Here is a 115,343-nt window from a genome sequence, read left to right as displayed (position 1 = left end):
GACGGGTCGGCGAGCGCGGGATCGCCGGGCCAGATCCAGACCAGTCCCATCTTCTCCCTGAGCGGATAGGACGACACCCGTGCATTCGGCGGGATCATCGGCTGACCCGGAATCCGGACACAGCGCCCGTCGGACCCAAATGTCATTCCGTGATAGCCGCACTCGATTGCATCGCCCTTGAGCTTGCCCATCGACAGCGGCGCCAACCGATGTGGACAAGCGTCGTCGAGCGCAACGACGCCACCCGCTTCGCTGCGGTAGACGACAAGGTCCATGCCGAGAATGCGATGGCGCGACAGCGTGCGCGTGACGTTGCGCGACCACGTCAGCGGGTACCAGGTGTTGCGGGGAGCAAGCAGATTCATGCGGCACCTCTAGTTCTTGAGCTTGGCCATCACCTCGGCGTCGGCGGGCTGGTAGTCGGCGCCGTCGACATAGCGCCAGTCGGTCATCACGCCCTGGCCGTCCCGTACTGCGAGCTTGCCGACATAGACGCCCATGGTGGATTGATGGTCGATCGCCCGGAACGCGATCGGCCCCACCGGCGTATCGACCTTCAGATGCTCCATCGCCTTGATCAGATCATCGGTCTTGGTCGAGCCGGCCATCTCGATCGCCTTCGCGAGAACCAGCGTGTTGGTGTAGCCGATGAGCGCGCCGATGTTGGGCGGCTCCTTGAAACGAGCGACATAGGCCTGCAGGAATGCATCATGGGCGGGGGTCTTGATCTCGCTCCAGGGATATCCGGTGACCAGCCAACCGGGCGGCGCTTCGTCCCTCAAGGGTGCGAGATATTCCGGCTCCCCGGAGAGGATGCTGACGACAGCGCGGTTTGCGAACGCCTTGCGCGTCGATCCCTCACGCACGAACTTGGCGAGGTCGGCCCCGAACGTCGCGTTGAAGATGGCGTCCGGGCTCTCCGCCATCATCGCCTGCACGACCGCACCTGCGTCGATCTTGCCGAGCGGCGGCCATTGTTCGGAGACGAATTCGACGTCGGGCTTCAGTCGCTTCAGTTCGCGCTTGAAGCTCGCCACCGCCGCCTGACCGAACTCGTAGTTCGGTGCAATCGTCGCCCAGCGCCGCGCGGGGAACTTGGCCGCCTCCTTTGCGAGGATGGACGCCTGGGTATACGTGCTCGGTCGCAGCCTGAACGTATAGCGATTGCCCTTCTCCCAGATGAGGGCATCCGTCAGGGGCTGCGAGGCGAGGAAGAATACCTGCTTCTGCTTGGCGAAATCGGCGACGGCGAGGCCGACATGGGAGAGGATCGTGCCCGTCAGCAAGTCGACTTGCTCACCGTCGACGAGCTGACCGGCTGCGGTGATGGCCACGTCCGGCTTGCCAGCGTCGTCGCGGGCGACAATCTGGAGCTTGCGGCCTAGCACGCCGCCTTTGCCGTTGATCTCGTCGCGCGCGAGTTCCCAGCCCTGGCGATAGCCGCGGGTCCCCAGCGGGAGGGCCGAATAGCTTGAGATCTCGCCGATCTTGATCGGCGGCGGCTCTGCGGCCCGACCTGCGCCGCAGGTCACCGTCAGGACGAGTCCAACGAGCTTCGCAGCAGCCGAAATGCGCATATCAGCCTCCCGCCATTGGGACCAGCGTATGTATGTAGTACTTACTACATAGCGAATATCATGAGCTAATGGTTGTCAATGGCGAAGAATCGGCGGGCTTGCCAAAAAAACGGCAGGCCCCATCCTGCTGGTTGTGATTCCCTGGGATACGCGATGCCCAACGATACAGAGCTGCCAGCCCGTACACTGGCCGGCCCGCGCCTCAAGCGGGCGGCCAAGCGGAAAAAAGCCTCAACGGTTCGACGGACGCGAGCGCCCGACCAGACCCGCGAGGCCATTCTGCGCGCGGCCGTCGCCGAATTTGCCCGCGAAGGCTATGGCGGCGCACGGGTCGATCGCATCAGCAAGGCCGCCAAGAGCAACGACCGGATGCTCTACTACTACTTCAAGAGCAAGGAGAAGCTCTTTCACCAGGTCATCGAGCATTGCTATGCCGATCTGGTCGCGTCGGAAGAGGCGCTCGATCTCGATTTTTCCAGGCCGCGCCAGGCGCTGGCGGCGCTGGTCGCCTTCAATTGGAACTACTATTGGGCCCACCCGGAGCTGCTCAGCATTCTCGCCACGGAGAATCTCTTCAAGGGCCGTCACGTCAAGAACAACATCCGCCGCAGCTTCGCCAATACCCAACTGGGCATGCTGGAGCGCGTGCTCCAGAGCGGCATCGAGCGGCGTGAATTCAGGCCGGACTGCGACCGCCTTCACCTTTATCTCTCGATCCTCTCGCTCACCTATTTCTACCGCGCCAACCTCTACACGCTGTCGAGCTACATGCAGACCGACCTCGCCGATCGGGAGATGCGGAGCGCGTGGCTTGCACATGTGCAGACCATGATCGAGGATCTGGTGAGGCGGAAGGAGTGAAGGCGCGCGCCCCAGGCTCGCAATGACGGTGTGGAGATAGCGCGCCGAACTCCCAGAAAAAAGGAGAAGGCCGGGATCGCTCCCGGCCTTTGGTGTTTGATGGATGGCCGGGTCATTTTCGCGAAGACGCGCTTCGCGCTTCAGCCCGGCCATGACAAGCTTCGCTTGTCACTTGGCTTCCGCGCGCTTGGGCGGGGTGGCCGGCCACGACTTGATCAGCGTGTCGTAGTCGACCGTCTCACCCTTCGGCTTCTCGTTGGCGAGCTTGCGCTGCGGAGCAATCGTGCCGTCCTTCTGGGCCTTGGCGAACCAGTATTCGGCCGATTCCTTCTTGTGCAGCTTCGGACCGCAGGCGCCCTGCACGCCGGACTTCTCCAGGCGCTCCATCACGGAGTCCTGGGCGGCCGCAAGGGCATCCATCGCGGCTTGCGGCGTCTTCGCACCGGACGACGCATCGCCGATGTTCTGCCACCAGAGCTGCGCGAGCTTCGGATAGTCGGGCACGTTGTTGCCGGTCGGGGTCCACTGCACGCGGGCGGGCGAACGGTAGAACTCGATCAGGCCGCCGAGCTTCGGCGCACGTTCCGTGAAGGACTTATCCCAGATGTCGGATTCACGGATGAAGGTGAGACCGACATGGCTCTTCTTCAGGCTCACCGACTTGGAGACGATGAACTGGAGATAGAGCCAGGCTGCCTTGCGGCGATCCGCCGGAGTCGACTTCAGCAGCGTCGCGGAGCCGGCGTCCTGGTAGCCGAGCTTCATGCCTTCCTTCCAGTAGGAGCCGTGCGGCGACGGAGCCATGCGCCACTTCGGCGTACCGTCCGCGTTCACCACCGGCAGACCAGGCTTCACCATGTCGGCGGTGAAGGCGGTGTACCAGAAGATCTGCTGGGCGATGTTGCCCTGCGCGGGCACCGGGCCGGCCTCCGAGAAGGTCATGCCCTGCGCCTGCGGCGGCGCGTACTTCTTCAGCCACTCGAGATACTTGGTGATCGAGTAGACCGCGGCCGGACCGTTGGTGTCGCCACCACGCTCCACCGAGGAGCCGACCGGACGGCAGCCTTCCATACGGATGCCCCACTCGTCGACCGGCAGGCCGTTCGGAATGCCCTTGTCGCCGTTGCCGGCCATCGACAGCCAGGCGTCGGTGAAACGCCATCCGAGCGAGGGGTCCTTCTTGCCATAGTCCATATGGCCGTAGACCTTGACGCCGCTGATCTCCTTGATGTCGTTGGTGAAGAACTCCGCGATGTCCTCATAGGCGGACCAGTTCACGGGCACGCCGAGCTCGTAACCATACTTGGCCTTGAACTTGGCCTTGTAGTCGGGATTGGTGAACCAGTCGTAGCGGAACCAGTAGAGGTTGGCGAATTGCTGGTCGGGAAGCTGATACAGCTTGCCGTCCGGCCCCGTGGTGAACGACTTGCCGATGAAGTCGTTGACGTCGAGCATGGGATCGGTGACGTCCTTGCCCTCGCCGCTCATGTAATCCGACAGCACGATGGTCTGGCCGTAGCGGAAGTGCGTGCCGATCAGGTCGGAATCGTTGATCCAGCCGTCATAGACGTTCTTGCCCGACTGCATCTGGGTCTGGAGCTTCTCGACGACGTCACCTTCCTGGATGAGGTCGTGCTTGAGCTTGATGCCGGTGAGCTCGGAGAACGCCTTGGCCAGCGTCTGGGATTCATATTCGTGGGTCGTGATGGTCTCGGAGACGACGTTGATCTCCATGCCCTTGAAGGGTTCGGCGGCCTTGGCGAACCATTCCAGCTCCTTCTTCTGGTCTTCCTTCGACAGCGTCGAGGGCTGGAATTCCGCGATCCACTTCTGGATCACGGCGTCGTCGGCGGCGCGAACCGGCGCCGAGACGGCGAACGACACCGCAACAATCGCGGCGACGCTGGACATGGTCAGAAAGCTATTCTTGGTCAATGGACCTTTCCTTCTCCTAAACTGTCGCATGTTATTCCTCCGTTGCAGCGACAAACTTTTATACAGGCCCGGGTTGGTCCCGGATCTGGCCGTCCCTTCGCGAGCTTCAGACCGTGCGGAAAATGAGCACGGCCGTGGCCAGCGAAATTCCTGACGCGAGCCACAGGCTCGAGATCTCAAAACCTTCCTCGCCAACCGGCAGCGTGGCGATCGCATCGGTGCCGACGAGGCCGATCCACAGGAGGTGGATGACGGCGGCCGCGATCAGCGAGATGAACAGGCGGTCGCCGCGCGTGGTCGGAATGCTGAGCACGCCGACGCGCTCGGCCTCGGGATAGACCGCGGCGAGCCACGTCATCACGGCCAGCGTGCAGGCGAGCGCGGCGAAGAAGATCGCGGTCGGCAGCGTCCAGGCCATCCATGCGATGGATTCCATGCTCGCCTCCTTACACGCGGCCGAGCGCGAAACCGCGCGCGATGTAGTTGCGGACGAACCAGATCACGAGCGCGCCCGGAATGATGGTGAGCACGCCGGCGGCGGCGAGCAGGCCCCAATCCATGCCGGCGGCCGACACCGTGCGCGTCATGATCGCGGCGATCGGCTTGGCCTGCACCGAGGTCAGCGTGCGCGCGAGCAGGAGCTCGACCCAGGAGAACATGAAGCAGAAGAACGCGGCGACGCCGATGCCGCTCGCGATCAGCGGCACCAGGATCTTGATGAAGAAGCGCGGGAAGGAGTAGCCGTCGAGGAAGGCGGTCTCGTCGATCTCGCGCGGCACGCCGGAGACGAAGCCTTCGAGGATCCACACCGCCAGCGGAACGTTGAAGATGCAGTGCGCGAGCGCGACCGCCCAGGGCGTATCGAACAGGCCGATCGCCGAATAGAGGTTGAAGAACGGCAGCGCATAGACCGCGGCCGGCGCCATGCGGTTCGACAAGAGCCAGAAGAACAGGTGCTTGTCGCCGAGGAAGCGGTAGCGCGAGAAGGCGTAGGCGGCCGGCAGCGCCACCGCGATCGAGATGATCGTGTTGAGGACGACGTATTCCAGCGAGTTGATGTAGCCGGAATACCAGCTTTCGTCGGTGAAGATGCGCTTGTAGTGCTGGAGCGTCGGGGTGTGCGGCCACAGCGTCATCGTCGAGACGATCTCGCTGTTGGTCTTGAAGCTCATGTTGACGAGCCAGTAGATCGGCAACAGCAGGAAGATCAGGAACAGCCCCATGACGAGGCGGCGGCCGGGGATCGAATGCATCAGGCCACTCCTTCCTTTGGCTTGAGCGCGGGCACGGGCTTGAGCCCGACCGAAGGCTTGGGCTCCACCGCCGGCTCGCTCTCCGCCTGAACTTTGCGTTCGACGCCGGCATTGGTCATGACGGTGTAGAAGATCCAGCAGACGATCAGGATGATCAGATTGTAGACCAGCGACAGCGCCGCGGCCTTGCCGAGGTCGAACTGGCCGAGCGCGATCTTGACGAGCTCGATCGACACGAAGGTCGTCGAGTTGCCGGGCCCGCCGCCGGTGACGACGAAGGGCTCGGTGTAGATCATGAAACTGTCCATGAAGCGCAGCAGCACCGCGATCAAGAGCACGCGGTTCATCTTCGGCAGCTGGATCGCCTTGAACACGGCCCAGCGCGAGGCGCCGTCGATCTGGGCGGCCTGGTAATAGGCTTCGGGAATCGACTTCAGGCCGGCATAGCAGAGCAGCGCGACGAGGCTGGTCCAGTGCCAGACATCCATCACGATGACGGTGACCCAGGCGTCGATGTCGTTGGAGACGTAGTTATAGTCGAAGCCCGTCGCGTTGAGGACATAGCCGAGCAGGCCGATGTCGGGGCGGCCGAAGATCTGCCAGATCGTGCCGACCACGTTCCACGGAATCAGCAGCGGCAGCGCGAGGATGACGAGGCAGGCCGCGACGGTCCAGCCCTCGCGCGGCATCGACAGTGCGACGACGATGCCGAGCGGCACTTCGATGGCGAGGATCACCAGCGAGAAAAACAGGTTGCGGCCGAGCGAGGCGAGGAAGCGGCCGCCGAGATCGGTCGAAGGATCGAGCAGCTCCTTGAACCAGCCGACGCCGTTCCAGAAGAACTGGTTGTTGCCGAAGGTGTCCTGCATCGAATAGTTCACCACCGTCATCAGCGGCAGCACCGCCGAGAAGGCGACGACCAGGAACACCGGCAGCACCAGGAACCAGGCTTTTTGGTTGACGGTCTTGTCCATCAGGCGGCTCCTTCCACCAGAAGGCTGTCGGCATAGACGTGGACGTGCGACGGATCGAACTTCAGCCCGGCGTTGCCGTCCGAGCTGGTGAATCCGCCAGGGGCGCGCGCGGCGAGCTTTGCGTCCCCGAGGCGCGCACGCGCGAAACGGATGCGGCCGAGATCGTCGATGCGCTCGACCTTCGCGGTGAGCAAGTCGGGCGCGGGCGCGACGACCTCCACGAATTCGGGACGGACGCCGATCTCGATCTTGGCGCCCGAAGGCAGATTGTCGTAGCTGCGGTTGAGCGCGATGACACGGCCGCCGATCCGCGCCTCGCGTCCCCTCACCTCCGCGGGCAGGATGTTCATGCCGGGCGAGCCGATGAAATAGCCGACGAAGGTGTGCGCCGGCTTATCGAACAGTTCGGCCGGCGTGCCGCTCTGCACCACGCGGCCGTCATGCATGACGACCACGGTGTCGGCGAAGGTCAGCGCCTCGGTCTGGTCATGGGTAACATAGATCATCGTGAGGTCGAGCTCGCGATGCAGCGCCTTCAGCTTGGAGCGGAGCTGCCATTTCAGCTCGGGATCGATCACCGTCAGCGGCTCGTCGAACAGCACTGCGGCGACGTCGGAGCGCACCAGGCCGCGGCCAAGCGAGATCTTCTGCTTGGCGTCGGCCGTGAGCCGCGTCGCCTTGCGGTTCAGATAGGGTTCGAGATCGAGCAGGCGGCCGATCTCGGCAACGCGCTTGTCGATCTCGGCCTTCGGCACGCCGCGGTTCTTCAGCGGAAACGCCAGGTTCTGCCCGACCGTCATGGTGTCGTAGATCACCGGAAACTGGAATACCTGGGCGATGTTGCGCTTCTGGGTTGACAGCGGTGTGATGTCCACCCCGTCGAACATGATTCTTCCGCGCGAGGGCGTGATGATGCCGGAGATGACGTTGAGCAGCGTGGTCTTGCCGCAGCCGGACGGCCCGAGCAGCGCATAGGCGCCGCCCTGCCGCCAGGTCATGGTGACGGGCTTCAGCGCAAAGCTTTCCGGCGCGGCATCATTGCCGCCATAGGAGTGCGCGAGATCAACGAGGTCAATGCGGGCCATGGCGCATCTCCCTCAAGAGCTTTTTCTGTTTGACGCGTTTTCTTCACGCGAACCGCTACGCACTTCGCCTGAAAACGCTATGCCAGGTGCCGCGACGAGCCGGTCGGCCGCGTCGAAGACAAAGACATCATTGGGGTCGAGCACGGCATCGATGGTCTGGCCGGGCTCGAACTCGTGCACGCCGTGCAGCACTGCCACCCAATTCAATCCGTCGCGGGTCAGATGCACGAAACTCTCCGAACCGGTGATCTCGGTCACCGTCACCGTGGCGTGGAAGGCGTGGCGGTCGGCCTCGCCATTGGCAAGTCCGAGCTGATGCGCGCGGAAGCCGACGCGATAGGCGCCGTCGGCAAGGCCGGCATAGAGCCCCGAGGCCGGTGAGGCCGTGCCGCCGGCATATTGCACGGAGCCGTTCTTCTTCTCGAGACCGACGAGATTGAGCGGCGGATCCGAAAACACCTGTGCGACGCGCAGCGTCTGCGGGCGGCGGTAGACGTTGGCGGTCTCGCCCATCTGAAGCGCCCGTCCCTCCCACATGCACACCGTGTTGCCACCCAACAGCAGCGCTTCGGTCGGCTCGGTCGTGGCATAGACGAAGATCGCGCCGGAAGCCTCGAAGATGCGCGGCAGCTCGGCGCGCAGCTCCTCGCGCAGCTTGTAATCGAGATTGGCGAGCGGCTCGTCGAGCAGCACGAGGTCGGCGCCCTTGACCAGCGCGCGGGCGATCGCGGTGCGCTGCTGCTGGCCGCCGGAGAGCTGGAGCGGCGTGCGCTTCAGGAACGGCTCGAGCCTGAGCAGTCTTGCAGCCTCCGCGACACGCGCCTCGATCTCATCGCGCGGCTTGCCCTGCACGTGCAGGGGCGAGGCGATGTTCTCATAGACCGTGAGCGAGGGGTAATTGATGAACTGCTGATAGACCATGGCGACCGAACGCTGGCGCACGTCGGCGCCGGTGACGTCCTTGCCGCCAACCAGCACCTTGCCCGTGGTCGGCTTGTCGAGGCCTGCGAGCAGCCGCATGATCGAGGTCTTGCCTGACAGCGTCGGCCCGAGCAGCACGTTGAGCGTGCCGCTTTCGAGCGTCAGCGAGACGTCGCGGATGTGCGGGATCCCCTCGACAGTCCGGGTCACGTGATCGAGTGTCACGGTCATGAGCGTCCTCCCGCTTCCAGCAGGGGAGTTTGCGCCACGGCGTGGGTCCTGATCCAGTCGTCAAGCGCCGCGATCTCGTCGGCAGATAGTCGCAGGCCGAGCTTGGAACGGCGCCAGACGACGTCCTCGGCGGTGACCGCCCATTCATTGGCCATGAGATAGCGGACCTCGCGCTCGGTCAGCGTCGCACCAAAGGCCTGGCCGAGATCGGCGGCCGATTTCGCATCGCCGAGCAGCTTGATTGCCCTGGTGCCGTAGGCGCGGGCGAGGCGCCGCGCATGCTCGTGGCTGAGGAAGGGATAGCCGCGCTGGAGCTCGGCGATCAGGCCGTCAATGTCGGATACGTTCATGTCCCCGCCGGGCAGCGGCCATTTGCCGGTCCAGCCCTCGCGCGCTTTCGCGCTGCGAAGATAAGGCGCGAGCCGTTCCAGCGCCTCTTCGGCGAGGCGACGGTAGGTCGTGATCTTGCCGCCATAGATCGACAGCAGCGGCACGCCGCCGGGTGTGTCGAGCTCGAACACATAGTCGCGGGTCGCGGCCTTGGCTTCGCTGGCGCCATCGTCATAGAGCGGACGCACCCCGGAATAGGTCCAGACCACGTCCTCTGGCGTGACCGGCTTGGCCAGATATTCGCTGGCGGCAGCGCAAAGATACTGGATTTCCTCAGGTGTCGCCTTCACCTTGGCGGGATCGCCGTCATAGTCGCGGTCGGTGGTGCCGATCAGCGTGAAATCGTCCTGGTACGGGATCACGAAGATGATGCGGCCGTCGGCGTTCTGGAACATGTAGGCGCGGTCGTGGTCGTAGAGCTTCTTGACCACGATGTGCGAGCCCTGGACCAGACGTACCTTGGCTTTCGCATTGACGCCGGCGCCGCGGCCGAGCACGTCCTCGACCCAGGGACCGCCGGCATTGATGAGGGCGCGCGCCTGGATCGACGAGCGCGCGCCGGTCAGCGCGTCGACCATGCTCACGGTCCAGACGCCGTCGGACTGGCGGATCTCGGTGGCGCGGGTGCGGGTGCGGATCTCGGCGCCCTTGTCGGCGGCATCGCGCGCGTTGAGCACGACGAGGCGGGCGTCGTCGACGAAGCAGTCGGAATATTCGAACGCGCGGGAGTAGCGGTTCGGGATCAGCGGGCGTCCGACCTCGTCGTGCCGGAGATCGATCGTGCGCGTGGCGGGCAACAGGTGGCGGCCGCCGATGTGGTCGTAGAGGAAAAGGCCGAGGCGCAGCAGCCAAGCCGGGCGCAGGCCGGCATGATGCGGCAGGACGAACCTCAGGGGGCGGATGATGTGGGGCGCGATGGCCCAGAGGATCTCGCGCTCGATCAGCGCCTCGCGGACCAGGCGGAACTCGTAATATTCGAGATAGCGCAGGCCGCCATGCACCAGCTTGGTCGACCAGGACGACGTCCCGCTCGCCAGATCGTTCATTTCGCACAGGAAAACCGTGTTGCCGCGGCCCACCGCATCGCGCGCGATGCCGCAGCCGTTCACACCGCCTCCGATGATGGCGAGGTCGAAAATACGCTCCAACAGACGCACCCCCCGAAGACCGCCCGTTCCATCGAGCGGCTACTTTCGCTTTTGATTAGATCACACCGCGAAACGAAAGCAAGATGAAAGAGAGACGGAAGGAAGTGAAAGCGGAACGATTTTTGTGGGCGCTAATGGAAAATCGGCAACGTGGCGGGCGCCTTAAGGAACCAAAATGCACCCAGTGGGAAGTGCGGGACCCGTATCAAAGCGATGCTTTAAAGGGCTTGAATGTAGAAACATGCCTACATATAATCTGTATTCGACGGGAGCCCCTGGCCAGGAGGCGCAAGCAATGGTGACCACGCTCACCAGCCGAGAGTTCAATCACGATACCAGCGGCGCTAAAAAAGCAGCTTCGCGGGGACCGGTCTTTATAACGGACCGCGGCCGACCGGCCCATGTCCTGCTGACGATCGAAGATTATTTGCGCCTAACTGGCGGGCACATGAGTCTTGCCGAAGCCTTGGCGCAGGCCGGAACGGACTTCGATTTCGATCCGCCGCGCATTGCCGGCGGGATCTTCAAGCCCGCCGATCTCGACTGATGTTTCTGCTGGACACCAATGTCATTTCCGAACTGAGGCGACCAGATAAAGCTCATCGCAACGTCGCCGCCTGGGCCAGTTCAATTCCGGCGGCAAGCTTCTTCATATCCGTCATCTCGATACTCGAAATCGAACTTGGCGCACGCCTTATCGAGCGCAAAGACACCACGCAAGGTGCCATTCTGCGCGCTTGGATCGACAATCACATTCTGGCTCGCTTTGAAGACCGAATCCTGGCCATAGACACCGCCGTGGCGCAACGCTGCGGCCAACTTCACGTTCCCAACCCGCGGGCCGAACGCGACGCTCTCATTGCGGCAACCGCGTTTGTTCACGGCTTGACGATCGTTACGCGCAACGTCGGGGATTTCGAAGCTACCGGCGTGCCGCTGCGCAACCCGTGGGGCGGCGCCTGAGGCACTATCGCAGCCTGACCACCGGCGCCGCTTCAGGCGCGGCGTCTTGTGCATCGGCCTGGGCCTCATCGATCTCCCTCACCTCCTTCGGCATTGCTTCGACCACCTCGATGCCCTTGCTGTGGCAGATGGTGGCGAGGCGCTCGGGCAGCTCCTGGTCGGTGACGAAGGTCTGGATCTGGGTGATGTGGGCGATGCGTACCGGCGCGCTGCGGCGTAGCTTTGTGGAATCGGCGACCAGCATGACGCTGCGGGCATTGGCGATGATGGCCTGCGCCACCTGCACCTCGCGATAGTCGAAGTCGAGCAAAGCGCCCTCTTCATCGATCGCGGACGCCCCGATGATGGCATAGTCGACCTTGAACTGGCCGATCAGCTGCGTCGCGGTCGAGCCGACCACCGCGCCGTCGGCGCGCCGCACCGTACCGCCGGCGACCACCACCTCGATGCGGGGATGGCGGTAGAGCAGCATGGCGACGTTGAGATTGTTGGTGATGACGAGCAGGTCCTCGTGCGAGGTCAGCGCACTCGCGACTTCCTCGGTGGTGGTGCCGATGTTGATGAAGAGCGAGCAGCCGTTCGGGATCAGCGAGGCGGCGGCGGCGCCAATCGCCTTCTTCTCGTCGGCGGCGACGAAGCGGCGGGCCTCGTAGGCGAGATTTTCGACGCCCGAGGCGATGATGGCGCCGCCATGGATGCGGGTCAACGATCTCCGCTCGCAGAGATCGTTGAGATCTTTCCGTATGGTCTGCGCGGAGACCTCGAACCGGCGCGCGAGCTCCTCGACCATGACGCGGCCCGAAGCGCGCGCGATGTTGAGGATTTCGGCTTGGCGATGGGTCAGTCCGGTCACGGCAAGGGCCTCACATCAGGAAGCTGCATGGTGCGGCGGTTCACGCGTCCGGTCAATGCGTGATCACGGTTAACGGACAAGGCTCTTCACCACGCCATCGCGGCTGCGAGGTGCGCAAGCAGCTCCGGATCGTCGAACGCACTGGCGGAAGCGACCGCGCCGGCCGCAACGAGGTCAGCATGGCTGAGCGTGGTTCGCAGCCCAATGGTGGGGATGCCGGCCGCCGCCGCCGATTGCACGCCGGAGCGTGAATCCTCGAACGCGATCGAGGCTGGCGCGCTGGCGCCGACGAAGCGCAGCCCCTCCTGATAAGGCAGCGGATGCGGCTTGCCGTGCGGCAGCTCGTCGCCGATCACGATGGCCTTGAACCGCTTGGTGATGCCGAGGCCCGAAAGCAATAGCTCGGCGTTGAGGCGCGGCGCGTTGGTGACGGCAACCATGGGGATGCCTGCGCCATCTGCACAGTCGAGCAGCGCCATCAGCCCCGGTATCGGCGCGATCTGCCCGACCACCAGATCACGAAAGATCGCCTCCTTCTCGCCGAGGATCGCGAGTCGCCGTTCCGGCGATTCGTCTGGCAGAAATCGCTCCCCGATCGACACATTGGAAAAGCCCTGAAGCTCGCGCTTGAAGCGCTCATCATCCACGACGTGGCCGCGCGGGGCGAACACGCGGTGAAAGGCCTCGCGATGAAGCGGATCCGTATCGGCCAGCGTGCCGTCGATATCGAACAGTAACGCCCTGCCCATCGCTTGCCTTTTGGCCTCGATCATTTCCGTACTTTCCCAAATGCGCGGCGCATCAATGCGGAAGACGTATCAATACGACCTCGAAGGCGCAATGACGCATCCACATGACGACAATGCGACACTCGACAAAGTCGCGCGCGGCTGCAACACTCGTCGCAAGATCAAAAAGGAGGAAACGATGACGATCAACCGACGCGATCTGGCTCTCTCGACTCTCGCCGTCTCCGCGCTCGCTTTCACAGCACCGGCGTTCGCTGCCTCGGCAGACGAAGAGGCCGTGGCGAAGAAGGTCGAGGCCTTCCGCCTCGCCCAGATCGCGGCCGACCCGAAGGCGCTCGGCGCGCTGTGCTGGGACGATCTCAGCTACAGCCATTCCAGCGGCAAGGTCGAGGACAAGGCGACCTTCATCGCCAACGCCACCGACGGCAAGTCGAAATTCCTCTCGATCGAATACAAGGACCCCACCATCAAGGTCGTCGGCCCCGCCGCGATCGTGCGCTTCCACTGGCTCGGCGAACAGGAGATGGCGGCCGATGGGAAAAAAGTATCGACCAACCTCCACATCCTGATGAACTGGCAGAAGCAGGGCGACGAGTGGAAGCTGCTCTCAAGGGCGGCGACAAAGTTGTGATGAACAACGTCATTCCGGATCGCGCCGAAAGGCGTGGATCCGGAATCCATTGATCAGCGTATTTTGAGGCGCAATGTATTCCGGGTTCGCGCTATGCGCGCCCCGGAACGCAGCGTCGTTTACGCCGCCTCCTTCTCCTCGCCATCAATCAGCTTGCGCGCGGCGCGCTCAGCTTCGCGGGCGTTGCGGAAGAGTTGACCTTCGAGACGGTTGAAGCGGTCGGATGAGGAGAAGAAGCAGTAGCCTCCCTGAGAACGAACGACGATACCCGCGGTCTGCGAATTGACTTCGATGATGTAGCTGTCCGGCATGGTCCGTGGATTCCTCAGTGCGGGCAGATAACGATGCTCCTGCCCAAAGGTTCCCCAGGCATTTGAGGCCGTTTCCACCCCGAATCGACACGCAATTGAGTACGCCGGGACCTCATCCGTTTTATGACTGGTTCTTGACTGGTTCTTGGCGAAGGAACGACGCGATGGCTTAGTCGCGCCGCGTTTGGCGGTGCTTGCTGCGTCTTCGTGAGATGAGGCAGAGCGTCGCGATTACGTCGCGATCGTCGTATCGGTCGAGCGAACCGCCTGCGGGCGGCCGTGCTCGTCGATCGAGACGTAGGTGAAGTTGCCGTCGGTGACGAGGAATGGATGCTCCTCGCCGCGCCGCAGCGCCCAGGCTTCCAGATGCGCGGTGAGCGAGGTGCGACCGACGCGCACGAGATTGGCGTAGACCGACACGAGATCGCCGACATAGACCGCTTTGCGAAAATTCATCGCTTCGATCGCGACGGTCACCGTGCGCGACTTCGCGACTTTCGAGGCGAACACACCGCCGCCGACATCCATCTGGCTGAGCAGCCAGCCGCCGAAGATGTCACCATTGGCATTGGTGTCGGCGGGCATCGCCAGCGTGCGGATGCAGAGATCGCCGCTCGGCCCGGTATTGGCTTGTTCGTTCATGCCTGTCTCACTTGAAATTGTCCCAGCCCGGATCGGGCGCGAAGCGCTCGCCGAATCGCTCGGCCAGTGCGCGCAAGGTGGATACGACATTCTCCACGCCGCGCGTGCGCGCATAGTTCAACGGACCGCCGCGGAACGGTGCATAACCGGTGCCGAAGATCATGGCGCCATCGACCGCGTCGGCATCGTCGACGACGCCTTCGCGCAGCGCCGCGACGCAGACGTTGGACATCGGCAGCACCAGGCGATCGATCATCTGGTCGGTGACGCGCGGACCGGTCTCGGGAAGCTGTGCCTTCTCCGCCTTGCCGTCCTTCCAGACATAAAAACCCTTGCCGCTCTTGCGGCCGAGTTCGCCCTTGGTGACCTTCTCGCGCAGCCAGGCCGGCGTCGGCGGCAAGAGATCGCCGAACTTGGTGCGCAGCATGTCGCCGACATCGAGACAGATGTCGAGCCCGACCTGGTCGGCCAGCTCGATCGGTCCCATCGGCATGCCGAACTGCTCGGCCGCGGCGTCAATCAATCGCTGGTCGATCTTCTCGTCCAGCATCACCATCGCTTCCAGCATGTACGGTGTCAGCGCGCGGTTGACGAGGAAGCCGGGCGAGCTCTTCACGGCGAGCGGCAGGCGGTCAATCGCGCCGACGAAGGCGAGCGCCTCCTTCACTACCTCAGGGGCGTTGCCGTCATGACTGACGACCTCGACCAGTTGCAGCCGCGACACCGGATTGAAGAAGTGCAGGCCGACCAGCCGCTCCGGCCGCGCCAGCGTCGTTCGCAGATCCTGGAGCGGAATGCTCGACGTGTTGGTCGCAAGGATCGCGCCGGGCTTCATCCGCGGCTCGAGGCCGGCATAGACCTTCTGCTTCAGCTCGAGCTTCTCCGGCACGGCCTCGATGATGAGATCGGCGTTGCGCGCGCCTTCCCCGTCCATGTCAGGGATGAGGCGATCGAGTGCGTCGCGCACCTCGGTCGGCTTGCGGATGATCTTGCCGTAGAGCTCGTTGGCGCGCTTCACGGCGCCGGCGATCGGCTCCGCCTTCATGTCGGCGAGCGAGACGCGCAGTCCCTGCCCTGCGCACCAGGCCGCGATGTCGCCGCCCATGGCGCCGGCGCCGATGACATGGACATGCTTGATGGCGTTGCCGCTGCCCGCCGCCTTCTTCATCTGCTCGCGCAGGAAGAACACGTGGATCAGGTTCTGTGCGGTCGGCGTCACCATCAGCTTGGCAAATGACGCCTGCTCGGCCTTCAGCATCGCGGCCTTGCTGCCGCCATGGGCCTCCCAGAGATCGATCAGCGCGTAAGGCGCCGGATAGTGCTCGCGGGATGCCGCCTTCGCCGCCTCCGAGCGCATCCGCTTGGCGAGCAGCCCGCGCACGAGGCCGAAACCCGCCGCGCGCGTCAGCAAGCCCGGCCGCGCCCGCTTCAGGCGGCCGAACAGCGCATCCTTCACGGCGTTGTGGACGTGGCGCTCCTGCGTGACGGCGTCGACGAGGCCGAGCGATCTGGCGCGGCGCGCATCGATGGTGCGCCCAGTCAGCATCAGGGCCATCGACTGCGTCGGATTGACCAGCGCGGTGAAGCGCGCGGTGCCGCCGAGGCCGGGATGCAGGCCGAGCATCACCTCCGGGAAGCCGAACCGCGCGCCCTCGATGGCGATGCGCGCCTGGCAGGCGAGCGCAACCTCGAGGCCGCCACCGAGGCAGAAGCCGTGGATGACCGCCACCGTCGGCAACCTCAAGGCTTCCAGATGGTCGACCACCGCATGCGCGGCGCGGATGCGCGTCTCCACCATGTCGGGATCGCTGGCGCCGCGGAATTCGTTGATGTCGGCGCCGGCAATGAAGCCGGACGCCTTGGCCGAACGGATCACGAGGCCGGCGGGGCGCTCGGTCTCGATCGCCGCGAGCACAGCGTCGAACTCCTCCATCACATCCGAGGACAGCGTGTTGGCGCTTGTCTCGGCGCGGTCGAACAGCAGCCAGGCGACACCATCGGCATCGCGCGTCAGCTTGAAGTGCTTGTAGGGACCGTCGGTCGCAGGCTTGGGCCCGAGCGCCAGCACGCGGTCGCCAAGCGCGGTCATGATCTTGGAATCCATGGTCACACCGCCTCGATCAGCATGGCGCCGCCGAGCCCGCCGCCGATGCATTCGGTGGCAACGCCGCGCCGCGTGCCAAGCCGCTTCATGGCGTTGACGAGATGCAGCACGATCCGGTTGCCGGAGGTGCCGACGGGATGGCCGAGCGAGATCGCGCCGCCGTCGACATTCAGTCTTTCGTGGTCGATCTCGCCGGCTGCGCCGTCGAGGCCGAGAATCTCACGGCAGAATTTATCGTCCTTCCACGCGGCGAGACAGCCGAGCACTTGCGTCGCAAAGGCCTCATTCAGCTCCCAGGTCTCGACGTCCTTGATGGTGAGGTCGTTGCGCTGGAGCAGCGGCGTCGCCGACATCACCGGACCCAGGCCCATGATGCTGGGATCGAGCGCGGCCCAGTTGCTGTCGACGATGACGGCTTTCGGCGTCAGCTTGTGCTCGGCGACCGCGGCGTCGGAGGCCAGGATCACCCAGGAGGCGCCATCGGTGATCTGCGAGGAATTTCCGGCGGTGACCTGTCCCCAGGGGCGCTCGAACACCGGCCGGAGCTTTGCCAGCGTCTCGGCCGTCGAGTCCTTGCGCACGCCGTCGTCATGGTCGAAGAACTTGCCGTCACGCGAGAACGCGGTCTCGACCTCGCCCTTGAGAAAACCCGCGTCTTGCGCATGCGCGAGCCTGCGATGGCTCTCGGCGGCGTAAGCATCGGACTGCGCGCGGGTGATGCCGAAGAGATGGCCGACGACCTCGGCGGTCTGGCCCATGTTCAGATCGGTGACGGGATCGGTCAGTCCGCGCTCGAGGCCGATGATCGGCTTGAGATAACGCGGCCGCAGCTTGAAGGCCGCGGCGAGCTTCGCAGCCACGCCCTTGGCGGTCGCAAGGCCGGCAAACCAACGCACGCCGGAATTCGGCCAGACCAGCGGCGCGTGGCTCAGCGCCTCGGTGCCGCCGGCCAGGATCATGTCGGCATGGCCTTCGCGGATGTAGCGGTAGGCGGTGTCGATCGACTGCATCCCGGAGCCGCAATTGATCTGCACGGTGAAGGCAACCATGTCCTCGCCCATGCCGAGCCGCAGCGCGGCGACACGGGCCGGGTTCATCTCGTCCGCAATCACGTTGACGCAGCCGAGGATGACCTGATCGAAGTCAGCCGGGGCGAACGGCTGGCGCGCCAGCAGCGGCCGGCCGCATTGCACGGCAAGATCGACCGGCGTGAACGGCCCTGGTCCCGAACGCGCCTTCAGAAACGGCGTGCGACTGCCGTCGACGATGAAAACCGGTCGCGCCATCAGCTCGCCGCCCTCTGTTCACCGAGTTCCTGGAAGAATTGATGCACGTCGGTGGATTTCTTGTAAATCGGTGACAGCGCCTCCGGCGCAAAATCATCGACCTCGATGACTTGTGAGACGGCCTGATGGGCGGCGGCGAACTGCTCGCCCTCGGCTTGCGTGATCACGCCTTTGGTGACCGCCTCCTTCCAGTCGCGGACATGCGCCGCGCGCATGCGCTTGGCGATGGCCTCCGTGCCCGCGACCAGCTTGAACGCGCGCTCCAGCCGGGCAAAGCCGCCGTTGTCATCGACATGGGCCAGATCGGGCGTGAGGCGCTCGCGCGCCGCCGACGGCTCCAGCACCAGGCTCGCACATTCATGCACGACACGGTCGGAGGGGCCGAGCACGCGGGCACCGAAGGGCTGGACCACGAGCTTGAGGAAGATTGCGACAAAGCGGTTCGGCAGATTGGCGAGAATTTCGGCGAGCCGGTTCTCGATGGTCCGGAAGCCCGTCGCCATGCACCATTCCAGCGCGGCGAAATCCTCCTTTTGCCGGCCTTCGTCCTGCCAGCGTTTCAGCACCGCCGAGAGCAGATAGAGCTCGGACAGGATGTCTCCGAACCGCGCCGACAGCATCTCCTTGCGCTTGAGCGCACCGCCGAGCGTCAGCAGCGCCATGTCGGCGCAGAGCGCGAAAGCGGCGGAGTAACGCGAGAGCTGGCGATAGAAGGGCGTGGCATCGCCCGCGTCAGGCGCAAGCGCGAAGGCGCCAAAGGTCCAGCTCCGGCCGAAGGCGCGGAACAGGGTCCGGAAGCTGTGGCCGACGTGCTTCCAGAACGCCTTGTCGAATGCGGTGAGCCCGCGCTCGCGGTCGGTATCGGCGAGCGCATTCATCTCGTCGAGCAGATGGGGATGGGCGCGGATGGCACCCTGCCCGAACACGATGAGATTGCGAGTCAGGATGTTGGCGCCTTCCACCGTGATACCGACCGGCACGGCGCGATGGAGGTTGCCGAGATAGTTTTGCGGACCGTCAATCACGGCCTTGCCGCCGTGGATGTCCATGGCATCGTCGATCGCGACCCGCATCCGCTCGGTCGCGTGCAGCTTCATGATGCCGGAGATGACGGCAGGATGAATGCCGGCATTCAGCGCCGCGCAGGTCAGCCGCCGCGCGGCGTCGAGCTGATAGGCGGTCGCGACGATGCGCGCGAGCGGCTCCTCGACGCCCTCGAACTTGGAGATGGAGATGCCGAACTGCTCGCGGATGCGGGCATAGGCACCGGTGGTACGCGCGGCATAGGCGGCACCCGCAGCAGAGAGCGATGGCAGCGAGATGCCGCGGCCGGCGGCGAGCGCCGTCATCAGCATCTTCCAGCCCTGCCCCAGCCGAGCCTCGCCGCCGATGACATAGTCGAGCGGAATGAAGACGTCGCGGCCCCGGTTCGGGCCGTTCTGGAACACTTGCATTGACGGCAGATGACGGTGACCGATCTCGACGCCGGTCAGATTGGTCGGGATCAGCGCCACGGTGATGCCGAGCTCTTCCTGATCGCCGACGAGATGATCGGGATCATAGGCCTTGAAGGCAAGGCCGAGCAGCGTCGCGACGGGGCCGAGCGTGATGTAGCGCTTGTGCCAGTTGAGCCTGAGGCCGAGAACTTCGCGGCCCTCGAAATCGCCCTTGCAGATGATGCCGGTGTCGACCATCGAGGCGGCATCGGAGCCGGCCTCGGGGCTGGTGAGGCCGAAGCAGGGAATGTCGCGGCCGTCGGCGAGGCGCGGCAGCCAGCGCTGCTGCTGCTCCCTGGTGCCGAAGCGCATCAAGAGCTCGCCGGGGCCGAGCGAGTTCGGCACCATCACCGTGACCGCGGCCGCGATCGAGCGGGTCGAGATCTTGCGCACGACTTCGGAATGCGCATAGGGCGAGAAGCCGAGGCCGCCAAACTCCTTCGGAATGATCATGCCGAAGAACTTTTCGCGCTTGACGAAGTGCCAGACGTCCGGCGGCAGGTCGCGCCATTCCCAGAAGATCTTCCATTCGTCGAGCATGGCGCAGAGCTCGTCGACGGGCCCTTTGAGGAAAGCCTGCTCCTCCGCGGTCAACCTCGCCTGCAGGACCTTCAGCAGCTTCGACCAATCAGGGTTACCGGTGAAGAGATCGGCGTCCCACCAGACGTCACCGGCCTCCAGCGCCTCGCGCTCGGTGTCGGACATCGCCGGCAGCACGCCGCGCGCGAGAGTGAAGATCGGCTTGGTCAGGGTGTCGCGGCGGAAGCTCATGGCTGACCTCATGCATCGGCGCGGTTATCGGGCATTTTAGCGGAAACTGGCTGGCGGAGGCGAACACTTCGCCTGCGAAATTGACGCGGCCGGGCGGCGCGTCAGGGCCATAACGGCCGGGGCGCGGTGGCGGTTCCGGGAGGGGGAATGGGGCTCAACGTCTTGCCACAGTCATTCCGGGGCGACGCGCAAGCGTCGAGCCCGGAATCCATCGTGCGGCAGCGTGGGTGGATGAATGGATTCCGGGTTCGCGCCTAGCGGCGCGCCCCGGAATGACGGTGGAGAACGAGGGCGCCGACTTAGTCCGGCCGGACCATCTCGAACATGTTTTCCGGCTTGATCTCGAAATAATCGCCGCGACGCCCCGCGCGAACGATCGGGCGGGCGGCGGCGGTCTGGTAGATGCCGTCCTTGATCACGGCCTTGTCGATGTGGACGGCGACAACCTCGCCCAGCGTCAGCCAGGCGTCGGCCTCCTTGCCGTTGGCGCCCTTGAGGCGGACGACGTCGGAGACCTTGCATTCGAAGGCGACCGGGCTCTCGCCGACGCGCGGCACGTTGACGAGCCGGCCGGGCACGGCGGTGAGGCCCGCGACCTCGAACTCGTCGACCTCAGGGGCGACATGCGCCGCGGTCGCGTTCATGTGCTTAGCCAGATCCATCGTGGCGAGATTCCAGACGAACTCGCCGGTCTGCTGGATGTTCTCGACCGTGTCCTTCCAGTTGGTGGAGGAGAAACCGATGATGGCACGTAGCAGAAGGCGTTGAAGAAGCTGTAGGGCGCGAGGTTGACGTGGCCCCTGGCGTCGCGCGAGGAGATCCACCCGATCGGCCGCGGCGCGATGATGGCATTGAAGGGATCGTGCTTGAGGCCGTGGCCCTTGGAGGGCTCGTAGAAGTAAAGGTCGTTGTCGGTCACCGCTGCTTCCTTTTCGTCATTGCGAGCGGAACGAAGCAATCAAGAGTCTTCCCGCGGAGGGATTCCCGTCAAGGGCGGCGCGAAGCTGCTTATAGGAAGAAACGGCTCCGCCCGTCAGTGGCGCGGCGACAGACCCGCGATGACGAAATCGATCATCTGGTCGATGGTCGGGCCCGGCTTGGTGGCGCACTGGGCGATCATCTGGGGGTGGAAGAAGCGTATCATCGCGGTGCAGGCGCAGAGCGAGGCGAGCTGCAGGTCGGGCGCCTCGAACTCGCCGGAGGCAACGCCTTGCGCGATCATCTGGCCGATCACGCCCGCAATGCACTCCATATGGGCGACGCAGACGTCCCAGTCCTCCTCCATCGCGATCGCGACCATCTCGTGCAGCTTGTTGTCACCGACATAGCGCTCGGTGTTCATTCGATGGATGGTGGTGAGCAGCTCGCGGAAGCGCGGGAGCACCGGGCCGGGCCGGGTCACGATCCGCTGCGCCTCCAGCTCGACCTCGCCCATCAAGCCCCGCGCCACCGCCTGATGGATCGCCTTCTTCGATTCGAAGAAGCGATAGACATTGGCGGGGCTCATCCTGAGCTCCTTGGCGATGTCCCCGACCGTGGTCTTCTGATAGCCGATCTGGCGGAACAGCCGCTCGGCCACCTCAAGGATACGATCCCGGGTGTCGCCTTCGATATGTTCCGCAACCAGTGTCATCTATCAGGACTCGTCAGTAGCACTTCATCTCACTTATTCAGCCGCTTCAGCAAGCGGAATTGCGTGCTGGTCATCGCTCCCATGCTGCGGCGCGGCAGGCTGCTCGGGGGTGCCCGCCTCGTCCAGGCTCTTCCTGAACCAGAGCGCATAGAGGCCCGGCAGGTACAAGAGCGTCAGGAAGGTCGCGACGAACAGGCCGCCCATGATGGTGATCGCCATCGGGCCCCAGAAGGCCGAGCGCGACAGCGGGATCATGGCGAGGATGGCGGCGAGCGCCGTCAGCACCACCGGACGGGCGCGGCGGACGGTGGCCTCCACGATCGCCTCGCGCCGGGTCAGGCCGTGAGAGACGTCGGTCTCGATCTGGTCGACCAGGATGACGGTGTTGCGCATGATCATGCCGGCAAGCGCGATCAGGCCGAGCAGCGCCACGAAGCCGAACGGGGCGTTGGCAACGTTGAGCCCGAGCGAGGCGCCGACGATGCCGAGCGGCGCGGTCAGGAACACCAGGATCAGGCGCGAGAAGCTCTGCAGCTGGATCATGAGCAGCGTCAGCATCACCATGACCATCACCGGGAAGAGGATGAAGATCGAGGCGTTACCCTTGGCGGACTCCTCGAACGCGCCGCCCGGCTCGATCCGGTAGGCTGGCTCGAGGTGGTCCTTGATCGCCTTCAGCTTCGGCGTGATCTGGTTGGTGACGTCGGGCGCCTGCACGCCGTCGACCACGTCGGAGCGCACGGTGATCGCCATGTCGCGGTTGCGCCGCCACATGATCGGCTCCTCGTGGGCATATTCGATCTTCGCGATCTGCTGCAGCGGCACGGCCACGCCGTTACGCGAGGTGATGGTGAGGTCGCCGACGCCGCCGAGGTCGAGGCGTTCGGACGGGATCGCACGGGCGACCACGCCGACCTTCTCGATGCCGTCACGTACCGTCGTGACCTGCGAACCCGAGATCAGCATCGCCAGCGCCTGCGAGACCTCCTGCGGGGTCAGGCCCATCGCACGAGCACGGTCCTGATCGACGACGAGCTTGAGGTACGGGGACTGCTCGTTCCAGTCGAGTTGCACGTCCTTGACGCTCTTGTTCTGGCGCATGACGTCGCGGACCTGGTAGGCGATCTCGCGCACCTTGTTGGCGTCGGGCCCGATCACGCGGAACTGGACGGGGAAGCCGACCGGCGGGCCGAAATTGAAGCGGTCGACGCGGACGCGCGCCTCCGTCAGCACGCCCTCGGCAGCGGCGTTCTCGATCTTGGCCTTGATCCGCTCGCGCGCCTCGACGCCCTTCGCGACGATGACGATCTCGGCAAAGGCCTCGTTCGGCAGCTGTGGGTTGAGGCCGAGCCAGAAGCGCGGCGAGCCCTGGCCGACATAGGACGTATAGGTCTCGATGTCCTTGTCGTCCTTCAGCAGCGTCTCGGCCTTCTTCACAGCCTTCTCGGTGACGTTGAAGGCCGTGCCCTCGGGCAGACGTAGCTGGAGGAACAGCTCGGGCCGCTCCGACAGCGGGAAGAACTGCTGCTGGACATGGCCGAAGCCAACGATCGAGGCGACGAAGACGCCGACGGTCGCGACCACCACGGTGATGCGGTGGTTGACGCACCATTGCACGATGGCACGCAGGCCGCGGTACATGCGAGTCTCGTAGACCGCATGCGGATCGTGATTGTGGTGGGCCTTCATGTCAGGCAGCAGCTTGACGCCGATATAGGGCGTGAAGATCACCGCCACGAACCAGGAGGCGACCAGCGCGATCGCCACGATCCAGAAGATGCTGCCGGCATATTCGCCGACCGCGGAATTGGCAAAGCCGATGGGGAGGAAGCCAGCGGCCGTGACCAGCGTTCCCGTGAGCATCGGAAACGCAGTTGATTCCCAGGCAAAGGACGCCGCACGCATGCGGTCCCAGCCCTGCTCCATCTTCACCACCATCATCTCGACCGCGATGATGGCGTCGTCGACGAGCAGGCCGAGCGCGATGATCAGCGCTCCCAGCGTAATGCGGTGCAGGTCGAGCGACATGGTGTTCATGACGATGAAGACGATGCCGAGCACGAGCGGCACCGACATCGCGACCACGATACCGGTGCGCCAGCCGAGCGCCAGGAACGAGACGAACAGCACGATGACGAGCGCTTCCATGAAGGAGTGCACGAACTCGCCGACGGCGTGCTCGACCACCTTTGGCTGGTCGGCGATGAGCCTGACATCGATGCCCTGCGGCACGGCCTTCATGAATTCGCTCGTCGCCTTCTCGACCTCCTTGCCGAGATCGAGGATGTTGGCGCCCTTTGCGGTGACGACGCCGATGCCGATCGCGGGCTTGCCTTCCTGGCGGACGACGAAGCTCGGCGGATCGACATAGCCATGGGTGACGGTGGCGATGTCGCCGAGACGGAAGACGCGGCCGTTGCTCTCGACCGGCGTCTCAGCCACGGCCTTGGCGCCATCGAGCGCGCCGGTGACGCGCAGCGGCACGCGCTGCGACGAGGTCTCGACCGTGCCGGCCGGCGTCACGTTGTTCTGCTTGGCGAGCGAATCGAACAGCGCCTGCGGCGTGATGCCGAGGGTGGCGAGCTTGGCGTGGCTGAACTCGACGAAGATGCGTTCGTCCTGATTGCCGTAGACGTCGACCTTGGTCACGCCCGGGACCTTGAGCAGGCGCTGACGAAAACCTTCCGAGACCTTCTTGAGCTGGGCATAGTCGGCGCCGTCGCCGGTCATCATGTAGAGGATGGAATCGACGTCGGAGAACTCGTCGTTGACGACGGGCCCGAGAATGCCGGAGGGCAGCTGGCCCTGCACGTCGACCAGCTTCTTGCGCAGCAGGTAGAAGAGATAGGGCACGTCCTTCGGCGGGGTGTTGTCGCGGAAGGTCACCTGGAGCGCGGTGAAGGCGGGCTTGGAATAGGTCTGCACCTTCTCGAAATAGGGCAGCTCCTGGATCTTCTTCTCGATGGGATCGGCGACCTGGGTCTGCATCTCCTGCGCGGTCGCGCCCGGCCACATCACGGAGACGTTGACCACCTTCACCGTAAAGAACGGATCCTCGGCGCGGCCGAGCTTCTCATACGAGAAGAAGCCGGCGACGCCGAGCACGATCATCAGGAAGAGCACCAGCGTCGGATGGCTGACGGCCCAGGCCGAAAGGTTGAAGCGCTTCATCGCACTCTCCGAAAGACGATCCAATTGCCAAAAACGACAGCCACTCTGTTCAAGGCGTCATCGCGAGGCAGCGAAGCAATCCAGGGGGCTGGGCAGGTTCTGGATCGCTTCGCCGCTTCAGCCTTCGCATTTGCGCTCGGGCCGAAACTCGCCTTGCAACGACGAACTCAAAAACGCTTAGAAAGACAGCGACGACACGATCCGCACCCGCTGGCCCGGATCGAGCTTCTGCACGCCGAGGGCGACGATCTTGGCGCCCTCCTCCACGCCGCCGGTAATGACGACGTCGTTGCTCTCGTAGGACTTCACCACGACCGGCTTCAGCGTGACCGCGCCGTTGTCGTCGACGACGTAGAACGAGGGCTTGCCGCCTTCGTTGAACAGCGCCGACAGCGGCAGCCGCGCGACGCGCTCGGTGGCCGCGTCCGACAGCGTCAGCGTCGCGGTCATGCCGAGCGCGACCTTGTCGTCGGCCTCGGGCAGCGAGAATTTTGCCAGATAGGTGCGCGTGGCCGGATCGGCCGCCGGCGCGATCTCGCGCAGATTGGCCGTATATTTCTTATCGGGCTCCGACCAAAGAGTAACGCTGGCGACGCCCGACTTGGCGCGTCCAACCAGCGTCTCAGGGATCGCGACGACCGCTTCCTTCTCGGCAAAGCGGGCGACACGGATCGAAGCCTGGCCCGCGGCGACCACCTGGCCGGGCTCGATCAGCGTTGCGGTGACGACGCCACGGGCATCGGCAACGAGCGTCGCGTAGGAAAGGGAATTCTTGCTCAATTCGAGCGCGCGTTCGGCGCGGTTCAGGCGGGCGCGGGCTTCATCCGCGGCGGCGCGGCTCGAATCCATCTGCGCGTCCGTGGTCCAGCCCTTGGCCTTCAGGTCCTTGGCGCGCTGCTCGGCAGCGGCGGCCTGGGCCAGCACGCCGGTCGCAGCGGTCTGCTCGGCAACGGCCTGCTCGGCCTGCAGCTTCAAATCGACCTCGTCGAGGGTCGCCAGCGGCTGACCGATCTCGACGGTCTGGCCGACCTCGACCAGGCGCTTTGCGACCTTGCCGGCGACTCGGAAGCCGAGGTCGCTCTCGATCCGCGGCCGGATGGTGCCGACGAAGCTCCGCTCCGGCGTCTCGGCATCATAGCGGGCGGTTGCGACCAGAACCGGCCGCGGCGGCTCGGCCTTCTCGGCGACGGTGTCATTGCACCCGGCCAGCGCAGCGGCCATCAGGGCCAGTGACACACCCGCCAAGAGCCTGGAATAGCTGGACAAAACCGACCGGACGAACATCGAAGGACACTCCTGCATCTCGAATGAGAGGAATGTCGACTAATCACTGATAAAAGTCAATAATCGTCAGTCATCAGGAAAGCGTGACCGTTAAGGGATGGTAAGGGTCGCCGAACGTTGCCACGAAGGTGCTATCGTAGGGTGGGCAAAGCGCAGCGTGCCCACCACGTCCGTTAATACAGGGAAATTTGGTGGGCACGGCGCGCGAAGGGCGCGCCTTTGCCCACGAAGCTTCCCTCTACCGCCCCTGCCCGGCGAACTCATGCTTGCTGTCGTGGCGGCCGACGAAGACCAAGATGCCGGCGATCAGCGGCAGGACGGCGAGCACGAGCAGGCCGGTCGAGGTCTGGCCGGTGGCTTCCTTGACCCAGCCGATCAGATAGGGCCCGCCGAAGCCGGCGAGATTGCCGATCGAGTTGATCAGGGCGATGGCGCCGGCCGCCGCCGTGCCGGACAGCCAGGCGGTCGGCAGGGTCCAGAACACGCCGAAGCAGCAGAACACCCCAATGGCGGCGACCGTCAGCACCACCATCGTGAGGGTGGGATCGGTGAGATAGGAGGAGATGCCGAGCGCAACCGCGGTGAGCAGCAGCGGCGCGCCGACATGCATCACGCGCTCGCGGCTCGCATCCGAATGCCGCGCCCACAGGATCATGGCGATGGTGCCGAACAGATAGGGGATCGCGGTGACGAAGCCGGTCTGCGCGTTGGTGAGACCGAACGCCTTGACGATCTGCGGCAGCCAGAACTGCATGCCATAGAGCGCGCCGACGAAGCCGAAATAGATCAGGCTGAGCGCGATCACCTTCGGCGACGACAGCGCCTGGCCGAGCGAGGGATGCTTCACCGCCTGCTTGATGGCGATCTCGGAATCGAGCTTGGCCTTGAGCCAGGCCTTCTGCTCGGCCGAAAGCCAATTCGCCTTCTCCGGTCTGTCGGTGAGATAGAACCAGGTGACGAGGCCGAGCAGCACCGAGGGGATGCCCTCGATGATGAAGAGCCACTGCCAACCCTTCAGCCCCATCATGCCGTCGAGCCCGAGCAAGAGGCCCGAGACCGGCGCGCCGATCACGGTCGAGACCGGCACGGCAATCGCGAACGCCGCCAGGAATCGCGCACGATATTCGGCCGGTACCAATAGGTCAGATACAGGATGATGCCGGGAAAGAAGCCGGCCTCGGCGACGCCGAGCAGGAAGCGCAAGACGTAAAAGCTCGTGACGCCGCTGACCAGCGCCATCAGCGCCGAGATGATGCCCCAGGTCACCATGATGCGGGCGATCCAGCGGCTGGCGCCGAATTTCTCCAGCGCGAGGTTGCTCGGCACCTCGAAGATGAAGTAGCCGATGAAGAAGATGCCGGCGCCCCAGGAGAAGATCAGCGGCGTGAACTTCAGCTCGGCGTTCATCGTCAGCGCGGCGAAGCCGAGATTGACGCGGTCGAGATAGGAGAAGAAGTAGGCCAGCACCAGGAACGGAATCAGGCGCCAGGAGATGGCGCGAATGGTCGAGGTCTCGATGTCGCTCTTGCTGGCGTTCCTGGCACCGCCGGCGGAACCGGCATAGGTGGTGGTCTGGCTCATGGCTTCCCCCCGGGTTGTTGCTTTTGTGGGCTGGTTGGCGGTTTTCAGCATCGCGGGCAAAGAGTCAATGGAGCGAGCAATGCATGGAGCGCAGCCGGATAAACCTGTTGCGCTGTTACGGACATCGCTGATCCGCGCCGCCCTCGCGCTCGGGGTGATCGTCTGCGGACTCTCCTTGCGCTGGTACGGCTTTCCGCTCGGCCTGCCCGCCTTCGTCGTGAAGTACGGCGGCTCGCTGTTGTGGGCGACGATGGTGTTTCTGCTGGCCGGGGTTTTGCTGCCGCGGCTGACGCGGATGCAGATTGCAGCTATCGCGGTCGTGATCGCGATCGCCGTGGAATTCTCCCGGCTGGTTCACACGCCGTGGCTCGATGCATTCCGGCTGACGACGGCCGGCGCGCTGCTGCTGGGGCGGATTTTTTCGCTGTGGAATTTAGTGGCCTATGCGGTGGGGATTTTGCTCGGCGTTTGGCTCGATCGACTCGTCGCAATGCGTGGTCTCGTAGGGTGGGCAAAGGCGCCATAGCGCCGTGCCCACCATCCGCATCACCTATGACGATGGTGGGCACGCTTCGCTTTGTCCACCCGACGAAACCGACACCGTGGCGAGCTGCCTCACTCCGCCAATTGAAACCGCTCGAAGCGATCGAGCTCGCCCTCGATCTTGCGCTTGAGCTCCTTGCGGCCTGCGGTCTTCTTGCCCTCGCCGACCCAGGTCCATTTCTGCATCAAGAGCTTCTTGGCCTGCCGGTCCGTCTTGAGATCGAGCGCGGCGACGATCTCGTCGCCGACCAGGACGGGCAGCGCGAAATAGCCGAGCTTGCGCTTGGCCTTCGGCACATAGGCTTCGAACAGATGGTTGTAGCCGAAGACGAGATTGGTGCGCTTGCGCTGGATGATCAGGGGATCGAACGGCGACAGGATATGGACGAGATCCGGCGATGCCCGCTCACCCAGCTCCAGCGCGCCCGGCGAGGCCCAATGCTCCTGCTTGCCGGCACCCTCGATCGCGATCGGCACGAGCTCGCCGCGGCGGACGCGCGAGGCGATCAGGCTCGCCACCGCCTTCTTGCGCGGCGCATCGAGATGGCAGATCGAATCCACACTCACCACACCCTGCGAGCGCAGCGCGCGCTCGAGCAGATAGGCCGTGATCTCCTTCGCTGACGCCGGCCTCGGCAGCTTGTCCCAGCCGAAATGCCGCGTCATCAGTTCATAGGTCTTGAGCATGCCCTGACGCTCGCTGATGGTCACGGCGCCGGTATAGAAGGCAAGTTGCAAGGCCCGCTTCGAGGGCTTGCGGCTTTGCCACAAATGCTCCTTCTCGACGAGCACGTCGTCCTCGATGTCGCGGATCGTCAGCGGACCGGCCCGCAGCAGCCGCATCACCTTGCGCGTGTCGGCCGGCTGCACCGAAGCGAACCATTTATGCCCCTCGCGCCGGTGCTCGCGCATCGCCGGCAGGAAGAAGCGGAAGTCGCGCGCCGGCACGTAAGACAGCGCATGCGTCCAGTATTCGAACACACTTCGCTCGACGCTCTGGGCATGGCGCAGGTCGGCGCGGCAGTAGGACGGGATACGGCTGAACAGGATGTGGTGGTGGCAGCGCTCGATCACGTTGATGGTGTCGATCTGCACATAGCCGAGATGAGCGACCGCGTCCGCGACGGCCTGCGCGCCGTCGCCGAACGGAGCGCGCTCGTCCAGTCGCTGGGCATGCAGCCAGATCTGCCGGGCCTGTGTCGTCGAGAGGCGGAGAGGTTTGGGAGCGCGGGACATTGCAGAAGGCAATGTAGCGGGATTCGCGCCGAGGCAAACAAAAGAGGCAAAGAAAACCGCGCTGCCATCTGCTGACAACGCGGTCTGTCGACGAATGGAGCAAGTTATTTCGCGCTCATCTTCTGCGCCTTCATGTAATGCATGCAGGCGCCGCGCATATTTCCTTTGCTCATCTCGGTGTTGGCAGCAGCCATTTCCTTGGCCATCGCCTGCTTGGCGGGCGAATCCACGGTTCCCATTGCGGTCATCGATTTGCCGATCGCCTCGCCTGTACACGGTTGCATCTTTGCTGCAGAAGCCGGCGAGGCCGCGAACACGGCGAGCACAACAGCCGAAAGCAACATCTTCATCGAATGTCTCCTCCGTAGAACAAAACCGGCGTTATGCCGGCCAACGCAAGAGCCATTCTTCAGCGACAAGTTTTCAGGGAGAAGACATTTTCGTTGCTGCGCCGCAGCGATAGCCGCCGTTAGCGTGCGGCTTTTGGGCGCTCCCCGAGGCTGCCTGTGGCGGTGTCCGGCTCACAGGACGCCTTGCCGCGCCCCTCCGACTGGCAGCGATAGACGCTGCCGGTCAGACGATCGACCAGCCACATGTGATCCTCGGCCGGCCCTTCCAGACCGACATAGCGGGAGGTCAGCCCCGTGATCAACGTCGACAGCAGGATCGCCACCGCGATCATCGCGGCGCCGATATAGATGGGCATTGAGCTCAGGGACACTGTCCGATCCGGCGGGCCGCTGCGATAGAACTGGTAGTCGCGCTGGTAATCGCTCGGCCTCGGCACTGGATGGAACTCGGCTCACTCGCGGACGAATTGTTGAATGATCAAAGCCTGCTAGGCGCGCATCTGGACGAATTCTTGTTCGTAGGCGGGCCTTGGGGCGACGCCTTTGCGACGATCGGTGAACGCGGATTTCCGGGAATGGTCGGTGAGCTGGTTCGGCGAAACCCACAAACCAACACTGTGACCTCCGGCTCGTGGCTTCGAATGTGACAAGGATCACATCAGGGCCTTTGAACCTTCCCTAAGCTCGCAACATCAAATCGCCATCAGGCGTAACAGCGAGGATACGACAATGACCCGTTTTGATAAATTTTTTGGACTGAAGGCGATTACTCTCTCCGCGGCCCTGTCGATGACGGCGAGCCTTGCACTGGCCGGCGACAACAACGTCTCCGCGGGCCAGATCCTGGATGCACTGAAGCCGAAGCCGGTGACCCGTGGCCTGTCCGTTGGGCCGCAGGCCGATACCGCCGCGCAGGCCAAGGAATCGACATTCCTCAACACCGTGCGCAACCGCTCGACCCGCTCGCTGTCGACGGGCGAGCGCGAGCAGATCGCCGAGCTCGCGGCGACCAAGCCCAAGATCGATCTGGAGATTCAGTTCGACTACAACTCGGCTGACATCGCCAAGACGTCGGTGGCATCGGTGCAAGCGCTCGGCAAGGCGCTGTCCGATCCGGCGCTCAAAGGTTCGACCTTCGTGGTCGCCGGCCACACCGATTCGACCGGCGGCGAACAGTACAACCAGGGCCTCTCCGAACGCGCGCCGACACCATCAAGAAGTACCTGGTGCAGAACTACGGCCTGAACAGCGCTGATCTCGTCACCGTCGGTTACGGCGAGACCAAGCTGAAGGACGCCGCCAACGGCGCCGACCCGATCAACCGCCGCGTCCAGGTCGTAAACATGGACACCAAGACCGCGTCGAAGTGATCTCCAAGTTATGCCGACGAAGCGCGCCGCCTGCTGCAGCCCGGCAGGCGGCGATGTCATATCCAGCTCTGGAACAGCATCAGCCGGCCGAAGGTTCGCATGGAGGTGCCGACAAAGGCCGCGGAGATCGGCAGCAGAACCGCAAAGCCGGCCGCGGCGACGCCGACATAGGCCCACAGCAGCCAGCGCGGCAGCCCCTCCCGGCGCAGCACATAGACCAGCGCGAGGGACGCCGCGGTCGCTGCCGGCAGATAGTAATAGATGAAACCCAGCGTGCGCGGCAGCAACGCCCAGGCGAGCCAGGGACCGAAATAGAACGCCGCGATCAGGAATGCATCCCAGCGCCGCGCCACGATGAAATCGCGTAGCACCACAGTGAGCGCGAGCAACGCTGGCCACAACACCAGCGGATTGCCTAGGAAGACGATCGCGGCGATGTTGTCCTCCGCCGTCTTGTCGAACAGGAACCAGACCGGGCGGGCGAGCAACGGCCAGGATGGCCACGCGCTCATATAGGTGTGGCCGGCGATCGCGGTCGTGGTGTTGTCGGTGAAGATCCGCCGCTGCGCCTCGATCAAATCCGGCAACGACAATCCGTAGAGCGGAACGAAAGCGGCAAGATACGTCAAGGCCGGCAGGACGGCGAAGCAGAGCGCGGCATGCTGCACCCGAAAACCGGGCCAGAGATCGGGCCGATACCAGTCGCTCGGCCTGGCGTCGGCAAACTGCGTGCGCCAGCCCTGCATCAGGCGGATCACCGCAACGATGACGATGCAGACGCTCAGTGGAAACAGGCCGCTCCATTTGCAGGCCGCAGCACAGCCGAACAGGCTGCCCGTGAGCGCGAACAGGGCATGCGGCCGCTCTCTTCGAAAACCATGCATGAAGGCGGCGGTCGCGAGCAGGCCGAAGCCTAGCGCAAAGATGTCGAGCATGGCGATGCGCGCCTGCACGTAGAGCATCTGGTTGCTGCCAGCGATGAGCGCGGCTGCGATCGCGGGCCCTTGCGCAGAGAACAGCGCAAGGCCGCACAGATAGATCGCGACGACCGCGAGTGCGCCGAACAAGGTCGCCGGATAGCGCCAGCCAAACGCGTTGTCGCCGAAGGCTGCGATCGATGCGGCGATCAGCTCCTTGCCCAGGGGCGGGTGCATCGGATTGAGCATCGGCTGCGACATCACAGGCGTCAGCATCTGCCGCGCCGCCGGCACATAATGCACCTCGTCGAAGACGAACTTCTCCGGCGTCGCGAGACCGATCAGCAGCGCGAGATGAGCAACCAGGAAAATCGCGACGGCAATCACTGCGCTCCGCGACACCTTTGGAACCGCGGACAATTCGAGCGTCGGCCGTGGAGATGTTTTGCGTGGCAAATTGACGTCACCGTGGACAAAAAAGAGATCGCGGTTTTCATTGAACGCATTCTGCCGCGACTGTCACTAAGCATAACGCACGTCCCGCGCCGCTTGTGATAATTCCGCCACATCGCAAGTGCGCGCGATCCGGTACGATCAGGGACATATCGATCGGTTGCATATGAATTTGCGTTTCTGGCTTTTCCTCTCTCTGTTGTCGGCCGCATTGTACGCAGGCCCTTGCGCGCAGGCGCAGACGCGCGTCGGCGAAGCCGTCGTGATCCAGAACGAAGTGGTGCGCGTGGCCGCGACCACCACGCCGATCAATGTCGGCGACAGCATGCTGCGCGACGAGACCGTGCGCACCGGCGCCGACAGCGCGGCGCGCTTCGTCATGGCCGACAGCACCAACCTGTCGCTGGGCCCGAGCGCCACGCTGAAGCTCGACCGCACCGTCTTCAACGACGAGCACAGCTATCGCGACGTCGCGATCCGCATGACCACTGGCGCATTCCGCTTCGTCACCGGGCACTCCGACAAGGCCGCCTACAAGATCACGACCCCGCTCGCGACCATCGGCGTGCGCGGCACCACGCTCGACATCCTCTCGCAGCGCGGCCGCTCCGTCGTCGTGCTTCAGGAGGGCGCGGCCAGCGTCTGCACGAAGAGCTCCCAGTGCGTGCAGCTCACCCAGCCCGGCGACACTGCGATCATCACCTCGACTGGCGGCAAGGTCGGCATCACCAAGACCAACACGCCGCCCTGGACGTTCGCCGCCAACTGCGCAGCGAGCGCTGGGCTTTGCGCTGTCAACCAATATGCCGCCGCCTCGCCGACCATCACGCCTGCCGTCCAAGACGACGGCATGCTGTGCGGGCGGTGACAATGGTGAAACTCCGCTTCAAGCGCTCGGTTCTCGCTGGCGCGCTGGCCGCCGTGGCTGCGCTTGCATTTGCGCCGGATATTCGACCGGCGGCAGCCCAGGCGACGTGCGGATCCCAATGCGGTGAGCCGACGCCTTACCCGACCTATTCTCCGTCCCCAACGCCGACCTATTCGCCGTCTCCGTCACCCTCCCCCTCGCCGAGCCCCTATCCGTTGCCCTCGCCGACCCCGGATCCTGCGCCCGCGCCGAGCCCGGATCCGTCGCCAAGCCCGACGCCGACCGGCGCGGATTCCAGCGGCAATTCGATCGGCGGCCTCGCCAATCAGCGCTTCAACCAGATGATCACCAACCGCGTGCTCGGCACGGTGCTGCTCGGCGTCAACGAGCAGGTCAATTGCAGCGACTGCATCAGCGCGTTCGGCTCGGCCGGCTCGTTCTCCGCCGGCATCCACGGCCGCAAGGAGCTGACCAGCAATCTGTCGCTGCTCGCCGGCATCGCCTACACGCACTACAACGAGGGCGGCTACAAGATCACGAGCGCACCGATCGGGGCCTTCGCGCTACGTTATGACTTCACCGACTGGGGCTCGTCGCGCCCGTTCTTCGACGTCGGCACGATCCTGACGCCGTGGGAGAAGGCGCGCTACACGCGCAGCTACGATACCAGCTTCGGCCCTGTGAACGTGACCGGCTCGACCAACGCGTCGAACTACGCCGTCTATGGACGCGCCGGCTGGATCAGCCGCCTGTCGCCGCGCGACGAGGTCGCGGCCTCCGTCGAGGTCTGGCAGCTCTGGCAGCGCGTGTCGGGCTACACCGACAGCGCAGTGGCCTTTAATCCGTTCGATGCCACGATTGCGACCGGTACCGACCGCACCAGCTTGGTCAAGATCGGCGGCCAGTGGACGCATCTCTACGGCAGCAACATCGAGGCCAACATCAACGGCGGCTGGGTGCAGTCGTTTGCTGGCCACAGCGGCATCGTGGCGACCGTGACCGGCAATGGCGTGGTGGTCCCGACCATGGGCAACCAGGGATGGTTCGAATATGGCGGCCGCCTCGGCTTCCGCGTGCAAAAGGGCTGGATCGTGGATCTCTTCGCCAACGGCACGCTGGGCCCGCAGCCGGTCGGCAACACCATCCATGGCGGCGTGGGGCTTAGGATTAATTATTGAGGCACAGTCTCGTAGGGTGGGCGAAGCGAAGCGCGCCCACCGCTTCTCTTTCACCTTGAGAATGATGGTGGGCACGGCGCAAATGCGCCTTTGCCCACCCTACGGCATCCGTCCAGCCTTCACGCCGCCGACTTGCCCTCGAACGCGCGACGCAACGCGTCGACATCCAGCTTGACCATCTTCATCATCGCCTGCATCGCGCGCGCGGCCGCAGCCTTGTCCGGGCTCGACAGGAATTCGAACATCACTTTCGGCACCACCTGCCAGGCCACGCCCCATCGATCCCTGAGCCAGCCGCACTGCTCTTCCTTGCCGCCATGCGCCAGGAACGCGCTCCAGACGCTGTCGACCTGGGCCTGATCGTCGCAATTGATCATCAGCGACAGCGCGTGGGTGTACTCCATCTTCATTCCGCCATTCAGCGCGACCAAGCGCTGCCCGCCGAGCGCGAACTCGACGACGAGCACCGAACCCTGCTTGCCGGAAGGGCCATCGGAGACGTTGCGCTGGACATGCACGATCTTGGAGTCGGGCAGCAGGGAGACGTAGAAGTTGGCGGCTTCTTCGGCATCGCCGTTGAACCACAGGCAGGGCGTGACCTTGGACATTTGAATGCTCCTGTTCTGGGCCGCGATCAGGCGTTCGCCATCTCGGGCTGCAGAGGGGCCGCCGCGAGATCCATCCAGTTCACACCCCACATATGGCCGTCCGGATCCTCGAAGCTGCGGCCGTACATGAAGCTGTATTCGTCCTTCGGACTGGGATCGGCCACCCCGCCTGCAGCCTCGGCCTTGCCGACAATATCGTCGACATCGCTGCGGCTGTCCGCGGACAGGCAGAACAGCACCTGGTTCGAGGTCCTGGCATCCGCGATCGGCTTCGGCGTGAACTGACGGAATTTGTCGTGGGTCAGCAGCATGGCGAAAATGGTCTCGGAAAAGACCATGCAGCTTGCTGTCTCATCGCAGAATTGCGGGTTCTTGACCGCGCCAATCGCCTCGTAGAAGGCCGTGGCGCGCTTGAGGTCGGTCACCGGCAGGTTGACGAAGATCATCTTGGGCATCGGAAGCTCCTTGGCGGGGGTTCTGCCCAAGGACGGACCAGCCGGCGGCCATCCGACACGACTTCCGAATATATTTTTGACCTTCCCCTGCGAGGTTCTGTCGCACCGAAGCTCGCTCCTCGGACGGCCTTACTTCTTCTCGTTGGGATCGCGATGAACGGGGTCGATCCACAGCACGGTCTCGGGCTTCTCGACCGGCTCAATATCGAGATTGATCGCGACCGCCTCGCCGTCGCTGCGCACCAGCACGCATTCCAGCACCTCGTCGGGGCTGGCGTTGATCTCCTGATGCGGGACGTAAGGCGGGACGAAAATGAAATCGCCGGGCCCGGCCTCCGCGGTGAATTGCAGACGCTCGCCCCAGCGCATCCGCGCCTTACCCTTCACCACATAGATGACGCTTTCGAGATGGCCGTGGTGATGCGCACCGGTCTTGGCATCGGGCTTGATGCTGACCGTGCCCGCCCACAATTTCTGCGCGCCGACGCGCGCGAAATTGATCGCGGCCGCGCGGTCCATGCCTGCCGTCGACGGCACGTTCGTATCGAGCTGGTTGCCGGGAATGACGCGCACGCCGTCATGTTTCCAGCGATCGTCGTGATCGTGTGCATGGTGCGAATGCGTGTGGTCATGGCCGGTCATGGGACTTGCTTTCTGTTGGTTCCGTGCGCGGCAAACTAACCCAAAGCCGCGCCCACGAGCCACAGCAAAATCGGAGCCCTCATAGTCATGAGACGTTGCCTTCGCGAGCAAACCCGTATGGCTCAGTCATCCCGGGGCGATGCGCAGCACGAACCCGGGATGACGGCGCAAACTATTTTACCGCGAGCAATTCCACGTCGAACATCAGCGTCGCGTTCGGCGGGATCACGCCGCCGGCACCGCGGGCGCCGTAGCCGAGCTGCGGCGGGATGATCAGCGTACGCTTGCCGCCGACCTTCATCGAGGCAACGCCCTCGTCCCAGCCGGCGATGACGCGGCCCTTGCCGATCGGGAATTCGAACGGCTCGTTGCGGTCGACGGACGAGTCGAATTTCTTGCCCTTCTGGCCGTTCTCATAGAGCCAGCCGGTGTAGTGCATCACGCAGATCTGGCCCGGCTTTGGCGAAGCGCCAGTGCCGGCGACGCTGTCGATGATCTGCAAGCCTGAAGCTGTGGTCATGGTCTTTCCTGCAGTCTGGGCCGAGGCCGTGGTGGAAACGAAATGCGACACGCCGGCGATCACGGTGATCGCGAGTGCCGACATCAGGGCGAGGAGTGCGCGCTGGAAATGCTGCATTAGGCACCTTCCGTTTGAAGCGGGAGGTGTCTAGCGCAACGCGGGTGAGGTTTCCACCCCTCACACCTCGATATTTTCCAGCCGGACTGGCAGCTTGCGGATGCGCTGGCCCGTGGCGTGATAGATCGCATTGCAGACCGCCGCATTGGTGCCGACATTGGCAAGCTCGCCGAGGCCCTTCGCACCTGCCGGATTGATGTGATCGTCCTGCTCGGAGAGCATGATGACCTCGACGCTGGGCACGTCCGCATTCACGGGCACGAGGTAGTCCGCGAAGTTGTCGTTGACGTAGCGCGCATTGCGTTCGTCGATCTCGGTGGCCTCGAGCAGCGCCGACGACATGCCCCAGATCAGCCCGCCCATCAGCTGGCTCCGCGCGGTGCGCGGATTCATGATGCGGCCTGCGGCGAATGCGCCGACCAGACGGGGACAGCGGATCTCATGCGTGAAGCGGTTGACGCGGACCTCGACGAACTCCGCACCGAAGGCATAGGCGATCTGGTCTTTCATGGCGTGGCCACCGACCAGCCGCACCTGCCCGCTGTGCATGGCGCGGAAGGAATCCAGCGGCGCGTCTTCCGGCTTCCACTCACCATATTCCTCGACGACGCCGACACCGAGCGCGTCGAAGGCTTTCTCCAGGTCGAGCGCGCGGTCGCCCTTCGCCGCCTGCGTGGCCGGTGTCTGGCCGATACCCACGGTCTCCTTGGCCTTGTCCGTCAGGCTTTGGCTCGGCATCACCGCCTTGAACAGGCGCTGCCGGATCTGGTCGCACACCATCATCACCACGGAGCAGGTGCTGGCCGTCGAATTCGAGCCTCCGGCAACCGGCGCCGGCGGCAGGTCGCTGTCGCCGATGAAGACGGCGACCTTCTCGAGCGGCACGCCGAGCCGCTCGGCGGCGGTCTGGGCGATGATGGTGTAGGCGCCGGTCCCGATCTCGTGGCCGGCGATCTCGACACGGGTGCGGCCGTCACGCTGGAGGCGCACGCGCGCGGCGGACGGCCCCATGTGCGTCGGGTAGCAGGTGGTGGCACAGCCATAGCCGATCAGCCAGTCGCCGTCCGACATCGATTTCGGTTGAGGCGAGCGCTGCGCCCAGCCGAACGCCTTGGCCGCCTCGTCGAAGCAGGCCATCAGCGAGCGCGACGTGTAGGGCTTGCCGCTGATCGGCTCAACGGTGGTGTCGTTGATGCGGCGGAGCTCGATCGGATCCATGTTCAACTTCACCGCCAGCTCGTCCATCGCGCTCTCCAGCGCGAACAGATACGGCACCTCCGGTGGCGAGCGCATGAAGCCGGGCGTGTTGCGATCGGCGCGCACGATCGAGACGAGGCTGTCGACGTTCGGACAGGCATAGAGCCGCGTCGTCGTCTTGGTGCCGCCGACGCAATAGGGATCGGGCCGCGAGGATACCTCGGCGCCCTCGTGCCTGAGCGCGACCAGCTTGCCGTCGCGACGTGCACCAAGCTTGATCTCGTGGCGGGTCTCGGCGCGATAGGTGGTGATGGTAAAGCCTTGGTCGCGGGTCGGAACCAGCTTGATCGGCCGGTTCAGGCGCTTTGCGATAGCGGCGACGATGGCGGTGCGCGGCGTCATCGAGCCGCGCGAGCCGAAGCCGCCGCCGACATAGGGGTTGACCACGCGGACCTTGTCGGCGTCGATGCCGAGCTGTTCGGCGACGCCGTTCTTCAGGCCGTAGACGAACTGGCTCGGCTCGTAGATGACGAGGTTGTCGCCCATCCAGGCGCAACTCGTCGAGAACAGCTCCATCGGATTGTGATGCTGCGTCGGCGTGTCGTAGGAGGCGGTCAGCTTGACCTCGGCCTCGTCGAACGCCTTGGCGAAATCGCCGACCTTCGGGTCTTCCTTGAACTGGGCATTCTGCCCCTTCGCGCCCGCCGTGGTGGTTCCGGGCGAGTCGAAGGTCGCGCTCGGCGCGATGGCCGTGTAGCTGACCTTGACCCGGTTGGCCGCCTCGCGCGCCGCCTCGTAGCTCTCGGCAACGACCACCGCGATGATCTGGCCGTCATGGGCAATGTCGGCCGATTTCAGCGGCTGGATCGTCGTGCCCGCATAGCCGCCATTGCTGAAGAGCCTCGAGTCCTTCAGCTTCGGTGCGTTCTCGTGGGTGAGGATGTCGATCACGCCGCGGACACGCCTAGCGTCATCGAGATCGAAGCGATCGACCCGCCCCTTGGCGATGGCGCTGGTGACGAGGAACGCATAGGCGGGGTCGGCGAGCGGCATGTCGGACGCATAGGTCGCGCGTCCCGTCACCTTTACGACCGCGTCATAGCGCGGCACGGGCTGGCCCATGTTCGTCTTCGGCTCGGGAGCAGCAGCGGTCATGATCAGATCTCCATCGTTACGGCCTGCTGGAGCGCGCGTGCCACCACGCGCTTGCCGAGCGCGATCTTGAAGCTGTTGTGCCGCCGTCCCCTGGCGTCTGCGAAAGCGGCATCGGCGACGCGCTGCGCCAGGGCTTCGTCGAACTTTTGCCCCTTGAGCAGCGCCTCCGCTTCGCGCGCCCGCCAGGGCACGGTGGCGACACCGCCGAGCGCGACGCGCGCGTCCCTGATCGTGCTGTCCTGCACGTCGAGCGCGACTGCAGCCGAGGACAGCGCGAATTCGTAGGATTGCCGGTCGCGCGCCTTGAGATACACGGAGCGCGGCCAGCGTCCGGGCACCGCGAAGGCCGAGATCAGTTCACCGGGCTGAAGTGTGGTTTCGATGTCGGGCGTACTGCCCGGCGTCTTGTGAAGCTGGGCGAACGGCATGCTGCGCGTGCCGGCCTTGCCCGTGATCTCGACCATGGCATCGAGCGCGATCAGCGCCTGGGCGAAATCGCCTGGGTAGGTCGCAATGCACTGGTCGGAGACGCCGAGCACGGCATGCATGCGGTTGACGCCGTCCATCGCGGCGCAACCGGAGCCGGGATGACGCTTGTTGCAGTTCTCATAGGAAACATCGCGGAAATAGCTGCAACGCGTTCGCTGCATTACGTTGCCGCCGAGCGTCGCCATGTTGCGCAGCTGGGCGCTCGCCGCGAGCTTCAGCGAATGGGCGATCACCGGATAGTTGCGCTGGATGCCGTCATGCGCGGCGACGTCGGACATCTTTGCGAGCGCGCCGAGCCGCAGGCCGTCGTCCTTCGGCTCGATCGCCGACCAGTCGCGCGCGAGCGGATTGATATCGACGATCGCGGCCGGCCGCATCACGTCCAGCTTCATCAGATCGATCAGCGTGGTGCCGCCGGCGAGCGGTTGCGCGGGGGCCTGGGTCAGCGGATTGTTCGCCGTCACGGCGGCGCTGAGCGCCTGCACGGCCATGTCAGGGTCTGTTGCCCTCTGATACGAAAACGGTCGCATGCGCCTAGCCTTTCATGATCTCGGGCGCGGCCTGCTTCACGGCGGCGACGATGTTGGGATAGGCGGCACAGCGGCAGATATTGCCGCTCATATATTCGCGGATGTCCGCCTCGTTGTTTGCATGCCCCTCCTTGACGCAGGCCACAGCGGACATGATCTGGCCCGGCGTGCAATAGCCACACTGGAACGCGTCGTTGTCGATGAAAGCCTGCTGCATCGGATGCAGGCGGTCGTTGGTGGCGAGGCCTTCGATCGTCGTGATCTCCTGCCCTTCGGCCGCAAGCGCGAGCGTCAGGCACGACACCACGCGCCGGTCGCCGATCAGCACCGTGCAGGCGCCGCACTGGCCGTGATCGCAGCCCTTCTTGCTGCCGGTGAGCTTGAGATGTTCGCGCAGCGCGTCGAGCACAGTGGTACGCGCATCGATGCTCAGGCGCTTGTCCTTGCCGTTCACGTGGAGGGTGACCTCGACAGGAAGCGCCGGATCTTGTGCGACCGGAGCCCTGGCATCCTCTGCGGCCGCGCGTGCCGTGATCGGAACAAGCGCACTGCCAGCCACACCGGCCATGAAGGCGCGCCGATCGAATGCTGATTGTTTGGAATTTGATTTGTCGGACATCGACGCCTCCGCCGCTCATCTGCAAAGCAGCGCACGCCTGCACCGCTCATCGCCCCTTAACCTGAAGCAATGGGCTCCGTTCCGAACGAGAAAGGGCGACGCAGCAAATGCCGCGCCGCCCTTCGTCAACTTTTCCTGATCTTGTGCGGGGAACCGCGCGGGGGCTCAATAGCCCAGCGCGCAGCCGTCCTTGCGCGGATCGGAACCGCCGGTGAGCGTGCCCTTTTCCCAGTCGATCCAGATCGCCTGGGCGCCGCCGAGCGGACCGACCACGCTGGTGGTCTTGTGGCCGAGCTTCTTCAGGCCTTCGACGATCGCGGCGGGCACGCTGTCCTCGAGCTGATACTGGCCCTCGTAGTGCAGGCCGCGCGGCATATCGATCGCCTCCTGCACGTCGCAGCCATAGTCGAGGATGTTGGTCAGCACATGCGTCTGGCCGGTCGGTTGATACTGTCCGCCCATCACGGCGAACGGCATCACGGAACGGCCACCCTTGGTGAGCAGGCTCGGCATGATCGTGTGCAGCGGGCGCTTGCCGCCTGCGATGCAGTTGGGATGGCCCGGCTGGATGCGGAATCCGCCGGCGCGGTTCTGGAACAGGACGCCGGTCTTGTTGGAGACGATCGCCGAGCCGAAGGAATGGGCGATCGAGTTGATGAACGAGCAGACGTTGCGGTCCTTGTCCACCACCGTGATGTAGATGGTCGACGGATTCATCGGCGGCGCGACATTCGGCAGCTCGAGCATGCCGTCCATCCGGATCTTGCTGATGTACTCGTCGGCAAAGCCCTTGGCGAGCATCTCGGCGACGTTGATCTTCATGTGATCGGGGGCGGCGACATGCATCTCGCGATTCATGTAGGCGATGCGCGCCGCCTCCGCCTCGAGGTGGAAGCGCTCGACGCTGAGCGGTGCGAACTTGGTCAGATCGAACCGCGACAGGATGTTCAGCATCAGCAGCATGGTGACGCCGGGTCCGTTCGGCGGGCACTGCCAGACGTCGTAGCCTTTGTACATGGTGCCGATCGGCGTGGTCACTTCCGTCGTATGCGCGGCGAAATCATCGAGCGTGTGCAGGCCGCCGATCCCGCGCAAGGTCTCGACCATGTCCTCCGCGATCGGGCCCTTGTAGAAGGCGTCGCGGCCGTCCTTGGCGATCGCGCGCAGCGTCTTGCCGAGCTCCGGTTGGCGAATGACGTCGCCGGCCACCGGCGGCTTGCCGCCCGGCAATAGGTAACGCACGGTGTTGGTGCCACCCTTCAGCTTCTCGAACTGGTTCTTCCAGTCGAAGGCGATGCGCGGCGCGATGACGTAGCCCTCCTCCGCCGCCTTGATCGCGGGCTGCAGCAGCCGGTCGAAGCCGAACTTGCCGTGATCGCGCAGCACGGTGGCAAAGGCATCGACCACGCCGGGGATCGACACCGCATGCGCCGAGGTCAGCGGTACCGAGTTGATCTTGCGCTCGAGATACCAGTCGGCGTTCGCCGCCTTCGGCGCGCGGCCGGAGCCATTATAGGCGATGATCTTGCCCTCGCCCCGCGGCTGGATCAGCGCAAAACAGTCACCGCCGATGCCGGTCGATTGCGGCTCGATCACGCCGAGCACGGCCGAGCCGGCGACCGCTGCGTCCACCGCCGTGCCGCCCTCGCGCAGCACCTCGATCGCGGCGAGCGAAGCCTGCGGATGCGAGGTCGCCACCATCGCATTGGTGGCGTGGACGGTGGACCTGCCGGGGAAATGGAAGTTTCTCATGCGAATTCTTGCTTTCTTGGACATCCGGCGCGACGCGCGCCATCTCGGAAAAACCCGGCCTACATGACATATTCCGGCCAGCCGGAGCAATGCTGGCATACCAATGAAATGGCTGCCATCCGCTGGGCGTATGGACCGTTCGCGGCTTTCAGCCATGGCGGGTTTTCCGGGCGCCGGCGGCCTGCTAAACGAGCCGCCATGTCTGACAACAATTCGGTCACCAAGGTCGCCGCCTTCTACCAATTCGCCGCCCTCCCGGATTACCGCGAGCTGCGCGAGCCGCTGCGCGCGCTCTGCGCTCGCCTGGCGCTGAAGGGCAGCGTGCTGCTGGCCCAGGAGGGCATCAACGGCACCGTCGCGGGCACCCCGGAGGCGATCGGCTCCTTCGCTCACGAGCTCGCGCACGGCGACACGTTCGGCGGCCGGCTCGACAATCTCGAACTCAAATTCTCGACCGCCGCGGCGATGCCGTTCGGCCGGCTCAAGGTGCGGCTGAAGAAGGAGATCGTCACGCTCGGTGATGCGGCCGCCGATCCGACAAAGCAGGTCGGCACCTATGTCGACGCCGCCGAATGGAATGCGCTGATCGCGGCACCCGATACGCTGCTGCTCGACACCCGCAATGCTTTCGAGGTGGCGATGGGCACGTTCGAGGGCGCGCTCGATCCCGGCATCAAGAGTTTTGGCCAGTTCAAGGATTTTGCCGCCGCGCAGCTCGATCCGGCAAAGCACCGCAGGATCGCGATGTTCTGCACCGGCGGCATCCGCTGCGAGAAGGCCAGCGCGCATCTGCTCGCGCGCGGCTTTGCCGAGGTCTATCACCTCAAGGGCGGCATCCTCAAATATCTGGAAGAGGTGCCGCAGACGCAGAGCCGCTGGCGCGGCGAATGCTTCGTGTTCGACGAGCGCGTCGCGCTCGGGCATGGATTGCGAGAACTTGGCCTGCGTGAACTGGACAAGGGGCACGGCCGTGACGAATGAGATCAAGACGCTGAGCGAGCGCATCGACACGCTGGAGATGCGCCTCAGCTATCAGGACGACACGATCGAGACGCTGAACCAGACCATCACGGCGCAGTGGAAGCAGATCGACGCGCTGACGCGGCAGATCGCACAGCTGAGCGAACGGCTCCAGGAGGCCGAGGCGAATGCGCCGGGCCCTGCCAACGAGCGCCCGCCGCATTATTGAGATCTCGATTAAGATCTCGTGCCCCGGGCGCAGCGCAGCGCCCTTCGCGATGCGCTGCTGAACCGGGGCCTATGGTTGCGGCGAAGAAAGTGCTGGGTCCCGGCTCAGCGTCGCATCGTTTCACGCTGCGTCGCGTCCGGGACACGATGGCGATCTTACTGACCGGACGCCTTGAGCATCAGGCTGGCCACCTCGCCCGACATCATCAACCGGTTGCGCCCGGCTTCCTTCGCGGCGTAGAGCGCCTGATCGGCCGCCTCGACGAGCGAGGCCACGCCCGCCGTGCGCTCCAGCACCGGCCGGCACGCCGCGCCTCCGAGCGAAGCGGTGACGCAACCGGTCGCATGGTTGGTGGTGTGGACGAGGCCCGCCTCGCGGATCGCTCGCCTGATCCGGTCGCCGATCCGGGCGCAGCCTTCGGCATCGGTGTTCGGCAGCAGCATGGCGAACTCCTCGCCGCCATAGCGCGCTGCCAGATCGCCGGGACGCTGCATCTCGGTTGCGATGACCTGCGCCACCAGGCGGAGGCAGGCGTCGCCCGCGGGATGGCCGTATTCGTCGTTGTAGGCCTTGAAGTGGTCGACGTCGATCATCAGCAAGGCGAGGCTGGAGCGGTCGCGATAGGCACGCGCCCACTCCTCCTTCATCCGTTCGTCGAACCGGCGGCGATTGGCAAGGCCCGTGAGGCTGTCCTCGATCGCGAGCGTCTCGAGCATGGTCTCCAGCTTCTTGTGTTCGGAGATGTCGCGCGAGATCGCCACCACGCCGTCGACGCGCCCATTGTCCTTGCGCGTCACCCGCATGGTCGATTCGAGCCAGACTTCGCCGTTCTCCCGGTGCGAGTTGCGATAGACGAGGCGCGCCTCCTCCGTCTCGCCACGCTTCATGGCGTCGACGATCGCCTGGACCTGCGGCAGATCCTCCGGATTGATGCCCGCGAGCGCAGGCGTGCCGATCAGTTGATTGGCGCGCCAGCCGACTAGGCGCACCGACGCGGGCGAGACATAGCGCAGCCGCTCGTCGAGCCCGATGCGGGTCACCATGTCGCTGGAGCCTTCCGCGAGCAGGCGGAAGTGCGCCTCCTTCTCGATCAGGGCCGCGGCCATGCGCTGGCCCCGCTGCAACTGCCGCACCAGCACGGCACCGATGATCGCGATCAGCATCACCAGGGCGACCACGTAGAGCATGCGGGAGATTGCGGCTGCGCGCCAGGGCGCCAGCAATTCGTCCTTGTCGACGGTGGCGAGCAGGACCAGCGGGTAGCGGCTGCTGCGCTTGAAGAAGCTGACGCGCTGGGCGCCGTCCAGCGGCGACTTGAAATGATAGGCGCCGCCCGGCCGCTGCAGGCTGGCGTCGCGGAACAGCGGCTTGTCGGCAACACTGTGTCCGACGAACTTTTCGTTGTTCGGGTTGCGCGCGACGATCAGGCCGTCGCCATGCGTCAGCGCCACCGAGCTGTTGCGGCCGATCTCGAACTGCTCGTAGAAATGCGAAAGATATTTAGAGCTGATGGTCGCGAGCACCACGCCGCCGAAGCTGCCGTCCGGCTTGTTGAAGCGGCGCGACAGGGTGACGACCCATTCGCCGTCCAGGAGGCTCTTCACGGGACGGCCGACATGGGGCTCTCGTTTCGGAGAGAACTGGTGATGACGGAAGAACGCGTCATCGCTGAAGGTCGAGCCGATCGTGCCGGGCAAGGTCAGCCAATTGCCCTGATCGTCGATGATGCCGAGGCCGTGAATGCGCTCGATGGCCTTCTTGCGCGCTTCCAGCAGGGTGCGCAGCTTCGCGATCGTGGCAGGGCCGGCGCCGTCCATCTCCAGCCGGCTGACGACGCCGACGACGCCGGAATCCAGGAGATCGAGGCTGTCCTCTGCATGCTGTGTCAGCGAACGGGCAACGTTCGCCATCTCGGTCTCGGCGCCCTTGAGCACGGCATCGCGCGTGGCCCATTCGCGCCAGGCGCTGACCCCGAGGATGGTGGCGCAGGTGAGCACGACGAACGCGGCCGCGCGCAGCGGCAGACGGCTCCATCCGGCTCTTTGGGTCGCAGCACTCATGCGGCAGAATTCTCCGATCGTTCGGAAACTCTGCCGCTTCTGTTATTGAACTCTGAAATGACCGCAGCAATGCGCGGCGATCCCGTAGTCGTACGGACGCAAGCATCGGCGCATCGCTAACAGAACATTAGCGTGCTTATCGGAATCCGGCTCCCGCCGGTTAGCTGAAGATGGCCTTAACTTTGTTCCAGAGCGAGGGGTGCTCGGCATCCGCATCCGCCTTCGAGGGTGTCGGTTGCGCGGCGCTCACGGGATCGGAGGCCGGGAACGTATCCTTCAGGCCGTCATCGAGCTTTGCGTTGCGATCGGCGGCGAGCGCTTCGCGCAGATCGTCGGCGTGCTTATCGTGCGGCGCAGGGTTGAATGTCTGAGCCATGAGATCCTCCTCGATTGGCTGGTCAACGCGGCGCATTTGCGCTGGTTCCCCTGTTCCGCTCGGGCCTCTCACGGTGTATCAGGAACCTCAATCTGCATCAGGACAGCTCGTGCCCCAGTCTGCGACAAAGCCCTTCATCGACGTGCTCTCCGGCCAGCGCCAGGCCATCCCGCCCATGTGGATGATGCGGCAGGCCGGCCGCTACCTGCCGGAATATCGCGAGGTGCGCGCCAAGGCGGGCGGCTTCCTCGATCTCTGCTTCACCCCGGAGCTTGCCGCCGAGGTGACGCTGCAGCCGATCCGAAGGTTCGGCTTCAATGCTGCGATCATCTTCTCGGATATCCTGGTAATCCCCTATGCGCTCGGCCGCTCCGTGCGTTTCGAGGTCGGCGAAGGCCCGCGGCTCGAACCGCTGGATGATCCGGCGAAGGTCGCGACGCTGGCCGCGCGCGCCGACTTCTCCAAGCTCGCACCGGTGTTCGAGGCGCTGCGGATCGTCCGCGGCGCGCTCGCTCCCGAGGTGGCCCTGATCGGCTTCTGCGGCGCGCCATGGACGGTGGCGACCTACATGGTCGCCGGCCAGGGCACGCCCGACCAGGCGCCGGCACGCATGATGGCCTACCGGCATCCGGAGGCCTTCGCGCAAATCATCGACGTGCTGGTCGACAACTCGGTCGAATATCTGCTGGCGCAGCTCGCCGCCGGCGCCGACGCCTTGCAAATCTTCGACACCTGGGCCGGCGTGCTGCCGCCCGCCGAGTTCGCGCGCTGGTCGATCGAACCGACGCGGCGCATCGTCGAAGGCGTGCGCGCGAAGGTGCCGGATGCGAAGATCATCGGCTTCCCGCGCGGTGCCGGTGCGCAGCTGCCAGCCTATGTCGAGGCAACCGGCGTCAACGCGGTGAGCATTGACTGGACCGCGGAGCCGGCCTTCATCCGCGAGCGCGTGCAGAGCAAGGTCGCCGTGCAGGGTAATCTCGACCCGCTGGTGTTGATCACTGGTGGCGCAGCGCTCGACCGCGCGGTCGACGACGTGCTGGCGAATTTTGCGAAAGGACGCCTGATCTTCAATCTCGGCCACGGCATCCAGCCGGAAACGCCGATCGCCCATGTCGAGCAGATGCTGAGGCGCGTGCGGGGCTGATTTATTTCGACCAAGGGGCGCGGCAAAACAAAAAGCTGCGAAAACAACCCCATGCACAGTAGACAAGTCATTGAAAAGTCTTGGCCGGCATGACTCACCCCGCGCGTTTGACACGTCGGGCAAAACAGGCGCAGGATGGCACCATCGCCGATTGTGATTTCGCGGGCAGGCTCAGCGCGGCCGGCTGCGCTCGATGATCTCGGCGGCGCCCCTGGCCAACAGATCCAACGCTACAGCACGACCGAGCTCGCGCGGGCGATTGGCGGGGCCAGCGCGTGAGGCTTCGATGATGGTGTTGCCGGAGAGGTCGAGCACGGATGCGGCCAGCGACATCTGATCACCGGCAATGGTCGAGAACCCCGCCACCGGCGAATTGCAGTGGCCGTTGAGCACCCACAGCACCTCGCGCTCGGCATCGGCGCAGGCGTGCGCGGCGGGATCGTCGATCGATGAAAGGATTTTCCGCGTCTGCCAGTCCTGCGCGGCGCATTCGACCGCGACGATGCCCTGGCCCGCCGCAGGCAGCATCTCCGCCGCGGTGAATTCGTAGGCGATGCGGCTGGAAAGACCGACGCGATCGAGGCCCGACCGCGCCATGATCAGCGCATCGGCCGGCCCCACCGCACCGCCATCCGGCAGGCGCTGCTTCTCGCCATTGTCGAGCTTGCGCACGCGTGTATCGGCGGCGCCGCGGAAGTGGATCACCTCCACCTCCGGAAACAGGCGCCGCGCATAGGCGGCGCGGCGCACGGCGTTGGTGCCGATCTTGAAACCCTTGCCGCGGGACTGGCGCAGCGCCTCCAGCGTCACGCCGCCGCGCAGCACCAGCGCGTCACTGGGCGGATCGCGCGACAAGGTGGCGCCGATGACGAGGCCGGGCGTGTCCTCGTTGCCCGGCATGTCCTTGAGCGAATGCATCGCCGCCTGGAGCTCGCCCGACAGGACGGCGGCGCGGATCTGCGCGACGAAGGCGCCGCCCTTGCCGCCGTGGGCCAGGAGCTTGCTGGTCTGGTCGAGATCGCCCGTCGTGTCGAACTTGACGATCTCGACGTCGAGATCGGGCACAGCGGCGGTCAGGCGGCGTGCGATCTCTTCCGTCTGTGCCAGCGCCATCGCGCTCTTGCGGGTGCCGATCTTGAATCGCGTAGCCAAGTCCTGATCCTTTCGAGACACGTCATTTTGTTTGAGCATGATCTTATCGGAAAACCGGTTCCCACTTTTCCGGATCATGCTCTAACGCGCATCCTCCAATATCATGTCGGAGGCCTTTTCGGCGATCATGATGATCGGCGCGTTGGTGTTCCCCGACACGAGGTCCGGCATGATCGAGCCGTCGACGACGCGAAGGCCGTCAAGCCCCCTCACCTTAAGCCGCTGGTCGACCACCGCGAGCGCGTCATTGCCCATACGACAGGTCGAGGTCGGATGGTAGATGGTGCTGCCGCGCTCGCGGCAGAAATCCAGGAGCTCGGCGTCCGTGGATACCTTCGTGCCGGGATCGACCTCGCCAGCGACGAACGGCTTCAGCGCCGGCGCGTTCAGGATCTTGCGCAGGATCTTGAGGCCCTGGACGTTGGTGGTACGGTCGGTCTCGGTCGACATGTAGTTGATGCGGATTTCCGGCGGCACGGTCGGGTCGGCACTTCTGATGCCCAGGGAGCCGCGGCTTTCGGGCCGGAGCTGGCACACCGACGCCGTGAAGCCGGAGAAATCGTGCAGCTTCTCGCCCATCTTGTCGGTCGAGAACGGCAGGAAGTGCACCTGGATGTCGGGCGAGGCCAGCCGCGGGCTGGTCTTGAAGAACGCGCCCGCTGTGCCGGCCGCGATCGTCAGCCAACCCTTCCGGAACAGCGCATAGCGCGCCCCGGCCATCGTGCGGCGCAGCGGATGATTGATCGTATCGTTGAGCGTGATCTTCTGCGAGCAGCGCATCACGATGCGGACCTGCATGTGGTCCTGGAGGTCATGGCCGACACCGGGTGCATCGAGCACCACGTCGACGCCGTGCTTGCGCAGGAGATCGGCGGGACCGACGCCGGAGAGCTGAAGCAGCTGCGGCGAGTTGTAGGCCCCGCTTGACAGCACGATCTCCTTGCGCGCCCGCGCGCGGCGCAAGGCCGCGCCTTGCCGATATTCGACGCCGACGGCGCGGCGCCCGTCGAACAGGACGCGGTGGGCGTGTGCGGAGGTCTCGATCTTGAGATTGCTGCGCGTCTTGGCCGGGCCGAGATAGGCCACCGACGTCGAGGCACGGCGGCCATTGCGCGTCGTGGTCTGGAACAGGCCGACGCCTTCCTGCGTGGCGCCATTGAAGTCAGGATTGTACGGCAGACCGGTCTCGACCGCAGCGTCGATGAAGGCTTTCGACAGCGGATCGGTCACGATCATGTTGGAGACCGGCAGCGGCCCGCCGCTGCCGTGATATTGATCGGCGCCGCGCGATTGGCTCTCGGCCTTCTTGAAGTAGGGCAACACGTCGTCATAGCCCCAGCCGGTGTTGCCGAGCTGGCGCCAGCGGTCGTAGTCCTCGTGCTGACCGCGGACATAGAGCAGGCCGTTGATCGAGCTCGAGCCGCCCAGCGTCTTGCCGCGCGGCTGGAACACCTGGCGCCCCTTCAGCTCGGGCTCCGGCTCGGTCTGGTACATCCAGTTGACCGTCTTCTCCTTGAACAGCTTGCCGTAGCCGAGCGGCACGTGGATCCAGATGTTGGAATCCTTCGGGCCGGCTTCGAGCAGCAACACGCTGTGCTTGCCGTTCGCAGAGAGCCTGTTGGCGAGCACGCAGCCGGCGGAGCCGGCACCGACGATGATGTAGTCGAATTCGGGTTCGGACGGCGCGAGCGAGGAATTTGCGTTCATGCGCTACTGTTCTTTTTGTTGGTGTTGGCGTTTCCGTTTCGTCACTTAGCACAATCATGCACGCAGGCGCAGCGCCTCGACCAGCGACCTGAACGCACGGGCATATTCCGCGCCCGCCCTTGCGATATCGGCGCGTCCGGCGCAGGCGACCGCGGCTTCCGTGACGGCGCCGAGCATCAGCCGTGCCAGGGGCTCGACGGGCTGGCGCGCGATCAGGCCGGCCTCCATCGCCGCCGCGATCGCGCGCGGCAGCTTGCCGCCAAAGTGCTTGGCGTCGATCTCGCGCCAGCGTTCCCAGCCGAGCACGGCGGGCCCGTCACGCAGGATGATCTGGCCGGTGGGGCCCTTTGCGGTCGCCGCAAAGTAATGCTGGGTCCCGGCAACCATGGCGGCAAGAACGTCCTTCTCGGCGCGCGCGGCGCCGTCGATCTCGACGACCAGGTCGCGCGAGACCTGGTCGAACACGGCTTCGAACACCGCCTCCTTGGTCTTGAAGTGATGATAGACCGCGCCCTTGGCGATGCGGGCGGCGTCCGCGATCTCGTCCATGGTGGTGGCGGCGAATCCTTGTGTCCCGAACAGGCGGCGTGCCGCCGTCAGGATCGCTTCCATCGTCGCCGCGCGCCGTTCCGCCTGCTTCGCCATCAGTCTCGTCTAATCGAATTCGCAGCAAGCGGCCAGTTGACTTTTCGACCACCGGTCGGTATTTACCGACTATCAGTCTGTTTTTATTGTGAGGTGTTCCATGCCGAGCCGTGACATTGTCGAGGCGTTTGCGCAGCGGCTGGAAGCCGGAGACTTCATCGGCGCCATCGAACGGTTCTGCACGCCTGATGCCGTGACCTACGAGAACAACGCCGCCCCGACCGTCGGCCGCGACAAGCTCGTCGCCAAGGAACGCGGCGTGCTGGCGGCGTCCAAGGACGTCAAGGCCGTGCGTATCGGGCCGAGCCTGATCGAGGGCGACCACGTCGCGACTCGCTGGCTCTTCAGCTTCACCAATGCCGAGGGCGTCACGCGGACGCTGGACGAGATCGCGTGGCAGACCTGGCGGGGCGATCAGCTGATCGAGGAACGGTTTTATTACGATCCGAAGCAGCTGGGGCGGTGACCGCGCCTGCCTCTCGCCCTGCCACCGCTGTCATCGCCCGCGAAGGCGGGCGATCCAGTACTCCGAGACAGTTGTGATTGATCCGATAGGCCGCGGCGTACTGGATGCCCCGCCGGAGCCTGTCATCGGGCTCGCCGGAGGCGAGACCCGCTGGCGGGGCATGACAGCGGAGTTAGGGGGGCCGCCTCTTTCTTCCTGCCATCACGCATTTGTATCGATTTGTTATCGATACCTTCGTTTGAACACGTAGAAGTGCTCACTCCCATTGCGGCAGCTAGGGATAATTCATAGTTCGTCAAAGGTTTGCAGCGAATTTTTCGCTTCTAGCCGGACAATCGGCCGATGCTGCTAGGCTCTCGAATGCGGACTCAAACGACCAGCTATTTCGCACGGCTGTTCGCCGGCGATCTGTCGGCCTTTGGCGGTCCCACAACCGACGAGGCCGTGGCCGGCCATATCCGCGCCGAGCAGATGTCGCTGGTGCTCGGCTATTCGGTCGGCATCATGCTCGCCAACGCCTGCAACGCCATCGTGCTGGCCATCGCGCTGTGGCAGTCGCCGGACAGGATGCCCGCCCTGATCTGGGCGGTCACCGTGGCGGCCGCCGCGATCGGATTCGGCGTGCAGTCCCACGCCGCGCGCCGCATCACCAAACCGCAATTCGTCTCGCGCCGCGCCATGCACCGTCTGGTGCGCAACGCCTTCATCCTTGGCGCGGCCTGGGGCATCGTCCCGGTCGCCTTCTTCGCCGATGCTTCGACCGGCGGCCAGCTCGTCATCACCTGCCTATGCTCGGGCATGCTGGCAGGCGGCGCGCTGGCGTTCGCCACGATTCCGATCGCGGCCATCGCCTTCACCGCGCCCATCTTCCTCGGCATCGCCATCTGCCTCGGCAGGAACGGCGATCTCGCTTTCCTGCTAATCGCCTTCCTGGTCGTGGTCTACGGCAGCGTGCTGCTGCGCGGCGTGTTCGTCAATTCGTTCGCGTTCGCGCGGCGCGTGATGCGGCAGATCGAGGCGGAGCGCACGGTGCGGCAGGATTCCCTCACCCATTTGCCCAACCGCGTCGCCTTCAACGAAACGCTCGATGCCGCGCTGAAGAGACTGGCGCTGTCCGGCGAGGAATTCGCGGTGCTACTGCTCGACCTCGATCGCTTCAAGGAGGTCAATGACCAGTTCGGCCATCCCGCCGGCGACGAATTCCTGGTCCAGGTCGCAAGCCGCCTGCAACGCTGCACGCGTGCGGCAGAGCATGTCGCCCGCATCGGCGGCGACGAATTCGCGCTGGTCATGAACAATTTGGCGCGGCCGGAAGATGCGCTCGAGATCGCCGAGCGCTTTGTCGCGGCCTTCACCGAGCCGTTCCAGATCGAGGGCCGCCAGATCGTCGGCGCGACCAGCGTCGGCATCGTGCTGGCGCCGCGCGATGGCACCACGCCGCTCGACATCATGAAGAATGCCGATGCCGCGCTCTATCGCGCCAAGAAGGCGGGAGCCGGCACGGTCTGCTTTTTCGAGACCAGCGACGACAGGGTGTCGCGCGACCGCAAGGCACTGCAATCGGACCTCGCGGGCGCGATCGCGAGGGACGAGTTGTTCCTGGTGTTCCAGCCGTTCCTCGATCTCGGCGACAACCGCATCACCGGATTCGAGGCGCTGCTGCGCTGGCAGCATCCGGTGCGCGGACTGGTGCCGCCGAGCGAATTCATTCCGATCGCGGAGGAGACCGGGCTGATCCACGAGATCGGCGAATGGGTCATCCGCCGCGCCTGCGCGACGGTGGCGCAATGGCCGGACGAGATCAGGGTCGCCGTCAATTTCTCCGCGGCGCAATTTCACAACACCGGCGTCCTCCAGACCATCGTGCAGGCGCTTGCTGATGCGAAGGTCTCGCCCAGCCGGCTCGAGATCGAGATCACGGAATCGATGCTGCTGTCGAAATACGGCTCGGCCGCATCGGTCCTGAATGCGCTGCTGGAGCTCGGCGTCACCGTGGCGCTCGACGATTTCGGGACGGGCTTCTCCTCGCTCACCTATTTGCGCAAGCTGCCGTTCAGCCGCATCAAGATCGACCAGTCTTTCATCAGCGACGTGTTGGTGCAGCCGGACTGCGCCGCCATCGTGAAGTCGGTGATCTCGCTCGCGCGGGACCTGCGCATCGGGGTCGTCGCCGAAGGCGTCGAGACCGCCGACCAGCTCGAATATCTGCGCCAGATCAGTTGCGACGAGGTGCAGGGCTATCTGATCAGCCGGCCGGTGGCGGCCGATGCCGTGCTGGCGCTGCTGGACAGCAAGAAGCATCGGGCGACTTACGCGGCGTAGGTGGAAATTATAGTGGGCCTGAGAGCCGGCGATGAGGGCGGTGAGCCCCCTCTCCCGCTTGCGGGAGAGGGCTGGGGAGAGGGTGTCTCCGCAGAGGGACTCCCCAAGAGGAGAGAACCCTCACCCGCGCCTTCGGCGCGACCTCTCCCGCAAGCGGGCGAGGTGGAGCCCTGGGCGCCGTCCATTCCTCCTAACAGACTCCCGCTCCGGGCTTGCTTCAAATCGCGTCCGCCCGCAGCAGCGTGTCGACCGTAATGGTGCCCCTCGCGCGGGAGACGCAGGCGCAGATCTTCTGGTTGCTTTGCTTCTGATGGTCGCTGAAAAAGACGTCGCGATGGTCGATCTCGCCGTCGACCGCGACCACGTCGATGGCGCAGAGACCGCATTCGCCGCGTTTGCAATCATACATCACATCGTGGCCGCTGGCGTTGAGCACGTCAAGCATCGAGCGTTCGCGTGGAATCTCGAGCTCGACATTCGAGCCCTTCAAGCGCACCCGGAACGTCTCGGTCGGCAGCGTGCCGCTGGAGCCGAACGTCTCGTAGCGCAGATCGGGAAGCGGATGGCCGGCGCCGATCCAGGCGTGGCGCGCGGCATCGAGCATGCGCATCGGGCCGCAGAACAGCGCGAGTGTCCCTTGAGGCAGTGAGGCGAACAGGGCGTCGAGATCGAGCCGGTTGCCTTCGTCGCTGGCATGAACGACCAGACGATCGCCGAGCAGCGCGGCGAGATCGTCGAGATAGGCAGCTTCGCTGCGCGAACGCACGGCATAGTGCAGCGTGACGTCAGCGCCGCGGCGGGCCAGCGCCTGCGCGGCGCCGAGGATCGGCGTGATGCCGATGCCGCCGGCGATCAGACAATAATTTTCGCGCGCCCAGTCCACCGCAAGCAGCGAGGCGGGCTGCGTGATGTCGAGCCGCGCGCCTGGCGCTAATTGCCACATGTAGCGCGAGCCGCCGCGGGAATCCTCGGCGCGGCGCACCGCGATCTTGAAGCCGTGGGACGAAGCTTCGCCGACCAGCGAATAGGACCGCGTCTCCGGCAGACCGTCGATGCTGACGCTGACATTGATATGGCTGCCGACCGGATAGGCCGCACCGTCGAACTGATCGGGCCGAATCAGGAATTCGCGGATGCTAGGTGCGAGATCGCGGGTCGAGACGAGCGTCGCCGGAATCCAGGTTTCGATGAAGCGCATGGTGATTGCCTCAATCGGTTGCGGTCTTGATCAGCGCGAGCGCCGGCAAGAGGTCGAGATGGGTCCGGTTGCGCAGCGCGAGCCGCAGGTTTCGCACCGCGAGCCGCGCATGCTCGCGCATGACGGCCTCGGCCCGCGCGCCTTCGCGGTTCTCGATGGCGTCGATCACCACCCGATGATGCTCCTGCCCGATGATCAGGATCTGTTGGGCCTCCGGCAGCGCCGACTGCGCCATCACGAAGCCGCTCGGCGAGGCGAACGGCAGCGCCGAGGCGCGGTCGATCTGCCGGATCAAGGGCGGGCTGCGCGATAATTCCGTGAGCAGGGCGTGGAAGCGCGCGTTCAGCGTGACGTAAGACGAAAATGCGTCGACCGAGATCGGCACCTGGCGCAGCAATTCGTCGATCGCGGCGAGGCACTCCTTCAGCGGCTCGAGCTCGCGCGCGGAGACGCCGCGCTCGGCGGCAAAGCGCGCGGCGAGGCCTTCCAGCGTGCCGCGCAGCTCGATGGAGTCGGAGATATCGCGCTCCGAGAACGCCTTCACCATGAAGCCGCCGGAGGGGATCGCCTCCAACAGGCCCTCCTCCTCCAGCCGCACCAGCGCCATGCGCACCGGCGTGCGCGAGGCGCCTGTCGTCTCCACCGCCTGGAGCTCGGAGATGCGCTCGCCCGGACGCAACGAGCCCGACAGGATCTGGTCGCGCAGCGCGAGCTGCGCCTTCACGGTCTGCGAGACGGAGCGGTCAACCTCACGTTCGGCCATAGTCTACTCCGCGGCCTGGAGATGTGTTGGCGCGTTTTCCTTCGCCACCATGCGATCGATCAGCTTGCGCGTCCACATCGCGCCGGCGTCGATGTTGAGATTGTAGAAGATGCGATCGGGGTTCTCGTCCATCGCGCGCTGCTGCGCTTCGAGGATCAGCTCGTCCTCGTGGAAGATGCCGGAGACGCCCTCGCGGATCTCGGTGGTGATGCGCTGCTCACTGATGCGATAGTTGCGCACGAAGGCCCAAAAATAATGGCAGGTCTTCTCGGTCTCCGGCGTGATCGTGTTGAGTACGAAACCGTTGACGCCTTGCGAGCGGTCGCCTTCCGGCGCGCCGGTGCCCGTCGGCGCCACGCCGACGTCGATGGCGATGGTGCACGGGGCCTCGAAACGGATGATCTGCCAGCGATCGACGAGACCGGGCTTGCCGAGCTGCTTGGCCCAGAACGGCGGCGGCTCGATGCCACGCATCCAGCGCGTCACCGTCACCGTCTTCTCGCCATGGGTGACGTCGAACGGCGCCTCGGCCACCGCATCGTTACCGATGGAGGAGCCGTGCACGAAGGTCTCGTGGGTGAGATCCATGAGATTGTCGAGCACGAGGCGATAGTCGCAATTGACGTGGATGGTCTTGCCGTCGCCGGCCCAGGCCGGATCGTGATTCCAGTGCATGTCCGGAACCAGCGCGGGATCGGCCAGCGCGGGATCGCCCATCCAGAGCCAGATGTAGCGGTGACGCTCGACCACGGGATAGGCGCGCACACAGGCGGACGGATTGATGGTCTCCTGCGAGGGCATGAAGGTGCAGCGCCCTTGCGCGTTGTACTTCAGGCCATGATAGCCGCAGACGACGGTGTCGCCTTCGAGCCGGCCCTTGGACAGCGGCACCAGGCGGTGCCAGCAGGCATCCTCCAGCGCGGCGACCGAGCCATCGGCCTTGCGGTACATCACGATGTGTTTGCCGCAGATCGTCCGCGGCAACAGCGCCGGCTTCACCTCGGCATCCCAGGCGGCGGCGTACCAGGCGTTCATGGGGAAGGGTTTTGTCATCGGTCTCGCTCCCACGGGCTTATGCATACGTTATGTATACAGTAATCGAGAGACGAAATTGTTCAAGCACAAAAGTGCTGTACCTAATTACCTTTCACTGGATTGCTGTATACATATCCAACAATCGGTGTCATTCCCCGCGAAGGCGGAGAATCCAGTACACCGCGGCGGTCATTCTTTCAGACAACTTCCGCCGCGGAGTACTGGATCGCCCGCCTGCGCGGGCGATGAGACCGGAGGATACGGCACGCCCTCCCCTGGAGAGGCGGGAGCGAGGCACCTGCCTCTGGGCTCCCTACGCCCCGAACACCTTGGCCAAGCCCGCCTTGGCCTCTTCCTGAATCCGCGTCAGGTGGTCGGTGCTGCGAAAACTCTCGGCGTAGATCTTGTAGACGTCCTCCGTCCCCGACGGCCTGGCGGCGAACCAGCCGAAATCGGTTTCGACCTTGATGCCGCCGAACGGCTGGCCGTTGCCGGGCGCCTTGCTCAGCGTAGCGCGGACGGGATCGCCGGCGAGATCCTTCAGGCCAAGTTGCTCGGGCGTGACGGATTTCAAAATGTTCTTCTGCGGCCCGGTGGCGGCGACGTCGATCCGCGCGTAATGGGGCACGCCGAACTCGGCGGTGAGGTCATTGAAGAGCTGGCTGGGATCGCGGCCGGTCTTCGCCATGATCTCGGCGGCGAGCAGGCCGAGGATGACGCCGTCCTTGTCGGTGGTCCATACCGTGCCGTCGCGGCGCAGGAACGAGGCCCCTGCACTCTCCTCGCCGCCAAAGCCGAAGGAGCCCGTGAGGAGGCCGTCGACGAACCATTTGAAGCCGACCGGCGTCTCGACCAACTTGCGACTAAGCTTTTTCGCAACGCGGTCAATGATCGAGCTCGATACCACGGTCTTGCCGATCGCGGCATCCTTGCCCCAATTCGGACGGTGCGCGAACAGATAGGAGATCGCGGTCGCGAGATAATGGTTCGGATTCATCAGGCCGCCGGTGCGCGTCACGATGCCGTGGCGGTCGGCATCGGTGTCGTTGGCAAAGGCGACGTCGAAGCGGTCGCGCATGCCGATCAGGCTCGCCATGGCGTAGGGCGAGGAGCAGTCCATGCGGATCTTGCCGTCCCAGTCGACCGTCATGAAGCGGAAGGTCGGATCGATCGCCTCGTTCACGACGGTGGCCTTGAGGCCGTAGCGCTCGATGATCGGATGCCAGTAGTGCACGGCGGCACCGCCGAGCGGATCGATGCCGATCGTGACGCCAGCGGATTTGACCAGGTCGAGATCGACGACATTGCCGAGATCGGCCACGTAAGGCGTGATGAAATCATAGGCGTGGACGTTCGCGGATTTCTTCGCCTTGGCATAGTCGATGCGCTTCACGCCCTTCAGGGCGTCGGCGAGATAGGTATTGGCGCGCTTCTCGACCACGCCGGTGACGTCGGTGTCGGCGGGGCCGCCATGCGGCGGATTGTACTTATAGCCGCCGTCTTCGGGGGGATTGTGCGAGGGCGTGATCACGACGCCATCGGCGATGCCGCTCGTACGCCCCTTGTTGTAGGAGAGGATCGCGTGCGAGATCACCGGCGTCGGCGTGTAGCCGCCGTCCTTGTCGATCATGACGTCGACACCGTTGGCCGCGAACACCTCGATGGCGCTGACCAGGGCCGGCTCTGCCAGCGCATGGGTATCGATGCCGATGAAGAGCGGGCCGGTCAGCTGCTTTTCTCTTCTATAGTCACAAATCGCCTGCGTGGTCGCGAGGATGTGGCCCTCGTTGAAGGTGTTCTTGAACGAGGTGCCGCGATGACCCGAGGTGCCGAACGCGACCCGTTGCGCGGGGTCGGCCGCATCAGGCTTGCCGGCGAAATATTCCGTCACCAGCCGCGGAATATTGGTGAGCGCGTCCGGCGAGGCCTGCTTGCCCGCCGCGGGATGAACATCAGCCACTGAAATACCTCGTCCTGTCGAAAGCGATCGCGGGACACATTAGCATCGGCCGGCACCCCGCCAAGGGCACAACACGCGCGAGGGAACAGGCGTTCCCTTGGGTCAGCTGTGCCACAACCTCCGGCGTCGTCCTGGCGAAAGTCAGGACCCAGAGCGCGCGCGCGTGATAGCCTTGCCGCACCGCAAGGCCGGTTTGTTAACTCCAAAGCTCTATCACAGACCCATGTTGTGGGATCGGACACGCTTCAATCTCGGCGCGACGTGGGGACGCGTGGCGGTCGCTCTGCTTTTGTCGGCTCCGATCTGCGCGCAGGCCAAGGACGGCGGTCCGGACGAGCCGCGCACGACGGCGGCGCTGCCTGACGGCGGGACGGAGCTCGGCGCCGGAGAAACGCCGGCATCCCGCGCCGAGATCCGGAAGATCATCGAGAGGGAAACCGCAAACACCAACTTGCCTGCCGACATCGCCGAAGCGGTGGTCTTCGTCGAGAGCGGCTACAACCCGGCCGTGATCGGCAGCGTCGGCGAGATCGGGCTGATGCAGGTGCGGCCCGAGACCGCCGCGATGCTGGGATTCCATGGAAGCAATGCTGAACTGGCAGAGCCGGACATCAACATCCATTACGGGGTGCTTTATCTCAGCCAGGCCTGGCGTCTGGCGGGCGGGGATCTCTGCCGTGCGCTCATGAAATATCGGGCGGGTCATGGCGAGGAGACGATGACCCCGCGGTCGCAAGTCTATTGCAACCGGGCCCGCAACCGGCTTCTCGCGATGAACTCGGCCTCGCTGAACGTCGAAGCCGTGGCCGTTCCGGCTCCAGCGCCCCCGGCCATTCCCGCGGCGCCGGCAAAACTGGCAAGTGCACCGAAGATGTCGACGCAGCCCAAAGCCGTCTATGCCCGATACCGTCAGGGCACGGCCGCCGCCAGCCGCGCCTATTGGGCCGCACATGAAGCCCGGATCAGCCAAATCAAGGCTCGCATCGAAGCAAAATGGAAGCGCGTCGCATCGCGTTGACGGCGATGCTGCCGGTGTCTTGTTGTTTGAGCATGATCTTGTCGGAAAACCGCTTCACACTTTGCGCTAACGCGGCCCTTCGGGTCCGGATCATGCTCTAGAGCCGCTCGCTGAGCGCGAGCTTGTAGCCGACGCCGGTGACGGTCGCGATCACGGGCGTGCCGCTGCCGATGAGCTTGCGGCGCAGCCGCGCCACCAGCGCATCGACCGTGCGAATGTCGACCTCGGCCTGGCGGTTGCTGACCACCTCGATCAGATAGTCGCGGCTGAGCGGCCTGCCGTCGGCGCCGACCAGCGCGGCGAGCAGGTCGAATTCGGCGCGGGTCAATGCCACCGGCTTGCCGTCGCTGCCGAGCAGCTCGCGCCGGGTCAGGTCGATGATCCAGTCGCCGAACGCGATCGAATTGTGGTTGCGCGCCGCCTTGCGATCGAGCGAGCGCCGCCGCAGCACGCTGCGCGCGCGCGCGAGCAAGTCGCGCAAGTTGATCGGCTTGGTGACGTAATGGTCGCCGGCGATCTCGAGGCCGAGGATGCGATCGACATCGGTATCGCGGCGCGTCACGAAGATGATGCCGGCGTTGCTGGTCGCCTGGACCTCCTTGGCGAGCTCGAAGCCGTCGCCGTCGGGCAGCTGCACGTCGAGGAAGACGAGATCGGTACGCGCGCGCAGCGCCTGGCGGCATTCCGCGCAGGAGCCGGCGCCGACCACGTCGAAATTGTTCTCGTCAAAATAGCCGACCAGCATCGTCCGCGTCACCGGATCGTCTTCGACGACGATCAGCCGCTCGCGGCCGGCGGGACGCAATTCCGGACGGGCGGAATCGGCCACGACCTTGGATGTCCTGTGTGCCTGCGGCCCGTCCTGGAAATTCAGGTCGTCGCGCAACGCGCTGTCCTGTGAACGCCCATTCACGACCTATTCGAGCCCCCGAAATTGCCTGCCGCGATACTAGGCGTGTTGTGATGCCCAAACAATATTGGTCATGGTCTTGACGCATTAAGTATGAATTGGCCCACAATTCTCATCCCGCGCATAATCGCGCCAGCCTGATCCGCACGGCCGCCGCGAGCCGACATAACCGACAACCGCGCACAGTCAGCTCCGGACAACCGCCGTTAAGGTAAAAGACGCCTTCGGCTTCGGAAACGCCGGCCCCGCCTCTATGGTCCCTCCGCTCGCAGATACCAGACCATGGAGAAGGCGTGATGCAGGGGCAAGCCCGCTTGGCAGCCGGTCGAACCAAAGAAGGCGCAACGCCCTTCGGCCGTTCGCACACGCTCGACTTGCTGCGCGGTCTTGCCATTGCCGGCGTGATGGCGATCCACGTCTCGCAGTCGTTCCCGTCGCACATCGGCGCCGTCGACTTCGCCTTCATGTGCGGCTGGACCGGCGTCAACGTGTTCTACTTCGTCAGCGCCATGACGATGTGCCTGATGTGGACGCAGCGCACCGAAACGAATCCGACGCGCAAGTTCTACATCCGCCGTTTCCTGCGCATCGCGCCGCTGTTCTGGCTCGCGATCCCGGTCTACCTGCTCGTCAACGGCACGGGGCCGAGCGCCAACGCTCCCAACGGCGTCGGACCGCTTCAGGTGATCCTGACCGCGACGTTCCTGCACGGCTTCTGGCCGGACAGCGTCAACAGTGTCGTGCCGGGCGACTGGTCGATCGCGGCGGAGATGACGTTCTATCTGGTCTTTCCGCTCCTGATCACCGCGTTCGGAGCACGCCGTCATCTCTATCTCGCGCTCGCGATCGTGCTGCATCTCGTCAATGTCTGCCTGTTCAAGCCGTTCGCCTTCGCGCTGTTCTCGGCCTATTACGGATCGGGCAACGAAGCTTTCGTCTGGACCACGCTGCACATCAGCTTCCTCAACCAGCTTCCGGTCTTCCTCGTCGGCTGCGCGCTGTTCTTCTCGCTGCGCGACGGCTTTGCGAAGTCGGATGCCGCGGTCTTCGCCGTCTTCATCGCACTGTCCTGCATCGCCGACCGCGCCACCGGCTCGCATGAATTCAACTATCTGATGATCAATCTCGTGCTCGGTGCGCTGGTCGCCGGCTGCATCCGCCTCGCACTCCGCTGGCGGCCGATCGAGGCGCTCGGCCGCAATTCCTATTCGATGTATCTGTCGCACTTCGCGGTGATCTATGGCCTGCGCCAGATCTGGCCGCTCGCGGACGGGCTGGTCTCGCTGCTCATCGCCTATGCGGTCACCGCCGCGCTCAGCTATTTCGTCGCCCGCGCGACCTGGCATCTGGTCGAGCGGCATGCGCAGGATCTGGCGCACCGCCTGACGTCCGCGAGAGCGGACCGATCAACCATCCGGCCGACCCTCGTCGCCACTGCGGCCGGCGTCCGCTGAGCGCCCTGCTCCGTTCCGGCGTCGGCCTTGATGCGGCTTGCTTAGCTTGCCGTGTTCAAATCTACTGTGAAAGATTTTCACGCTGGAGGTGGCGCCATGGAGGTCATACTGCTCGGCACCGGCGGCCCGCGCCCGGATCCTCGCCGGATGGCGACGACCACGCTGATCAGGCTCGGCGACGAGAACATCCTGATCGACGCCGGCCGCGGCGTCATGCTGCAGCTCAGCAAGGCCGGCGTGCCGCTCGGCGCCATCAACACGGTCTTTCTCACCCATCACCATTTCGACCACATCGGCGACCTCTACGATGTGATGCTGAATTCATGGATGCATGGCCGCAAGGACGAGCTGCGCATCTATGGTCCCCCGGATACCGAACGGCTGGTCAATACGCTGATCACGCAGGTCTACGACAAGGACATCACCTGGCGGGATCGCGGCGAGCCGACCTTCGGCGGCTGGAAACCGGTGGTTGCAACGGACATCGTGCCGGGTCCCGTTCTCGACACCGGCCGCTGGAAGATCAGCGCCGAGTTCGTCTCGCATGGCGACGGCCTCGACATGCCGCCGGCCTTCCTCCAACGCTGGATGTGTCTCGGCTACCGCTTCGAGGCGGAGGGCAAGGTCATTGCGATTTCCGGCGACACGGTCCCCTGCCCCGGTCTCGAGCGACTGGCTGAGGGCGCCGACCTGCTGGTTCAGTGCTGCTTCCTCGCAACGCCAGAAATCAACAACGAGCACTTGCGCCGGCTTGCGAAATTCACGATCGCCTGCGGCGATACGGTCGGCAAGGTCGCGGCCAAGGCCGGTGTCAAGAAGCTCGCCCTGACCCATCACCGGCCGCGCACCGACGATTCCATGCTGAGCGCGCTGCTCAACGATGTCCGGCGGGACTACTCAGGCCCTGTCGTGCTCGGCGAGGACCTGACGCGCATCGAGGTCCGAGGACGTCGCTCTAGGACGATCCGACTTCGATCCGGAACGACAAGCGTTCTTCCGCTCCCGCCGCGATATGCATCAGGCCGGGCTTGTCGGTGAACTCGCCGTCGAAGCCGGCGGGACTGGCATGGCCGCGCCAGGGCTCGATGCAAAGGAACGGCGCGCCCGACGGTTTCGACCAGACGCCGAGCTCGCGAAAACCGCGCCAGGACATTTTCAGCCACGGCCCGGTTGATGCGCCCTGCCCGGCGGCATAGCGGACCGAGCTGCTCTCGATGCGGTCGAAGATGATGGCGTCATCCACGAACAAGGCTTCGGACAAGGGCAGCGATTTATCTTTGACCGGACTTGGTGCCGTTGCCGCGCGCAGCAAGCCGCCGTCGAGACGGCGGACGGGAGACGATTCCGCGTTCGCAAAGGTCAGCGCATAGCTCTCCTTTGCCAGTCCGGATTGCAGCGGCCAGTTGAAGGCGGGATGACCGCCGAGCGACGCCGGCAATGTCTCCTTGTCGGTGTTGGCGATCGTGAACGTCAGATCAAGGCCGGAATCGTCGATCGCATAGGCAGCGGTGAGCCGGAACGCGAACGGATAGAGCGCACGCGTCGCCTCGCTGTCTTCGAGCACCAGGGTGCAGCGGCTCTCGCCGCGTTCTGCCCACGCAAAGCGGCTGTCGCGCGCAAAGCCGTGCTGGGTCATCCGATACGTCTTGCCCCGGTGCCGCAATTCGTCATTGGCGAGGCGCCCGACGATCGGAAACAACAGCGGCGCGTGGCGCGGCCATTCCGGCCCCGCCTGCCAGACGAATTCGATGCCGCCTCCGTCTTTGAGCGAGCACAGCTCGGCGCCGTGCGCCTTGATGGCCGCGCTGAGCCGGCCGCTTCGAATGGAGTGGGTTTCATCGCTCATGCGCGACCTCTACACCGCGATCTGATACGCAGCAAGGCGGCACCAGCGGAGGCGTGACGGTCATCGATGGCGCTTGCTTGTACAGAGCGTTGAAACGTAACAGAGAATTTGGTGTGGACCATCGCCAGCTCGACACAGCGGCTACGCGCAGCAACTCGCATGATCAGCGCCTAGGTTGTCACACCGCCGGACCTTCGGAGCAGTCGCGCTAGGCCGAATACAAAAGTAAGCCGCCGAGGTCCGCAACGCCCTCGACTTTGCCACAGGACTGAGGCGCAGCCGCGAACTCGAGCACCGAACATACCCTCGACCCGCAGTCCCAGATGTCCCAGCAGGACGTCCTTTCAGGACGATGCGACCGGTTTAGACTCAGCACGACGGGATACCCCAGCGCCGGTGAGCTCGTCGGAATTGGAGTTACGCAACAGGAACAACGACCTCCAATCGCCTTGATGGCCAAATTCGATATAACGATAGCTCAGCGCACTTAGCAGGATCGTTATTGCAAGATACGGAAATGAAAGTCGAAGCGTGTCTTGCAACGGAGACGTATCGGGCGGGATCATTTCAACCATGATGATCGAATGCCACGCATAGATACTGTAGCACATGCATCCGACGACTTGAATTGGCCACGCCTCGAACAAGCGATTTGCGGACCATGCCCCGCACAACACCGCCAGCAGCACCATGGAAAACCCGGCGCAAAAGATCGTGGCGTAGAGAATGCTCACAGCCCAGGGGCCGTTATCCTTGAGATATATGGCGGCAATCATCAGCAGCAGTCCGGGCAGCAGCCCGCGCGACTGAAATCTCCTTAGTGAAACGCTGTCTCTGGACTTGACGTAGAGATCGCAAACCAACATTCCGAAAATGAACTGGTAACACGACCCAAATATTCCGCCCACAAACGGGCGAAACATCCCAATCCGATCCACCACGATAAGATGCCCAGCCACCACGAAAGCTGAGCAGATGACGACGCTCAACAGCAACAGTCTTCGGAGGCCGAAGCGCGCGATCAGAAGAATCAGCAGCGGAAACAAAAGGCTGAACCAGATTTCAACGCCTACGGACCACAATACGGGATTGGAGGGGGGCATAAACCCGTGCGGCACAAAAATGAAAAGCGTAGATAACAGTCCGCCGAGCTCCAGATACCACGCATGCGATCCAGCGGGCGACTTGGCATGAAGTGCAACCGTCACGAGGACAACCGTATAGTAAAGTGGAAGCAACCGGGCTGCGCGATGCCAATAGAAATGCGGGAAGTCGGCGAGCCGATCGATGACTCGCTTCTTTGTGCGATAGGGCAGGTACAGAACGAATCCGGAGAGCACAAAAAAGATATTTACGCCCAAGAAGCCATGCTTCGCGACAATGGCCAGGAGACCATTCGGATCAAGTTCGCCGGGAAACGCCGGCGCGCTGGATGTAAACGGAACAAGCAAGTGAAAAAGGATCACCATCAAGATGGCGAGTCCGCGAAAACCGTTGACGGCCCCGATCTTCTGCGCGCGGCTGTCGGTTATGATGGCGGAACCTGGGGATTGTAACGACAAGACGGCGATCTCGGTATTCGTGGTTTCCTGTTTGCGATGTTCGCTACGTTGAGCGAGCTGTCAATCGATGGCTGTCGCATCACCCACGACACGTGCGATGCCAAATCGAAGGCGCATTGACCAGCAAATAGGCAAGTCACCGGATCGCGGGGATGCAGCGAATATCTCGTATCGCTCACGACGCGTCAGAAGTGCTCCTGAGGCGAGCGCAGCCCGACACGGATACGGCGAACGACGTGCCTTCAAATCGTCAATTACGGCATCTATCAACTACAGGATATAGACGGTAGCAGGTTAACTCTGAGGCAGAATTATGAGTGGGCGCGTATAGTTTTGATGGTTGGGCTTCTCATCATATTTGTTCTGCTCGCGATTGGCTTCGCGGCCGGCTACGGCACGCGTGAGCTGATCTCTCGTAAGCGGCACGCCGAGTACTTGAACTTGCAGCCCTACGTTTCGCCCGCGCTCAGAACCAGGCGACCAGCTTCGGATGAAAGCACCAGGGCGCGATACGCCACACCTCAACCCGCAATGACTGAGCAGACGAACCATGACATGCCTCAGTCGTTTAAACCCGTATCCATTCGGGAGCCGAAGCCAGTGAAATCCGGGCCTTCCGGCGCAAGCTTGCGTCTGATCGAGCCGCATTCCTCTGAGCCCGATACCAGATCTTTGCAGTCCGCGGACATTGAGCAGAGCCTCGAAGAGCTGGTCGGGCTCCTGCTGCGTAAAAGCCAGGGGAGCTAGGACTGGTCTCCTCCGAGGCGTCTTGGTCACAAGCCTCTTGCCGCATTTGCGTGTCGGCCTGTTGCCGAGGTCGACCGCCCGGGTGGAAAAGTAAGCCCCTGGAACCGAAAAGCACCCAGTTGTCAGCAGGAGAACTCCTGGATCCAGGAGACCGGGTCGACGTCCGAGCACGTTTTACGACAGAACCGCGCGCCCGCAGCGCAGCGGCAAGCGCACCAAAGATTGGCCGCGGCCGCGTAAAAGTGGTATGTTTTTAGCGGTTCTGTGGCTACAATACGGCCCGTCATGCGTCGGAACATCTCTGGTGCAAGAGCAGGAGGGCAGATCTTGGTCGTGCTGATGATCGCAAGCGCCGTAGCGGGTGTTCTTCTGGGGCGTTTTCTTCGCGCATACGCCCTTATTCCCGCAACGATGCTGATCCTGGTTGCAGCGTGGTATTTGGGTCTTGAGCAGGGTTTCGCCACGGGCGCGATAGCATTCGTCGCCAGCGCGGTAATTTTGCAAGTCGTCTATTGCGCGAGCCTGCTGATCTATCTGCTCATCGCGAACCTCTCGGTGCTCGATCAGGTGCAGTCGGAGGCATCACCGCAGATGCCTGAATCGCAAATCGCAGTCTAGTCAGCCCCCTATCATGAGCGGCCAGCGAGGATGTTGTCGCATGGTCCGTGCATTGTGACATCCTCCTGTAGAAGCTCCGCGTCTGCTTAATTGCCATGCAGATCATGCCGCAGGACCGCATTCCTGCCGTTGTGCTTGTGAGCCGCTTCGTTTACGCGGCATGATCCCGTGCACGAGTGATGCTCCGCAGAAACCGTTGGCCACAACTCTAATCTGCTCTCAACGGCTCGACAGATCTCCTGCACCCAACTGAATACGCGTATGATGCGTGGCGGAGGCTCCTTCCTTTGACTTTGATTTCGGCTCCTTGAAACCGCAGCGGAATGGCTGGCCAAATGCTTTTGGATGACACGAATCCGCGACAAGCTGGTGCGACACTTCACTTTATGACTTTATGCTCAAGACGTTTGGGAATGAATGGCAATGCAATCTATTTGGAACCGACGCGAAACCGCCGGCCGATAGTCCTCGATTGCAAATAAGAAGCGCACATTTGTAGCTCGCCGCGGGCTTATGAGGCTAGATCAACCCGCTGGGACAATGTGACCGTCCATAGCACCTATATTCGCCGTCTTTATCGTAGATAATGCAGATGTGATCGGTTGGCTGGAAAATCTAAAATGGAATTGCTGGCGAGAGCAGCGGCGGGCGGCAACCGCGCGCGGAACGCGTTACAAGGGTCGATCGTAAGGGGTCAAGCGGCTGTCGCACTTTTGACGCCAACGCGATCACGGGCCAAGCATCCCGATCCAGTCATTCACCGGATTGATAGCAGGCCGCTCGACTTCGGCGCCGATGAGATCGTGGCTGTCGGCAAGCTTCGCAACGAAATGCTGCGATTACCCGATTTCCTGCGCCACCATCGCCGGCTCGGGGTCGGACGTTTCCTCGCGATCGATGATCGTTCGGATGACGGCACGCGAGCATTCCTACTCGATCAGCCGGATGTTCACGTGTTCGAGATCCGAGAGCCCTTTGCAGAATCAAGTGGTGGCGCGCGTTGGACCAGCGCCGTGCTCGACCAATTCGCGCCAGGACGGTGGGCGCTGACGCTCGACGCAGACGAACTCTTTGTCTATCCCGGTTGCGAAAATTTTGATCTTCGATGGCTGTGCCGATATCTGGAGAGCACCGGCGCAGATTGCATGACTGCGGAGATGGTCGATATGTATCCACGCTGGCTCGGTGGCCCGGAGCGCTACCATGCCGGTGAGAGCCTCGTCGCGTTCTGCCCCTACTTCGATTCAGATACCTATGTGAAGCGCCGTCGGCGCGGCTTTCCGACCAACTACCTGGTGGGTGGTGCGCGAGCGAGGTTGTTTTATGACGAACCGATGCCGCCGAAGATCGCTCTTTACGACGCACTTGTGCGGTTGCTTGAGCCATACGGGCTGGCGCGGCTGCTGCCTGCGGTTAACATCACGCGCTGGCAGCCACCGCTGCTCACTAAAGTGCCGCTCGCGCGCTGGTTGCCCGGCCGTCGCTATATCGCCGCCGGTCACCTGATGGCCCCACCAGGCAAGCCAGGCGATGTCACAGGCGCCCTGCTCCATTTCAAATTTCTCCACGACTTCACCGACAAGGTCGCAATCGCGGTCCGCGAGGGCAATTACTATCTCGGATCGGTCGAGTATCAGCGTTACGCGGAGCGGCTCGATCAGAATCCGTCATTCGAGCTCATCTATCCGAAAAGCCTGATCTACCAATCATCCGACGATCTTGTCCGTTGCGATCTGATGCGTCTCTCTCCGGCCTATCAGGCCGCGACGCGATAACCTGACCCACCGCTTCTTGTACACAGGAGGCGCGCTGGAGCCTTCCTCCAAACGTCATCGGACCCCGTCGTTGTGCTTGATGTTTTCGTCGGAAGGACCGACCGGTAGCCGCTGTTCCGGAGCATTGATCTCATCGATCAGCTTGCGGCCGAGAAGCCGAAGGAGAAGCTTCCTTCCGCGCACCAGTGCCGGATAAAGTGCCCTTGCGAGGCGTGGCCGGGAGAACACGAGCCGATTAAGGCGATTGAAGACAGTCGCCTCCCCGGCAAGCGTTGCCAGCAGATGCATTGCATCGGCCCCATAGTAATGCCGCCCACGCCAGCGAACCACCATGCCTTCATTGAGATCGAGATTGCGGGCGCGGATATCGCCTACGATTGGATGCTCCGAACGCGCATCGATCAGGTGAATGCGCTGCCCACGCTCCCGCAACTGGTACAGCAGAACATAGCGGCTGCATAAGGGGCATTCGCCGTCATATACCACCCAGATATCGTCATCACTATGGGTCAATTCGATAATCCGTACGCTTCCGAACGTCGCGCACAAGCTTGCCCTCCGCCAGACCGAGGCATACTGAGTCCACCACATAGTGATAGGCGACAATATCGTCCATGGTCAGCTTGTTGAATTCGCCATACAGCCATGGATTGGACAGCATGTGGTGCGGATAGGCATAAAAGCTGTTGTTGTCCTTCACCCAGGGATAGACACGGAAAAAGCGATCCGTCTCGCGGACCAATTTTTCCACGGCCTCCATGGGTACGCCTGTGTCCTGACGCGGAAGGATCTCCGGGCCGCAGGTGGTCGCGTCATGCCAAGTCGCAAGATCGTGGTTGTTGCCGCCAACGCGAGCCCGGAAATGATTCTCAGGGATGTACATGGTTCCGGTCCCGATCATGTACGAGTAGATGCCGAAATACGTGGAAGGCGCGAGAACCTGGCGACCATCGCGGGTCTCGACGAAAAGCCGCGGGCTTGCCAGCTTCGGCCCGTCCAGCCATCCGAGATGATTGGTGTAGAAGAAGAACCGGCCGCAGATGACGGTCACGACCATCACAACCTTCATCGCCGGGGTGAATCCATCACGCGGCAGCGTCCGCGCCGCGGCTACGATGAACAGGTTGAGCGCAATCCAGAAGAAGAACAGAGCCCCGAGCGTGAAGTACACGCCGATGTGGAAGATGTCGAACAGCAGGCAGAAGAACGACAGCGCGCGCGTCGAGATCGCAGCCAGGGGCGACAGGAGCTGGGCACCCAGCACGAAGACGTTGAAGATCAGCTGGTTGCTCGCGATCGCGTCCCAGATCGTCTGCAACGCGCCCGGCCATAGGCCGAGCGGGGCGTCGCCGCGTTCGAGTCCCATCAGGATTGAGATTTGCGTGGGATTTGCGAGCAGCCAGGTCCATGGCTTCTCGCCACCAGCCTGCAGCTTTGAGATTCCCGACCAGAAATAGCTGCCGAGATGCGCCCCGACGGCGCACGCCCAAATCAAGCCATAGGCGCGATCGCGAAGCTGCTTCACGTTATCTGCGGAAGCGAACAAAGTTCGCAGCCACGGCACGCGATCCATCACCCAGGCGCTGGTGAGGACGATCGTGCCGAGCACGCCAAGGACGGCGAAGTTACCGACGTCGAGCATCCCGAGATAATCGGTCTCAGTCACGAAGATGCCGGACACGACGCTCACCATTTCGCGCCATGCATGATAGAAGTAGAACAGCGGCACCAGAAATGAAGGACGCCAGATCGCGGCTATTCCTGCCACAACCGCAAGCACCGCACCGTAGCGGAAGAACAGTGCTTTGTCGCTCGAACCGAACAGGATGTTAGGAGGCCCTGCGAAGGGCCCCAATGAATCGAACAGCAACTGCACGAAGATCGTCATTCCGATCGCGAAGGCGGTGATCCGCAATGGCGGCGAGAAATCACGGTAGCGAATGGAGCTGAAGGCGAGTGCGCCGGCAAATGCCAAGCAAACCAGCACCAGAGCGTAAATGTCAGACCAGCGCGCGAGATGCGTGACGGCCCGCCGCGAAATCGCAGAAAGAATGACGGCTACTGCAAGGAGGAAGAGAGGTCCGGCAAGCGACGCGACGCCAGACCGCGCTCCTTGCTGTGATGCAACGGTATACAACGTCATCCCGTGTCGGACCTCCGGAGCTTCGTCATCGAGATCAGCCGAACATTATAGAATCACGAGCAGTCTGCAAACATCGCAAGCGCAGCTTGCCCTTCTCCTGATGTGAGTGCTCACAAAATCATCTCACGGGAACCTCAGCACTGCGGATTGAAATATGACAAACTGCGGGCATTGATGTGACCACAAGTCTCCGCATTGACATTGGTGATGGTCAGGCCATCGTTTGAAATCAGTTTCGACCAGGCTCGCCCCGGTACGCGGGTCCCACATCGCCCGATCACGTCTTCCGTTCGTGTCAAGGCCAAGCTAAAAGCCGGAGACGATCGGAACCGCCATCGTTCGGCGCGCTGGATTTCCCGCGGCATTTGCTGGCAGGCGCAAGACCGCGCAAGAACTGTTTGAAATCGCGGGGGTGAGCTCGTTGGACAAAGACAGCAAGTCACGGGCCGTAACCAACATCCTCATAACGGGCGGGTCCCAGGCCTGGAAACTGTCGGCCGGTTTTGTCTTGACGATATTCTCGACGCGAAATCTTGCTCCGTCCGACTTCGGCGTGTTGGCGATGTCTGCGACGGCTGCAACGTTCCTCGGGCTCATCAAGGACGTCGGCGTTGGACAGGCCATCATTCAACGCACGGAAATCGCCAAGGGCCAGATCGATGCGCTGTTCTGGCTATCGGTGCTCGCTTCCGCGGCATCTGCTCTCGTTCTGGCGTTGAGCGCGCATCCGGTTGCGCTGTTTTACGGCGATACGAGGCTTCAACAGCTCATGATCGCAATTGCCGGCCTAAGCTTCATTGCTGGCCTTGCGACCGTTCCGGCAGCGCTACTTGCCAGAGAATCCCGGTTCAAGACCCTGGCAATCCTGGATGTCGCTGCGACAACCGCTTCCGTTGTCGCCGGGATCGTCGCCGTAATCATCTTGAGAGACTATTGGGCACTTTATCTGTCCACGCTCGTTCTCACGCTCATTTCGACAGTCGGGATCTGGGTCTATTCTGGCTATCGCCCCGGATATGCCCGTCTGGACAGCGAGACGCGGCACATGGCGAGATTTGGCCTGCACGTGTCAGGGTTCAATCTGGTCAACTATCTCTCGAGAAATGCGGACAACATCCTCATCGGCAAATTTCGAGGCGGCGACGAACTCGGCCTGTACGATCGGGCCTATAAGCTGTTGCTGCTGCCGATCGTCCAATTACACAACCCCATCGGCCAGGTGATTGTCCCGCTGCTTTCGCGGCTTCGTTTCGATAAGGAGAGATATCTCAGCACCTACAACGATGCCCTTTCCATGGTTATGCTCATATGTCAGCCGGGCATCGTCTTCGCCATCCTGCTCTCGGAGCCGCTCTTCAGAGTTCTCCTCGGGGAGCATTGGGTGGGTGCAGCCCCGATTTTTTCTTGGCTTGGCGTTGCGGGCTTGATCCAGGTCGCAACCGCGACGGCAGCTTGGCTGTTCCTCAGTCAAGGCCGTGGCCAGGAGTACTTCAGGCTCGGCGTTTGGACCGCCCTGATCAACGTGACCTCATTCCTCGTCGGTCTTCCCTGGGGCGCCCTCGGAATCGCGGCGGCGTATACGCTGGTGAACTGCACCGTCGTGCTGCCGCTTTACGCGATGTCAATCGGTCGTCATGGCCCGGTGACGACTAGGAGCCTGGTCAACACGACCGTCCCACATTGGATCAGTTGTGGCGTTGCGGCGGCCGTCACAAGGATTTCGCTCATCTCATTGCTGGATGGAAACTCTTTCGCTGGGTTAGTTATTCTGCTGGCGCTTGCCTATGCATCATATCTCCTCCCCATGACCTTCTTCGCGCGGAAACGGGAACTTGCGAAACGCGTATTACGCAACGTTTTTCGAAAGGCAAAGACCTTCAGCGAAGGATGAAGTCATGCAACTCCGCCAGATGGACATCAATCGGGGCTACCGCGTGAACGGCGTCGACCTGATGAAGGCGCGAGTCAACTTCTGGATAAGTGGTGGCCGCGAGGAGTCCTGCCTTGGCCGATTCATGAAAAGCCTCGTTGCTTAACTCATATACGGTGGGGATAGCGGACTGCTCGAACACGAACCCGTCGTCTCCCGGGCGCGAGGGGCCGACGGCCGGTGCGGTAGGAGAGGGCTGCGACGGCGCAACCGCCGAAAAATCAAAGCTGGCCTTCGGAGGATCGATGACCAGCGTGCCCCCGGATCCGTCGCTCGAGAGATTGAAGGTGGAGTTGGTGTAGTCGCCAACAAGCGAGATATGTGCCGTGTGATTTTGAGCATCGACTACTGTCAACACGCCACCGGCTGTATCGCCGGAAAAGGACGCCGACGTCCCCGCTCCATACGCGATGTCCTTCAGGTCGATATGATTGGAATTGGACGCGGTGCCGTCACCCGTCAGACCGATGAGCGTTCCGGTAAATTGCGACGCGTGGTCCAACACCAGATTGCCGGTCGACGCCTTGAAGGTGATCGACCCGGAAGCGGCGCCGGACAATTCGAGCGTGGCGCCGGGATCGACCGTCGCGGCCTGTGACATATTGCCCAGATTCAATACGACATTTCCGGAGATCTTGAGGATGGTCGATGACGTATTGATTACACCATCGCCATTGAGGTCCTGATAAAAAGTCGTCTCGACCGCTTTAAGAGCAGGGTCGGTCGGGGACACCTTGTTCAGGAGGTTCGATACATAGTTGCCATTGCTGTCCGTGGTCCACACACAGAGTTCGCCGGTGGCCGGAATCTTCCAGGCCACATCATAGCCGCTGGTCGTTTGCTCCACGCCCACCGGCGTCCAAGCGCCGAACTGTCCCGACACAACCGCTACGCCACCGTACTTCAAGGTCGGTCCCGCGCCGCTGGCCATCGCGTCGAACAAGTAATTCGAGCCGACCAGAACCAGGCTGGTTGAGCCGGACGCCTCGATTGTCGTGCCTGAAACCTTCTCGGGCGTTGGTGGAAGACCAATCACGCCATCACCGTTGAGATCCTGGTGAAAGAGGGTCTCGCTCGACTCAAGAGCCGGGTCGGTTCCGGACACCTTGTTCAGATAGTTGGATACGAAATTGCCGTTGCTGTCGGTGCTCCAGACCGCGAACTGGCCGGTCGAAGGGATCTTCCACGCGACGAGATAGCCGTTCGACGACGCTTCCGCAGCCACTGGCACCCATGCGCCAAGCTGCCCCGCGACAACCGCCGTTCCGCCATTCTTCAAGGTCACCGATGAGCCGGCCGTCGAAAGGTAGAAGTTGCTTTCCGACTTGATAAGTGATGTCGTGCCGGCTGCTTCGATCACCGTACCGACGGCGGAGCTGAAGGAGTTCGAAAGCTGGCTCAAATTGCCGGCGATGTCGGTGGCGGTCGCGGTGAAGCTGTGTTGCCCTGCCGTGAGCGATCCGGTGGTGACGCTCCAGACCCCACTCGTCGCCGCGACCCCCGTGCCGAGCAAGGTCGAGCCTTCGTACAGCCGGACAGTGCTTCCGGCTTCTGCCGTGCCGGACACGATTATTGCGCTCGAAGCTCCAGGTGCGCCCGAGGTCACGATAGGTGCAACCGGGGCACGCGTATCGACCGTGACGTTCAACGCGCCGGAGGAAGCGCTGACGTTGCCGGCGGCGTCCGCGGTCTTGCCGGTAAAGGTGTGATTACCGTCCGCCAAGGTTGCGGTGGCAAAGGACCAGGCTCCGTTGGTGTCGGCGATCGCCGTTCCGATCATTGTCGCGCCGTCAAAGACCTGCACCGTGCTCCTGGCGTCCGCGGTTCCAGTCAAATTCACGTGGTTGACATTGGTGACGCCATCGCCGGCAACGTTGCTGTCTGGCGAGAACGACGCGAGCTTGGGCACGTTCGGGGCGACCGTATCGATGGTGACATTCACCCCGGCTGAGAGCGCGGTGAGATTGCCGACACCGTCCATCGCTGCGGCGGCAAAGGCGTGGCCGCCTTCGGCCAGCATTGCGGTCGCCATGCTCCAGTTACCGTTGCCGTCGGCGATCGCCGTACCGATCTGAGTTGTCCCGTCGAAAACCTTGACGGTTACACCTGTCTGCGCGCGACCCGTGAGGACCAGATGATTTGTATTGATGAGGCCCGACACGATCGAGCCGCTGTCGTTGACAGCCGAGATCGTCGGCACGGCAATGGATGTCATCGCCATCGGCGAATTCGTCGCGGAAACGAATGAATAGTCGGCCGACGTCAAGCTGGTGACGCCCGCAATGCGCAGCGTATCTGCTCCACCCGCGTAGTGAACGGTCCACACGTCGTTCACATGGGTCAAATAGGCGCCGCTATCGTAACCCTTCAGAATCAGCTTGTCGTGTTCGGCAGTCGCGGTCGTGAAGGCGTGGAAATCGGCGACCGTATCGTTGCCGCTGCCTGCATTGTAAATGAACGTATCGTTTCCGGCTCCTCCGGAGAGCCAGTCATTCCCGCCCGCGCCATCCAGGGAATCGTCACCGCTCGAGCCGACCATGCGGTTTGCCATTTGGTTACCGACGCCCGCGAGCCCGCCCGTCATCAACGTCAGGTTTTCGACGTTTGCCGGCAACGTGTACGACGTCCACGCCTCCACGCTGTCAACGCCGCCGCCGGGATTCTCGACGATTTTCTGGTTCGCGTTACCGATGACGTAGGTATCATCGCCGTTCCCTCCGACGAGTGTGTCATCGATATTGACCGCCGAGAGCTTGTCGTTCGCCGCGGTACCGTACACCATGCGGCTGCTCGCTTTCCCGCTGATCCAGGACGTGATCGTCCCACCGACCGGGAGTGTTGCTGGCAATTGGAAATCGTCGCTGGTGAATGCCGAGACCGTCGTGTTGCGGAACACCAGTGTGTCCTGGCTGGTCAACTTTAGATAGACGTCGCTTCCGACCTGGGTCATCGCCGCCTGCACGTCGGCGAATGAGGTGAAGGCAAAGCCGTTGAGCTGGACGACGTCGTGCGTGGCGCCCGATCCCGGAGAAAAGTCGGTGATGATGTCCGAACCATCGCCGGAGTTGACTACGAAGGTATCCGCACCGCCGCCGCCGGTCAGGATATCATTGCCGAGCCCGCCGGTGATCGCGTTCGCCGCGGAATTGCCGATGATGATGTTGGACTGAATATTGCCGGTCGCGTTGATGGCCGCCGAACCGGTGAGCGTCAGATTCTCGACGTAGCTCGAAAGCGTATACGTCACTGAGGAGTTTACCGTGTCGATGCCTCCGCCATAGGCCTCGATAACCTTCGCACCGGAATCGGTCACGACATAAGTGTCATCGCCGGCACCGCCGGTCATGGCATCGGCGCCTCCTGCACCACCGATCAGGTCATTACCGGATGTGCCGCTCAGCGTGTCCGCAGCCGCGCTTCCCACGATCGTGTTGGTCGGCGCGCCACTCGTGAGCAGGGTGTAGTTCGCAAGCGTGTACTCCGGCAATTGATAGGCTTTGATTGAATCGATGGTCATCGTCGCCGTCGATCCTGGAGCGGCGTTGCCCGGCCAGCTCCCGCCCATCGCCAGATTAGCGATCATGTACATCGCCGTATTCATGTCGGAGGGCGTCGCCTGCTGTGCGACCTCCTTCCCGTCGACGAAGAATGTCAAGTCGTAAGGGGTCCATTTGAGCGCAAACGTGTGCTCTCCAGTGGTCAGGTTGGCTGTATTTGCCCAACCCCCATTCGTCGCAGGCGCGTAGGGCGAGTGAATGGCCCAATGAGCCTGGTCAGGATCCTGACCAAATGCTTCGAGCACGTCGATTTCCGTGTTGAGGTTATTGGCAGTGCTGGGAAGCATCCAGAACGCCGGCCACGCGCCGCTTGTGCTGGGCAGCGTGGCCGTCATCTCGAAATAGCCGTAGGTCTGGGTAAAGCTGTTCTGGGTCGAGATCATGCCCGACGAAAATATGGCACTGCCTGTATAAGGCGTTGCGCTCGCAGGCAACGGTTGCGCCGTGATGACGAGGTGACCGTCCTGAATCGAGAACGGATTAAGCCCGAGCGACGTTGATGCCTGAGTGGCCGGCAGTCCGGAAAAGCTGGGATCGACATACACTTCCTGTTCGCCGGCCAGCCCGTACCCCGCGGCTCCGCTCCAGGCATAGCTCGTGCGCCAGGTCAGGCTCGGATCCTGGCCCGCGGAGAGCGTGTTGAAGTCGTCGTTAAAGGTCTGGACCAGCCCTGTCAGGGGACTGACGATGTTGACATTTGCAGCCGTGAGATTCTGGAGGCTGGTGTTTTCAAGGGTTATCGTTTCGCCGCTCGCGAGTTTCAGAACAAGGTCGGTGCCGACCTGCTTCATGGCCGCCGTGACATCGGTGAACGTCTTGAAGCCGGTGTTGTTGAGCTGCAGGACGTCCCCGCCGGCGCCCGCCTGAAAGTCGGTGACGATGTCGTTGCCGTTGCCCGCTGTCACAACAAAGGTGTCGCGACCGGCCCCACCGGTCAGCACATCGTTGCCTCGCCCGCCGTCGATCATGTTGTCGCCGGCGTTGCCGACAATGATGTTGTTGAGGTCATTACCGGTGGCGGGAGACGGAACGCTATCTGTCAGGACAAGATTCTCGACGTTCGGCGCATTGACGAGGCTGTATCCGTTGATGTTCCAGACACGGATCGTATCGATACCCTCTCCGGCCTGCTCGACGACCTTGGTGTTGTGATCATAGACATAGTAGGTGTCGTCCCCTGCTCCGCCGATCAGCGTGACGCCCGTGCCGCCGGCCTCCATGCCGTCATTTGTCGCCCCGGTCGTCAGCGTGCCGCCTGCGGGGACGGTACCCGCCCAGTTCCATGCCGTTCCGCTCGCTGGCAGCGGATTGTCCAGCACGACATTGCTTGCAACCAAGGTCGAAAGCGCGACATTCTGCAGCGTCAGGGTTTCGGTGGACGACAGCGTGACGACCGTATCGGAGCCCACTTGGGTGGCCGCTGCCAGGAAGCTCGCGAACGTCGCAAAGCCGTAGTTCTGCACTCGCAGCACATCGCCGCCTAAGCCCGCCTGAAAATCAGTAACGGTATCGGAGCCGTACCCCTTCGAGACAACGAAAGTATCGCTGCCTGCTCCTCCGGTTAGAACATCATTTCCGGTACCGCCAAACAGAACGTCGGCACCGGCGCTTCCATTGATAGTGGTCATGATGGATTACGTGCTCCTTTTACGTGGCACACAACTATGCACGCGTTCAAAAGAGCCTTATGGATTCGACGCAATTTGACGCATGACGAGAGAATCAGCTGACGGCTGGAGATTTCTGCGGAGACACCGGAATGCTACGGGCTCATGTGAAGTCCGCGCTGCTTTGCAACAAGCACGCTCAGTGCATTGCCCGTCGTTCCCTGGGCGGGCGCCGAACACGCTGGGTTCCGATTAGGGAACCGCATTTTGCATCCGACAGTATTCAACCCGTATGACACCCTCGTTGGCCGAATAGAGTCGCAACACGTGGGTACGATCAATCGGCGGCATGCAGACGCGTGGAGCTGCCACAAAGGCCCGAAACTTTATTGCTTCGCTGCGGTCTGGTCCGAGGGATAGAATCGCGCCTGATGCGCTTCCGATAGAACCTGTCCCGTCGATGATTTCACGAGGGCGGTCCATTCATACAGACCCGGCTTGCAAGGACCAAATGTCCGGATCGTCCCAGACGGCACAACGCCATTACCAGGAACCGGAACGTTCTGGCCTCCCATTTCGCGAGCACCTTCCGCAAGTGTGAGCGTCATCGAAGTGGCACCGGCGGGAATGTTGCGCAGACGTATCTCCGGATTTGGGAACAGCGTGACACAGCCGTGCGCCCCGCGCCATGAAAAATCCAACGTCATCGGATCGGCCGATGCAGGGTGACAGACCGCTAGCAACAAAGCGACGGCAACAACAACAGCTCTCACATATCGCTCCCAGTCCGGTTCGCTTCCGATCTTCGAGCGATCGGGGCACGCACTATTCACGATTCACGCAGAATAGATCGCCCATTTTAAGGCGCCATCGGTAAGCCCACTCGCAACCGATGCATTAAAAGAAGCAGTCACGAGTTGGCCATTCTTTTGACGGACCGTCGGTTCGTCCTTTGGCGTGCATCAACGACCATTCCCGCGCCTGCCAACGGATTAAGCAAACAACCGCAAGCGGCAGCTAAATCGTGTCCAGAGAAGTCCTGATTGTCATACCGGTACTGAACGAGGCCCCCCAGATCGAGACGGTTGTCCGCAACCTGGCCCGGGACAGTCTTCACGCAGGTCGCACAATAGTGGTTGCAGATGGCGGCAGCACCGATGGGACGCCCGACATTGTCCGCCAGCTCGCCAAAGACATTGGCGGCGTCCATCTGTTGCGCAATCCGCAGCGGCTGCAGAGTGCCGGGGTCAATCTAGCCGTACAGGTCTATGGTGCTGCGGCGCAGGTCCTAGTGCGGTGTGACGCCCATTGCGGATATCCAGCGGATTATGTTTCGAGCCTCCTCAAGACTCTGGACGAGCGTAAGGCCGACTCGGTCGTGGTTCCCATGGACTCGCGTGGCGAAGGTTGCCTGCAGAAGGCCGTCGCCTGGGTCTCGGACACAAAGGTCGGTTCGGGTGGATCGGCACATCGCGGCGGAAAGCAAAGCGGCTTTGTCGATCACGGGCATCATGCGGCGATGACCATCGACGCGTTCCGCAGGGCTGGTGGTTACGACGAAACCTTCGCTCATAATGAAGATGCAGAGTTTGACTGCAGGCTGCGTGCAATCGGCGGCCGGATATTTCTGGATTCGGACATCCGCCTTTCATATCGACCGCGGTCGAGCTTTCTGAGCCTGGCGAAGCAGTACTTCAACTACGGTCGCGGTCGATCGAGAACCGTGAGGCGGCATCCCGGATCGTTGCGACTGCGTCAATTCGTGGTGCCCACGCATGTTGCATTGACGATTGGCGCCATCGTGCTGTCGCCGGCGGCGCCGCTGCTGTTGACATTGCCGGCAGCCTATCTGGCGATACTGGCGCTGACTGCAATGATGATTGCAGTAAAACATCGCTCTATTTGCGGGCTGCTTGCACTGCCGGCCGCTGTCGTGATGCACTTCGCGTGGGCACTTGGCTTTTTCTGGGGCATCCTGTCGATCCGCCAGGCCACCTGGCAGATGACCCCTTCAGTTTCCTGAACCCTGCAGAACCTGGGCACTGGCCGGCACGCCCACACGCCGGCCTGCCTTCACATAGGCCGCCTCGGTCAGGCGTGCAATCGAGGTCCACGTCGGCACCGAGTCTCGCAGATCCAACATTCCTTGACTCTTGCGGTTTCGATAATCAGGGTCGCTGATCAAGCGCTCGAGCGTCCGGGACAACGCGGCGGGATCACCTGGAGGAACGAGCGTCCCCTCTGCCCGATCGCTCAGCCATTCCGAAAACGTTCCAAGGTTCGAAGCGACGATCGGACGTCCCGCCGCGATCGCCAGCATCAGCACACCCGACGCGTCGATATCCCGGTACGGAAAAGCCAGGATGTCAGCGCGCGCGACCAGTGAGGTAACTTCATCTTCCGGAACGAAACGCAGGTCGAATTCGACATGGTCTTCGAGCTGCAGATCCTTCACCATCGCAAACAGCGGCTCCATCGCCATTTCCGGCCAGCCCACGACCTTCACCACGCAATGCGCCCTGACCTCTCGGGGAAGCAGCGCAAGCGCGCGAAGCATGACGTCGACGCCCTTGTAGGGCTTTATCTTGCCGAACAGGAGTATTTGAACGCGCCCGTTCCCGGCCGAGGGCTCGTCGGCCGGTCGGGTGATATGATCCGTCAGCAATCCGTGCGCGATAACGGATATCTTTTCGTCCGGGATACCAACGCGTAGCAGGCGATCGCGAGCAACGGTCGTATGAACGATAAGGTGGTCGAAGCAATGCAGAATGCTGAACGCGCCAATTCGCTGTATCCGCGAGCTCGGATTGTTATTGAACGGATTCGAGTCATGAACGGTCAGAACCGTTGGCGCGACCCTCCTGAACTTGGGAATGAACTGGCTGTCGACGATCGCCAGCGGTGCCCATTGGAAATGGATCACATCAGGCGGCGTCCTCCTGAACCGCCTGATCAGCCGTGTCATTGATTCAGCGTGACTGAGGCCCTTCAGCCCCAGCTGCACGTTGCGTGGAAGTTTCTTGAAGAAGCGCGACTGCAATCCCGGATAAAAATGCCGGTCGAGAAACAGGTCTTCATCAACGGAAAGCTTCCGCCCGAGCTGGCGCCCGACAATGCTGGCTGCATGCCCAATATCGGTCAATCCTTTGGCTAATTTAAGATCATATGGCCAAGTAAACAGCGACGGATCGATCAGAGCGATTTTCATGCGATTGCCTCACCAACCATGCTTTGCGGACCGTGAAATTACTTCTGGCTCATCAAGGCATGGATTGATAGCCTCTTCTGTCACCTGCAAATTGTGAGCGACACGCGTTGAAGATCAGCATCGTCATAACTGTCTACAATTACGAACGGTATGTCGGATTGGCAATCGACAGCGCGTTGAATCAGACCCGTCCGGCGGACGAAATCATCGTCGTCGACGACGGATCGATCGACGGTTCCCGCCAGATCATCGCCGGCTATGGTGACAGGATTCGAGCCATATTTCAGGCAAATCAGGGCAACATCGCAGCATTCGAAGTTGGGTATCGCGCAGCGATAGGCGATGTACTCCTGTTCCTCGATGCGGATGACATCCTGATGCCGACGGCGGTCGAAAACGTCGCGGCGCACTGGCGTGAAGGTGTTTCGAAAGTTCAGTTCAATCTGGACATCATCGATGGCGCCGGCAGGCGACTTGGGCGCTCGTTTTGTGCGTTTCCTAAATCCTACGCGCCAGACGATGTGCACGCAGAATTTACCCGGTCGGGAACGTACATCTGGCCAGTCATGTCGGGAAATGCGTACTCCCGAGAGTTTCTTCGACAGGTCATCCCGCTCAATCCGCCCGTGGGATACGACGGCGCCCTCAACACGATCGCGCCTCTTTACGGAGACGTGGTCACGGTGCAGGAAACCCTGGGGCAATATCGGCTCCATGGCAGAAATATCAGCCGAAATGACGCGAAGGGCCGGGCGCAGCGGTTTCCGGATTTTCCTAGGCAGATCGGGTTCCGTGTCGCAGAGTTCGATATCCTGAAGGCGCATTGCGACAAGAAGTCCGTGCACGTGCAAGCGGCACGGCCGATCGATAACGAGATCGTCTTTGTCAACTATCGCCTCGCGTCGCGTAAACTGGGATTGCGCTACGTTCGGCAGGACGCGGACACATCGAGTTCACTTCTGCGCCGTGGGATATGGCTTGCGCTGACCACGACAACACATTGGCGCGCCGCCGCCTCTCATATCGTCTGGTTCACAGGGCTGTTCTTGAGCCCTTCCTGGCTTGCGTATCAGCTGATCATGCTCCGCTTCAACAGGGCAGAACTCTTGAGGCCGCTCGTCAGGTTCGGAAGTGTCATCCGGCGCAAGCCTGCCTGAGTGGGCAACGCCGCAAAGGCAACCCGCCTCGTCAGATCTTGTCCTACGCCTCCAGGCGTCGATCACACGCTTTCGATCGTACGAATTGTCTCCGGCATTGGCCCGGAAAGACTGGTTGCGCCGGCGAGGCGGGCGCGAATCCGCCTGTCGGACTGGCGAAGGCGGATATTTTCCGACAGGCGCAGAACATATTCCTTTGATTTCCACGCAAACCGAGCCGCTCTGTCAAACGCAGTAGGCTCGCGGACCGACTCCGCCGCCTTTGCGATCGAAGACGTCAGCGTCACCTCAAGGCACGGAAAAGGAAACAAGGCATAATTGTGGAGGCCATTTGCCCAGAAGCGGTCCATCTCCCAGTCGATCGGCCGATGGATCGTTGTCACGCTGTCGATGAATCGACGCGCGGCATGGCCGGAGATTAGATAAGCCTGCGTTCCCATTGGCGCACGCTCAAACCGCACCAATTCCCGCTGATCCAGCCAGGCCACGTGCGTGCACGGCGCCATGTGTCGCCCATACAGCCGGAGATAGCCGATCTCGGCCGCCTTGCAGATGTCCGGAAGCGATCGAAAGCTGAACCCGGCATCCAGAATGACGTCGTCTTCGACCACAAGTGTCCATGAATCGTCGGCGTCTGACGCTGCCACTTGCGCCATGATGCTCATATGACTAGCTGCGCAGCCGATCTCGGCACGTGAAAGGCCCCTGCCCCAAAAGCGGATGGCCAGCGCCTCATCATATTGCGGGAGCCCCTTGGCGGGCACACGCAAGGCATCAAAGAAGGTCCATGGAATCTCAAGCGACTCCAGATTTGCACTCGCGCGCTCGCGGCGCACGGAACCGGCCAAACTAATCGCCACAATTCTGAGATTGCTGCCCATCGATTGATCAGTCCGACGCGTTGATTGGGAACCGTATTGCACGTGATCTCCAAACGATTACCGCGAACCGGTCTGTGCTGACAAGGACGCGGCGCCCGGCGGCTGCCATGCTGGTGGCCATTTCACATTCTTGTTTCGTAAAGCACGGCGAAATCTGCGGCTATACCTAAAGCGGTCGCATTCGGATGCCTTGGATCGAACCAACGGTTCCTCACAGACGAGTGAAACATGTACATCGCGAAAGTCGCGATGGTCTCAAGCAAAGAGGCGCGGATGCCATCAAAGCATCGATTCACCAGCACCATGGCAGCATTGTTCGTCGCATCATTGGTTGTCGGTGGCTCAGTACTTTATCTTGGCCTGAGCAACGATGGTTTGCGACAGCGCCTGCAATTCATCCCGCTGTTTAAGCAACGCAGCCAGGTCGTCGGCGGCGCCGTCGTCGGCCAGAACGGCAGTGGGTTGTATGCCGGCTATACGCTGTCCTGGGGTGATGAATTCAACACTCTCGATATCGTGGGTCCGGCAAACCCTCGCGGCAAGTTCTTCCCGACTGGCGCCTATCATCCAGGCATCCGCGGCAATACCACGTCGCTCGGGACAGCTTTTGATGCCGACCCGCTGACCACCGGCTACAAGGACCGCAACCGCGGCGTCGCGGTTGGCTTCGACAACATGTCGATCTCCGGCTCGGTGCTGCGCCTCGGAGCGCGCAAGGCAACAACGCGCGAGCAGGCATTCCTTACGCCGACCGACCGGTCCATCAACGGAGGCGTGCGGCCGCACCTCTCCGCGATGATCCATACCGCCGGGGCGTTTGCATACTACCCGACCGCCAACGCCGTCATCATCGAGATGCGTGCCCGGTTCAGCCCCAGGCTTACAAATCCGGCCGGCTTTCATCCCGCGTTCTGGACCTATTCGGTCGCACCCGCGCTTAATCCAACCGGCAACGAGTGGGATCTTGAGTGCAACTCCCAAGGGATGCACTTCAGCAATATCGTCCATACCTCGGGGGCGATCTCGACCGACAACAGCGCCGGACCATTCGACTATATGGACGGCGCGTTCCACGTCTTCAGCTTTGTTTTTCGAAACGGCGGAAACACCCAACTCTACGTCGATGGCGCCCTTCGATCCCAGTTTGCCGGCGTGGATTCCAATACCAAGAACATGCCCTCATTTGTGCTGCTGACGTCACACATATTCAATAACACGTTCGCGGGCGAGGCGTATGACGCCGCAGCGTGGGCCAGCTCGGCGACCGGCGCCTATCTCGATGTCGACTGGATCCGCGGCTGGCGCACGACAGGCGTCAAGCATTGGAAGCCGCTGGTTTCGGTCGCAGATCTCAATGTCGATTACGACGGCAACGGCAAGATTGTGCTGCCGAGCGCCAAGGCCCTCTGGGGTGATGCGAGCGTTACCGAATTCGTCCAGGTCGTACCCTATGACAGCTCCGAACCGGGTATGACGGAGCAGACGACGTTTACGCAATTCCCGGAAGGCATTTCGTACGATGCGACATCGCGCACGATCAAGGCGGACTTCACCACTGCCAAGGGCAATGCCGGGCGGTCTCATGTCGTCGTTTATGGCTACAAGCCTGACGGCTCAACGATGGAGCCACTGCGATTCTCCATCAATCGCGGTCCGCGCGTGACGACGCGCCCCCTTTCATCCGCCGCAGGCGACAGCTACCGCCACGATATCTATGGGGAGTGCGATGTCGGAGTCATGATGCCGAAGATATTGTCCGTCAAAGGACTGCCGCAGGGGCTCGCTTTTGACCGTTCCACCGGACTGATCAATGGTGCTCCAACGACGCCAGGGGTCACCAGCCTGACAATCTCCTGCGCAAACAATGCGGGCCAGACAACAAAGAGGACGACAACGTTGACCGTCCGCGCGCACGATCCGGCGAACCGCCCGTACGGAGGATGATGCTCGACCCTCAACCTTGATCCGTCGGGGCCGAACTGCCCTGGCAGATATCCAGAAAATTTGCGAGGGCGTCGTCCACACTCGTGCTCAGTGGCCGGCTCAACTTTTCGAAGGGCTTGCTCCACGCATCGACGAACGTGCTGATTTTCCCATAATTGTTGTCAAGGACCGAGTGCGGCACATTCAGCAACACGCAAAAGATATGCGTGTGAAGCCGGTCCGTGATCACGTAGGCCGACGATCCAACCTGCCTCATTCCACGGGCTACACGGTTCGACGCCAGCAGGTGAAACCACCGAATGCGCACGTCGAGCTCCGACGGCGTCATGCCCTTGAGCAAGAGGAGCGACGTCTCGAGCAGCGCCCTGACAAACAACCACTTTCCCAAGCCTCGTTGTTCGATGAGCCAGTCCTCGACAACTGCAAAGTTTGGGAGCGTCGGAAAACGCTTTTGCTCCACCTTCTCGTGATCGGTTCGGAGCAGCAGCAACAATTTCCTGGTTACCGCCGCTGGCGAGCTCTGCGCCCCCAGGCAGAATGCCATGTCCGGACAGAGATCGACGGGCGCAGTAAATTCCGTTGTCGCGATATTCAAACTTTGCACGTCGCGGACCAAAATCCGGAATTTCTTATGCGAGTTGATGATCTCCGCGGCGCGTTTGAGACTTGCCTTCGAGGAGAAGTGTATGGTTTGCGGCAATTGAATGATCTGGCGATCCGGAAACTCCGACAGAAGCCTGAGCCGAAACTCCTGATGGCTAGGCCACAGGTCGCCGAAATTGCCGCCACCATGGATAAGGATAGGTCCGACAGGAACGGCTCTTTCAAACTCTTCCTTTGACCAGGTGTCATAGGTGCAGACGTAGGACGGTGCTCGGCCTAGCTTCTTCTGCAGATAGGTCTCTTCACCCAACCATATGGCGCTGTCGCCCACATTCGAGTGGTTGGGGAAGTCCACTAGCGCAAAATTCTCGACACCCTCCAGATGAGGCCCGATGACCTTTTCGATCTCATCCTGCATTTCTGCAATCAGTGTAGGAGAATCCTTCATGGGAGTTTCGGCCATCGTCCTGAGTTCGGTCCCGTCGGTCGCATCACAGCATCGAACGGCTTTCGATGCATCGGCAAAACTTCCCATTCGATTAATCCATTTCTGCCATTGCGCCAGGTACTCGCTGCGGTTGAGCGATGACGCATCTGCCTGCCGCCAGCGAGAACGCCGGACGTTTGCGCTGCGAGCTTCCCGCGTCAGTCATTCGATCTTTCGCGCTCAGCCGGCTTCTGCCTCTATCACGCTCTCGTGCCTCTCTCGGTGTCCCCTCGCCGATGCAGAAGCTGACCGGGTTCCAGAGCACGGAATAGATCGGCTTAGCAGCCAAAAGGCAAGTCTCGGCAACGCTGCCGATTAGCGACAACACCGCACATATTCATGACAAGAATCGAATCTATTGAAGTCTTAAGGCAGGCAAATGTGTTGATCGCAACGAACATAGGCAGCGAGCCTGCGGGAATGCCGCTTCTTGCAGCAAGCCTGCACCCAGTGCGTTAGCGAGCTCGGAGTCACCATGATCGGTTTGTTGAAAGACTACGTAAAGGCCCGCCTGCTTGATAACGACTTTATGATATCCGGCACCTCAAAGGAGCAGGAGCTCAGGGAATTCTTCCGGGACCTTTTCCCTGTCGTGACGGACAAGAAATTGATTCGACTGGGCGGATCGGCTGATGGCGGCTATTTGGTTCCGGACGACCTCGATGGCTGCGTCGGTTGCTTTTCGCCGGGGGTCTACAACGTCTCTGACTTCGAGCTCGGCCTTGCCGAACGCGGCATCCCGTGTTTCCTCGCTGACTTCTCGGTGGATGCACCCGCGATCCACAATGACCTGCTCGATTTCGAAAAGAAGTTCCTCGGAAACGAAAACAACGCCAAGTTCATGACTTTAGAGAACTGGATGTCGAGAAAGGGCTCTCGGACCGGCGATCTCATCCTCCAGATGGACATCGAAGGCGGCGAATACGAGGTTCTCATCGAAACGAGCTGCGACGACCTGAAGCGCTTCAGGATCATGATCATCGAGTTCCATTCCATGGACCGAATTCTCAATCCCATCGGTCTCAAGCTGATCGGCGCTGTTTTCAAGAAGATCACCAAGCACTTCGACGTCGTACACATTCATCCGAACAATTACTTCAAACCCATCGAGTACAGGGGCTTCAAGGTACCGCCGATCATGGAATTCTCGTTCTTGCGCAAGGATCGCGCTGCTCGCCGGACGCCTGCGAGAAAGTTTCCTCACGACCTCGACAGGAGAAACGTCGCAAACAGGGATGATGTCGTGCTGCCGAAATGCTGGTTCGCTCCGGAGTGATCGCCCCCGTGGCCGCGCCGACGAATCACGCCAGCCGCGCACAACGGGCGCGCGGATGCGTGACCGTTGGCTCGCAATGGCAGAAGTGCGCTTTCTACTCTCGCGCCTGCAGGTTCTCGCCGAGATATGCCTGATAGGCCAGCTTGAGCCCATCCTCGAGCGGGGTCTTGGCCCGCCAACCCAGTTTCGCCAACCGGTTGACGTCGAGCAATTTGCGCGGAGTGCCGTCGGGGCGCGAGGTGTCAAAGCTGATCTCGCCTGAATAGCCGACGGTCTCCGCGACCACGCGGGCGAATTCGGCGATCGCAATGTCCACGCCGGTGCCGATGTTGACGAGCTCGCCGCTCGAATAGGTCTTCATCAGATGGATGCAGGCGTCCGCAAGATCGTCGACAAAGAGGAATTCGCGCCGCGGCGTGCCGGTGCCCCACACCACGACGTTCTTCGCTCCCGACGTCTTGGCCTCATGGAAACGGCGGATCAACGCCGCGACGACGTGGCTGTATTCGGGATGATAATTGTCGCCGCGACCGTAGAGGTTGGTCGGCATCACACTGATGAAGTTTGAACCGTACTGGCTGCGATAGGCCTCGACCATCTTGATGCCCGCGATCTTGGCGATCGCGTAGGGTTCGTTGGTCGGCTCCAGCGGGCCAGTCAGCATCGACTCTTCGCGAATCGGCTGAACTGCTAGTTTGGGGTAGATGCAGGAGGAGCCAAAGAACATCAGCTTCTCGCATCGATTGACATGCGCGGCGTGGATGACGTTGGTCGCGATCGCCAGATTTTCGTAGAGGAACTCGGCGCGCAGCGTATTGTTGGCGACGATGCCGCCGACCTTGGCGGCAGCAAGGAACACTGCCTGCGGACGCCTTGCCGCAAACCATTTATCGACCGCGGCCTGGTCACGCAGGTCGACCTCGCTTCGCGAGACCGTCAGAAGTTCGACGTTTTCCTCCGCGAGCCGCCGCACCAACGCGGAGCCAACCATGCCGCGATGGCCGGCGACAAAGACGGTCTTACCGGCCAGCTCAAATGGAGTGCTTGGCATTGGTAACCTCTCGCCTGGCCTCGAGCAAATCGGAAGCCACCATTTCCTTGACCAGTTGCGCGAACGGGGTCCTGGATTTCCAGCCGAGCTTCTCGCGCGCCTTGCTGGGATCGCCGATCAGGAGATCGACCTCGGTGGGACGGAAATAGGTCGGGTCGATCCGCACGATGATCCTGCCTGACTTCTTGTCGATACCGGTTTCCTCGACGCCCTTGCCCCGCCATTCGACTTTGCGGCCGACTTCGGCGAAGGCGAGCTCCACGAACTCACGCACCGAGCGAGTCTCTCCGGTCGCCAGCACGAAATCGTCGGGCCGGTCGGCCTGCAGGATCCTGTGCATGCCTTCGACATAATCCCTGGCATGACCCCAGTCGCGCTTGGCTTCGAGATTTCCGAGATACAGCGTCTCTTCGAGGCCTGTCTCGATGCGGGCAACGGCACGCGTGATCTTGCGGGTGACGAAGGTTTCGCCGCGGATCGGGCTCTCGTGGTTGAAGAGAATACCGTTCGAGGCAAACATGCCGTAGGCTTCGCGGTAGTTCACCGTGATCCAATAGGCATAGAGCTTCGCCACCGCGTAAGGGGAGCGCGGGTAGAAGGGAGTCGTTTCCTTCTGCGGCACTTCCTGCACAAGGCCGTAGAGCTCGGAAGTGGACGCCTGATAGAACCGCGCCTCCTTCTCCATGCCAAGAATGCGAATCGCCTCCAATAGCCGCAGCGTTCCGATCGCGTCAGCGTTCGCGGTGTACTCCGGGCTCTCGAAACTGACCGCCACATGGCTCTGTGCGGCCAGATTGTAGATCTCGGTTGGCCGGATCTGCTGCATCAGGCGGATCAGGTTTGTCGAATCCGTCATGTCGCCGTAATGCATCAGGAACGGCACATTGCCGGCATGCGGATCCTGATAAAGATGATCGACACGGGCGGTGTTGAAGGAGGACGAGCGCCGCTTGATGCCGTGGACGATGTAGCCCAGGCCGACCAGATACTCGGCGAGATAGGCACCGTCCTGACCGGTGACGCCCGTAATCAGCGCGACGCGCCGCTTCGACCTTTCATTCATATTGCTCACCCGACTGCTCGGTTATCATCGACGATTTTTCCCATTTTCCCAAACCTGTTGGCGATTGCGCCGAGGATTCGCAGGATCTCACGCTCGGGCCCGGCCGGTGCGCCTGTCGCTCGCCAGAATCCAAAGAGTGACCCGACATAGGCAAGAGCGCTCACGAGAACAACAGCGATCAACCGAGCATAGACGTGAGACTCATGGCCAAAAGATGTGATGAAAGCCCAATTCGTCAGAAGACCGACAATGATCATCGTGCAGGTGGACAAAGCGGTCCTCAGATTCACGAGAAATTGCCGGGAGACAGAAGTGTCGATCAATTCGCGGACCAGGACCATGTTGTAGACGACACCGCCGAGGGTAACCGCCACGCGGGCGACCAGCAGGCCAACTAACCCTCCTACCCACAAGCCCGCAACAATGAAAGGCAGCCTCACGATCAGGATCGCAACGTCGCGATGAAATAACCTGCGCGTCTGGCCAAGGGCCAGACCAAGGGGTTGGACGGTCGCGCTGAGCGTGTGCAACGCAATTGCACCACCGAGGAGCTGGATCACGATCGTCGCGCCTGCCCAAGCTTCACCCAGTGCGAGCGGAACGAATTGATCGGCGATCAACGCGAAGCCGAACCCCGCCGGAAAGGCGATCGCACACAGCATTGATTGCGCTGACAGATAAGCTCGCTGAAGGGCGGCTTTGTCGTCCCTCAGCCTCACGAACGCGGGAAACAGCGTCCCGGCGAGCGGATTTGTTGCTTCTCTTGTCGGCGTGGCGGCCAGGTCGCTGCCAAGTACATATCCACCCAGGGCGGATTTCCCGAGAAAATATCCGATGATGATCTGGTCGAAACGCCAGTTCAGCGTGCTGACGGCCTGCCCGAGCGATAGCCACACAGAGAACGAGAATAGGGAGCGGCTACCCTTTATCCGGAATTTCGGCCGGAACGGCTGGATCAGATAAGAGGCGACGACATCGATGAAGTTGGCGACGACGGCTCCGGCGATAAGCGCCCAGTAGCTCCTGAAGCAAATGGCGATCCCGGAGGAGACGAGGATGGTTGCGAGCGCCCGGCTGCTGCTCGTCACAAATTCCTGCCAGAAGACGAGTTGACGCTGCATCATCGCAAGCATCGGATTTCGAAAGCCGGATATCACGATCGAACAGCTCAGGACCAACAGGATCGGAATCAAGCGGCCATCGCCGTAGGACACTGCCACCGGATAGGCGAGCAACGACAGCAAGAGTGCCAGCAAGCAAGCACGAGCCAGGCTCAACGTCCACGCGGCGTGGAATTGATCTTCACTTGGATCCTTGTGGTGAATGAGCGCCGATGCCAGGGACAGTTCAGTCATCGACGTCAAAACAGCAATGATGGCCGTCGCGACGGCAACCAGGCCGAAATCTTCCGGCGTGAGCATTCTCGCCAATATGAGCGTGTTCAAGAAGCCGAGACTGGCAACCACCAGCCGGCTCACGCCGATCCAAGCAGCTCCGATGGCGATTGAATTTTTCGACAAAGGGAGCGTCGTACGCGCACCAATAGCGACCATTTTCAATGCTCGTTCATTGACAGATGGTTTCTAGTGCGCGCTCGAAGATGTCAGGCGCAACCTCGAAATCGAATGGACTGGGCCCAAACGCTCCCTGCGGGCGCGTTCCCTTGCTGTCCCCCACGATGTAAGAATAGTCCGCGCAGGCAGACGTTGCGATCGTGTAGTAGTAGGGATGCACGTGGTCTGACGGGATCAACTCCAGGACTTTCGTTCCAGGCGAGCAGAATACGAGATTGGTCAGCCCCGCACCATGTGCGCCAACGACAATCGAGCATTCTGAGAAAAACGCCGCTTCATCCTCAACGTCATCAAAGTCGTAGATCTGGAAGCCGAACTTTTTCAATGCAGGCATCAGCTCTTCTTCGTTGGCGACCTTCCTTTGTCCTTTGCGCGGAACGTATACGCGCCTGTCGTGACGAAGCGGCGACTTGGCTACCTGCAAGCGGAAGAACTCCGTAAGCCATGGCGCATAATTCCGTCGCAAGCCTGGAAACGAAGTGCCGATCACGAGATCGGCCTGGATATCCTCCTGGCCTGCCCACACGCACTTGTGCATTGGAATTCCAAGCCGGCGAACGAGCTTGGCTGCCGTTTCGGACCCAGGCTTGGGCAAATAGACATAATCGACATCATCGAGCGAGAGGCCACTTTTCTGAAATAGCGCCAAGCGTCCCAGGCAATCGAGCAGGAAGTGCCCATAGTTTCCTCCGGCGAAATCACTCGCCAGAGAGAGACAGGTGCCGCTTAGCGGCAGCGGCGTGCCGTAGGCAATTGATCGCGGATGGCGCGAGAACGACGATCCGTACCAGGTGCTCTCGTAGAGCAGCGATCCATCCTCCGTCACGAGCCAGCCGTCGGGACCGAGGATGCGGGCCTTGTCCAGGCGGAGAATGCCCATCTCTGGCATTCTGTTGTCAACGCTTTCACCGAAACCTGCGTCGCGGCTGCCGAATCGAACCGGCGCCTTCCGCGCCAGTACCTCTTCCTCGACGGCAGTCAGCCAAGTATGCGGATGTTCACTTCGCCACGCGCGATGATCACAAAGCCGGCTCGGGCTGCCGCGCAATGCACCACGGAGGATTTGCCTGACGGCGCGAACCTTTGAGTTCATGGATGACTACCATTGCAAGAGACACTGACCGTGACAGGCAAGCGCGCATGACGGCCCACCTGCCACAGCCAAAGCAAAATTCAGACCGGCCGTACCGATCGCAATCAGCGGTACTCGGCTTGATCCAGATCACACGGAGTTGTGCGCACGCTGGATGCACCCCTCCGATCAGCGTCGCACATGCAGCGACAATAGACGGCAAGATCTGGTTTTTTTTGGTTGGATCACCGTGGTCTCGCAAGCAACGGGGACTTCTTTGGGGCCGACCTCGCCCGCGACTTCAGCCGTCAGTTTGCTGCCCAGCAGATAGTTCCCTTCGCGCGGCACGGCGGGCAGCGCGAATTCGATCACGCTGACGCCATCTTCCCCTTCCTTGCGAGAGACCTGTTGCAGCGGCTTCTTTGCCGATGCGACCATGGCGCCGGTTGTTGCATCGAAGACGTACGCATGAAGCGTTCGATTTGTCGGATAGTCTTCCGGAATCTTGATGGGAATTTCGATCTTGAGCGGATCGGTTGTGCTCAGTGACAATACCCCCGCATTCGGCTTCTTATCCGCTACCACATTCGTAACATTGAGGAATGTCGGCTTGGGCATGTCGTTGAGCGCTGCCGTGTATCCAAAATCATTGGGATCCGGTGTCACGTCGCTCGGACCGCATTTTCGGCTTCCCCGCTCGGACGACGTGAACTGGCAGACGCGAACGTAGTCGATCTTGAACGTCTGCGGGAAAGCCGCATCATCGACCCCGTGCCGGCCGGCCCAGGCTGCTCCGCCGACGGCGTAATTGAGATCAATGTGCGCCGGCGGCCCCAGTTGGCCGTCCTTCCTGAGCCACTGGTACACGCGCGTGTAGATGAGACGGCCGTCCCAGAAGAACGAAATGCGGTCAGGAGCCCAAACGAAGCCGGCAATATGCCAGTCCTTGTTCAGATCCTCCTTGCCGACCATGTCCTGAAACCTGAGCACGAACGAGTTGTCTACATACGTGTAGGACTGCGGCGTCCACTTATCTTTACTCATGGCATTCGAGTGCAGCATGTTCGGCTTGTCTTCCACGCCATTGATGACGTACTCGAAAATGTCGATCTCCGGCGGATGCCAGAACTTTCCATCGATGTCGTAATCGGCTTCGAGCCAGAATGCCGGCCACGATCCCCGCGCATTCGGAAGAAAGACCCGCGCTTCATAGTAGCCATAGTAGAATGTCTGATGGCTACGGATCATCGCGGAATCGAACGTGTCCGCCCCCTCATTCTTTTTTGCAGTCAGATTCAGGGCACCTTCGGACACCACGTGGTTGTCGCGGTAGTGCTGCTTTTCATCGTTGAAACGATCCATCGTTTCGTTGTTGTAAATGTATCGGGTAGCCCATTTGGTTCGATCAAGCTTGTCGCCGTTGAACTCGTCCGAAAAAACCAGTTCCCAGCCAGCGCACCAGGCCGGCGCTGCGGATCCGAGTGCAACGACTATCGAGGCGACACAAAGGACTTGCCTGCGCACGGCTGCGATCATCAACGAGATCCTTTCGGTTCGGCTGTTAGCCCGGCTGGGAAACGCTCTGCCGGCCCAATGCGCAAAGACGATGGCAATAGTGACGCGCCACGTCGTAAGCCGGCACAATCAAGCGCACGGCTGCGGCATTTTCCCGAATAGACAGTCAACTTGCGATCGTTTTGGGGCGGTGACTTGTCGAACAATCAAGAACATTTGACTGTTCCCCGATCAGGTTCCCTCCTTGAGTGCCGTCGAGTGCTTGATTGATCGGCCGGACTGGCGGTTTCGCTTCCGAGGCCCTGTCGAGCCGTTTTCGAATTTGTCCCGTCGCCTTCACTTCAAGGAAGCGATGGCTGATCGTTGCAACGATAAGCGACGGCGGAAGCGAAACCAGGAGGAAAAACAGTTGCGATCCGCTCCCCAATGCATCGACCATGCCCGTCCGATACATGATCAGCTTGATCCCGGCCATGACGATCGGCGGCCAGAGATAAAAACTGAAGCTGATCGTTCCAAGCCACTGCATCACCTGCCAACGCAGCATTCTTCCGATCAGACCGTTTCCTCGGGACATGCCAAGCAGGAAAATAGTCCCGAAGACGCCACCAAGAACAATAAATGGAAAAGCAGAGATCCAGTCATGGAATGACAAATATGCCGGCGTGACAAAGCCAACGTAGTCTGTTGCGCTGGCCAGCTCGAGGCCTCTCCAGACAGTCAGGAACAGCACGAAGAAGATCGCCGGGTACTTCGCCAGCAACAAGGTCGACGATAGGTACTTCTCCGCAATGAGCACGCCACCAATCATCAGGAGCGCGCGGGGATAGTACACGACCAACATCAGCGAACTGACGGCTAATGCCAGCGCCAGCGGCCGACTGACGCCGCTGATCAGGAAAACGACGGCACATACTCCATAGAACAGGAATTCGTATCCGAGCGACCACGCGGCGGGATTGATCTGGATGATGTCAATAAATGGAGGCGGCGCCAATAGATTTGCACCAACCAGCAGCAGACTTGGACCCTTCCCTGAAAGCCAGCCAAAAATCGCAATCGCGATCACGGTCGCCCAGAGCACAGGAAGAATCCTCGCATAGCGATCAAGAATAAAGGTCAAGACCGAGGATGCGCGATACATGCTTGGCAGAATGACAATTCCACTGATGCCGAAGAAGAACTCGACACCGAATTTTCCGGTCTGCAGCGCTTCTCCCAACAGCCCCCTGGCAAACAGATCGAACGTCGGGAGGCCGGAATGAACGACGTGATAGACGAATACCATGAGGCAAAACAAACCTCTGGCACCATGAACGTAAGGGTTAAATCTTGCGCTCGTGTCGTGTTCCATGTGGGAAGTCACTACAGGCTCAAGTATAGAGGGTGAACAGCCTCACGAGCGAGACCAAGATCGACCGCGATCGTTGCCCTGCGCTCAGACGTACCCACCAATCGAGGCGCCAAGAAGCAGTAATCGACGAGTCCTAACATGGTGAGCCTCGACACATTCCCAGCCAGAACCTCGTCTAACAAGCGCGCTGCAGTAGCGTCAAGCGACGAGACCAACAGCGTCATTTTCGCGCATATCGCCTTCATTCTGTGCATTTGCATGCAGCGCTTCGGACTCCTCATCGGAACCGGACAGATCTTCTTTTCGCTGTTCGGATTCTTCGCGCTCGTCGCGTGGGGATGGTGGGTTGGTCTGGTGAGCATTCGCGGGCCGCAGACTCTTGCATTCGGACTCGTCGTCGTTTGGTTTCTCTTCAGCGCGGTCGCCGCAGCCGAATCTCCCGATCGCGGTGTCGAGACCAGTGCGGCATCACTTGCGATGGTTCTTGTCACGAATTCGATCTTCCTGTTCGGACCCTCGACGAGATTCTCGAACGAGGCGGTCCTTCCCGTCTTCCTGTTCTATGTTCGCCTGTGCGCCGTTCTGGCAATCGTCCAGATCGTTCTTCAATTCGGCGGAATACGCATCTTCTCGTTCAAGGATGCAATCCCGGCGCTCGATCCGGTCCTCGTCGAGTCCGCCTACAATCAAAATGCGGTGGAATTTTATGGGTCTTTGAATCGACGCGCGAACGGGTTTTTCCCGATGGAGCCGGGAGCGCTATCCCAATTGCTCGCCATAGGTGTGATCGTCGATGTGTTCATTTTGCGGCGACTTGCCTATCTTCCGTTGTACGCCATCTCGTACGTGCTCACTCGGTCCGGATCGGGCCTCCTGGTGCTCGTCGTGTCCCTCGGTGCCTATCCCCTGATTGCTCCGCTCAAATCACTGCGGGTTATCGCCATCGGGGCGGCCGTTGCCTTGGTGATCGGCACAACGTACCTCGTTGCACCGGAACCTTTTGATCCCATTGTTAGTAGGCTTGATGAATTCAGTTCAACCAAGTCGAGCGGCTATGCTCGCTACGTCGCACAACTACAGACCTGGGACTATCTCTTTCAGACCGACAGAGTGCTTATCGGCTCCGGGCCCGGCGGGTTGGAACGGTCGCCCGCCTACTTTGGCGGCAGCGGAAATCCCGTTCTCAAGCTCGTCGCGGATTACGGAATTATCGGGCTACTGATTTTCCTGTTCTATCTCATCCTCTCGATATTCAGGAAAGACAACTCGATGCTCGCATTGACAATGCTGGCCTGCTATCAGCTCGGCGGCGGCAACCTCGCCATGGCCCCATTCCTGATCATGATGGCAATGCTGTGCGTATGGTCGCAGCCGCTAGGCGCCGGCCTGAGGTCGATCCGTCCCAAAGCTGCCGTCTGACCGAAGCGTCCCAGCCCTGCCTTGATCATCGAATGATGCGGAACCGACCGAGCAAAGCGCGCAACCATTTCGGCCGCTGGGCGGGCACGTAGCGCAAACTCACCAGGGCACGACGGAAGTACTGCGGACTGATCAGGATGCAGAAGATCCAAGCCAGCAGCGATATGCGCTGCGATCTTGAGAAACCTTGCGGCGACGCAGCCGCTCCAAGCGCATCGACAGCGATGCTCAACGAGCTATCCGCTGCGATTGGATGAAGGTCCGGCCGCAGCTTGAACGACGCTATCCGCAAACAAAGAAATATCAAATTGCGCTTGAGTGCATCGGGCGCAACCGGCAGCTTCTCCGTGCGCGCGATCTCGGAAAAGAACTTGTACCGCCTCCGCGTGAGGTCGATCTCTCTCGCAAAGCGGGTATCGTCGAGTTGAAGGAAAGCCCCGTGATTGAGGCCGTGCACGCGATAGTCTGCCAACGGCTTGGTGATCGTTACGATCTCGCCACATGCAGGAGCGGCCGCCAAAAGATAACTGTCCGGAGCCCGATCAACGAAGTCGGACTCAAAGCCGAAGACACGCTCGACAAACCATTTCGGGTAGGCATTTCCCGACCCGGGCGGCGTCGGATAAGCGCCGGTGGTTGCCATCCACTTCCGGACGTCCTCCGAGGACGGACAGGAGAAGTACTGCGGCAGGACATTTCCGGTCGGCTGCCCGTCGGCATCGATCACGCGCATCTGAAACTGATATTTGCTCGCGGCTTTGGACCAGACGGATACGATCTCCGTCATGACATCAGGACGCAAGGCGTCGTCCGAGTCGAGAAATATGATGATATCGCCGGACGACCTGCGAAAGCCATTCACACAGGACATCATCTGCCCGGCGTTCGCCTGGCTGATGATTGTGACTTCGTCTGCAAATTCGTTGATGACGTCGAGTGAATGGTCCGTCGACCCGTCATCGACGACGATCACTTCGACGTTTGGCCATCGTATGTCCAGCGCGCTGCGGATCGCGGATCCCACGTAAGCTGCGTAATTGTGGTTCGGAATGACGACCGAGAGGCGCGGCAGGGTCGCCAGTTCGACTTCTGGCAACACAGCGTGCCCTGGTATCTCCTTCAACATTCGCCGCTCAGAATACTCGCGTTGTAAGTACGTCGCATGACCCCGACAGAACGTCACAGTCGACGGACGTCAGACACCCAATCCAGGAAGGTGCAGCCTCTAGCACGTGTTTTCAAGCGCAAGGAAGAGGCAAGATTCCTCCTGCAATCCCGGGAACCATTTTACGTGTCATTCTGTTGCCGCAACTGCAACTCTATCCTGCCGCCGACAATCGCGGCTTCGTTTCGAGAGCTGGCCCCAACCATCATGGATGTGCAGAGCAGTGAAGATGCATGATAACCGATCTAGGCGCTCAGACGGTTATGCGGCGATATGTGTAGCTATCGCTTCATCGCTCCTCGCAACGACGGCCGATGCTCAAATTTCCGGCTTCGGTCGCACATCTCCTCCGATGTATGGCGGCTCCGGCATTTCCACTCGGCCTTCGAGTTCGATTCGACCGATGGAAGGTACTTTCGCTCCAAATCACACGACAGCGGACGGAAAGCTTTGCATATCGGTCAATCCGTTGACGCACCCCCAAGCCAACAATCCCAAGATCATCGAGCAGATTGTGCTGGTTCAAAACATTTGCGGTCAATCGATCAGGGTTCGGGTTTGCTACGCGGGAAGTTCCGACTGCATTGTCGTTCCGCTCGCAGGCTACCAGAAGCTGCAGAGACTACTGGGGATTGCGGCCGGATCAACGAACTTTCAATTTGAGTATCGCGAGCTCTATTGAGTCGTTGATTCAGACGAACACCCCTGGTTGAACGCTCACAAGAAATGTGCGCGTTGCCGCTTGAACCAACGCCACCGCATTCGGGATCGCCAAGATGGAACTGATGTTTCCGCGTTCACACGCGCTGCCTGTAACGATCTTGTTATCGCCGCATCAAAAACGCACGACTAACCAATTGCTGCCCCGATTTGCTCGCTTCATTGATATCCAGCAGCGAAAACGCTCGCGGTCGCGAGCGGGCGTACTGCGCGTCAAGCGATCTTGGTCTGTGCGGGCACAACTCTTGCAACGGCGGGGCGTGCAGTTCTTCAATGCGCGTGCTCGATCGTCAGCAAGCCTTGACCGAACTTCGTCGCAGTTGATTCAGCACCTTCACTCACGTTGACCCTCGCGCACATGTCCCATCCCACCCAGGCTATTGTATTCGGAGGCGCAGGCTTCATCGGTACACATCTGATGACGCGAATGCTCGCTTCCGGCCGCTACGACCGTATCGTCTCAGTGGATATCGGGAAGCCCAGGGCGTACGTCGAAGGCGTCGAGTATGTCCATCATGATGTCCGTGAGCCAATCGACCCGAAGCTCGGTGGCGGGGTGCCTGCCGACATCTTCAACCTGGCTGCGGTCCATGTCACCCCGGGTCATCCGGACGGCGACTATTATTATACAAACGTGCTAGGTGCGGTGCACGTCTGCCGATTTGCGAGAGACACTGGCAGCCGGAATGTCATCTTTACCAGTTCGATATCGGTCTACGGTCCGACGGAAACCCCACTTACCGAAGATGCGACGCCAGTCCCGGTCAGTGCTTATGGACGTTCCAAACTCTCGGCCGAAGCAATCCATCGTCTATGGCAGTCGGAGGACCCGGACAGGCGGCTTACCATCGTGCGCCCCGCCGTCATCTATGGGCGCTACGAGCGAGGCAATTTCACGCGATTGTCGAGGCTTCTCGAAAGGCGGGCCTTCATCTATCCCGGCCGCACCGACACCATCAAGTCGTGCGGCTACGTGAAGGACCTGGTCTCGTCGATGCTCTTCATGGCGTCTCGCAACGACAGTCTGTCGATCTACAACTTCTGCTATGAGCACCGTTACACCATCAGCGAGATTTGCTCCGCCTTCTCTCAAGCTGCCGAATACCCCAAGCCGACGATAACGATTCCGGTATGGCTAATGAATCTCGCCGTGCTTCCATTCGAGGTGCTGCAGGCTGTCGGCATCAAGACCGGCATCAATCGTGACCGGATCAAGAAGTTGTGGTTTTCTACGAACATTCTGCCGAAGCATCTGATCGCAAGCGGGTTCAAATTCGACTACGATCTGGCAAGCTCGCTTGTGGATTGGAATCGGGAATCCTCCATCAAGGATTTTGATTGAGGTCCCGTTGCTTGATCTTTCGAGTGCCCGATCGATCGGGGATTCACCGTGGAACTGCGAAGCCGACCCCCGCCACCATAGTGGATGCTCCGAAACCGGACTCGTTCGCGTTCCGCCGTCACGTGCTCAGTCGCAACCGCGAGACCGGATTCGCCTTGCCTGTGGCAGTTGCAAGATCCTCATGCTTGTCCGTCACACTCAGGTCGATATTGCATTGCAGAATTCGAGTCCGGTCGGACCCTGTCCACCGGCTCGGCACGTGAGATTCGTGGAACCCTGCCCAATTCGTGGGCGACCCATGATCTTCTCAGGCGGCGTAATTCGTCTCGATCTTGAAAGTCGCTTTTTTGGCAGAGTTGACGGAGGGAGATGGGCATTGTGACGATTTTGCGGCGAGCAGCACCGACAAAGGGCCGGCAGCGTTGCCGAAACTTCTCTGACCAACAACGTGTCGAACGATCTGGCTAGGTATTTCGCCGAGAGCCTCGATGGCACTGGTCAACTCTCGAGCGCTGCGACGTCGACCACCACATCCGACGTGTCGAATTCTTACCAGCAGGAACTTCTACGTGACACTTTAACGTTCACGAGTTCAGCCGCGGCACGGCCAGCCTGATGCCGCATTCACAGAGATTTAAGTAGGCGGGCCGGATGCTTCAAAAGATCACATCTCGCGAGATTGAAACCACCGCACCGGAGGCTCCATCGCTGGAGCAGACCATCTCCTCTGCGCTTGCGCTGGTGAGCCGCCAGTATCCAGTGATGATTTTCACGCTGCTCCTGTGCATCTGTCTTGCCGGCGTTTACGTGTTCACGGCGCCGAAGCGATATACCGGAACGGCCATCCTGATGATCGACAGCCGCAAGATGCAGGGCCTGCAGACGCAAGCGCCTGCGAGCGGCGCAGACAACCCGATCGACTCGGCGATGGTCGACAGTCAGGTCGAACTTCTCAAGTCCGAAGCGATCGCCTCCAAAGTCATCAAGGACCTGAAACTTGCGGAGTCGGCAGACTTCATGAGCGACGGTGGCGGATTGCTCAGCAGCATCAGTAGCGCGATTACCGGAATATTCTCCGAGTCGACCCCGCCCACGGAAGAGCAAATACTGCGCGCGGCACTCGCTCGCTTTGCGAGCGGCCTCAGCATCAAGCGCGTCGGCGTGAGCTATGTTATCGAGATCTCCTTTCAGGCATTGTCGCAGGACCTGGCAGCACGGATCGCCAACGCGGTCGCCGACGGCTATATCGTGGACTCGTTGGAATCGAAATATCAGGCCTCGAGACGGGCGGCGGTCTGGCTGCAGGACCGATTGAAGGAATTGCGGTCGCAGGCGTCTTCCGCTGAACGCACCGTCGCGGATTTCAAGGCCAAGAACAACATCGTCGACGCCGGCGGGCGACTGCTCACCGAGCAGCAACTCGCTGAAATCAATACTTCGCTGACGGCTGCGCGTAGCCAGCGTGCGGAGGCACAAGCTAAGCTCGAACGCATCACCGCGATATTGAATGCGGACACCGACGATTCCAAGGTCATTCTGAATGAACTGGCGACTGTGAGCGAGACGATGGCCAACCCGGTCATCACCAAATTACGCCAGACCTATCTCGAGTACGCGGCCAAGCAGGCCGATTGGTCGAACCGGTATGGATCGACACATCTGGCGGTTGTCAATTTACGCAACCAGATGCGAGAAATCCGACGCTCGATCATTGACGAACTGCGACGCACGGCCGAGGTCTACAAGAGTGACCTTGAAATTGCCAAGGCGCGCGAGGAGTCCAGCCAGAAGAGCTTGAACGATACGATCGCGGTCTCGAATAATACCAGCCAGGCCCAAATCATCCTGAGAGATCTGGAAAGCAACGCTCAGAGCGCTCGCGCATTATCGGACAACTTCCTGCAACTGTACATGGTCTCGGTTCAGCAGCAGTCGTTTCCCGTTACCGAAGCGAGGGTGATCAGTCAGGCCGCGTCGACTCTTCCCAACAAGACGTCGCCAAGAACGACACTCATCCTGCTTGCGGCGATTGTGGGTGGGTCGATTCTCGCAGCTCTCGTCGCAATCCTGCTTGATATGATGGATCGCGTCTTCCGTACCGTTTCGCAGGTCGAGCAGTTCGTGGATACCCGCTGTCTCGCTTCGATTCCGGTCATAGAGCAGGGTGCCATCAAAGCGAATTCCGCTCAATCGGGCAAAGCGGCTTGGCGATTCGGCAAACGCGACAAGCCCAAACCGCAGCAGGCATCACCGAGTCACGGGGCATCCGGCACGACGTTGCCACTCCACGGGTCCGCGCCCGCGTTCGGCCACCAACAGTCGCATCGCGACCGTCTGCTTTCAACCGAGGAGAGCGTCGGGCGGCACGTGATCAATGCCCCGTTTTCACGCTTCGCGGAGGGATTTCGGTCGATCAAGCTCGCCAGCGATTTCGCAAATTTCGGTGCAGGGTCCAACAAGGTCCTGGGGATTACCTCCGCTCTTCCGAACGAGGGAAAGTCAACCGTCAGCGAAGCGCTGGCGCAGACCTTGGCGCAAAGCGGCTGCCGTACGCTGCTGATCGATGGCGACATCCGCAACCCCAGCCTCACCGCAAGGCTTACTCCGGCTGCGCAGGACGGCTTGATCCATGTCGTCATCGGCCAAGCCGACTGGAGGGACGTGGTCTGGATCGACCCGCAGACGAATCTACATTTTCTTCCTTGTGCTATCACATCCCGCTTCTCGAATTCGAGCGACCTGCTGGCCTCGCAACAGATGGACGATCTGTTCCAGCAACTACGGCAGCACTTTGATCGCATCGTTCTCGATCTTAGCCCGCTGGCGCCGGTCGTCGACGTTCGGGCGACCAGGGGGCTGGCTGATTCCTATATCCTTGTCATCGAATGGGCGAAGTCGAAAATCGATATCGTCGAGCGCGTGCTAGGCGAAACGCCGGTTGTGCGCGAGCGGATGCTCGGTGCGGTTCTTAACAAGGTGAACGTGTCGGTGATGAGCCGCTACGATACGTACGGCGCAGCCTACTATCGCAATCGATACTACAAGAGGTATGGTTACGTCGATTGACGTCAGATGCTTGATCCGGAGCGGTGGGCAGCACTACAGGGCCCTTGGATACAACATGAATGATTTGGCGCTAGCGCTTGTTAGGTCGGCGCTTCTGATGGTGCGCTCAGTTCTGCTCGGTGCTGGTCTCTTGGTGACGACGGCTCCTGGTCGAGCCGAGCCGGTGCGTCCGGGCATTCTGAACTGCGGGTCTGGCATCAGCGCCGAGCAGCGTCGACGTTGCGACGAAGAGGCGTTCAAGCAGATCGAGTCCGGCAGCCAATCGACACAGCTTGAGAGCGGATGGCGACTAGTTAAGAGCAAAAATCCAGACGGCGGCGCCGATGCCATTTCAGTGATGCATGTCGTCGATAGTGCCAAGTCGGATACGCGCCTTGCTGGTCTGAGCCTGCAATGCGGGAAGAGTAGCATCGAAATTGTACTCATTGTACTCGAGCCACTGTCCCGCTCGGCGCGACCGAACGTAGCCCTCATAGCAGGAGAGAAGCGCGCAGAGTTCCAGGCATCTGTGATCCAGGGCGGCGTGGCGCTCCTACTACCCGCCGACGCCTCGAAGCTTGCTGCCAGCGACTGGCAGACCGCAAACGAGCTTGCGGTTGAAATTGGGACCACACCGAGCGCGATCCGCGGCGCGGTGCCGATGGCTGGACTGGCGACGGCTCTCCGTTACTTGTCGCAGTACTGCTATGCTCGATAGTTTAGCCGGTCACGGAACTGAGGGCGAGTCCGGCAAATCGACTGCATGTGACCAGTTGGCAGGCCGCGTGTGATGATGCTTTATAGTGGCAACTATCCGGCCATCCATCACCGAGACGACGGTGGCCTCGCATGCTCGGCTATGCGACACGTATCAATGTCCCACTTGTGCAATGCTGCACTCCATTCCCGCTTCCACGTCTCACGGTTCTCCGATTGCTCATCGCTTCCTGGCTTTTGATCACATTGCTGGCCGCGACTCCGATCTTGGCCATCACAAGCGGGTCCTTCGCACAGCATGTGATTTCACTTGCTACTGCGTTAATGATGGCAATGGCAACAAGAGGTCCGGAGGCGCAAATCGCGTCGGCCGCGCAGTTGCTGAAGCAATTTCTCCTCATATTCTTGCTTCCGGTTGTCTGGATGGCGTTGCAAATCCTTCCGATGTCTTCGCTTGCGAACCCGATCTGGTCAGCGACTTCGATCGCATTGAATCAGCCATCGCTGCCGGGCCGCATCAGCGTTGATACGGGCGCGACGTTGCAAAGCCTGTTCCTCTATCTGGTCGATGTGTCGCTCCTGGTGTCGACCGTCATCATCGCCAAGGATCGCCGTATGGCCGAAACGATCCTGTTCGTATTGAGCGCAGTGACGACCCTCATGTCAGTCGAGGTCCTACTCGGCCGGCTCGATTTATTCGCCGGAATCATTCCCCAATCCGGCGCAGCTACGAGCCTGTTTCCGGCAGCAGCCGCTCTTGCGATATTAACAAATGGCGCGCTCGTCGCCCGGGCACTCGAACGCCACCTGCACCAGCAGAACATCCACAATCTGGCCTCGCTCCAACTGTGGGTCGGCGTTTTCTGCGGCCTGTTAGGAATTGCCGTAGCATTCGCCGCACTTGCGACCCTCGAACAACACACATTGGTGGCGGTTACTGGCTGCGGATTGATGGTCCTCGTGTTCATAGCCGCTGTCCGGCGCTTGGGATTTCGGTTTTGGCCTTCGGCGCTATTGTTCTTGGTCCTTGCAGCGATCGCCAGCGCGATGGCTGTGCCGCACTCTCCATCCGGAGGCTTGGGCCTCCTTGGATTCGTCAGCCTCCCCCCGGAAGCAGTTGCGCCGTCAAAGCACCTGCTCTCTGATGCACCGACGTGGGGCAATGGTCTCGGAACCTTTAGGCTGACTTCGAGAGCCTATCAGGAGTTCGGCGCTGCGCTGGCAGATCCTCCTTCCACCGCGGTCTTAATGGCTGTCGAGGCGGGAAGATTGGCGAGCGCCATCCTGGTAGCCTTCGCCGCCCAGTTCTTCCTCGTTAGCTTTCGCGGCGCCGTTCGGCGAGGACGTGATTCCTTTTTCGCGGCCGCCGCGGCCGCCGGCGTTGTCGTTGTACTCTGCGAGAGCTTTCTTGACTCAAGTATCTCAAACCCCACGATTCAAGCGATCGTGGCGGTGATGGTCGGAGTTGGACTTGCACAATCAGTGGGACGGACCAGTGGCGCCAACCACTCGGCGGCATCCGCGCGACCGTAACGTTGGGCATCGAGAATGAGTTCATCGAGCAGATTTCGCATTCTTCTGATGGCGTCGGCCTTGACGGTCGGATCCTATGCGATCGTGTCGGCCGTAGCGGAGGTGACGGCGCTGGGGCGGATAACATTTCCCGCAGATGCGGCCGAGATTGGGGCACGGTGGACTGGAGACGCGCCCTCATTGTTGGGAACGCGCTCGCCGTTTGGATCAGAGCTGGAGAGCAATTATGCATTGATCGCCGCGCTACAGACAATCGAGTCCGGTCAGCAAAGGGCCACGATCCTGCGATCGATAGCGCCCGACGCTCTCGGCCGGGTCAGGCGGACGCTGTCGATCTCTCCCTACAAACCTGAACTATGGCTGGCACTGGCTCTGCTTCAAGTCCAGCGCGACCCGTACGATCCGATCGTGGTCGAGGCCCTGAAGATGGCGTATTTTGTCGCACCAAACGACGCGCGATTGATGCCGGTGCGGATCGACATGGCGGCCCGCTTCGACGCACTCGCCCTTCCCGATGTCAAGGACCTCGTACGCAATGACGTTCGGCTCATCCTGATACGCCGACCTGGGTCGAGATCGGCACTCGTGTCCGCTTATCGGCGGGCATCAAAACTGGGCAAGGCTTTCCTTGAGGATGCCGTTGAATCGATCGACCCGTCCTTCCTGGCGACACTGCGCGGTTGAATCCGGACAGGACACTCCTGATGAAGTGCGGGGAGCTGTCGGCACCAAAACACGAGGCGCGAACTTCGCCCGGAACAAGCACTCGCTTCGGTGCACTCGCCCGAACCCAGCCTCACCGGTCGATCTGGGGTGATGCCGGGGTTGACCACTTCGCTCATAGGTTACAGATCTTCGATCGTTCAGGAAAATGGTTATGATTGGCGCGCTGCCGCGCGTTTTCTTTTCACGATCAATTCTCTTGCGCAATACGGGGGCGGTTGCCGCCGCCGGCGAACTCACCTAACGCTCGCGCGATCCATAGGTCCAGCGCCAACCGTAGTGGTACGGAATCCACAAACGACGGTCATTGTCGTAGCCGATGTTTGCGCGGATTGATGAAGGCGGGCGTGAGGTGATCGAGATAGAGTATCTCCGGGAACTCGTCGGCTGAAAGGAGCCGGCTTACAATGCAACAGCGCTGTGCACCCTTTCCTTCTGAGGTTCCGGCGGTTAATTTGACCCCATACTCTTGCATTTCGGTGGGACTGGATGACGGTACTTGCCATATTAAGCATCTGGCTACTGCTCAACGTTTTATTCGTGCTCATCGTGGTTCCTCCCCGCGGGTCGCGATCGCGGCTCAACAGGTCAGGAACAATCCTTGCGCCCATCCCGATCGAAAAGCATCAAGACCAGCTCGATCACAACGAACAATTCTCCCTTCGCCACGCTCTCGGATCATTCGCAACGGGAGTCTTTTTCGTCCTGATGCCCCGGCTGATCGCAATACGGAAGGCCATCGTGCGGCTGTGGAACAGGGCGCGTAGGCATAAGACCTAAAGCTTGGTGATTGGCGCGACGGCTGATTCAAGGGCTCCAAAAGGAGCTCTCGCCTCAATCCGCATCTAGCTCAGCGCCTATGAGTCCGCGCCGCGCCGTCAATGACGCCTGCGCTGACCTAGTACGCCTCCTGGGAAATGACGGTAGCCGCCGTGCGCGCCATGATTTTCAGGTCGAGCCAAATGCTCCAATTCCTTACATACCAAACGTCATATTCGACCCGCTTTTCCATCAGGTCGATGGTCGGCGTTTCGCCCCGGAAACCATTAACCTGAGCCCAGCCCGTGAGGCCCGGCTTCATGTGGTGGCGGTATACGTAATTGCTGATGATCTCGTCATAATAGTTGTCGTGGGCAAGCGCATGTGGGCGTGGTCCGACCAACGACATGTCGCCGCGCAGCACGTTCCAAAGCTGGGGCAATTCGTCAATGCTGGTCATGCGGAGGAAGCGGCCAATCCTCGTGACGCGCGCGTCCCTCTTGGTTGCCTGAGCAATCGAATGACCATTCTCGCACACGTACATGCTGCGAAATTTCCAGATGTCAAACGGCTTGCCGTTGAAGCCGCGGCGCGACTGTCGAAAGATCACGCTCCCGGGCGAATCCAGCTTGATCAGAATGGAGACGGTGATCAGCACCGGCGCCAGGGCCACTAGCGAAAACAACGCCAGACCGACGTCGAGGCAGCGCTTCTGGAGACGTTCAAACACGCTGAGCGGCGGTCGCTGAATCTCGATTGCCACCGTGCCGCTGACCGGCAAAAACGGACGCGATACCAGATCTGCGATCGAATTATCCGGCAACAGACGGATCGGCTGTGGTACGGCGCGCAGGTGCAGTTCGAGTTGCTGCAACAACGGCAGCTCGTTCCAGTCAACCGCCAACAGGTACTCCTCGACATCTGCTGCACGGGATTGGAGAATGACATCGCGGATTTGCCTCTCCCAGCCGTTCCCACGGCTGTTAGCGGGAAGCACGAAATGGCGAACCACGTCGAATCCGTTCTTGCGCAGGTCCTTGAAACGGCTCGAGGTGAAATCAAGCGGCTTCAGGCTGAGCAGGGCAACCTTGCGATCGACCAATCGGCCCTTGGCAAAGCTCGTGCCGAGCGCCCACTGCCACGCAAAGCGCAGGCTGAGCAACCCAACGCCGCCAACGCCGGTGAAGATAAGGAACGTGCCGCGGGACAAATTGTCCGACGATTTCAATAGAAACGCTGCGACAGCAAGGATTGTCAGTGACACCAGCCAGATGATCACCGCTTTGCGCAATTGCCAGACCAGACTGAGCAAACGGTGCGTTGCATACACACCTTGAAAATATGCGATCGCAACGAACACTGCGCTGACGATCAGTCCGGCGCCGATGGGCGCTCCGTCTCCAGATGACGGTGTAGCGAGGCTATACAGTTCCGACGCCACCGCGTAGCAGAGCAAGATCAGCAAAAGGTCGGCCGCGATGACGAGAAGCTGAAAAGGCCGCTGAAGAGCCGTGCCCCGTGCGGAGGACACCGCATAGGTGCTTTCAGAACCATAAGTTGCAACAACCATTCGATCCTCTACGTGTGGAGAGTGCCTGGCGGTCATTGTGATGCTGAAGATTTGCCGCTTCCCAGACGAAGGGTGTTAAGTGATCGCAGCGACATTGTGGCGCTGCATGCAAAACTTTTGCGATGCACTGATGTGTCGCGTCGAATGAGAATCCATAATTCGACGCGCTGAAAATCTCGTCACAGTGCTGACATATCCGCGACGCGCTGCCCTATTTTGAATCAAGTTCCACATCCAACACGATGCTTTAATGCTCGCGCGAGCGCGTCTTCGCTCATCTTTGAGGCGCCCGTCCTATTGCGAGGCAGCGAACAGTCATTTGTGGGAACTTCAATTTCTGATTACGAAGGCATCGTAGGATTTGCAGTGAGGCATGCATCTTTGCCGCGCTGCGCAGTTCAGCGATGCAATTTCCACGGACCGCCCTTCGCTCGACCCGTCGCAAACAGGTAGGCAAAAAGTTCCGCCCTTCTTTTGGCGTGATCAAGCCGGAGAACGACGAGGCTACCCTATTCACCGCACATTGTTCGCGTCAGATGGGGAGTTCTCAGGTGCCGGCGACTTGGGGAAATTTTCTCGACCACCTCATCGATTGTGCGCCATGATATCTTTCGCCCGACCACGTCGGCCAATCCACAAGCCGCACCTGCCGGAGGGAGTTCGCATCTATGCGATCTCGGATATCCACGGCTGTGCGCACTTGCTCCAGCCGATGTTGCGGGTGATCGACGCCGACGTGGCTCGCAGCCGCCCGCACTATGCGATCGAGGTCTTCATGGGCGATTACATCGATCGCGGCCCGGACACGCGCGCCACCCTCGACATCCTGGTCGAGCGTAGTCGCCGGGGCAATGCGGTCTTCCTCAAGGGTAATCACGAGGCATTTCTGGTAAGCGTGTTCGAAGACCCTTCACTGTTCGCGGACTGGATTGCCGTCGGGGGGACCCAGACATTGATGTCTTACGGGCTCGCCCCGCCGGACTTGAAGCGCGACGAGCCGACGTCGATCTTGCGCGATTTGATTCGCGCAATGCCGACTGAGCATCTGGAATTCCTGGACAATCTGCGGCTGAGCTTTACGTGCGGGGATTTCTTCTTTGTGCATGCGGGCGTTCGACCGGGCGTGGCGTTATCCGAACAGCAGGAGAACGATCTTTTGTGGATTCGCGAGGAGTTCCTGGAGAGCAAAAAGCATTTCGGCAAATATGTCGTGCACGGTCACACGCCGGTGCGGAACGCCGATGTGCGAAATAACCGCGCCAACATCGATACCGGCGCCTATGCGACCGGCAATCTCACCCTGATGAGCATCCAGGGAAGCCGCATGCTCGCGGTGTGACATAGTGGCAACCGCTTGCCATCTGCCAAAGCCCTTCCGCGACGAGGGTCAAATGGACCTCGGCGCCCAGAGGTGAAGCGATTTGCCTAATTGAGGACTTGCCTAATTGAGCAAGCAGGGCTTCTGCGGCCGGGCACGCGTTTCGGCCATCCAATCGTTCCAGGCTCGCTCATGCTTGACGTAGAGCTCCAGCCAACGCGCGCCATGCTCGTTCTGCTGTAGACGACCCTCTTGGTCAGGCAAACCAGCGCGCGATCGCGCATCCGGATTGTCCAGCGTTTCGAACTCGACCGTCTCCGAAATCGTCAGGCCGACGAGAACACGCTGTCCCGCACCATCCACGATGTATCGCCGCGGAGCGTCCTTCTTGGGTTCACTCATCTCACCATGCCCCCATTCGTTTCAGTGAGAACCCCAAATGCCCGCCGGCGAGCCGGACGGTGCCTAAAAGGCTCGTCGGGCATGACCGAATGTTGAGGTGGGAGTCGAGGTCTCACCGGAGCTTGCAGCCCTTCGCTGGACGCGCCAAGCACGCAGCGCATATCCCAAGATGAGGCCAGCGCCAAAAATGGAAGCGGAGACAAATGCAGAAGCCATGGAGAGTCGTCCCGGATAGTCCGGGGACACATCAAGACCGAGCAGTGTGTCGACATCATGATTCTCGATGACTCCCGGCGCCGAAAGATTGTTCATGCCTTGACTTCTTGTGTGCATGCAATGCGATGCCGTGTCCGATCGTCCTCCCCACCTCTCATTTCGGTCGGCAACGGTCACTCCCTATATAAAGATGCTTTTGCGACCTTGCGGGCCCGAGCCTTTGATCGTCGAGCAGGATTGCTTCGCGCAGACCCCGCCTCCCGCAATGGGGAATTTCGGGCTGATCGGTCGGCCGATGCCCTTGCAACCGTCCGGGAGCCGTCGCATTATTTCGCATCGCATTTAGAAGGGATTCAATCCAATGAACTTCCGCGTGCTTATTGCATCCATTGCCCTGTCTGCTCTTGGCCTCACCTTGACCGCATCCGTGGCGCCAGCCGCCGAGCTCGCGCTTGGTCCGGCGCATCATCGGGCGGCTTCCGTCCAAGGCGGACTTGTGCTGTGGGATGATGTCTACCCGCCCGCGATCTATGGTCCCCAGCTTCGCCCGGTCGAGGAAGTCGCGGCCATGAAGGCGCAGGCACGGCCCGTGTCCCAGCGCTGGTGGGGATACTGGTACGTCCGGTAAATTCGAGAGCGCTTGGCTGAGGCCGAGCCAGACTGGACTAACGACCGCTGCCACACCGGGGCAACCGGATGGCGGCGGTCTTTGTTTTGAGGCGCGCCGCATACGTCCGGCGGCTGCGGGGCCATAGGGCCCCGAAGCCGACGCCTTTTCCAAAGCCTAAGTGATGAGGAAGCTGCCATTGTGCAGCGTGCCAGTGGCGTTTTGCAGGCTAACGTCCATATCACTGGCGCCGTCGCCATCGATATCGATCTGGAGATAGTCGTTGCCAGGCCCAAAACTCTGCAAATGGGCCGAAGCCTGGTTGGCGCCGAGGAGCGCCGCACTATCCACATACTCGATGTGACCGCCGGCGATGCTGATGCCTGAGAAGGTAAAGCTATCGTTGGCTGCATCGAAATTGTGAATGGTATCGGCAGCACCGGCGGCGGAATCTGCGATGCTGGCGAAACGGAAACTGTCGTGGCCCGCGCTGGCGAAGATTTCATCCGCGCCCGCGCCGGCAGTGATCGTCGTGTTGCCGGACGTACTGCCGATGGTGATCCTGTCGAAATTCGCGCCAGCATTGATGTTTTCGACGTTGCTTACCGTGACGTCGTAGACGTTCGCGTTGAAGTTCAAGGTGTCAGTGCCGTCGCCGAGATCGATCACGTTCGCCGGACTGCCATTCAACGTCAGGGTATCGTTCGACGAGCTCCCGTTGAGCAAATTCACGTTCCAGAGGTTGTCGAACGAATTGCTGCCTGCGGCGAGGTTCAGCACGTTGGCTGTACCCTCCCCGAGATTGACCGTGACGCCGGATACGGTGTTCAGGAGCGTGACCGTGTCGTTCGATGGGTTGAGATTGCCGGTGAAATCACTGCCGTTGAGGTTTTCGACGCCAACGATGCTGAGCGAATTCACGCCATTGGCGAGAGAAACCAGATCGCTTCCACCTCCCATGTCGATCGCGATGCCGTCGACATTGTCCGTCAAGCTCAAGGAATTATCGCCTGCATTGCCGTTGATGTGCTCGACACCGACCGCGGCAAATGCAGCGAAGTTTCCGTTGAGGACGATCGCGTCCTCGCCATTGCCGAGGTCGATCGCGACCCCGTTCACAGCAGAGATCGCGCCGGTCACACTCAGAGTGTCATCACCTCCGGTTCCATTGACGTGATTGACATCGAAGATATTCACGAACGAGTTCGCGCCGGCGGCGAGATTCATCGTGTTGTCGCCGTTGCCGAGGCTGATCTCCAGGCCAGTGACCGTCGTCGACAAGTTGAGCACGTCATTGACGCCAGGCGTCGCACCGAAATCGGATCCGGCGATGCCCTCGACATCCACGAGGCTCAGCGTGTTGGTACCGCCCACGAGGCTGAGATGGTCATTGCCGGCACCGAGGTTTACGACCAATCCATCAGCGTTGTTCGTCAGGTTGACGAATTCGTCGCTATTGCTGCCGACCAGGTTCTCGACGCCGGCAAGATTGAGCGTGTAACCGTTGCCGAAGACGCTGCCGTTGAGCAAGACAGTATCTGCTACCCCGCCCCCCAGATTGATCTGATGGCCGAAGATGTTGCTCCCGATACGGAGATAATCGTCACCGGCCGTTCCGATGACGGGCGCACTGCCGGAGATCTGCTGCTGCGTCGAGAGATCAATCGGACTGCCCGAAGCACCCGATGACAGCAGCACGATGGCGTCGCTGAACTGTAGCACTTCGACATTGGTCAGGCTGTCGGTGCCGTCACGGCCCGCCGTATTGTCTTGAACCACAATCGGTCCAGGCGTCGTGACGGTGTACTGCGACTGCGTCCCGGTGAAGATCACCATGTCGGTGCCGGCGCCGCCGTCGATCGTGTCGTTGCCGCCCTGGCCGGTGATGCCGTCATTGCCGCCGCCGGCACTGATCGTGTCGGCGCCGCCACCGCCGACGAAGTACTCGTCATTTGAGCTGCCGACCAACGTGTCGGCCAGATTGGAGCCCTGGACGCTGTTGACGCCACCCGTGATGACGTCGGCGCCTGCGGCCCCGCTCACCGCTCCGGTCGAGAGATCGACCGAAACGCCTCCGCTCGCCTGAGAATAAGAGACGCGCGTATTGCCGTTGCCGGTGATGGTATCGTTGCCGAGGAGGCCTTCGAACAAATTGAAGGTACCGAACAATCCGACGAATGTCGCCGCATTGTAAGTGTCGGCCTGGTTGCTGCCGGTCGCACTGTTGACACCCGTGTAGGTATCGGCGCCGATCGAGCTGCCGCCGGTTGCAGTTCCCGCCTGCAGGTTGATCGTCACGGCATCGGTCGCGCTGGCGTAGATGATGCGGGTGCTGCCGTTTCCGGTGATGGTGTCGTTGCCGGCCAAGCCTTCAAACTGGTTGAAATTGCCGTTATTGCCGACGTTGTTGACGGCGGCATTCTGGAAGCCAATCGCACCAAAATTCGTCGCCGTGAAGACGTCGTTGAAAGTGGTGCCCTGGGCGCCCTCGATCGCGCGGAACGTGTCATTGCCGATCGAACTGTCACCGGTCGCAGTGCCGGCCGTGAAGTCGATGGTAACCGGGCCGGTTGAGAAGTAGATATTGTTGTAACTGATGATGTCGAAGCCGCCGCGACCATTGATGGAGTCGTCACCGGCAAGGCCAGTGAACGTCTCGGTAGCTGCGGTGTTGTTGCTTCCATAAATGACATCGTTGAACATCGAGGCCATCACGGCATTGACGCCGCTGAAGGTGTCGCTGCCGGTGGATGCGTCACCACTCGCCGTGCCCGCCAGCAGGTCGACCGTCACGAGACCGGTCGCATTGGTGAACGCGATACGCGTGTTGCCGTTACCGGTGATGCTGTCGTTGCCGCCCATGCCGATGAATTCGTTGAAGGTCCCGTTCGAGCCGGCATTCGTGCTGCCTGCACCGAAGCCGGTGGCATTGAAGACGTCCGCGTCGTTCGAGCCGCGCACGGATTCGATCGATCGAAGCGTGTCGGTGCCGACCGTCGCGGCATCGCCCGTCACGGTTCCCGCAGCGAGCTGAACGTTGATGCCGCCCACGGCTGCCGGATCGAGCGCGTAGTCCGCCCGGTCGAAACCGGCCCGGCCATCGATGGAGTCGTTTCCGGCGCGACCTTCGAAGGTCTCCACGGTCCCCGGTCCATTGGCGCTGCCCAGCAGCTGGTCGGCAAATCCGGAGCCGACGATGCCGGCAAAGCCCGAGCCCACCAGGGTATCGGTCCCGACCGAACTATCTCCCGTCGCCGAATGCGCGGCCAGATCCACTGTCACGCTACCCGTTGCGTTGGCGTAAGAGATGCGCGTCAGCAGCGCACCCAGGCTGTTGGTGGCCCCCGTGATATTGTCGTCGCCGCCGCGACCCTCGAATTCGTTGAAGCCGAGATTCGTGCCGGCAATGCCGGTGTTGCCCGCAAAGCCGGTCGCGTTGAACGTGTCGGCAAAGCTGCTGCCGACGATGCCCTCGACGTTCACGAGCGTGTCAGTTCCGACACCCGGACCTGTCACCGAGCCTGCCGCGAGACTTGCGGTAATGCCGCCCGTCGCATCGGTATAGTCGGCGCGGTCGAAGCCGAGGCCGCCGTCAAGCAAATCATTGCCATCGAGGCCTTTCAGGCGATCGTTGCCGCCGAGGCCACTCAGGCTGTCGGCATAGGCCGTGCCGGTCAGCGTGTTTGCATTGCCGTCACCAGTGAGGTTGACGCCTTGCCCCAGGATGAAATCGGCCGCCGTGAGGTTCGAGAGCGTCACGTTCGAAAGCGTCAGGCTGTCGCCATTGCCGAAGTCGATGACCGTGTTCGGCCCAACCTGAGTGGCACGCGCCTGAACCTGCGCAAAGCTGGAGACGCCCGCGACGCCCGTGAGGTCGATCTTGTCGGTCTGCGCCTGCAAAAAGTCGCCGATGGTGTCCGCGCCACTGCCGGTGGCATAGGCAAAGGTATCGGCGCCGAGACCGCCACCGAGGAAATCGTTGCCGGCACCGCCGTTGATCAGGTCGTTGCCGTTGTTACCGAACAACTGGTCGCCACTGGCCGAGCCGGTGATCGTGTCGTTGAAGTTCGAGCCCGCGACGTTGGTCACCCCTCCGGTGATGGTGTCGTGGCCCACCGAGCCGTCGCCGTCCGCGGTACCGCCAGCGAGATTGACGGTCACACCCGACGTGGCGCTGCCGTACTGGATCTGGGTGGAGCCGTTGCCGGTGATGGCATCGTTGCCGGAGCCGCCCTGGAAGAAGTTGCCCCCGACGAAGCCGGCCGCGTTGAACGTATCGTTGCCGCTGCCGCCGACCGCACTGTCGACGCCTGTGAAGCTGTCATGGCCGGTTGAGGCATCGCCATTGGCCGTGCCTGCCGCGAGGTTGATGGTCACGCCGGACGTCGCATTCCCGAATAGGATCTGCGTGTTGCCATTGCCGATGATGGTATCGTCGCCGCCCTGGCCCTGGAACGCGTTGAACCCGGCGAATCCCGTCGCGTCGAAGCTGTCGGCAAGATTGCTGCCGGTTGCGCTGTTGACACCCGTAAAGCTGTCATGCCCGACCGAGGCATCGCCGCTGGCGATTCCGGCCTGAAGGTTGATGG

General features: G+C 61.9%; 92 protein-coding genes and 3 pseudogenes (1 of these 95 running past the window's edge). 32 read left to right on the top strand and 63 right to left on the bottom strand.

Annotation, left to right across the window (positions count from 1 at the left end; translation table 11 throughout):
* Together CWO91_RS01675 and CWO91_RS01670 are read right to left on the bottom strand one after the other, a co-directional pair.
* On the bottom strand, window positions 1-365 hold the start of the coding sequence (locus tag CWO91_RS01675; protein ID WP_130211977.1) for an aromatic ring-hydroxylating dioxygenase subunit alpha. It extends 679 nt beyond the left edge of the window; only the first 365 of its 1,044 coding nucleotides appear in the window; it begins with the start codon at window positions 363-365; the stop codon falls past the left edge of the window.
* Window positions 366-374: 9 nt separating this feature from the next.
* Window positions 375-1,577: an ABC transporter substrate-binding protein gene (locus CWO91_RS01670; RefSeq protein ID WP_130211976.1), complete on the bottom strand. Its 1,203-nt coding sequence runs from the start codon at window positions 1,575-1,577 to the stop codon at window positions 375-377.
* A 153-nt stretch (window positions 1,578-1,730) separates the two neighbouring features.
* Here CWO91_RS01670 and CWO91_RS01665 point away from each other — a divergent pair, with 153 nt between their 5' ends.
* Entirely contained in the window at window positions 1,731-2,438 is a 708-nt protein-coding gene (locus tag CWO91_RS01665; RefSeq protein ID WP_130211975.1) for a TetR/AcrR family transcriptional regulator, read from the top strand.
* Window positions 2,439-2,606: 168 nt separating this feature from the next.
* On the opposite strand, the gene CWO91_RS01660 is transcribed toward CWO91_RS01665, so the two are convergent.
* The 7 genes from CWO91_RS01660 to glpD form a co-directional block, all read right to left on the bottom strand.
* Complete coding sequence (locus tag CWO91_RS01660; RefSeq protein WP_165405173.1) at window positions 2,607-4,349, bottom strand: ABC transporter substrate-binding protein; 1,743 nt, start codon at window positions 4,347-4,349, stop codon at window positions 2,607-2,609.
* A 130-nt stretch (window positions 4,350-4,479) separates the two neighbouring features.
* The gene (locus CWO91_RS01655) at window positions 4,480-4,809 is read right to left on the bottom strand and encodes a DUF2160 domain-containing protein (protein ID WP_130211973.1); all 330 of its coding nucleotides are present in this window, start codon (window positions 4,807-4,809) and stop codon (window positions 4,480-4,482) included.
* A 10-nt stretch (window positions 4,810-4,819) separates the two neighbouring features.
* Window positions 4,820-5,626, bottom strand: a complete 807-nt coding sequence (locus CWO91_RS01650) for a carbohydrate ABC transporter permease (RefSeq protein ID WP_091898072.1) — start codon at window positions 5,624-5,626, stop codon at window positions 4,820-4,822.
* Window positions 5,626-6,600: a carbohydrate ABC transporter permease gene (locus CWO91_RS01645; RefSeq protein WP_130211972.1), complete on the bottom strand. Its 975-nt coding sequence runs from the start codon at window positions 6,598-6,600 to the stop codon at window positions 5,626-5,628. The genes CWO91_RS01650 and CWO91_RS01645 overlap by 1 nt, the downstream gene beginning before the upstream one ends.
* Window positions 6,600-7,685 carry an ABC transporter ATP-binding protein gene (locus tag CWO91_RS01640; RefSeq protein ID WP_130211971.1) on the bottom strand — a complete coding sequence of 362 codons (1,086 nt, stop codon included), beginning with the start codon at window positions 7,683-7,685 and terminating at the stop codon, window positions 6,600-6,602. The genes CWO91_RS01645 and CWO91_RS01640 overlap by 1 nt, the downstream gene beginning before the upstream one ends.
* A 12-nt stretch (window positions 7,686-7,697) precedes the next feature.
* Window positions 7,698-8,837 carry an ABC transporter ATP-binding protein gene (locus CWO91_RS01635; RefSeq protein ID WP_130211970.1) on the bottom strand — a complete coding sequence of 380 codons (1,140 nt, stop codon included), beginning with the start codon at window positions 8,835-8,837 and terminating at the stop codon, window positions 7,698-7,700.
* Window positions 8,834-10,384, bottom strand: coding sequence for a glycerol-3-phosphate dehydrogenase (glpD, locus tag CWO91_RS01630; protein WP_130211969.1), 1,551 nt, complete (start codon window positions 10,382-10,384; stop codon window positions 8,834-8,836). Before glpD ends, CWO91_RS01635 begins: the two co-directional genes overlap by 4 nt.
* A 286-nt stretch (window positions 10,385-10,670) precedes the next feature.
* Between glpD and CWO91_RS01625 the strand changes: the two genes are divergently transcribed.
* Together CWO91_RS01625 and CWO91_RS01620 are read left to right on the top strand one after the other, a co-directional pair.
* The gene (locus tag CWO91_RS01625) at window positions 10,671-10,922 is read left to right on the top strand and encodes a type II toxin-antitoxin system prevent-host-death family antitoxin (RefSeq protein WP_091898062.1); all 252 of its coding nucleotides are present in this window, start codon (window positions 10,671-10,673) and stop codon (window positions 10,920-10,922) included.
* Window positions 10,922-11,338 (top strand): type II toxin-antitoxin system VapC family toxin, encoded by a 417-nt coding sequence (locus CWO91_RS01620; protein ID WP_130211968.1) that lies wholly within the window; start codon window positions 10,922-10,924, stop codon window positions 11,336-11,338. The genes CWO91_RS01625 and CWO91_RS01620 overlap by 1 nt, the downstream gene beginning before the upstream one ends.
* A gap of 4 nt (window positions 11,339-11,342) precedes the next feature.
* Here CWO91_RS01620 and CWO91_RS01615 read toward each other — a convergent pair whose 3' ends face one another.
* Together CWO91_RS01615 and CWO91_RS01610 are read right to left on the bottom strand one after the other, a co-directional pair.
* Window positions 11,343-12,191, bottom strand: coding sequence for a DeoR/GlpR family DNA-binding transcription regulator (locus CWO91_RS01615; RefSeq protein WP_091898058.1), 849 nt, complete (start codon window positions 12,189-12,191; stop codon window positions 11,343-11,345).
* 86 nt (window positions 12,192-12,277) lie between these two features.
* The gene (locus CWO91_RS01610) at window positions 12,278-12,964 is read right to left on the bottom strand and encodes an HAD family hydrolase (protein WP_130211967.1); all 687 of its coding nucleotides are present in this window, start codon (window positions 12,962-12,964) and stop codon (window positions 12,278-12,280) included.
* Window positions 12,965-13,118: 154 nt separating this feature from the next.
* Here CWO91_RS01610 and CWO91_RS01605 point away from each other — a divergent pair, with 154 nt between their 5' ends.
* Window positions 13,119-13,571: a nuclear transport factor 2 family protein gene (locus tag CWO91_RS01605; protein ID WP_130211966.1), complete on the top strand. Its 453-nt coding sequence runs from the start codon at window positions 13,119-13,121 to the stop codon at window positions 13,569-13,571.
* A gap of 119 nt (window positions 13,572-13,690) precedes the next feature.
* On the opposite strand, the gene CWO91_RS01600 is transcribed toward CWO91_RS01605, so the two are convergent.
* From CWO91_RS01600 to CWO91_RS01555, 10 genes and pseudogenes are all read right to left on the bottom strand, one after another.
* Window positions 13,691-13,882, bottom strand: a complete 192-nt coding sequence (locus CWO91_RS01600; protein ID WP_130211965.1) for a hypothetical protein — start codon at window positions 13,880-13,882, stop codon at window positions 13,691-13,693.
* 231 nt (window positions 13,883-14,113) lie between these two features.
* Window positions 14,114-14,524, bottom strand: a complete 411-nt coding sequence (locus CWO91_RS01595) for an acyl-CoA thioesterase (protein ID WP_130211964.1) — start codon at window positions 14,522-14,524, stop codon at window positions 14,114-14,116.
* A gap of 7 nt (window positions 14,525-14,531) precedes the next feature.
* On the bottom strand, window positions 14,532-16,628 hold the full coding sequence (locus CWO91_RS01590) for a 3-hydroxyacyl-CoA dehydrogenase NAD-binding domain-containing protein (RefSeq protein ID WP_165405170.1): 2,097 nt from the start codon (window positions 16,626-16,628) through the stop codon (window positions 14,532-14,534).
* 2 nt (window positions 16,629-16,630) lie between these two features.
* Entirely contained in the window at window positions 16,631-17,914 is a 1,284-nt protein-coding gene (locus tag CWO91_RS01585) for an acetyl-CoA C-acetyltransferase (protein ID WP_130211962.1), read from the bottom strand.
* The gene (locus CWO91_RS01580) at window positions 17,914-20,181 is read right to left on the bottom strand and encodes an acyl-CoA dehydrogenase (protein WP_165405169.1); all 2,268 of its coding nucleotides are present in this window, start codon (window positions 20,179-20,181) and stop codon (window positions 17,914-17,916) included. Before CWO91_RS01580 ends, CWO91_RS01585 begins: the two co-directional genes overlap by 1 nt.
* Window positions 20,182-20,480: 299 nt before the next feature.
* Window positions 20,481-21,100, bottom strand: a pseudogene (locus CWO91_RS01575) (flavin reductase family protein).
* A gap of 114 nt (window positions 21,101-21,214) precedes the next feature.
* On the bottom strand, window positions 21,215-21,814 hold the full coding sequence (locus tag CWO91_RS01570) for a TetR/AcrR family transcriptional regulator (protein WP_028160320.1): 600 nt from the start codon (window positions 21,812-21,814) through the stop codon (window positions 21,215-21,217).
* Between the two features lie 33 nt (window positions 21,815-21,847).
* Complete coding sequence (locus tag CWO91_RS01565; RefSeq protein WP_130211960.1) at window positions 21,848-24,985, bottom strand: efflux RND transporter permease subunit; 3,138 nt, start codon at window positions 24,983-24,985, stop codon at window positions 21,848-21,850.
* 177 nt (window positions 24,986-25,162) lie between these two features.
* Window positions 25,163-26,269, bottom strand: a complete 1,107-nt coding sequence (locus tag CWO91_RS01560) for an efflux RND transporter periplasmic adaptor subunit (RefSeq protein ID WP_130211959.1) — start codon at window positions 26,267-26,269, stop codon at window positions 25,163-25,165.
* A gap of 238 nt (window positions 26,270-26,507) precedes the next feature.
* Window positions 26,508-27,850, bottom strand: a pseudogene (locus CWO91_RS01555) (MFS transporter).
* Between the two features lie 79 nt (window positions 27,851-27,929).
* Between CWO91_RS01555 and CWO91_RS01550 the strand changes: the two are divergent.
* Window positions 27,930-28,376 (top strand): DUF2809 domain-containing protein, encoded by a 447-nt coding sequence (locus CWO91_RS01550; protein WP_165405172.1) that lies wholly within the window; start codon window positions 27,930-27,932, stop codon window positions 28,374-28,376.
* A gap of 89 nt (window positions 28,377-28,465) precedes the next feature.
* Here the strand turns inward: CWO91_RS01550 and CWO91_RS01545 are convergent, their stop codons facing one another.
* From CWO91_RS01545 to CWO91_RS01535, 3 genes are all read right to left on the bottom strand, one after another.
* A complete protein-coding gene (locus CWO91_RS01545; RefSeq protein ID WP_130211958.1) occupies window positions 28,466-29,629 on the bottom strand; it encodes a winged helix-turn-helix domain-containing protein in 1,164 nt (387 codons plus the stop codon).
* 104 nt (window positions 29,630-29,733) lie between these two features.
* Complete coding sequence (locus tag CWO91_RS01540) at window positions 29,734-29,979, bottom strand: hypothetical protein (protein ID WP_130211957.1); 246 nt, start codon at window positions 29,977-29,979, stop codon at window positions 29,734-29,736.
* Between the two features lie 119 nt (window positions 29,980-30,098).
* On the bottom strand, window positions 30,099-30,335 hold the full coding sequence (locus CWO91_RS01535; protein WP_091898985.1) for a hypothetical protein: 237 nt from the start codon (window positions 30,333-30,335) through the stop codon (window positions 30,099-30,101).
* Between the two features lie 373 nt (window positions 30,336-30,708).
* Here CWO91_RS01535 and CWO91_RS01530 point away from each other — a divergent pair.
* Window positions 30,709-31,349 (top strand): annotated as a pseudogene (locus tag CWO91_RS01530) (OmpA family protein).
* A gap of 56 nt (window positions 31,350-31,405) precedes the next feature.
* On the opposite strand, the gene CWO91_RS01525 reads toward CWO91_RS01530, so the two are convergent.
* Window positions 31,406-32,686, bottom strand: a complete 1,281-nt coding sequence (locus tag CWO91_RS01525) for a phospholipid carrier-dependent glycosyltransferase (RefSeq protein ID WP_130211956.1) — start codon at window positions 32,684-32,686, stop codon at window positions 31,406-31,408.
* A 199-nt stretch (window positions 32,687-32,885) separates the two neighbouring features.
* Here CWO91_RS01525 and CWO91_RS01520 point away from each other — a divergent pair, with 199 nt between their 5' ends.
* Together CWO91_RS01520 and CWO91_RS01515 are read left to right on the top strand one after the other, a co-directional pair.
* Window positions 32,886-33,587 carry a FecR family protein gene (locus CWO91_RS01520; protein WP_130211955.1) on the top strand — a complete coding sequence of 234 codons (702 nt, stop codon included), beginning with the start codon at window positions 32,886-32,888 and terminating at the stop codon, window positions 33,585-33,587.
* Window positions 33,588-33,589: 2 nt separating this feature from the next.
* On the top strand, window positions 33,590-34,765 hold the full coding sequence (locus CWO91_RS01515; protein ID WP_165405168.1) for a hypothetical protein: 1,176 nt from the start codon (window positions 33,590-33,592) through the stop codon (window positions 34,763-34,765).
* A gap of 119 nt (window positions 34,766-34,884) precedes the next feature.
* Here CWO91_RS01515 and CWO91_RS01510 read toward each other — a convergent pair whose 3' ends face one another.
* From CWO91_RS01510 to ggt, 8 genes are all read right to left on the bottom strand, one after another.
* Window positions 34,885-35,373, bottom strand: a complete 489-nt coding sequence (locus CWO91_RS01510) for a VOC family protein (RefSeq protein WP_130211953.1) — start codon at window positions 35,371-35,373, stop codon at window positions 34,885-34,887.
* A gap of 26 nt (window positions 35,374-35,399) precedes the next feature.
* Window positions 35,400-35,828, bottom strand: coding sequence for a VOC family protein (locus CWO91_RS01505; RefSeq protein ID WP_130211952.1), 429 nt, complete (start codon window positions 35,826-35,828; stop codon window positions 35,400-35,402).
* Between the two features lie 129 nt (window positions 35,829-35,957).
* Window positions 35,958-36,470, bottom strand: a complete 513-nt coding sequence (locus CWO91_RS01500) for a cupin domain-containing protein (RefSeq protein WP_128938099.1) — start codon at window positions 36,468-36,470, stop codon at window positions 35,958-35,960.
* Window positions 36,471-36,642: 172 nt separating this feature from the next.
* Window positions 36,643-37,107: an FKBP-type peptidyl-prolyl cis-trans isomerase gene (locus tag CWO91_RS01495; RefSeq protein ID WP_130211951.1), complete on the bottom strand. Its 465-nt coding sequence runs from the start codon at window positions 37,105-37,107 to the stop codon at window positions 36,643-36,645.
* A gap of 60 nt (window positions 37,108-37,167) precedes the next feature.
* Entirely contained in the window at window positions 37,168-39,459 is a 2,292-nt protein-coding gene (locus CWO91_RS01490) for a xanthine dehydrogenase family protein molybdopterin-binding subunit (protein ID WP_130211950.1), read from the bottom strand.
* 2 nt (window positions 39,460-39,461) lie between these two features.
* A complete protein-coding gene (locus tag CWO91_RS01485) occupies window positions 39,462-40,478 on the bottom strand; it encodes an FAD binding domain-containing protein (protein ID WP_130211949.1) in 1,017 nt (338 codons plus the stop codon).
* A gap of 4 nt (window positions 40,479-40,482) precedes the next feature.
* Window positions 40,483-41,097: a (2Fe-2S)-binding protein gene (locus CWO91_RS01480; RefSeq protein ID WP_130211948.1), complete on the bottom strand. Its 615-nt coding sequence runs from the start codon at window positions 41,095-41,097 to the stop codon at window positions 40,483-40,485.
* Between the two features lie 165 nt (window positions 41,098-41,262).
* Entirely contained in the window at window positions 41,263-42,849 is a 1,587-nt protein-coding gene (ggt, locus tag CWO91_RS01475) for a gamma-glutamyltransferase (RefSeq protein ID WP_165405167.1), read from the bottom strand.
* A gap of 198 nt (window positions 42,850-43,047) precedes the next feature.
* Here ggt and CWO91_RS01470 point away from each other — a divergent pair, with 198 nt between their 5' ends.
* On the top strand, window positions 43,048-43,830 hold the full coding sequence (locus tag CWO91_RS01470) for a rhodanese-related sulfurtransferase (protein ID WP_130211946.1): 783 nt from the start codon (window positions 43,048-43,050) through the stop codon (window positions 43,828-43,830).
* Window positions 43,820-44,038, top strand: coding sequence for a SlyX family protein (locus CWO91_RS43950; RefSeq protein ID WP_130211945.1), 219 nt, complete (start codon window positions 43,820-43,822; stop codon window positions 44,036-44,038). Before CWO91_RS01470 ends, CWO91_RS43950 begins: the two co-directional genes overlap by 11 nt.
* A gap of 155 nt (window positions 44,039-44,193) precedes the next feature.
* Here the strand turns inward: CWO91_RS43950 and CWO91_RS01460 are convergent, their stop codons facing one another.
* Both CWO91_RS01460 and CWO91_RS01455 read right to left on the bottom strand, forming a co-directional pair.
* The gene (locus CWO91_RS01460; RefSeq protein ID WP_130211944.1) at window positions 44,194-46,098 is read right to left on the bottom strand and encodes a diguanylate cyclase domain-containing protein; all 1,905 of its coding nucleotides are present in this window, start codon (window positions 46,096-46,098) and stop codon (window positions 44,194-44,196) included.
* A 160-nt stretch (window positions 46,099-46,258) separates the two neighbouring features.
* Complete coding sequence (locus CWO91_RS01455) at window positions 46,259-46,474, bottom strand: hypothetical protein (protein WP_091898984.1); 216 nt, start codon at window positions 46,472-46,474, stop codon at window positions 46,259-46,261.
* A gap of 109 nt (window positions 46,475-46,583) precedes the next feature.
* On the opposite strand from CWO91_RS01455, the gene hemE reads away from it, so the two are divergent.
* Window positions 46,584-47,618, top strand: a complete 1,035-nt coding sequence (gene hemE / locus CWO91_RS01450) for a uroporphyrinogen decarboxylase (protein WP_130211943.1) — start codon at window positions 46,584-46,586, stop codon at window positions 47,616-47,618.
* Window positions 47,619-47,789: 171 nt separating this feature from the next.
* On the opposite strand, the gene hemC is transcribed toward hemE, so the two are convergent.
* The 3 genes from hemC to CWO91_RS01435 all read right to left on the bottom strand — a co-directional run bounded on the left by hemC (window position 47,790) and on the right by CWO91_RS01435 (window position 51,122).
* Window positions 47,790-48,770, bottom strand: coding sequence for a hydroxymethylbilane synthase (hemC, locus tag CWO91_RS01445; protein ID WP_130211942.1), 981 nt, complete (start codon window positions 48,768-48,770; stop codon window positions 47,790-47,792).
* Between the two features lie 81 nt (window positions 48,771-48,851).
* Window positions 48,852-50,477 (bottom strand): GMC family oxidoreductase, encoded by a 1,626-nt coding sequence (locus CWO91_RS01440; protein WP_130211941.1) that lies wholly within the window; start codon window positions 50,475-50,477, stop codon window positions 48,852-48,854.
* Between the two features lie 54 nt (window positions 50,478-50,531).
* Complete coding sequence (locus CWO91_RS01435) at window positions 50,532-51,122, bottom strand: TetR/AcrR family transcriptional regulator (protein ID WP_130211940.1); 591 nt, start codon at window positions 51,120-51,122, stop codon at window positions 50,532-50,534.
* Window positions 51,123-51,222: 100 nt separating this feature from the next.
* Between CWO91_RS01435 and CWO91_RS01430 the strand changes: the two genes are divergently transcribed.
* Both CWO91_RS01430 and CWO91_RS01425 read left to right on the top strand, forming a co-directional pair.
* Entirely contained in the window at window positions 51,223-51,588 is a 366-nt protein-coding gene (locus CWO91_RS01430) for a nuclear transport factor 2 family protein (RefSeq protein ID WP_130211939.1), read from the top strand.
* 360 nt (window positions 51,589-51,948) lie between these two features.
* On the top strand, window positions 51,949-53,910 hold the full coding sequence (locus CWO91_RS01425) for a putative bifunctional diguanylate cyclase/phosphodiesterase (protein ID WP_130211938.1): 1,962 nt from the start codon (window positions 51,949-51,951) through the stop codon (window positions 53,908-53,910).
* A gap of 217 nt (window positions 53,911-54,127) precedes the next feature.
* Here the strand turns inward: CWO91_RS01425 and CWO91_RS01420 are convergent, their stop codons facing one another.
* The 4 genes from CWO91_RS01420 to pgm all read right to left on the bottom strand — a co-directional run bounded on the left by CWO91_RS01420 (window position 54,128) and on the right by pgm (window position 58,866).
* Window positions 54,128-55,108, bottom strand: coding sequence for a PDR/VanB family oxidoreductase (locus tag CWO91_RS01420; RefSeq protein WP_130211937.1), 981 nt, complete (start codon window positions 55,106-55,108; stop codon window positions 54,128-54,130).
* A gap of 10 nt (window positions 55,109-55,118) precedes the next feature.
* Entirely contained in the window at window positions 55,119-55,871 is a 753-nt protein-coding gene (locus CWO91_RS01415) for a GntR family transcriptional regulator (RefSeq protein WP_008139252.1), read from the bottom strand.
* A gap of 3 nt (window positions 55,872-55,874) precedes the next feature.
* Window positions 55,875-56,924, bottom strand: a complete 1,050-nt coding sequence (locus tag CWO91_RS01410; protein ID WP_130211936.1) for an aromatic ring-hydroxylating dioxygenase subunit alpha — start codon at window positions 56,922-56,924, stop codon at window positions 55,875-55,877.
* A gap of 295 nt (window positions 56,925-57,219) precedes the next feature.
* Window positions 57,220-58,866, bottom strand: coding sequence for a phosphoglucomutase (alpha-D-glucose-1,6-bisphosphate-dependent) (gene pgm / locus CWO91_RS01405; RefSeq protein ID WP_130211935.1), 1,647 nt, complete (start codon window positions 58,864-58,866; stop codon window positions 57,220-57,222).
* A 223-nt stretch (window positions 58,867-59,089) separates the two neighbouring features.
* On the opposite strand from pgm, the gene CWO91_RS01400 reads away from it, so the two are divergent.
* Window positions 59,090-59,884: a transglycosylase SLT domain-containing protein gene (locus tag CWO91_RS01400; protein WP_130211934.1), complete on the top strand. Its 795-nt coding sequence runs from the start codon at window positions 59,090-59,092 to the stop codon at window positions 59,882-59,884.
* Between the two features lie 97 nt (window positions 59,885-59,981).
* Here CWO91_RS01400 and CWO91_RS01395 read toward each other — a convergent pair whose 3' ends face one another.
* On the bottom strand, window positions 59,982-60,797 hold the full coding sequence (locus tag CWO91_RS01395; protein WP_130211933.1) for a response regulator transcription factor: 816 nt from the start codon (window positions 60,795-60,797) through the stop codon (window positions 59,982-59,984).
* 293 nt (window positions 60,798-61,090) lie between these two features.
* On the opposite strand from CWO91_RS01395, the gene CWO91_RS01390 reads away from it, so the two are divergent.
* The gene (locus tag CWO91_RS01390; RefSeq protein WP_130211932.1) at window positions 61,091-62,248 is read left to right on the top strand and encodes an acyltransferase family protein; all 1,158 of its coding nucleotides are present in this window, start codon (window positions 61,091-61,093) and stop codon (window positions 62,246-62,248) included.
* A 96-nt stretch (window positions 62,249-62,344) separates the two neighbouring features.
* Complete coding sequence (locus tag CWO91_RS01385) at window positions 62,345-63,286, top strand: MBL fold metallo-hydrolase (RefSeq protein WP_245471087.1); 942 nt, start codon at window positions 62,345-62,347, stop codon at window positions 63,284-63,286.
* Here the strand turns inward: CWO91_RS01385 and CWO91_RS01380 are convergent.
* Together CWO91_RS01380 and CWO91_RS01375 are read right to left on the bottom strand one after the other, a co-directional pair.
* A complete protein-coding gene (locus CWO91_RS01380) occupies window positions 63,204-64,094 on the bottom strand; it encodes an aldose 1-epimerase family protein (RefSeq protein WP_130211931.1) in 891 nt (296 codons plus the stop codon). The two genes, CWO91_RS01385 and CWO91_RS01380, sit on opposite strands and share 83 nt — an antisense overlap.
* A gap of 344 nt (window positions 64,095-64,438) precedes the next feature.
* Window positions 64,439-65,656 (bottom strand): acyltransferase family protein, encoded by a 1,218-nt coding sequence (locus CWO91_RS01375; RefSeq protein ID WP_130211930.1) that lies wholly within the window; start codon window positions 65,654-65,656, stop codon window positions 64,439-64,441.
* A gap of 1,074 nt (window positions 65,657-66,730) precedes the next feature.
* On the opposite strand from CWO91_RS01375, the gene CWO91_RS01370 reads away from it, so the two are divergent.
* Together CWO91_RS01370 and CWO91_RS01365 are read left to right on the top strand one after the other, a co-directional pair.
* The gene (locus tag CWO91_RS01370) at window positions 66,731-67,021 is read left to right on the top strand and encodes a hypothetical protein (RefSeq protein ID WP_130211929.1); all 291 of its coding nucleotides are present in this window, start codon (window positions 66,731-66,733) and stop codon (window positions 67,019-67,021) included.
* 620 nt (window positions 67,022-67,641) lie between these two features.
* A complete protein-coding gene (locus CWO91_RS01365) occupies window positions 67,642-68,796 on the top strand; it encodes a glycosyltransferase family 2 protein (RefSeq protein ID WP_091894099.1) in 1,155 nt (384 codons plus the stop codon).
* A gap of 54 nt (window positions 68,797-68,850) precedes the next feature.
* Here CWO91_RS01365 and CWO91_RS01360 read toward each other — a convergent pair whose 3' ends face one another.
* Both CWO91_RS01360 and CWO91_RS01355 read right to left on the bottom strand, forming a co-directional pair.
* Window positions 68,851-69,309, bottom strand: coding sequence for a thiol-disulfide oxidoreductase DCC family protein (locus CWO91_RS01360; protein WP_244551273.1), 459 nt, complete (start codon window positions 69,307-69,309; stop codon window positions 68,851-68,853).
* On the bottom strand, window positions 69,299-70,771 hold the full coding sequence (locus CWO91_RS01355) for a hypothetical protein (RefSeq protein WP_130211928.1): 1,473 nt from the start codon (window positions 70,769-70,771) through the stop codon (window positions 69,299-69,301). The genes CWO91_RS01360 and CWO91_RS01355 overlap by 11 nt, the downstream gene beginning before the upstream one ends.
* 589 nt (window positions 70,772-71,360) lie before the next feature.
* On the opposite strand from CWO91_RS01355, the gene CWO91_RS01350 reads away from it, so the two are divergent.
* Window positions 71,361-72,830 (top strand): lipopolysaccharide biosynthesis protein, encoded by a 1,470-nt coding sequence (locus tag CWO91_RS01350; protein WP_165405166.1) that lies wholly within the window; start codon window positions 71,361-71,363, stop codon window positions 72,828-72,830.
* On the opposite strand, the gene CWO91_RS01345 is transcribed toward CWO91_RS01350, so the two are convergent.
* Both CWO91_RS01345 and CWO91_RS01340 read right to left on the bottom strand, forming a co-directional pair.
* Window positions 72,817-78,054 carry an Ig-like domain-containing protein gene (locus CWO91_RS01345; protein ID WP_130211926.1) on the bottom strand — a complete coding sequence of 1,746 codons (5,238 nt, stop codon included), beginning with the start codon at window positions 78,052-78,054 and terminating at the stop codon, window positions 72,817-72,819. The two genes, CWO91_RS01350 and CWO91_RS01345, sit on opposite strands and share 14 nt — an antisense overlap.
* 365 nt (window positions 78,055-78,419) lie before the next feature.
* A complete protein-coding gene (locus tag CWO91_RS01340) occupies window positions 78,420-78,806 on the bottom strand; it encodes a hypothetical protein (protein WP_130211925.1) in 387 nt (128 codons plus the stop codon).
* A gap of 251 nt (window positions 78,807-79,057) precedes the next feature.
* On the opposite strand from CWO91_RS01340, the gene CWO91_RS01335 reads away from it, so the two are divergent.
* On the top strand, window positions 79,058-80,056 hold the full coding sequence (locus CWO91_RS01335; RefSeq protein ID WP_130211924.1) for a glycosyltransferase family 2 protein: 999 nt from the start codon (window positions 79,058-79,060) through the stop codon (window positions 80,054-80,056).
* Here the strand turns inward: CWO91_RS01335 and CWO91_RS01330 are convergent.
* Window positions 80,045-81,241, bottom strand: a complete 1,197-nt coding sequence (locus CWO91_RS01330) for a glycosyltransferase (RefSeq protein WP_130211923.1) — start codon at window positions 81,239-81,241, stop codon at window positions 80,045-80,047. The genes CWO91_RS01335 and CWO91_RS01330 overlap by 12 nt on opposite strands.
* Before the next feature lie 107 nt (window positions 81,242-81,348).
* On the opposite strand from CWO91_RS01330, the gene CWO91_RS01325 reads away from it, so the two are divergent.
* Window positions 81,349-82,398, top strand: coding sequence for a glycosyltransferase family 2 protein (locus CWO91_RS01325; RefSeq protein WP_165405165.1), 1,050 nt, complete (start codon window positions 81,349-81,351; stop codon window positions 82,396-82,398).
* 62 nt (window positions 82,399-82,460) lie between these two features.
* Here the strand turns inward: CWO91_RS01325 and CWO91_RS01320 are convergent, their stop codons facing one another.
* The gene (locus tag CWO91_RS01320) at window positions 82,461-83,279 is read right to left on the bottom strand and encodes a glycosyltransferase family 25 protein (protein ID WP_091894115.1); all 819 of its coding nucleotides are present in this window, start codon (window positions 83,277-83,279) and stop codon (window positions 82,461-82,463) included.
* Window positions 83,280-83,507: 228 nt separating this feature from the next.
* On the opposite strand from CWO91_RS01320, the gene CWO91_RS01315 reads away from it, so the two are divergent.
* On the top strand, window positions 83,508-85,223 hold the full coding sequence (locus CWO91_RS01315; protein ID WP_130211921.1) for a glycoside hydrolase family 16 protein: 1,716 nt from the start codon (window positions 83,508-83,510) through the stop codon (window positions 85,221-85,223).
* 10 nt (window positions 85,224-85,233) lie between these two features.
* On the opposite strand, the gene CWO91_RS01310 is transcribed toward CWO91_RS01315, so the two are convergent.
* Window positions 85,234-86,361 (bottom strand): polysaccharide pyruvyl transferase family protein, encoded by a 1,128-nt coding sequence (locus CWO91_RS01310; RefSeq protein WP_130211920.1) that lies wholly within the window; start codon window positions 86,359-86,361, stop codon window positions 85,234-85,236.
* Window positions 86,362-86,788: 427 nt separating this feature from the next.
* Here CWO91_RS01310 and CWO91_RS01305 point away from each other — a divergent pair, with 427 nt between their 5' ends.
* Complete coding sequence (locus tag CWO91_RS01305) at window positions 86,789-87,589, top strand: FkbM family methyltransferase (RefSeq protein ID WP_130211919.1); 801 nt, start codon at window positions 86,789-86,791, stop codon at window positions 87,587-87,589.
* A gap of 94 nt (window positions 87,590-87,683) precedes the next feature.
* Here CWO91_RS01305 and fcl read toward each other — a convergent pair whose 3' ends face one another.
* From fcl to CWO91_RS01275, 6 genes are all read right to left on the bottom strand, one after another.
* Complete coding sequence (gene fcl, locus CWO91_RS01300; RefSeq protein WP_130211918.1) at window positions 87,684-88,640, bottom strand: GDP-L-fucose synthase; 957 nt, start codon at window positions 88,638-88,640, stop codon at window positions 87,684-87,686.
* Complete coding sequence (gene gmd, locus CWO91_RS01295) at window positions 88,621-89,703, bottom strand: GDP-mannose 4,6-dehydratase (protein ID WP_130211917.1); 1,083 nt, start codon at window positions 89,701-89,703, stop codon at window positions 88,621-88,623. Before gmd ends, fcl begins: the two co-directional genes overlap by 20 nt.
* 5 nt (window positions 89,704-89,708) lie before the next feature.
* Window positions 89,709-91,256 carry a lipopolysaccharide biosynthesis protein gene (locus CWO91_RS01290; RefSeq protein ID WP_130211916.1) on the bottom strand — a complete coding sequence of 516 codons (1,548 nt, stop codon included), beginning with the start codon at window positions 91,254-91,256 and terminating at the stop codon, window positions 89,709-89,711.
* A gap of 13 nt (window positions 91,257-91,269) precedes the next feature.
* Window positions 91,270-92,370, bottom strand: a complete 1,101-nt coding sequence (locus tag CWO91_RS01285) for a glycosyltransferase family 61 protein (protein ID WP_130211915.1) — start codon at window positions 92,368-92,370, stop codon at window positions 91,270-91,272.
* A 168-nt stretch (window positions 92,371-92,538) separates the two neighbouring features.
* A complete protein-coding gene (locus tag CWO91_RS01280; protein WP_130211914.1) occupies window positions 92,539-93,885 on the bottom strand; it encodes a glycoside hydrolase family 16 protein in 1,347 nt (448 codons plus the stop codon).
* A 145-nt stretch (window positions 93,886-94,030) separates the two neighbouring features.
* The gene (locus CWO91_RS01275) at window positions 94,031-95,218 is read right to left on the bottom strand and encodes an acyltransferase family protein (protein WP_130211913.1); all 1,188 of its coding nucleotides are present in this window, start codon (window positions 95,216-95,218) and stop codon (window positions 94,031-94,033) included.
* Between the two features lie 138 nt (window positions 95,219-95,356).
* Between CWO91_RS01275 and CWO91_RS01270 the strand changes: the two genes are divergently transcribed.
* Entirely contained in the window at window positions 95,357-96,637 is a 1,281-nt protein-coding gene (locus tag CWO91_RS01270; RefSeq protein ID WP_130211912.1) for a hypothetical protein, read from the top strand.
* 25 nt (window positions 96,638-96,662) lie between these two features.
* On the opposite strand, the gene CWO91_RS01265 is transcribed toward CWO91_RS01270, so the two are convergent.
* Window positions 96,663-97,763 (bottom strand): glycosyltransferase family 2 protein, encoded by a 1,101-nt coding sequence (locus tag CWO91_RS01265; RefSeq protein WP_130211911.1) that lies wholly within the window; start codon window positions 97,761-97,763, stop codon window positions 96,663-96,665.
* A gap of 442 nt (window positions 97,764-98,205) precedes the next feature.
* Between CWO91_RS01265 and CWO91_RS01260 the strand changes: the two genes are divergently transcribed.
* From CWO91_RS01260 to CWO91_RS01235, 6 genes are all read left to right on the top strand, one after another.
* On the top strand, window positions 98,206-98,484 hold the full coding sequence (locus tag CWO91_RS01260; protein ID WP_128935719.1) for a hypothetical protein: 279 nt from the start codon (window positions 98,206-98,208) through the stop codon (window positions 98,482-98,484).
* Window positions 98,485-98,880: 396 nt separating this feature from the next.
* A complete protein-coding gene (locus tag CWO91_RS01255; RefSeq protein WP_091894140.1) occupies window positions 98,881-99,864 on the top strand; it encodes an NAD-dependent epimerase/dehydratase family protein in 984 nt (327 codons plus the stop codon).
* Between the two features lie 651 nt (window positions 99,865-100,515).
* On the top strand, window positions 100,516-102,930 hold the full coding sequence (locus CWO91_RS01250) for a polysaccharide biosynthesis tyrosine autokinase (protein ID WP_130211910.1): 2,415 nt from the start codon (window positions 100,516-100,518) through the stop codon (window positions 102,928-102,930).
* 55 nt (window positions 102,931-102,985) lie between these two features.
* Window positions 102,986-103,627 (top strand): hypothetical protein, encoded by a 642-nt coding sequence (locus CWO91_RS01245; protein ID WP_130211909.1) that lies wholly within the window; start codon window positions 102,986-102,988, stop codon window positions 103,625-103,627.
* Between the two features lie 131 nt (window positions 103,628-103,758).
* Window positions 103,759-105,159, top strand: a complete 1,401-nt coding sequence (locus CWO91_RS01240) for a hypothetical protein (RefSeq protein WP_130211908.1) — start codon at window positions 103,759-103,761, stop codon at window positions 105,157-105,159.
* 15 nt (window positions 105,160-105,174) lie between these two features.
* Window positions 105,175-105,843 (top strand): hypothetical protein, encoded by a 669-nt coding sequence (locus CWO91_RS01235; RefSeq protein WP_130211907.1) that lies wholly within the window; start codon window positions 105,175-105,177, stop codon window positions 105,841-105,843.
* Between the two features lie 937 nt (window positions 105,844-106,780).
* Here CWO91_RS01235 and CWO91_RS01225 read toward each other — a convergent pair.
* The gene (locus tag CWO91_RS01225) at window positions 106,781-108,211 is read right to left on the bottom strand and encodes an undecaprenyl-phosphate glucose phosphotransferase (protein WP_130211905.1); all 1,431 of its coding nucleotides are present in this window, start codon (window positions 108,209-108,211) and stop codon (window positions 106,781-106,783) included.
* Window positions 108,212-108,812: 601 nt separating this feature from the next.
* Here CWO91_RS01225 and CWO91_RS01220 point away from each other — a divergent pair.
* Entirely contained in the window at window positions 108,813-109,550 is a 738-nt protein-coding gene (locus tag CWO91_RS01220) for a metallophosphoesterase family protein (RefSeq protein WP_130211983.1), read from the top strand.
* A gap of 102 nt (window positions 109,551-109,652) precedes the next feature.
* Here CWO91_RS01220 and CWO91_RS01215 read toward each other — a convergent pair whose 3' ends face one another.
* Window positions 109,653-109,931 (bottom strand): hypothetical protein, encoded by a 279-nt coding sequence (locus tag CWO91_RS01215; RefSeq protein WP_130211904.1) that lies wholly within the window; start codon window positions 109,929-109,931, stop codon window positions 109,653-109,655.
* Window positions 109,932-109,994: 63 nt separating this feature from the next.
* On the bottom strand, window positions 109,995-110,243 hold the full coding sequence (locus CWO91_RS01210) for a hypothetical protein (RefSeq protein WP_130211903.1): 249 nt from the start codon (window positions 110,241-110,243) through the stop codon (window positions 109,995-109,997).
* A gap of 265 nt (window positions 110,244-110,508) precedes the next feature.
* Between CWO91_RS01210 and CWO91_RS01205 the strand changes: the two genes are divergently transcribed.
* Entirely contained in the window at window positions 110,509-110,775 is a 267-nt protein-coding gene (locus CWO91_RS01205) for a hypothetical protein (RefSeq protein WP_130211902.1), read from the top strand.
* 156 nt (window positions 110,776-110,931) lie between these two features.
* Here the strand turns inward: CWO91_RS01205 and CWO91_RS42620 are convergent.
* The coding region (locus CWO91_RS42620) for a beta strand repeat-containing protein (RefSeq protein ID WP_208752963.1) at window positions 110,932-115,343 on the bottom strand (4,412 nt) is incomplete at its 5' end.

This window comes from Bradyrhizobium genosp. SA-3 (assembly GCF_004212635.1).
In the GTDB taxonomy this organism is placed as follows: domain Bacteria; phylum Pseudomonadota; class Alphaproteobacteria; order Rhizobiales; family Xanthobacteraceae; genus Bradyrhizobium.
Note: the sequence above shows the minus strand (reverse complement) of the source record. Positions and strands in the feature narration are given on the sequence as shown.

What these genes read in the sequence shown, in the direction of transcription:
- CWO91_RS01670 (WP_130211976.1), bottom strand. Translation starts at nt 1,577, where the DNA reads ATGCGCATTTCGGCTGCTGCGAAGCTCGTTGGACTCGTCCTGACGGTG.
- CWO91_RS01665 (WP_130211975.1), top strand. Translation starts at nt 1,731, where the DNA reads ATGCCCAACGATACAGAGCTGCCAGCCCGTACACTGGCCGGCCCGCGC.
- CWO91_RS01660 (WP_165405173.1), bottom strand. Translation starts at nt 4,349, where the DNA reads ATGTCCAGCGTCGCCGCGATTGTTGCGGTGTCGTTCGCCGTCTCGGCG.
- CWO91_RS01655 (WP_130211973.1), bottom strand. Translation starts at nt 4,809, where the DNA reads ATGGAATCCATCGCATGGATGGCCTGGACGCTGCCGACCGCGATCTTC.
- CWO91_RS01650 (WP_091898072.1), bottom strand. Translation starts at nt 5,626, where the DNA reads ATGCATTCGATCCCCGGCCGCCGCCTCGTCATGGGGCTGTTCCTGATC.
- CWO91_RS01645 (WP_130211972.1), bottom strand. Translation starts at nt 6,600, where the DNA reads ATGGACAAGACCGTCAACCAAAAAGCCTGGTTCCTGGTGCTGCCGGTG.
- CWO91_RS01640 (WP_130211971.1), bottom strand. Translation starts at nt 7,685, where the DNA reads ATGGCCCGCATTGACCTCGTTGATCTCGCGCACTCCTATGGCGGCAAT.
- CWO91_RS01635 (WP_130211970.1), bottom strand. Translation starts at nt 8,837, where the DNA reads ATGACCGTGACACTCGATCACGTGACCCGGACTGTCGAGGGGATCCCG.
- CWO91_RS01625 (WP_091898062.1), top strand. Translation starts at nt 10,671, where the DNA reads ATGGTGACCACGCTCACCAGCCGAGAGTTCAATCACGATACCAGCGGC.
- CWO91_RS01620 (WP_130211968.1), top strand. Translation starts at nt 10,922, where the DNA reads ATGTTTCTGCTGGACACCAATGTCATTTCCGAACTGAGGCGACCAGAT.
- CWO91_RS01610 (WP_130211967.1), bottom strand. Translation starts at nt 12,964, where the DNA reads ATGATCGAGGCCAAAAGGCAAGCGATGGGCAGGGCGTTACTGTTCGAT.
- CWO91_RS01605 (WP_130211966.1), top strand. Translation starts at nt 13,119, where the DNA reads ATGACGATCAACCGACGCGATCTGGCTCTCTCGACTCTCGCCGTCTCC.
- CWO91_RS01600 (WP_130211965.1), bottom strand. Translation starts at nt 13,882, where the DNA reads ATGCCGGACAGCTACATCATCGAAGTCAATTCGCAGACCGCGGGTATC.
- CWO91_RS01595 (WP_130211964.1), bottom strand. Translation starts at nt 14,524, where the DNA reads ATGAACGAACAAGCCAATACCGGGCCGAGCGGCGATCTCTGCATCCGC.
- CWO91_RS01590 (WP_165405170.1), bottom strand. Translation starts at nt 16,628, where the DNA reads ATGGATTCCAAGATCATGACCGCGCTTGGCGACCGCGTGCTGGCGCTC.
- CWO91_RS01585 (WP_130211962.1), bottom strand. Translation starts at nt 17,914, where the DNA reads ATGGCGCGACCGGTTTTCATCGTCGACGGCAGTCGCACGCCGTTTCTG.
- CWO91_RS01580 (WP_165405169.1), bottom strand. Translation starts at nt 20,181, where the DNA reads ATGAGCTTCCGCCGCGACACCCTGACCAAGCCGATCTTCACTCTCGCG.
- CWO91_RS01570 (WP_028160320.1), bottom strand. Translation starts at nt 21,814, where the DNA reads ATGACACTGGTTGCGGAACATATCGAAGGCGACACCCGGGATCGTATC.
- CWO91_RS01565 (WP_130211960.1), bottom strand. Translation starts at nt 24,985, where the DNA reads ATGAAGCGCTTCAACCTTTCGGCCTGGGCCGTCAGCCATCCGACGCTG.
- CWO91_RS01560 (WP_130211959.1), bottom strand. Translation starts at nt 26,269, where the DNA reads ATGTTCGTCCGGTCGGTTTTGTCCAGCTATTCCAGGCTCTTGGCGGGT.
- CWO91_RS01550 (WP_165405172.1), top strand. Translation starts at nt 27,930, where the DNA reads ATGCATGGAGCGCAGCCGGATAAACCTGTTGCGCTGTTACGGACATCG.
- CWO91_RS01545 (WP_130211958.1), bottom strand. Translation starts at nt 29,629, where the DNA reads ATGTCCCGCGCTCCCAAACCTCTCCGCCTCTCGACGACACAGGCCCGG.
- CWO91_RS01540 (WP_130211957.1), bottom strand. Translation starts at nt 29,979, where the DNA reads ATGAAGATGTTGCTTTCGGCTGTTGTGCTCGCCGTGTTCGCGGCCTCG.
- CWO91_RS01535 (WP_091898985.1), bottom strand. Translation starts at nt 30,335, where the DNA reads ATGCCCATCTATATCGGCGCCGCGATGATCGCGGTGGCGATCCTGCTG.
- CWO91_RS01520 (WP_130211955.1), top strand. Translation starts at nt 32,886, where the DNA reads ATGAATTTGCGTTTCTGGCTTTTCCTCTCTCTGTTGTCGGCCGCATTG.
- CWO91_RS01515 (WP_165405168.1), top strand. Translation starts at nt 33,590, where the DNA reads ATGGTGAAACTCCGCTTCAAGCGCTCGGTTCTCGCTGGCGCGCTGGCC.
- CWO91_RS01510 (WP_130211953.1), bottom strand. Translation starts at nt 35,373, where the DNA reads ATGTCCAAGGTCACGCCCTGCCTGTGGTTCAACGGCGATGCCGAAGAA.
- CWO91_RS01505 (WP_130211952.1), bottom strand. Translation starts at nt 35,828, where the DNA reads ATGCCCAAGATGATCTTCGTCAACCTGCCGGTGACCGACCTCAAGCGC.
- CWO91_RS01500 (WP_128938099.1), bottom strand. Translation starts at nt 36,470, where the DNA reads ATGACCGGCCATGACCACACGCATTCGCACCATGCACACGATCACGAC.
- CWO91_RS01495 (WP_130211951.1), bottom strand. Translation starts at nt 37,107, where the DNA reads ATGCAGCATTTCCAGCGCGCACTCCTCGCCCTGATGTCGGCACTCGCG.
- CWO91_RS01490 (WP_130211950.1), bottom strand. Translation starts at nt 39,459, where the DNA reads ATGACCGCTGCTGCTCCCGAGCCGAAGACGAACATGGGCCAGCCCGTG.
- CWO91_RS01485 (WP_130211949.1), bottom strand. Translation starts at nt 40,478, where the DNA reads ATGCGACCGTTTTCGTATCAGAGGGCAACAGACCCTGACATGGCCGTG.
- CWO91_RS01480 (WP_130211948.1), bottom strand. Translation starts at nt 41,097, where the DNA reads ATGTCCGACAAATCAAATTCCAAACAATCAGCATTCGATCGGCGCGCC.
- ggt (WP_165405167.1), bottom strand. Translation starts at nt 42,849, where the DNA reads ATGAGAAACTTCCATTTCCCCGGCAGGTCCACCGTCCACGCCACCAAT.
- CWO91_RS01470 (WP_130211946.1), top strand. Translation starts at nt 43,048, where the DNA reads ATGTCTGACAACAATTCGGTCACCAAGGTCGCCGCCTTCTACCAATTC.
- CWO91_RS01460 (WP_130211944.1), bottom strand. Translation starts at nt 46,098, where the DNA reads ATGAGTGCTGCGACCCAAAGAGCCGGATGGAGCCGTCTGCCGCTGCGC.
- CWO91_RS01455 (WP_091898984.1), bottom strand. Translation starts at nt 46,474, where the DNA reads ATGGCTCAGACATTCAACCCTGCGCCGCACGATAAGCACGCCGACGAT.
- CWO91_RS01440 (WP_130211941.1), bottom strand. Translation starts at nt 50,477, where the DNA reads ATGAACGCAAATTCCTCGCTCGCGCCGTCCGAACCCGAATTCGACTAC.
- CWO91_RS01435 (WP_130211940.1), bottom strand. Translation starts at nt 51,122, where the DNA reads ATGGCGAAGCAGGCGGAACGGCGCGCGGCGACGATGGAAGCGATCCTG.
- CWO91_RS01430 (WP_130211939.1), top strand. Translation starts at nt 51,223, where the DNA reads ATGCCGAGCCGTGACATTGTCGAGGCGTTTGCGCAGCGGCTGGAAGCC.
- CWO91_RS01425 (WP_130211938.1), top strand. Translation starts at nt 51,949, where the DNA reads ATGCGGACTCAAACGACCAGCTATTTCGCACGGCTGTTCGCCGGCGAT.
- CWO91_RS01420 (WP_130211937.1), bottom strand. Translation starts at nt 55,108, where the DNA reads ATGCGCTTCATCGAAACCTGGATTCCGGCGACGCTCGTCTCGACCCGC.
- CWO91_RS01415 (WP_008139252.1), bottom strand. Translation starts at nt 55,871, where the DNA reads ATGGCCGAACGTGAGGTTGACCGCTCCGTCTCGCAGACCGTGAAGGCG.
- CWO91_RS01410 (WP_130211936.1), bottom strand. Translation starts at nt 56,924, where the DNA reads ATGACAAAACCCTTCCCCATGAACGCCTGGTACGCCGCCGCCTGGGAT.
- CWO91_RS01400 (WP_130211934.1), top strand. Translation starts at nt 59,090, where the DNA reads ATGTTGTGGGATCGGACACGCTTCAATCTCGGCGCGACGTGGGGACGC.
- CWO91_RS01390 (WP_130211932.1), top strand. Translation starts at nt 61,091, where the DNA reads ATGCAGGGGCAAGCCCGCTTGGCAGCCGGTCGAACCAAAGAAGGCGCA.
- CWO91_RS01385 (WP_245471087.1), top strand. Translation starts at nt 62,345, where the DNA reads ATGGAGGTCATACTGCTCGGCACCGGCGGCCCGCGCCCGGATCCTCGC.
- CWO91_RS01380 (WP_130211931.1), bottom strand. Translation starts at nt 64,094, where the DNA reads ATGAGCGATGAAACCCACTCCATTCGAAGCGGCCGGCTCAGCGCGGCC.
- CWO91_RS01365 (WP_091894099.1), top strand. Translation starts at nt 67,642, where the DNA reads ATGGAATTGCTGGCGAGAGCAGCGGCGGGCGGCAACCGCGCGCGGAAC.
- CWO91_RS01345 (WP_130211926.1), bottom strand. Translation starts at nt 78,054, where the DNA reads ATGACCACTATCAATGGAAGCGCCGGTGCCGACGTTCTGTTTGGCGGT.
- CWO91_RS01330 (WP_130211923.1), bottom strand. Translation starts at nt 81,241, where the DNA reads ATGAAAATCGCTCTGATCGATCCGTCGCTGTTTACTTGGCCATATGAT.
- CWO91_RS01320 (WP_091894115.1), bottom strand. Translation starts at nt 83,279, where the DNA reads ATGGGCAGCAATCTCAGAATTGTGGCGATTAGTTTGGCCGGTTCCGTG.
- CWO91_RS01315 (WP_130211921.1), top strand. Translation starts at nt 83,508, where the DNA reads ATGTACATCGCGAAAGTCGCGATGGTCTCAAGCAAAGAGGCGCGGATG.
- CWO91_RS01310 (WP_130211920.1), bottom strand. Translation starts at nt 86,361, where the DNA reads ATGGGAAGTTTTGCCGATGCATCGAAAGCCGTTCGATGCTGTGATGCG.
- CWO91_RS01305 (WP_130211919.1), top strand. Translation starts at nt 86,789, where the DNA reads ATGATCGGTTTGTTGAAAGACTACGTAAAGGCCCGCCTGCTTGATAAC.
- fcl (WP_130211918.1), bottom strand. Translation starts at nt 88,640, where the DNA reads ATGCCAAGCACTCCATTTGAGCTGGCCGGTAAGACCGTCTTTGTCGCC.
- gmd (WP_130211917.1), bottom strand. Translation starts at nt 89,703, where the DNA reads ATGAATGAAAGGTCGAAGCGGCGCGTCGCGCTGATTACGGGCGTCACC.
- CWO91_RS01290 (WP_130211916.1), bottom strand. Translation starts at nt 91,256, where the DNA reads ATGGTCGCTATTGGTGCGCGTACGACGCTCCCTTTGTCGAAAAATTCA.
- CWO91_RS01285 (WP_130211915.1), bottom strand. Translation starts at nt 92,370, where the DNA reads ATGAACTCAAAGGTTCGCGCCGTCAGGCAAATCCTCCGTGGTGCATTG.
- CWO91_RS01280 (WP_130211914.1), bottom strand. Translation starts at nt 93,885, where the DNA reads ATGATCGCAGCCGTGCGCAGGCAAGTCCTTTGTGTCGCCTCGATAGTC.
- CWO91_RS01275 (WP_130211913.1), bottom strand. Translation starts at nt 95,218, where the DNA reads ATGGAACACGACACGAGCGCAAGATTTAACCCTTACGTTCATGGTGCC.
- CWO91_RS01270 (WP_130211912.1), top strand. Translation starts at nt 95,357, where the DNA reads ATGGTGAGCCTCGACACATTCCCAGCCAGAACCTCGTCTAACAAGCGC.
- CWO91_RS01265 (WP_130211911.1), bottom strand. Translation starts at nt 97,763, where the DNA reads ATGTTGAAGGAGATACCAGGGCACGCTGTGTTGCCAGAAGTCGAACTG.
- CWO91_RS01260 (WP_128935719.1), top strand. Translation starts at nt 98,206, where the DNA reads ATGGAAGGTACTTTCGCTCCAAATCACACGACAGCGGACGGAAAGCTT.
- CWO91_RS01255 (WP_091894140.1), top strand. Translation starts at nt 98,881, where the DNA reads ATGTCCCATCCCACCCAGGCTATTGTATTCGGAGGCGCAGGCTTCATC.
- CWO91_RS01250 (WP_130211910.1), top strand. Translation starts at nt 100,516, where the DNA reads ATGCTTCAAAAGATCACATCTCGCGAGATTGAAACCACCGCACCGGAG.
- CWO91_RS01245 (WP_130211909.1), top strand. Translation starts at nt 102,986, where the DNA reads ATGAATGATTTGGCGCTAGCGCTTGTTAGGTCGGCGCTTCTGATGGTG.
- CWO91_RS01240 (WP_130211908.1), top strand. Translation starts at nt 103,759, where the DNA reads ATGCTCGGCTATGCGACACGTATCAATGTCCCACTTGTGCAATGCTGC.
- CWO91_RS01235 (WP_130211907.1), top strand. Translation starts at nt 105,175, where the DNA reads ATGAGTTCATCGAGCAGATTTCGCATTCTTCTGATGGCGTCGGCCTTG.
- CWO91_RS01225 (WP_130211905.1), bottom strand. Translation starts at nt 108,211, where the DNA reads ATGGTTGTTGCAACTTATGGTTCTGAAAGCACCTATGCGGTGTCCTCC.
- CWO91_RS01220 (WP_130211983.1), top strand. Translation starts at nt 108,813, where the DNA reads ATGATATCTTTCGCCCGACCACGTCGGCCAATCCACAAGCCGCACCTG.
- CWO91_RS01215 (WP_130211904.1), bottom strand. Translation starts at nt 109,931, where the DNA reads ATGAGTGAACCCAAGAAGGACGCTCCGCGGCGATACATCGTGGATGGT.
- CWO91_RS01210 (WP_130211903.1), bottom strand. Translation starts at nt 110,243, where the DNA reads ATGAACAATCTTTCGGCGCCGGGAGTCATCGAGAATCATGATGTCGAC.
- CWO91_RS01205 (WP_130211902.1), top strand. Translation starts at nt 110,509, where the DNA reads ATGAACTTCCGCGTGCTTATTGCATCCATTGCCCTGTCTGCTCTTGGC.